The organism is Pseudomonas sp. GW821-FHT02H06, assembly GCF_059421525.1.
Genome location: NZ_JBWKVD010000012.1, coordinates 56,868 through 149,884 on the forward strand (window position 1 = coordinate 56,868; position 93,017 = coordinate 149,884).

Below are 93,017 nucleotides of genomic sequence, written 5' to 3' on the forward strand. Positions count from 1 at the left end.
CTCGATTGGGCTCCGGCTGGCCCATCCAGCCAATTCACTCCCAGACGAGAACCATCACCCCCGAACTACCCCCTCCAAACCCTCATGCCCCTGCACAATCAGCCCCCTGACCAACCCCTCAAATTTCGCCCCCGCCCCAGCCTCTCGAACCTCAAACCCAGCACTCCATCGCACCACACACCGATCCGCCAAATCCGCTACCTCATCCACGCGAACCTGCGCCCGATACCCATCCACCGGCAACGGCCACTCCTCAAACACATAAGCCAAAGCCCTAAGCCCATCATCAGACTCAATCAACCGCTCCCGCAACACGCCACCGTCCGCAAGCGCCAGCCGCCTGACCGCACCCACCCGCAAAATCCCAGCCTGACCCTCGATGTCGCTCTTCACAATCGCCGGATGCCATGCCGCGATCCCGCCAAAGTCCCGAAGCACCTTCCACGCCTGATCCGCACTGCACGGCAAACCGGCGCTGTACTCAACTAAAACCATCACGTCTTACTCCAAAAATAACCAACGCTACGACTCAAAAAACGCTCAATACCCAGACGCTATAACCCGGCATGCAAGCCCCGAAGCCAAAACCCCAAGACCTGCGTCCATAAAAAACCGCTGTAAAACCTACCCCTCAAACTGGTGATAAACCTTCGTAATCACCTTCCAGTCCCCATCGATCGTGATCAACGTCAGGTAGTCGTTGTAATCCGCGCCAATCGCGTCCTTCTCCATATCCACCCGCACCACAGCCGTGGTCGGCGTAATCGCCAACACATCCAGCCGCGTCGTGATCTCGGCCGCCTTACCGTTGCTTTCAACAAAGTCATACAAGTTGCTGATCGGCCCGCCCAGCAATTGGCCGTTGGTAAATCCGTACATCACCGCCTCTTCATGAAAGGCCTGTTTGATCGTCGCAACATTGCCTTCGCGCAGCCCTTCAACGTAGCGGCTGGCGGTGTCGATGACGGCGTTGTAGTCGTGGGTGGGAACGGCTTTGATGTTCTTGCTCATGTTTATGACTCCAGGGTTTGAGTTAGGAAGGCGATAGCCTCAATGACCAACAGCTGCGCAATCACCAGTCCTGTCGGGTGGGTGAAATGATCAGGTCGTTGACGGTGACGTTGGCCGGCTGATTCAGCGCGTAGATCACGGCGCGGCTGATGTCTTCCGGCGCGATGGCGATTTCGTTCAGCGCTTGTGCGGCTTTGCGCCCGGCAGGGTCGGTGACATTGTCGGCCCAGCCGGTGTTGATCACGCCGGGGCTGACGGTGTTGACGCGGATGCCGTGGTGCACGCCCAGTTCTTTGCGCATGGATTCGGTCATGGCCTGCACGAAGAATTTGGTCGCGCTGTAGACGCCGGCGCCGGGGCCGACCTGGTGGCCGGCCACCGAGTCCATGTTGAGGATCTGCCCGGATTTCTGTTCGAGCATGAAGGGCAGGGCGGCGGCAATGGTGTTCAGGTAGCCCTTGATGTTGACGTCGATCATGGCGTTCCAGTCCTGGGTCACGAGATCGACCCAGTGGGAGAACAGCATCAGGCCGGCGTTGTTGACGAGGATGTCGACCGAGGCGTAGGTGTCTTTGGCGAACTGCGCCAAAGCGCGGGTCTGTTCAGCGTCGGTCACGTCGGTGACGAAGCTGCTTGCCTCGTAACCGGCCGAGCGGAGTTCGCTGACAAGGGCTGCGAGGCCTTTCTCATCCAGCGCAGCAGCCACGACGTTGACCCCTTGAGCCGACAAAGCTTTGGCCGTCGCGGCGCCGATCCCTGATGACGCGCCGGTGACGATGGCGGTTTTCTTTTCCAGGTAGTTCATCTTCATGTTTCCTCGAATTTAAGGCGTGCGGGCAGCGTCGGCCTTCCTGGGAAAGCCTTTGCCGTTTAGCCTTTATTGAATGCGGTGCTTGAAAACGGTGCGGTTGCCAGCGCTGTTAGTAAGTGCCCAGCGGCCAGTCGGTGTAGCCCTTGGCGCCGCCGCCGTAATAGCTTTCGCGCGGGGCGATGGTCAGTTCGGCGCCATGGCGCAGACGCGCAACCAGGTCCGGGTTGGAGATGAACAGGCGGCCGAACGCGACGGCGTCGATCTTGCCCTGGGCGCGGCGCTGGACGGCCATGTCCAGGTCGTAGTTGTTGTTGCCAATGAACGGGCCGTTGAACTGGGCGCTCAGGGCGTCCATGTCCACGCCTTCCGGCACTTCACGGGAGGTGGCGGTCGCGCCTTCGACGAAGTGCAGGTACGCCAGGTTGAAGCGGTTCAACTGCTGAATCAGGTAACCGTGCAACGCCATCACGTTGCTGTCTGGCGGCGTGTTGCCTGCATCCGGCGTCACCGGCGACAGGCGAATGCCCACGCGGTCATGGCCCCAGATATCGACGATGGCCTGGGTGACTTCCAGCGTCAGCCGGGCACGGTTTTCGATCGAGCCACCGTATCGATCGGTGCGCTGGTTGGTGGAATCGCGCAGGAACTGGTCGAGCAAATAGCTGTTGGCCGAGTGAACCTCGACACCGTCGAACCCTGCGCGCCTGGCGTTCTCGGCAGCGTGTTTGTACTGCTCGATGATGCCGGGGATTTCGTCGGTTTCCAGGGCGCGGGGCATCGACACCGGGACGAAGCCGTTGGCCGTGTACGTGTTGCCCTCGGCCTGGATGGCGGACGGCGCTACCGGGGCTTCGCCGTTGGGCTGCAGGTCGACGCTTGAGAACCGCCCCACATGCCAGAGCTGGCTGACGATCTTGCCGCCGGCCGCGTGCACGGCGTCGGTGACTTTGCGCCAGCCGGCGACCTGCGCTTCGCTCCAGATCCCGGGCGTCGCCGCATAGCCGCGTCCCTGGGCCGAGATGTTGGTGGCTTCGGCCACGATCAATCCGGCGGTGGCACGCTGGGCGTAATAGGTGGCGTGCAGTTCACCGGGCACGCCGTCTTCTTCGTATCGGCTGCGGGTGACGGGGGCCATGACGATGCGGTTGGCCATTTCGATGGCGCCCATGTGCACGGGAGAAAACAAGTCGGTGCTGTTACTGATATCAATCATTGAGAATTACTCGCATATTTGACCGGTCGTCTACCAATCTTTGAAAAAAAAGCGCCTGCTACCGAAGCAGGCGTTGGGTCAGGCTCATGGCCGTGTCGAAGGGCGTGGTGGACTTGTTCACTTTCACCAGAAGGGAAGCGCCCAGCCACAGTTGATAGAGGGTTTCGGCGAAGGCTTCGCTGCCTTCTTCGATGTGCAGGCTGCCGTCTGCCAGGCCCATGTCCACGCAGGTGGTGATGCGCTGGATGATCTTCGCCGTGCCGGCCTCCAGCACCCTGCGCATGTCCTCGGACAGGTCGCAGACTTCCGGGCCCAGCTTGACCACCAGGCATTTGCCTTCCGGATGATCGGTGCCCTGGGTCTCGATCCAGTAATCGAAGTAGGCCAGCAGCTTTTCGACGCCGGTGCCTGATCGCGTCATGACGGTGTCGACACGACCGAGGTACTCGGAGAAGTACTCATCGAGCAACGCAGCGCCGAACTCTTCCTTCGATTTGAAGTAATAGTAAAACGAGCCCTTGGGCACGCCCGCCGCGCTCACCACTTCTGCCAGGCCCACGGCGGTGTAGCCCTTGTGGGTCATCAGCGACTTGGCGACGTCGATGATGTGTTGGCGCATTTCCAGGTTGGGTTTCTTCATAATGCGCAGCACCTTAAGACAAAACTGACCGGTCGTCTACAAGAGGAAAGATGCGTGCGATGAACGGCGGTTACATCAACCGCATCCCCATTTCATACGCCCGCGTCTCAAACCCGAGCTCTTCATACAGCCGCCGCGCATGGGTATTGAAGCCCCACACCGACAGGCGAATGTCCTGCGCGCCGCGTTCCAGCGCCCACGCTTGCACGTGCTGGATCAGCCCACGGCCCAAGCCTTTCCCCCAGAAAACCTGGGCCACGCACACCGAGCCAATCCGCGCGAATGCCATCGGCTGCATCAAAGGCCCACCTGCTGAAAACATCCCCGCGCTGACAAACCCCGCCGGCTGATCCCCGACGAACGCCAGGAAAACCACCTGCTCCGGGTTGTTCAGAAAGCTCAGCCAGTGAGGGGCATCGCGGGTGTGATCGAGGGTTTCATCTGTGTAAATATCGGGACGCTCCGCGTGGTGAATGGCGTTGAGCAACTGCCCCAGTTCGCAGATCGCCGCCACGTCCTCGACCGTGGCTTGTCGGTAGCTGATCACTTCATCCATTGCGCGTCGCTCCTTGTACAACCGTTGCGGAAGATCGGCTCTTGTACCCGTCGCCCATCAACTCCACAACCCAGTCGATGAACACCCGCAGCTTGATGCTGATGTGCCGGTTGGGCGGGAAGGCCACGTACATCGGCATCGATTCCAGCTGCCAGTCGTCGAACAACGCCAGCAGTTCACCGCTGAGCACCGACGGCTGGGCCATGTACTGCGGCAGCCAGAGGGCGCCCATGCCGGCGAGACCTGCCGCGAGGTACGCGTTGCCGTCGTCCACCGAGAGCAAGTAGCGGCTCTGCACCTGAACCCTCTCGCCGTCCCGCTGCAGCACCATCGGGAACAGCTGCCCGGTGCGCGCCCAGCGGTAGCCGACGATGCGGTGCTGCGGGTCTTCGAGGTCACGGGGATGAGCCGGCGTGCCTGCGCGCTGCAGATACGCCGGTGCCGCGTAGACGCCCAGCTTCAGGTCGGTGATGTGCCGGGCCATCAGCGACTGGTCGGTGAGCTCGCCGCCGCGCACCACGCAATCGACGTTCTCGCCGATGAGGTCGATCATCCGGTCGCTCACGCCCAGGTCGATCTGGATGTCGGGATAGCGGGCGTTGAAGTCTGGGAGCGCGGGGATCAGCACCATGCGGGCGAACGGGCTGGGCACGTCGACACGCAAACGCCCTCGGGGCGCGGAGGAGGCAGCGGAGAGACCGGTTTCAGCGTCGTCCAGATCCGCCAGCACGCGCAGTGCACGTTCGTAGAACACCGCGCCGTCGGCCGTGACGTTGACCTTGCGCGTGGTGCGGTTGAGCAGCTTGACCCGCAACCGCGCTTCAAGCTGCTGCACCAGTTGCGTTACCGTGGTCTTGCTCATGTGCAACGTGCCGGCGGCCTTGGTGAAACTGCCGGTTTCCACCACTCGAACGAACGCCTGCATCGCGTCGAAACGGTCCATCGCGCCACCTTATTGTTTGGTTAATCCAAACAGTCTTGATCAAGGCTGCTGGTTTATCCAGCGAATCCGCCGCCCTACAGTCTGCCCATCGAAACGACGGAGCCTCCCGCTCCGCTGAAGGAGAAGACCCATGACTGTTCGTGACGTTGTATTCCCGCCCGGCCGCCACGCGTTGTACGAGCGCAATCGCTACTCACCGGCGATCAAATCCGCCGGCTTGCTGTTTGTCTCGGGCCAGGTCGGCAGCCGCGAAGATGGCTCGCCCGAGCCCGATCTGCGCGCCCAGGTCCGCCTGGCGTTCACCAATCTCAACGCCATTCTCAATGCCGCCGGCTGCACCTTCGATGACGTGATTGACGTCACCGTGTTCATGGTCGACCCGCAGTCGACCTTCGAAAAGGCCTGGGAAGTGGTGCCGGAGTTCTGGGGCGAAGCGCCGCACCCGACCATCACCGCCGTAGGCGTTACCTGGCTGTATGGCTTTGATTTCGAGATCAAGGTCATCGCCAAGCTGCCTTAGTACCCGATGCTCAAGCCGCCGGCCACAACTCAACGCAGTTGAAATCCACGCCACAGCCCGACAGACTCACGCCCCGTTTCGGCAGGTCGTGCCGGGCGGTGGCGAGATAAGGGGCGGCAACGTTGAACGAACACACATTGTCCAGGCGCCTGGAGCGGGTGGCGGCGCTGGTGCCGGCCGGCGCGCGACTGGCCGACATCGGCTCCGATCACGCCTACCTGCCGGTGGCGCTGATGCGCCGAGGGCTTATTGCGATGGCCGTGGCGGGGGAGGTGGCGCCGACGCCGTTCAGGGCGGCCGAACGTACGGTGCGCGAGAACGGCTTCGAGGAGCACATCCGCGTGCGTCTGGCCGATGGCTTGGCGGCGATTGAAGCGGAGGACGGCATTACCGCGATCAGCCTCTGCGGCATGGGCGGCGAGACGATTCGCGACATCTTCGAGGCAGGTAAATCGCGTCTGAATGGAAAGGAACAACTGATTCTGCAGCCCAATGGCGGCGAGCCTGAGCTGCGTCAGTGGTTGATGGACAACGGTTATCGCATCGTCCATGAGGACGTGCTGCGGGAGAACCGCTTCGACTACGAAATCATCGTCGCCGAACGCAGCGGGCCGGTGGTGTACAGCCCTGAAGCGTTGTACTTCGGCCCGTTGTTGATGGCGGCGCGCAGCCCGGCGTTTCTCGACAAGTGGCGGCGCCTGCTGCGTTACAGGCAGCGCACGTTGGCCAACTTGCAACGTGCGCGGCAGGCGGTGCCGGAAGACAAGCTTCGCGACACCGCGCAGCACGTGCGCTGGATCACCGAATTGCTCGGCTGAACGTGCGCGGTCTCAGCCCTCCTGTTTCAGGTCCCGGACCCAAGGCCCGGAAGCTGAAACTTCGTCTCACAGCTCTTTCTTCATGTGCTTCTCGATCTGCTCCAGGGACTTGCCCTTGGTTTCCGGCAAGCACAGGAACACGAAGATCAGCGAGCCGATGTTGATCGCCGCAAACACGAAGAAGGTCGGGTTGCCGATCGTGTCCACGGCGATCGGGAACAGGAACGCGACGGTCGCGTTGAACAGCCACTGCATCGACACCGCGGTGCCGGTCAGCAAGCCCCGGACCTGCATCGGGAACAGCTCGGACATCAGCAGCCAGTACACCGGCGAGATGCACATCTGCATGAACAGCAGGAACACCAGAATGCACGCCAGCGCGGCATAGCTCTGGGTCAGGTTCTGCGGCATGAACATCAGCACGCAACCCAGCGCCGCCTGCATCATGATCACGATGACCAGACCGGTCATCAGCAAGTGACGACGCCCGTAACGGCCGATGGCCCAGATCCCCAGCAAGGTCGCGATGACCGAGACGATGCCGTTGCCGATGGTCGCGGTCAGTGCAGCGTTGGTGCCCATGCCGGTGTGTTTGAGGATGATCGGCGTGTAGTACATGAACGCGTTGACGCCGGTGAACTGCGCGGTAAAGCCCAGCCCGACGCCGATCAGCAAAAGCTTCAACACCCACGGCTGACGCAGCAATTCGCGAGCGGCGACGCGCTTGTGGGCTTCTTTCTCCTGGGTTTTCATTTCCTCGACTTCGCGCTTGGCGGCGTCTTTGGTGTCGCGCAGTTGTTCGAGCACCTGCTGCGCTTCATCGAAACGACCTTTCAAGGCCAGCCAGCGCGGCGACGGCGGCACGAAGAACGTCCCGATCAGCAGCAAAACGCCCGGGACCATGGCGATGGCCAGCATGTAGCGCCAGATGCCGGGGGTGTGCAGCAACGCCGCGAGCACCGCGCTCAGCACGTAGGCCAGCAACTGGCCGCTGACGATCATCAGCTCGTTGCGGCTGACCAGTCGCGCGCGGCGCGAAGGACCGGCGATTTCGGCGATGAACACCGGCACTGTGGCCGAACCACCGCCAACGGCGATGCCCAGCAGAAAGCGCGCGGCGACCATGAACGGCACCGACGGCGCAGTGGCTGTACCGAGGGCGCCGACGATGAACAACAGCGACAGCATGCGCAGGGTCACGCGTCGGCCAAAACGGTCGGACAGGTAACCGCTGGCCAGCGAGCCGAAGGCGGCCCCGACGATCAGCGATGCGGTGATCAGCCCTTCGCTGACGGGGTTCAGGCCAAGACCGCCCTGATCGAGCGGCAAGGTCATGAAGGGCAGAGCGCCCGCGATGATGCCCGTGTCGTAACCGAAAGCGAGTGCGCCCATGGTGGCGACAAGGACCGAGATGAAGATCAGACGACGCGGCGAAGTGCGCTGCTCGTCTGGTTGGCCTATGGCGGCGGATGGGGTGCTGGAAGACATGGAAACCTAAACCTCTCGTGGAACTGGCGTTGTGCCGGTTCGCTGACGTCGTGCTTAGGGGCATGCCGGGCCTGTGAGTTCCGTGAGAGGGCGAAAAAACCTGACCGATCAGTCGTGAGCGAGAGCGCCAGCCTGGAGCATCTCGCCGACCTTCTGCGCGAAGACGTTCATGCCAAAGGGCTTGAGCAACACGGCCATGCCGGTTTCCAGTTGATCGCCGCCCACCGCCGAGTTTTGCGCGTAACCGGTGACGAACAGCACATCCAGGGAAGGCAGCAGGGCGCGGGCGGCGTCGGCGACCTGTCGGCCATTCATCCCGCCGGGCAGGCCAACGTCCGTCACCAGCAGATCAATCGATGCCATCGAGCGGAGCATTTGCAACCCCGACGGCCCGTCCATGGCTTCGCTGACCTGATAACCGCGTTCGCGCAGGGCGTCGCACATCAGCATGCGCACGTGGGGCTCGTCGTCGATGACCAGCACGCTTTCGCCACGGCTGTGGGGCTGCGACGGGCAGCGGGCAGTCGCTTGTTCGCGGTCACCCAGATGGCGCGGCAAGTACAGCGAGATCGTCGTGCCCGCGCCGTGGGTGGAGCGCGCCTGAATGGTGCCGCCGGACTGGTGCACAAAACCGTGAATCATCGACAACCCCAGGCCTGTGCCCTGGCCGATGGGTTTGGTGGTGAAGAACGGGTCGAAAATCCTGTCGAGGATCTCCGGTGCGATGCCGGTACCGCTGTCGCTCACGCTGAGTTCAACGAAGTCGCCTGGGGGCAGCTGCGCCGCGATCCCCGCGACGTGGTCAGCGGAGACGTTGCGGGTCTGCACGGTGAGTACGCCGCCGTTGGGCATGGCGTCGCGGGCATTGAGCGTCAGATTGACCAGCGCGCTTTCCAGCTGCGGCGCGTCGATCTTGCTGAGCCACAGGTCGCCGCTGGCAATGGTGCTGATGCTGATGGACGGGCCGATGGTGGACGCGATGAGCTGACCCATGCCCGCCACCAGCCGATTGACGTCGGTGGGCTTGGGGTCGAGGGTCTGGCGACGGGAGAACGCCAGCAGCCGCTGGGTGAGGGTGGCGGCGCGATTGGCCGAATCGTGGGCGGCATTGACGTAGCGATCCAGGCCGTCGACCCGGCCGTTGGCGATGCGCCGCTCGATCATTTCCAGGCTGCCGATGATGCCGGCGAGCAGGTTGTTGAAGTCGTGGGCGATGCCGCCGGTGAGCTGCCCGATGGCTTCCATCTTGTGCGCCTGGCGCAGGGCCGAATGGGCTTCGGACAATTCCTGCGAGCGAGCCTGCACTCGTTGTTCAAGGGTTTCGTTGGCGCTCTGCACCTGCTGGAACAGCGTCGCGTTGTCGATCGCAATGGCGGCCTGAGCGGCCAGGGCTGACATCAGGTTTTCGTGGCGTGGGGTAAATTGAGCGGGCTCGGTGTGGCCGTAGAACAGGCCGCCCAGCACGTCACCCGAGCGCGACACCACCGAGACCGCCAGGTAGCTGCGCACCGGCGCATGGCCGGCCGGCAAGCCAAAATGCGGCGTGATGCCGCCATAGCGCGGGTCCGGCAGGATGTCGTCAGAGCGCATCACGCCCTCGGTGAGGAACGCCGGTGCGAACACCGGACAGGCCCGCGGCCCTGGCAAGTGCGCCAGTTCGGACGACGGAGCGCCCGACAGCGTGAAGAGGTCAAAATGACCGCTGGTGGCATTGTGGAAATACCCGCCGATCTCCGCGCCCGTCATCTCGCGGCCGGCATCGGTCACGGTCTGCACCAGGCGTTTGAGGTCCAGCTCCAGGGCCAGCTCGGTATTGACCCGGTTCAGCGTTTCCAGGGTGCGGGTTTCCTCGCGCAACGCCGCTTCGCTGGCCTCCAGCGCGGCTCGGGAGATATGCGCCTCGGTCACGTCGTAGCCTTCACAAAAGATACCGGTGACCTGACCGGTCTCATCGAGCAGCGGCTCATAGATGAAATCCAGATAACGCACTTCGCACGGGGCGTCGGGATGACTGAGCTGGATCGGGGTGCGTTGCTGCACCAGCCGCTCGCCGGTGCTGTAGACCTCATCCAGCCATTCGTAAAACCCTTGGCCCACCAGCTCCGGGAACGCTTCGTAAATGGTCTTGCCCACGTAGTCGCGCTCGCCGAACAGCCGGGTGTAGGACTGGTTGACGAATTCAAAGCGGTGCTCGGGGCCGTTGAGCACGGTGATGAAGCCGGGCGCCTGCTCGAACATCTTGCGCTGGCGGACGAGTTCTTGCGCCCGGCGACGCTCGGCCAGAATACGGTCAGTCACCTCGTGGCCCTGATTGAGGATGCCCGCGATACGGCCGTTTTCGCCGCGAATGGGCGTGAGGCTGTAGTTCCACCAGCTTTCCTGCGCCCGCCCGCCGCGTTCCATCATCAACAGTTGGTCGAACGTCGAAAAACCTTGGGCGTCCCGGTAGGCCGCCTCGAACTGCGGGCCGACGACGTCCCAGATGGCCGACCAGACTTCCCGCGCCGGGCGCCCCAGCACGGCCGGATGGCGATCCGCCGGAATCGGCGCCCAGGCGTCGTTGTACAGCAGGCAGAAATCCTCGCCCCAATAGATAGCCGTCGGGAAACTCGAATGCAGGCAGATGCTGATGGCCGAGCGCAGGGACTGCGGCCAGCCCGCCGGCTCGCCCAACGATGTCGACGCCCAGTCGAAGTCCCGGATCAGCTGCCCCATTTCGCCGCCGCCCAGGAGAAAATCCAGGGGGGCAATTTGTACGGTGTCCGACTTCATGGGTGACGTCTCGACGCAGTGGTTCAGAGAAAGGATGGACTGGGGACGCAGGAAGAGATTTCCGCTTCTGGATGAACGGCAATCAGGCGCCACGCCGTGACCCGTGCTGCACTAATATGGCACTGAGCTATCAGGGTCTGGGCGGGCGCCAGTGTGACATCAATGCGTTCGCCTGTCTGGCCTATCGCGTGTCCGGCGGGCGATGGTGGCATATCCGCCATTGCCGGGTGGGCTGGCAGCGGGCATCATCCCCGTCCATTCGACACATGGAGGCGTCCCGTGCCCGACACCGCGCTGCACAACCGCCCGCAAGGCCGCCTGCTCGTCGGGCTTGGCGCGTCAGCGGGCGGCCTGGAAGTGTTGCAGCGCTTCCTGCGATTGATGCCAAGCGACTCCGGGATCAGCTTTCTGGTCATCCAGCATCTTGCGCCGACCACGCCCAGCCTGCTCACCGAAATCCTCGCCCGTTCGACCTCCATGACAGTCGTCGAGGCCACCCATGGCGCGACCCTCGACTCCGACACTCTGTACGTGATCCCGCCGCAGTACGCCCTGAGCGTCACGGCCAATGCGCTGGTCCTGACCCGCTACGAGGGCGAGCGCGGCCACCATCTGCCCATCGACGCCTGCTTCGCGTCGATGGCCGAGCATCACGGGGCGAGGGCAGTCGGCGTGATTCTGTCCGGGACCGGGTCAGACGGCACTGCCGGCTGCCGGGCAATCCTCGACCATGGCGGCCGAACCCTGGTGCAATGGCCGGAAGAGGCGACCTACAGCGGCATGCCCAACAGCGCGATTCAGGCGGGCAACGCCAGTCATGTCCTGAGCGTCGAGCAAATGCCTGGGGTACTCACCGGCGCCAGGGACCCGGACGGTCCTGCACCGTCGATCAGGCAGGGGGACGCCATGCAGCAGATTCTTCTGCACCTGCGCAGCATGACCGGCCATGATTTCACGCAGTATAAAAAGAGCACCATCGCCCGGCGGATCGAGCGGCGTCTGCAGATCATGCACCTCGCTGGTGAGGATGATTACCTGCGGCTGCTGAAGAACTCGGCAGAGGAGTGCAAGTCGCTGTTCAACGAGTTGCTGATCAACGTCACTCAGTTCTTTCGTGACCCTGCTGCGTTCACGGTCATGCAACGGCAGATCCTCCAGCCGATGATCGACGCCAAGGCTCCCAATGAGCCGCTGCGAGTGTGGATCGCCGGTTGCGCCAGCGGCGAGGAGGCTTACTCGGTGGCCATTGTTCTGCATGAACTGCTGCACGCGCAGGGGCAGGCCGCCGGTGTGGTGCCGGGCATTCAGGTGTTCGCCACCGACCTGGACGCCGACGCCATCAGTACCGCCCGCGCCGGTTTTTATCCGCAGACCATCGCCAGTGACGTCAGCGCCGAACGCCTGGAGCGTTATTTCAGCCCCGTTGAAGGCGGCTACCGGGTGAAGAAGGAAATCCGCGAGATGATCGTCTTCGCGGTGCAGAACGTGATCAAGGATCCGCCCTTCACCCGCATCGATCTGTTGTGCTGCCGCAACCTGATGATCTACCTGGGGCATGCGCTGCAGAACCGCCTGATTCCGACCTTTCACTACGCGCTCAAGCCTGACGGCGTGCTGTTTCTGTCACCCTCCGAGAGCATCGGCGGCCATGCCACACTGTTCACGCCGTTGCAGCGCAAATGGAAATTCTACCGGGCCGTGAAGACCCGAACCCCCAAATCCATGCCGATGGACAGCACGCTGTCGTGGCTGCCCAAACCCATCAGCCGACCTGCGGACCGCCCTGCGACCATGACCAAGGAAACCAACATTGCCGAACTGACCCGCCGGGCGCTGCTGCAGGACTTCGGCCCTGCCTCGGTGGTCACCGATCTGACCGGCAACATTCTGTACGTCCACGGCGACACGGGACGCTACCTGCGTCCGGCGCCGGGGCAGGCCAGCCTCAACGTGGTTGAAATGGCCCGCGAAGGCCTGCAGCTGGACCTGCGCGGTGCGGTGCAACGTGCCGCCCTCAGCGCCGAACCGACCTCGACCCAGCCGTTGCAGGTCAGCAGCGATGGCGCGACGCGCTGGGTCAGCCTTAGCGTGCGCCGGATGGGCAACACGGCTCAGGGCGAGCAATTGCTGCTGATCACGTTCCAGGAACCGGCCAGCGGCGTAGATATCCCGCCGGACGCATTGCCCGCCACGGCCGCACATCTGGCGCCCGAACGTGTCAGGCTGCTGGAGCACGACCTGGCTTACACGCGGGAGAACCTGCAGGCGACCATCGATGAATTGCAGCACCTGAACGAGGAGCTGGGCGCGGCCAACGAAGAGATGCAATCGACCAATGAAGAGCTGCAGTCATCCAACGAGGAGCTGGAAACCTCCCGTGAAGAACTGCAATCGGTCAATGAGGAACTGGTCACCGTGAATGCCGAGCTGCAGGCGAAAATCGAGCAGCTCGGCGACATGCAAAACGACATGAAGAACCTCCTCGACAGCATCAATATCGGGACTATATTTCTTGATACAAAGCTGATTATTCGCCGCTTCACGCGCGATGCCGTGAAGATCTACCGCCTGATTCCCAAGGATGTGGGGCGGCCACTGGCCGATATCTCTTCGTACATTCACTCCCTGGACCTGCTGGTCCCCGCACAGGAGGTGCTCGACATGCTGATCCCGCAAGAGATCGAGCTGTGCACTGTCTCGGGCAACTGGTTCCTGGCGCGGCTGGCACCGTACCGCACGCTGGACAACGTCATCGACGGCGTGGTGATGACCTTTCACGACATCAACAGCCGCATCGCTAACCAGAAGGCTGTGCAGGCTGCGCGGGAACTGGCGGAGGCCATCGTCGACACGGTGATCGAGCCGTTGCTGGTGCTGGATGAAAACCTCTGCGTCGTGTCCGCCAGTCGTTCCTATTACCGCACCTTCCCGACGACCGAGCCGTTGACCACCGGCCGCAAGCTCTTCGAACTCAACAACCGACAGTGGGATATCCCGGCGCTGCGGCAAAAGCTCGGCACGATTCTGGAAAGTGACACCAGCTTCGACGGTTTCGTCGTGGAGCATGAGCTGACCGGCTCAGGGCCGCGGGCGATCACCCTGAATGCCCGTCGGGTGGTAGGGGACGGCACGCGTCCGCACCTGATTCTGTTGGCGATGCAGCCTGAACGTTCGCAGACCTGAGGCGCGGGAGGACCATGAAGACGCCGCCCTCTGCGCCCCATATCGCCCAACCCGCCGACCCGCTCGACGACCTGGATGACAACGCCCGGCTGCTGCTTGACCTGCAATTGCATCAGGTTGAATTGCAGACTCAGAACGAGGAACTGCGCGCTGCGCAATCCGCATTGGAAGCCTCGCGCGATCTCTATCTGGATTTGTATGAGAACGCGCCGGTGGGCTACCTGACGCTGACCCCGCAAGGGGTCATTGAAGCCGTCAACCGCACCGGCGAGACACTGTTGACCTACCCACGTCATCGCCTGCTGCAGCGCCGTTTTGCCGGCCGTGTCGTCAGCCGGGACCGCGACCATTGGCAGCAGGTATTCGCCCGGGTCTGTCGCACGGGCCAGGCGCAAGAGTGCGATCTGAGCCTGGAGCGCACCGACGGTACGCACTGGCAGGCGCGGCTGAACTGCGCGCGCCCCGGCGGCGAGTCAAGTGGCATTCGGGTGACCCTCACCGACCTCACCGCGCGCCGCCAGATCGAGCAGCGACTCAACCTCGCCGCCAGCGTGTTCACCCACGCGCGGGAAGGCATCATGATCACCGACCCGGCCGGTGCGATCATCGAAGTCAACGACGCTTTCACTACCATCACCGGCTATGGACGCGAGGAGTCGATGGGCGAGAATCCGCGCTTCCTCGCCTCCGGCAGGACCCCGCGTGCGCAGTACGTCAGCCTCTGGCACAGCCTGCTCTCGGAGCGTTACTGGCAGGGCGACTTGTGGAACCGTCGACGTGACGGATCGGAGTACGCCGCGCGGCAGACCATTACCGCCATCGTCGATGCCCGTGGCGTCACTCAGCATTATGTGTCGCTGTTCACCGACGTCACCGAACTGCACAGCTATCAGCGTCAGCTGGAATACGTGGCCCATTACGACCCGCTGACCCATTTACCGAACCGCGTCCTGCTGGCCTCGCGCATGCAGCAGGCGATGGCCGATGCTTTGAGCAACGGCACCCGGCTGGCGCTGGGCTACCTGGACCTTGACGGCTTCAAGGCGATCAACGACCTGCACGGGCATGACGTGGGTGATCGGGTGCTGTCCAGCGTGTCGCGACGTATGCAGCAGGCGCTAAGCGATGCCTGCACGCTGGCACGCCTGGGCGGAGATGAGTTTGTGGCGCTGGTTGTCGATCTCGATCAAGTCTGCGACAGCGCGCCGATGCTTGAGCGACTGCTGGCGGCCGCCAGCGAAATGGTGCAGGTGGGCGCGCTGAACCTGACGCTCTCGGCGAGCATCGGCGTCAGTTACTACCCGCAGGACAACGAGATCAGCGCCGATCAGTTGCTGCGCCAGGCCGATCAGGCGATGTATCAGGCGAAACTCGAGGGCAAGAATCGCTTCCGCGTGTTCGATGCGCAGCATGACCAGGAGATGCGTGGGCACAACGCGCGACTGGACCGTATCGATCAGGCCATTCGCGAGGAGGAATTGCGCCTGTATTTTCAGCCCAAGGTCAACCTGCGCACGGGCGCGGTCGTCGGTGCGGAAGCCCTGCTGCGTTGGGAGCATCCGGAGCGCGGACTGCTGTTGCCGGGCAGTTTTCTGCCGCTGATCGAAAGCAGCTCACTGGCGGAAGTGGTCGGGGAGTGGGTGCTCGAAAGTGCCTTGAGCCAGATCGAGTGCTGGCAACGGGAGGGGCTGCGTCTGCCCGTGAGCATCAACGTTGGGGCACGGCAACTTCAACACCCTGATTTCGTGGCCAACCTGACCGAACGGCTCGCGGCTCACCCTGATGTCGGGCCGGAAATGCTGATGATCGAGATTCTCGAGACCAGCGCGCTGGAAGACGTCGAAGGGGTCTCGCGCACGCTGCGTGCCTGCGAACAACTGGGCGTGAGATTTGCCCTGGACGATTTCGGTACAGGGTATTCATCCCTTAGCTACTTGAAGCGCTTGCCGGTGGCGCAACTGAAGATCGACCAGACGTTCATTCACGGCATGCTCGACGCCCCCGGTGATATCTCGATCCTGCAGGCGATACTGGGCCTGGCCAGTGCGTTCGGTCGCGAAGTCATCGCCGAGGGCGTCAACAGCCCCGCCCAGGCCTCACGCCTTTTGCAGCTTGGTTGTGAGGTCGTCCAGGGGTTCGGGATCGCCGAACCAATGCCCGCGACGCTGATGCGCGGCTGGATCGACGCCTGGCTGGCTGACGCGCTCATGCCACACTTACAGATCAGTGACCTGATTGGGGCCGGGCACCGACCGCCTCCGTAGCGCGGGCCTGACCTCGTCGACGGGCGCAGAAGCGATCTGTCGCCAGCCATAGAAGGCAAGGGCGGTGAGCAGCGCCCCGATCCACACAATCACCCCGGCCCAGAACGTGTGCGACATGAAGTGCCAGCCCTGCAGGACGCGCGTGGTGCCGTAGATCGCGCCCAGAACCATCGACGCGTAAAGGATCGCCCGGGCGTGGCGCCACTGATGACGCCGCGCGACGAAGTACAGCGCGACCATGGTGAAGCCGCCGGAGGCATGCCCACCCGGCCAGCAGCGACCGGCGCCAGCTTCATGGAACAGGCTGAAATTCTCGAACCACTCCCTTTTCTCCATCGTCCCGCCGTACAGCGTGGTTTCCACGGGGCAGTAGATGCTGGTGTGGCTTTTAAAGAAATGGATCATGCCGGTGATGATTGCAAACGACACGACGATGTACAGGAAGTCCCGCCGGTGGCGAGCCGTGAAGCGCAGCACCGGGGCGATGCGCAATGTCTCCAGCGACCTGATCAGCCGGTCGTGCCGCCCGGGTTTGAACAGTGGCCAGATAAACGACAGGATTGAGCCAATGATCGCGGCCTCACCGGTGAGGTCGGGAATGATCCGCGGCCAGCGGTGGGTCAGGTTTTCGAACAGGCGGTTATGGCCGTAGGGAAACTCGTGATTAGGGTAGTACAGCCAGTTGCTGATCATCTCGTCCAGGGACGTGAGGTCGAAGACCACGAATATCGCCAGCGCAATGGCGATCGGTAAACCCAGGTTCCAGGCATAAAATCGTGATCGTTCGCTTCGCACGTTGAAATGTCCCGATAAGCGTAAATTATTAACTTCGCCCGGCCATTGCCGGCCGCTGGTGGAACATAGACATGCGGAGGTCAAGCGGCAGTGAAGGGAATGTGAAAACTCTATTCAGATTTGAGGGATGTGTAATTCTTTAGTTGAAGCGCGTGTAAGCGTGAAGATTTAACCATGTGCCCAGAATGATACTTCTTAATGCCACTGTTTTTTTCACCTGCCGTTAACCAAACAATCATGCATCGCTGTTTACGCTTGCTCCCATTCAAGGACACAGACTTCCATCTGCCGATGGGCTCATAGTCGGAGTAACACGATGCGCGATCATTCCAATGTCCTGCTTGCACTCAGGGCGGGCAAGTTACCTCGAAACCGTCGCACAGTTAGAGTGCTGCTGAGCGCTGCGGCCATCGGCGTGTCGCTCCTGCTGTTGACGGGTTACACCTATTGGCCGCGTTCGCCGATTGCCCTCGCCAGCGGTGAGAACATGAACAGGGCGGGGCTTTATGCGAGCTGGAAGAAAGGCGAGGTGGTTGTGCTGGTGCGCCACGGCGAGCGCTGCGACCGCTCTGACAAGGAATGCCTCGGGCCAGACGACGGGATCACCCGCAACGGCAACCAGGTGTCTGCCGAGGTGGGACGATCATTAAGCCAACTGGGGCTGGACCAGACCGATGTCATCGCCAGCCCGTCCACGCGCACGGAGCAAACCGCCGCAGCCTTGTTCGGTCATCCGGTTGCGTCACAGGACTGGCTGTTTGACTGCGAGAAGATGAACCTTGGCCGGGTCATGGCGCACAAGGCAAACGACCGTAATCTGGTGGTGGTGACCCACAGCGGTTGTATCGGCCAGATAGAAAAAGAGCAGGGTTATCCCCATGCCGATAACAGCGAATATGACAGTGCGGTATTTATATCGCTGGATAAGCGCAGTCGGCCAGTTATCCGAGGTGTGCTTAATCCCGAGGACTGGAAGCAACTGGCTATAAAAGATGGTAAGTAAGGCGACCTGCGCGGCTATTTACAAAGTTGATAGCCGACCCCATACACCGTATGGACCAGCGGGAAGGCAAAACCGTCGTCGACTACTTTTCTGATTTGATGCACGCGAGTGCCGAGACCGGTGCTCTTGTGAGTGCCTTGTTCGCCCCAGAGCATTTCGGCGATTTCTTCCTTGCTGACAATGGCGGGACTTCTCAGCATCAGCAGCGCCAGTATGTCGATGTTGGTCGGGTTGAGTTTCAGGTATTTGTCCGCGCGGAATGCCCGGTACTTCCCGGTATCCAGCACCAGATCTTCAACAACCAGCATATAAATGATCCCACCCTCGCGACAGTGGCGGGATAGTAGGGCCGCGATTGTCAAAAATTGGTTTGAGGGGTGTGAAGAACTCGTGGGACTGACGCCGGGCCCTAGTGTGGGACCGGCTTTAGCCGGGAAGGCGTCGGCCTCTACGCCATCGCACTCCCCGCGACGTTTTTGTACGGCAGCCACTGCTTCTGCGGGATCGGCAATTCGCAGGAGTCCCCACGCCCGATCGGGTAGTAGTGAAACCCGCTGCGCGCCAGCCGCTCGGTGTCGTACAGGTTGCGGCCGTCGAAGATCACCGGTGCGGCGAGGCGTTGCTGGATCAGTTCGAAATCCGGAGCTTTGAACTGTTGCCATTCGGTGCAGATGATCAGCGCGTCGGCATCGTTCAACGTCGACTCCGGCGTGCCCATCAGAATCAAATCCTTGCGGTTGCCGTAGAGGCGCTGCGTCTCTTGCATGGCCTCGGGGTCAAATGCCCGCACCGTGGCGCCGGCATCCCACAGCGCTTCCATCAGCACCCGGCTCGGCGCGTCGCGCATGTCATCGGTGTTCGGCTTGAACGCCAGGCCCCACAAGGCAAACGTCTTGCCGCGCAGATCCCCTTCGTAAAAGGCTTTGACCCGCTCGAACAGTTTGTTCTTCTGCCGCTCGTTGATGGCTTCGACCACCGCCAACAGGTCGTTGGAACAGTGGGCTTCCCGGGCGCTGTGGATCAAGGCGCGGATGTCCTTGCCGAAGCACGATCCACCGTAACCGCAGCCGGGGTAGATGAAGTCGTAGCCGATCCGTGAATCCGCGCCGATGCCCAGCCGCACCGATTCAACGTCCGCCCCCAGGTGTTCGGCCAGTTCGGCGATCTGGTTGATGAAGCTGATCTTGGTCGCCAGCATGCAGTTGGCCGCGTACTTGGTCAGCTCGGCGCTGCGCAGGTCCATGAACATGATCCGGTCATGGTTGCGGTTGAACGGCGCGTACAGCTCACGCATCACCTTGCGTACGGCATCGCTGTCGCAGCCGATGACGATCCGGTCCGGACGCCGGCAGTCGTTGACCGCCGAACCCTCTTTGAGAAACTCGGGATTGGAGACGATATCGAACTGCAGCAAGCGCCCGGCCTGGCGCAGGGCTTTGTCGATGTGTGCACGCAGGGCATCGCCACTGCCCACTGGCACGGTGGACTTTTCAACGATGATCAGCGGTTCGGAGCGGTAAGTGGCGATGGCCTCGCCAACCGCGAAAAACCCCCTCAGGTCCGCGGAACCATCGTCGCGGGACGGGGTGCCGACGGCGATGAACAACACCTCGGCGTGCTCGACGGCCAGCCGGGTGTCGGTGGTGAACTGCAGGCGTTTGTTTTCCAGATTCTCCCGCACCAGGCTGGCCAGCCCCGGTTCGAAAATATGCACCTGACCTTGCCGCAACTGCTCGACCTTGGCCTGATCGATGTCCATGCAGACCACGTCGTGGCCGATTTCAGCAAGGACGGTGGCTTGCACCAGCCCGACATACCCGCTACCGAAAACGCTGATTTTCATGAAGAAAAGCCCTGTGGAGGAGTGCTGGAAATGCGCCGAAGGTTGATGGTCAGCACGCCCATCACGATCAGCATGACGCCCAAAGTTTTCGATCCCGTGAACGTCTCGTTGAAAAATGGCAGAACCGCAGCAAGCCCATACACCAGCACGTAGCTGACGCTGAGCAGTGAATAGGCACGACTTAGGGGCAGGTCGCGCAGGGCCAGCAGCCAGGCGAGCATCGACAGGGCGTAGGCGATGATCGCGGCGCCGATCACCAGCACGGCTGCGGGCTCGATTCGCGCCAGACTCCCCGGCTCAAACCACAGCGCAGGCGAGGGCAGACGACTCATGCCCCAGCGCATGCCCAACTGCGCCGAACTCACCAGCAGCACGCTGCCCATTGCCCAGACGGTCGCACTCGGCCGGCTCATGCCTGGCGCCCGAGCAGCACAACGCCGGCCAGAATCAGCGCGACACCCAGCCAGTGCACGGCGTCGATGGATTCCTTGAAAACAAAGCGGCTGGCCAAAGTGATCAGGACCACATTGAGCCCCAGCATCGGGTAGGCGATGCCGACCTCCAGGCGCTGCAACACCAGCAGCCAGCCCAGCAAACCCAGGCCCAGACACGCCACCGCCAGCCACAGCCAGAACGAGCGCAATGCGGCGAGCACCCCCGGAAATGTGCCGTGCCAACGCTCCACCGCGCACTTCTGCGCGACCTGGCCCAGACACGTCAGCCCGCAGGTGCCCAACAGCAGCAGCCAGGTCATGGCGCCGTCTTCCCGTAAATGAGGATGATCAGGTTGCCTTCGTCGAAGCGCTCGGCGTCCTTGGGCAGCAGTTCGAGTTCGCGCAGCTCCTCGTCGCTTCTGCCGCGCATGACCACGCCGACCTGGCCCTCGCGCCGGGCCTGGGTCATCCACTCATCAATCCCTTTAAGAGTGACTTCGCGACCCTTCACGTCGGGATAACCCAAGCCGTATTCCAGCTCGTTCCAGGTGTTGAAAAACGACACGTCGGTCCTGTTCAGGCGCCAGGCCAGTGCCGAGGCAGCGCCCAGGTCATTGCTCAACAGGTGGGTGCTGGCCGCCAGTTGCGCCTGATGGGCAAGCACGAACGGGTCAGGGGTCTTGTTGTGCACGACGTGATAGGGAAGTGCTACCGGCAACAGCGCCACCAGCAGCCAACCGCCCAATGCCGGCGCCGTCCAATACTTCACCGGTTGCAGGCCTTGCAGGGCGTTGCTCGCACACCAGCCGGTCAGGACGATGAGCGCCAGGAACAGGTGCAGCGGTTCGTGGTCGTACAGCGGCTGTTTGATTTGCAGGTACAGCAGCGCCCCGAATCCGAGCAGACCAACGGCGGCGTTGAGCCAGCCATTGACGCGCAACGCGGTGAGTTGACCTTGCTTGAGGCGCTCGATCAGCCCATCGGCCATCAACAGTGCCACCGGCATAAGGCACGGCAGAATGTAGGTCGGCAGCTTGCCGTTGCTGACGCTGAGAAACGCCAGTGGCACCAGCAGCCACAACAGCAGAAAGCCGATGTCGGGTCGACGCCGGTGCTGCCAGGCCTGGCGGAACGTGACCGGCAACAACCCGGCCCACGGCAGGCAGGACACCACCAGCAGCGGCAGGTAAAACCACCAGGGTTCGGCGTGCTGGGCATCGGCCCCGGCGAATCGCCGCACGTGCTCGTGCCAGAAGAAGAACCGCCAGAAGTCGGGTTCCCGGGCATGCACGGTGAGCACCCACGGCAGGCTCACGACGATGGCAATCAACACCGCCAGCGGCCCGTACCGAAGCAGTTCCCCGACGCGCCGCTGCCAGAGCATGTAGGGCAGGGCGATCATCACCGGCAGCGCCCAGGCGAGGAAACCCTTGGTCATGAAGCCGATGCCGCAGGCCAGACCGATCACAGCCCAGGCACCCAGTCGAGCACGCCCGCTGCTGTGAACGGCGCACCAGAATCCCACCAGCGTCAGGTTGGCCCACAGGGTGAACTGAGGATCGAGGTTGGCGTAACCGGCTTGCCCGGCAATGAACGCAAAGCTCATGAACAGCAGCGCACTGGCGAAACTCTTGCGTGGCTCGTTCCACATCCGCGCGGCGAGCCAGTACGCGAGCGCCACGCTCAGACCACTGCTCAACGCCGACACGATGCGCACGCCGAACAGGTTATCGCCAAAAATCGCCTGACCCACGGCAATCAGCCAATAGCCCGCAGCGGGTTTTTCGAAATAGCGCAGGCCCATGAAATGTGGCGCGGCCCAGTGACCGCTGTGCAGCATTTCCTGGCTGATCTGGGCGTAGCGGGTTTCATCGGGAATCCACAAACCGTGGAACCCCAGCGGCAGCAGGTAGAACGCGGCGAAGGCCAGCACCAGCAGGGCGATGTTGCGCTGTTCGGCTTTGATCATCGCTGCACCCCCAGCCAGCCTTCGCGCCCGCGCAAAGCGCCACGCACCAACTGGCCTGAAGGCAGGTGATCCAGTGAAGCCGGCAGCAGCGCACCGAGGGGCTGAAAATCGATCCCGCGGGTTTTCGCCTCACTCAACAGCGCGCGAAAAGCCGGGGCCATGACGATGCCTTCGACCTCGGCGTGAACGGTGTAGATGTTCAGCTTCGAGGCTGCGAAGCGCCCGAGGATGTCGTCATTGAACGCCCGCGCGTCCAGCTGGGGCGAAACCAGTTCGTCGTAGGTCGGCAGGTCCACCGGAATCTGCGGCGTGCCCAGGGTGCCGTCGGCCAGCATCGGGCGAAAAATCGACGTCCCCCGGCAGTCACTGTTGTAGCGAAAACCGAATGCCTCTTTCGCCTGCACCACGCGTTCATCAGCGCGCCAGCCGGCGGCGGCGGAGCAGCTCACCGGTTGGCCGAGAATATCGCTGAGAACGTCAACGCCGCGCTGGATCTGATCACTCAGTTGAGCCTCGCTCCAGCGACCGGCATCGGCCTGCCAGGCATGGTGATCCCAGGCGTGCAAGCCCACTTCATGACCGGCGTCCCGGGCGCGGCGCATCAGCGGCCCGAGGTCGCGGCCAATCGGTTTACCCGGCCACGCGGTACCGGCCAGCAGAATGTCCCAGCCGTACAGACTGGCCGCCCGGGAGCGCAGCATTTTCCAGAGGAATTGCGGACGCGCCAGGCGCCACAAATGGCGGCCCATGTTGTCCGGGCCGACGCTGAAGAAAAACGTCGCCTTGACCTGCGCTTCGTCGAGCAGGTCCAGCAGTCGCGGCACACCGTCGCGAGTGCCGCGCCAAGTGTCGACGTCGATGCGCAGGCCGGCCTTCATCAGCCGCGCGCGCCGGTGGTGACGGTCAGTTCGGCCTTTTCCGCCATGGCTTCCCGCAGGAAGAAGTCCAGGGTCTTGCCGATGGTTTCGCTCAGCTCGATGGTCGGTGTCCAGCTGATCAACCGCCGTGCATTGTCGATGCTCGGTTTGCGGTGGCTGACGTCCTGATAGCCCTTGCCGTAGAACGACTGGCTTTCAACCTCACGGAACCCGGCGAAGGGCGGGAAGTTGTGGCGCAGCGGGTGGGCTTCGAACTGGCGCAGCAGCTCGGTTCCCAATTGGCGAATGCTGGCCTCGTTGTCGGGGTTGCCGATGTTGATGATCTGGCCGTTGCAATGGCCGCCCTTGTTTTCGATGATCCGCGCCAGGGCTTCGATGCCGTCGACAACGTCGGTGAAGCAGCGTTTCTGCGCGCCGCCGTCCACCAGCCGGATCGGCGTGCCGTCCACCAGGTGCAGAATCAGCTGAGTGATGGCCCGCGAACTGCCGATGCGCGCGGAGTCCAGGCGGTCCAGCCGCGGCCCCATCCAGTTGAACGGGCGGAACAGGGTGAACTGCAAACCCTTCTGCCCGTAGGCCCATATCACCCGGTCGAGTAACTGCTTGGACACCGAGTAAATCCAGCGCTGTTTGTTGATCGGGCCGACCACCAGGTTCGAGGTGTCCTCGTCGAAGCTGGCGTCCTGGCACATGCCGTACACCTCGGACGTCGACGGGAAGATCACCCGCTTGTTGTATTTGACGCAGTAACGGACGATTTTCAGGTTTTCTTCGAAGTCCAGCTCGAACACCCGCAGCGGGTTGCGCGTGTATTCGATGGGCGTGGCGATGGCGACCAGCGGCAGCACCACGTCGCACTTCTTGATGTGGTACTCGATCCACTCGGAGTGGATGCTGATGTCGCCTTCGATGAAGTGGAAATTCGGCCTGGCGCGCAGGCGTTCGATGGCGTCCGAACCAATGTCCATGCCATAGATTTCGTAACGGTCGTCCTGCAGCAAACGCTCGGACAGGTGATTGCCGATGAAGCCGTTGACCCCGAGGATCAGCACGCGGGTGCGCCGGACCGGGCGGCGCGGGTCAATGCCCTGCAAGCGCGAACCCTCCACCAGACCGAACTCGCGAGCCAGTTGCGCGCCGCTCAGGTACAGGCCGTCGTCGCCGCGCTGACCGGCACTGATCACCAGCGAGCCTTCGCCGCACGCAATGCGCAACGGCTCGCAACCGAGCACGGTGCCGGGCGCTTCGCCGGTGTAGCCGGTCTCTGCTCGCGCGGCCCAGACAATCAGTTTGTGCTCGCCCACCGGGCAGAACGCGCCAGGGTAGGGCTGGGTCACCGCCCGCACTAGATTGCCCAGCCGCGTCGCCTGCAGCGACCAGTCGATCAAGCCGTCGGCAGCGGTGCGCCGGCCGTAACAGGTGGCGGCGGATTCATCCTGGGGTGTCCCCGACAACTGACCCCGGGCAAGCAATAGCAGGGTTTCCGAGAGCAGGTCCGCCGCGGCTTCACGCAACTTGCCGTGCAGGGTCAGCGCCGTTTCTGTCGGGCTGATGGCGATGCGTTGCTGGGCGAAGATGGGCCCTGCGTCGGCGCGCTTGACCATCTGATGCAAGGTCACGCCGGTTTCGCTTTCGCCGTTCACCAGCACCCAATTGGCCGGCGCCCGGCCCCGATACCTGGGCAGCAGCGAACCGTGCAGGTTGAACGCACCGTCTTTTGCGCAGGCCAACAGCGGTTCGCTGAGCAACTGGCGGTAGTAGAAGGAGAAGATGAAATCGGGGGCAAGCCGGGCGATGCGCTCAAGCCACAGCGGGTGGTTGGGGTCTTCCGGGGCGTGCACGGCAATGTCGTGTCGAGCGCACAGCTGGGCCACCGAGCCGAAGAAGGTTTTTTCCTTGGGGTCGTCGGCGTGGGTGAACACCGCAGCGATCTCATACCCGGCGTCGAGCAGGGCCTGCAGGCCAGCGCAGCCAATATCGTGGTAAGCAAAAACGACAGCTTTCTTGTTCATGGCGCAACCTTGTGGGCGTAAGCGGGGGCAGAAGCGGGGGCGTCGAGCGCAATCACGGGGGATCCGCGCACGACTTTTTCAATGAAGAAACGCGGCCGTGCGCGCACGTCGCTGTACATGCGGCCGAGGTATTCGCCGAGCAGGCCCATGCCGATGAACTGCCCGCCGGTGAACACGAACAGCACCGCAAACAGGACGAAGGTGCCGTGCCCGGCCCACGGCGCGCCGAAGATCAGCCGCAGGGCGACCAGCGCCAACGCGAACAGCACGCCGAGCAGCGCCATGCCAAAACCGACAATGCTCAGCAGGCGTAGGGGCGTGGTGGTCATGCAGGTGATCAGGTCGAACATCAGGTTGATCAGGCGCATGGGGCTGTATTTGGAATCGCCGTGCTCGCGCTCGGCGTGCTCGACCAGGATTTCCGTGGTGTGCCGGGCGAAGCTGTTGGCCAGAATCGGAATAAAAGTACTGCGCTCCCGGCAGGCGAGCATGGCGTCGACGATGTTGCGTCGGTAGGCGCGGAGCATGCAGCCGTAGTCGTTCATCGCCACGCCGGTGGAGCGCTGCACGGCCAGGTTGATCAGTTTCGACGGCCAGCGCCGCCAGGCGGAATCCTGCCGCTGGTTGCGCACCGTGCCGACCACGTCGTAGCCCTGTCCGGCGAGGCGCACCAGACGGGGAATCTCTTCGGGCGGGTTCTGCAGGTCGGCGTCCAGGGTGATCACCACGTCGCCCTTGCACTGCTCGAACCCCGCCATGATTGCCGCGTGCTGACCGTAATTGCGGTTGAGAATGACCGCCACCACGTGGCTGCCTTGTCGCTCGGCGGCTTCTTGAAGCAGCTCGGCCGAGGCGTCTCGGCTGCCATCGTCGACCAGGACGATTTCGTAGGCGCAGTTCAACAGGGCGCAAGCCGCCTCGGTGCGGCGCAGCAACTCGGGCAGGCTCTGCTCCTCGTTGTAGACCGGGATCACAACGGACACACAGCGGACGGGATAGGCTTTCAAGGGCGCGCTCCGACGATGGATTCAATGGCACCGACGACGCGCTCGACATCGTCGCCGGTCATGTCCGGGAACAGCGGGATCGAACACAGCCGCGACGAATTCCACTCGGTGTTCGGCAGGTGCACGTCCGGGAAACGCTGGCGGTAATAGCGGTGCAGATGGGTGGCGATGAAGTGAATGCCGGTGCCAATGCCGCGCTCTTGCAGGGCTTTCATGAACCCGTCGCGGTCCAGACCGCAGCGCTCGGGGTCGATGCGCAGGATGAACAGGTGCCAGGCGTGTTGTTGCGGGTAAACGGGCTGGGAGAGCGGCATGACCGGGCTGTTTCCCAGTCGCTGCAGATAGTGCTCGGCGAGCCGGCGGCGTTGCGCGTTCATGTGATCGAGCCGGTGCAGTTGCACGAGGGCCAGGCTGGCGTTGATGTCCGCCAGGTTGTACTTGAAGCCGGGCTCGATAACTTCGGCCTGGGGTTTGCGGCCCAGCGTCAGACGGTCGTAGGCATCGACGCCGAGGCCGTGGAATTTCAGCTGACGCACCCGATCTGCCAATACGGCCAGATCGGTGACGAACATCGCGCCTTCTGCGCAGGTCATGTTCTTGATCGCATGAAAGGAAAAAATCGCCGTGCCACGGCTGCCCACCGGCCGGCCGTTGTAGGCCGTGCCCGCCGCGTGGGCGGCGTCTTCGATGACGGCGATGCCGTGGCGCTCCGCGAGGGCATAAATCGGGTCGAGGTCACAGGCCGCGCCGGCGTAATGCACCGGGACAATGGCTTTGGTGCGTGGGGTGATGGCCTGTTCGATCAGCGCCGCGTCGGTCATCAGCGTGTCGCGGTCGACATCGACAAACACCGGGGTGGCGCCCAGCAGGCAGATCATGTTGGCGGTCGAGACCCAGGTTTGCGAGGGCGTGATCACTTCATCACCGGGGCCGACGCCCAGGGCGAGCAAGGCGATGTGCATGGCGCCTGTCGCCGATGAAACCGCGACGGCATGCCGGGCACCGACCCGTTCGGCGAACTGCGCTTCAAGCTGCTGGCATTCGGCGCCCGTGGTGATCCAGCCGGAGCGCAGCACGCGGGTCACCGCCGCCACTTCTTCATCGCCGATACTGGGGCGGGAAAAAGGAAGAAAAGCCTCATTCATAAAGAGGACGTCCCACTGAAGTTCAAGGTTTGAACACACCCGTCCGCTGGCGCCACTGTGCACCGGCTGGAAAGTCATTTAAATCGCGTGCAGGTATTCATCACAGTGCCGTAATGGGCACCGCGTCATATAGACGACTTGTTCATCAGATGACCAGATCTGATCAAGTAGTTCGGGTATTGCGTTATCCGGAGGTTAATCTCGCCAATATGAAAATAACGTGGGCGCTGCGTCAGTTTTCCGTGTGTGTTCTTCAGTACGCCATAGCCAGTCGCTACGGGGCTATCAGCTGAATGTGACGGTTGTTCGAGTATTGTTTTTGTTTCGGGTGACGTATTAACAAACGGGCTGTTATTTAATGTTCAGACAGCTTGGGTTCAGCATTTCGATAGTTGTCGACAGAGGGCTATAAACAGCCGAATTTGCCAATGTTTTTTAACCGCTCCATCCAAGTTATTTGGCACTCACAGATGCCCGTTCCGCTAAGTTAGCGCCCGGATACTTAATCGGAGCTGAACATGAAGCATGCTCTGGCGAGGCTGCAGGTCACCGCACTGGATGCATGCAATGCTTTTTAGTGGGACCGGCTTCAGCCGGGAATAGGCCCGTGCATTCACCCTCAATTTCGCAGCGCGCCACCTGACGCTTTCCCGGCTAAAGCCAGTCCTACAACCGGGAAGAGGGCGGTTCAGGCGCCGTCGATTTCTGTGCATCGATTGCTCAGCGCATCAACCGACCTGAGTCCAGTGGGTTTTCGGCGGTTCTGACCCCGGAACGTGTTCGGGCAGGCGCACGAAAATGCTGTAGCGGGTCTTGTTTTCGATGGCCTCGAAGGCCGCCAGTTTGTCGATCAGCGCGGCGTTGACCACCTTGCCCGCGTTCAGCAGCAGCATGCCGTTGTCGGCGTTCAGGTTGCGCACCAGAATCATGCCCGGCACCAGCTCGCGGGTAGTCACGGCCTTGACGGTCGGGTCGTTGAGCACCGCATCGTCCAGGTACGCCGCGCAGGCCTTGGCGAAATCCTCGATCAGGCCGGGGTCGTAGAGCTTGCCGGCGTAGCGGCGGATGAACAGCAAGGCCTCGCCGCTGCTCAGGTGTCTTTCCAGAATCAGCCCGCGCTGCAGTTCGATGAAGTCCACGGCCAGCTTGAGCAGCCGTGCGCCGTAGGGAATCGCTTCACTCTTGAGGTGCGCCGGAAAGCCGCTGCCGTCCCAGCGCTCCTGGTGATGCAGAATCAGACTGGCAGCGTCCTGGATGGGTTCGAGGGTCATCAGCAACGATTCGCTCTGCCGCGGGTAACTGCGCCAGGTGTCGCGGTCGGCGTGGCTGACCATGTCCGACGGCGTGTTGATCAGCGCGTCGCTCCAGCCGAGCTTGCCGATGTTGTACAGCGCGGCGGCCATGCACAGGTCGCGGCGGGTGGACTCGTCCAGATTGAGTTGGCTGCTGCACGCATTGATCAGGTCGATGACGTCGCGATTGGTCTGCTTGTCCACGGGCAGGCGCTGATTGACCAGCATCGAAAACACCTCGGTGCCGGTGGCGTAACTGTGCTTGAGCTCGTCATAGGCCAGATCAAGCATGTCGGCGGTCTGCTGCAATTCGGCGGTGCGTGCCAGTACACGTTTTTCAAGGGTGGCGTTGAGGCTTTTCAGCTCATCGTTCTGCCGCTGGGTGAGCTGTTCAAGGCGCTGTCTTTCGCGTTCGGAAAACTGGAATGCCAGGGACTGACGCAGGGTCAGCACCAGCTCTTCGTCGGTCCAGGGCTTGGCGATGTAACGATGCACATGGCCCTGGTTGATGGCTTTGACGATGGTTTCAAGGTCGGCGTAGCCGGTCAGCAGGATACGCGTGGTGTCCGGGTACAGGCTGTAGACCCGCGCCAGCAGCGCCGCGCCGTCCATGCCCGGCATGCGCGCGTCGCTGACGATCAGATCAACCGGCTTTTCGGCCATGATCGCCAGGGCCTGTTCGCCGCTGGTGGCCAGCAGCAGGTCATAGGGCTGCTCGCGAAGCAGGCGGCGCAGGCTGTTCAGAATCGACTCTTCATCGTCCACCAGCAGGACGGTGGGGCGTTGCTGCAACGAAACACTGGTTGAGGCTTCCATGATTGACCCCCGTTCGTACCGACATCGTGCCCGTGCCCTGGCTGCCACCCCGACTGGCATCATCACCGACAAGGACAGCTGGATGCCGCAAGATTAGTTGAGATATCGCGACTCTTCGCGGCTTTCGCGCAATATAAATCGCCCCCTCAACTTCACCTTCGGCAGGCCGACACAAGGGCATGAGTCCACGGATTGAGGCGCTTGGTCGATCATGTTGCTCCTGCAGATATTCTCGATCATTTCCGTCTGCCTGCTGGTGCTGCTGGGTCGCTGGCTGCTGCACAGTTATCAGGTGATCAACCGGGTCAACGAGGACCTGCGGGCGGCCAACGAAGGACTGGAGCAGCGCGTCGAGGAGCGCACCCGGGAATTCAGACAGGCCAGTCATGCGTTGCAGGTCGAGATCGACGAGCGCAAGCAGCTGGAGAGCCAGTTGATCGGGGCTGAAAAGCTCGCCTCACTGGGGCAGATGGCCGCCGGAATCGCCCACGAGATCAACAACCCCATCGGTTTCATCTCGTCGAACCTCGGCACCCTGGCGGTCTATTTCGGCAAGATCCAGGAAGTGCTTGAGGCCTACAAAGCGGCCGAGGATCAGCTCGGAGTGGCTGAGGTGCTTGAATCACTCAATGCCCTGAAAACGCGCCTGGACCTGGCCTTTGTCGAGGCGGAAATCCCGTTATTGATTCAGGAGTCGCGGGAGGGGGTGGCCGGCGCCGCGCAGATCATCAAGGACCTCAAGGACTTTTCCCGGGCCGACACCCACCCGCAATGGCAGTGGGCGAGCCTGCAGCGGGGTATCGATTCGACGCTGAACATCGCCGCCTATGCGGTCAAGTGCAAGGCGGACATCGTCAAACACTATGTGCCGTTGCCGGACATCGAATGCCTGCCGGCGCAGCTCAATCAAGTGATCATGAATCTGGTGGTGAACGCGGCCCAGGCGATTGGCCCGGAGCGCGGCACCATTACCTTGCGCAACGGCGTGCAGGGGGAAAGCGTGTGGCTTGAGATCAGCGACACCGGGAGCGGCATTGCCCCGGACGTGCTGCCGAAGATTTTCGACCCGTTCTTCACCACCAAACCGGTGGGCCAGGGCACCGGGCTGGGACTGTCGCTGTCGTACGGGATTGTGCAAAAGCATCGCGGAACGATCAGCGTGCGCAGCGTGGAAGGGGTCGGCACGACGTTCCGTATCGAGCTGCCGATTCAGCAGCAGCGCCCTGAAGAGGGCGCATTGAACTGAAAGTCAGACGTGCGCCATTCCGGGCACGTCCATGTTGATCCGGCGCCAGGCGGCTTCGGCAAAGCTGTACACCGAAAATGCGATCAGCCCCAACGCCATGACCATCAGCACCACGCCCCCGGCGGGCAGGTTTTGCAGGGCGTTGAGCGCGTCTTTCAGACCGGGCGGGTGCATCGCCTGATAGCTCGAACCGCTGATGGCCAGCAGCACGCCCATTTCGACAAACGCCACGCCGCGCGCGATCAGGCCGAAGCGGGACACCGGGGTCACGTATTTCATGACCTCTTCGTCGGCCTCGAAATACTTCTCGAACGAAGCTTTCCAGCCCTTGAAGAAATGCGCGATGCCGACGCCAAGGGGCACCAGCGCAACGAGGTAGACCACCAGGTTGGAGTGTTTCCACGACAGCAGGGTGGCGAGCAGGTCCTGGGTCTGACCGCCGCCACCGCCGGAACTGCGCAGGCCGTCGATCAGCAGGCCCAGGGCAAAGAACGCCAGCGCACCGTTGACCAGCCCACCCGCGAGCAGCCCGCCACGGATCACCAGGCCCTTGAATTCGCTGCCGTGATGGTCCACGTCCCGCGTCGCCTGCAATACCCGCCAGGCAGCAAACGCGAGCAGGCCCGCCACCACCAGCCCCACCAGAATGTGGCCGAACGGTTGGCTGAACAGGGCTTCGAGGCTGCTGTGGCTGTCTTTGGGGCGTGACGAATCGCGGGCAGCCAGCAAGGCGAAAATGCCGATGATCAGGTATAGAACGCCGCGGGCGGCGTAGCCCGAACGGGCAAGCAGGACAAGGGTGTGATGCGGGGACATCGAAGGTTCTCCGGTTAAGCAATAGATGAGCAGACCCGGGAGCGCGCAAGGGGTTCGATCAGGTTGCTTATTGCAGGACCGGCATCAGCGGGATCCCGATGGCTGCACTCGATGCTTTTAGCGGAACCGGCTTTAGCCGGGAAGAGGCAAGTGTGCACGCCATCAATTTTGCGGTGTGGCCGCAGACGCCTTCCCGGCTAAAGCCGGTCCCACTAAAACCAAAGCGATCAACTTGCCGCAGATTGAATGCGCTGACGAATCCAGGCGCGGCTGTGCTCCAGCACGCGGTCGGCCATCGTGGTCGGGAAATGGATGAAACCGTGGGGCGCGTCGGGCAACAGGTGCACTTCGACGCCGGCGGTTTTCGCCCAGCGATCCGCCATTTGCAGGGTGTCATCGCGCAGCGGGTCCAGTTCGCCGACCCACATCAATGCGGCCGGGAAACCGGATAGATCCCCATACAGCGGCGACAGCGGCGGCGCCTGACGCTGGGCATCGCTGATGTCTGGCGTGAGCAAGCGCAGGGCGGCAACCATGCCCGGTCCGTCCAGCACCAGCGTGTCCTTGCCTGCCGCTCGCACGCTCGGCGTGCCGGTCAGGTCATAAACCCCGTAATAGAGCAGGGCGCCGCACACCCGCTTGAACATCTCGGGCCAGGCCTTGAGCTGCAACAGCGTCGTCGCCGCCAGATGCCCGCCTGCCGATTCACCGACGACGATCACCGGCAACCCTGCGAACTCCGGGCAACCGTCACCCAGCAGCCATCGCGCCGCGACCAGGCAGTCTTCCATCAGCCCTTCGACCGGCGTTGACACCGCCAGCCGATAATCGACCGAAACAACGGCCACATCGCACGCCCGCACCATGGCCATGTTCAGGTCGTCGTTCATCTGCGCGTTGCCGATGACCCAGCCGCCGCCATGAATGTCCAGCACCACGCCTTTGGCCTTGCCCTTGGGCCGGATGATCTGTACCGGCACGCGATGACCGTCGATAAACGCCGTGGTGCGTTCGGCGTGCAGGCCATGGCGGGCCAGTTTCGCCGCGCCATTCAGCTGACCGACGCGCAACAGCGACTGAATCAAAAGCGGGGTGAAGCGGTTGCGGATACGAAAGCGCGGCAGCCAGGCCAGCTTCTGGTTGAAGCGCCGTGCCTGCGCCAATTCGTCGTCGGGAAAATGCAGACCGTCGTTGCTGTCCAATTGCGTGCTCTCTCTCGGGCTCATACCCGCCAGTGTTGGGTACTGTCTTGGTGTGCGCGGGCGGCTTAGAGTTTCACGGGCGCGAGTAAAGCAATTTCAGGCCCGCCGTGGCGTAAACCAGGGCGAGAGTGCCTTCGATCCAGCGGCGCGTCCTGCGGTATGCACGGATCATCGGCGCGGTCGAAAACACCAGCGCGTAGCCACAGAAGATGGTCACGCTGAGTACCGCGCAACCGGCAAGGATGACCGCGACGGTTTGCGGCGTCGCTTGCGCACCCAACCCCAGCGTCATCGTCGCCACCCAGCCCAGCAGCGCCTTGGGATTGGTGAGGTGCATGAGCAGGCCGCGCTGGTAAAGGCGCCAGCCAGAAAGCGCCAGTGCGTTAGCGATCTCGCGTTCTACCTTTTCGGTGGAGGTTAGCGCGGAGCGGGCCGCTTTGAAGGCGAGAAACAGCAGGTAGGCGCCGCCGAGGATTTTCAGCAGCGTGAGCGCTTCGGCGTATTGCGTGAGCACGGCGGAAACACCGGTGGCCGCCATCGAACCCCAGAAAAACGACCCGCTGATCACGCCTGCCGCCAGCATCAGCGCCGGGCGTCGGCCCCGGTGCATCGCCACGCCCATGATGCGCATGTTGCTCGGCCCGGGACTCGCCGCGCCGACGATGTAGGCCGTATAGACGAGCAGAAGGTGATGAAGATCGAAGGGCATGGGCCTCGGTCCTTTAAGGTCGTGGTAAGCGTTTCGTTTGAAAACCTGTTTTACCACGGCCCTGCGGATTGCCAAGCGCACAATCACTTCTGATGCTCGTGCCCACGCTCTGCGTGGGTATGCCTCCCGTGACGCGCCGCGTCATCCCGCCCCCAGGCCTTAAACAGCCTCCAGCGAACGGACGCGGAGCGTCCGGGGCGGCATTCCCACGCGGAGCGTGGGAACGATCAACAAACTACCGGCTACCCATCGGCGGTGTCGGCTTGATCAGCTGCAACTGCTGGCGATAGTCATCGGTCACTTGCCGCGCCTGGCTGTTGCTGGTGATGACCCGTGGGGTGATCAGCACGACCAGTTCGGTGCGCTTCTTGCTCTTGCTGGTATTGCCGAACAGCCAGCGCAGGCCCGGGATGCGGCCCAGGTACGGCACGGCGGACACGGTGTCGGCGTTGTCCTGTTTGATCAGGCCGCCGAGCAACACGGTCTGACCGCTCTGCACCGCCACCTGGGTCGACACCGAGCGGGTCGAGATCCGCGGGTTGCCGTTGGCGTCAGTCGACGTGTCATTGGCGTCGCTGACCTGCTGTTGAATGTCCATGTACACCAGGCCGCCCGGATTGATGCGCGGCACGACGTCGAGGATGACCCCGGTCTGCACGTATTCGACGCTGCTCAGGGTAGCGGTGGTGGCCGAGGTGTTGACCGTGGTCTGGCTGATCGGGATGTTGTCACCGACCTGAATCTGCGCCTGCTGGTTGTTCATCACCACCAGCGACGGCGCCGACAGCACTTGCGTGCGGCCGCTCTGTTCCAGCGCGTGAAGGGCGATCTGCAGGTTATTGCTGACGAACGAATAAAACAGCGAATCGGTGGCGCCGAGCCCAGCACCGCCGCCGCCCAATGCGCCCTGACTGCCGGCAGTGTTCGCCACGGTGGTGTTGGTGGAATTGCCGGCCAGACGGCCGAGGTACCACTGCACGCCAAGGTCCAGCTCGCCGGTCAGGTTGACTTCAAGAATTCGCGTCTCGATCTGTACCTGCATCGGCGCGTTGTCCAGGCGCTTGATGGCGGATTCGATCTCCGCCCACTGGGCCGGACGCGTGCGGATCAGCAACTGGTTGCTGCTCTGCTGGGCGGTGATGCGGGTGCTGTCGTCCAGACGCTTGCTGGCGCCAGAGCCGCTGGCCGCGGCGTCCGAGGTGTCGCCCTGACCGCTGCTGTCTGCGCTGTCTTCGGACGTCTCGCCGTCCTGCTCTTCATCGCCTTGCTGAGTGCCGGTTTGCAAACCACCATTGGCGCCACTCATCCCTGAACCCATGCCGCCACCGATCCCGGAGGAGCTGCTGTTCAGGCCCTGACCGCTGCCGCTCAGGCCGCCGCTGCTGCCGGTGCCACTGCCGTTGAGCGAGGACAGCGAACGCGTGCGCAGACCCGGTGCAACCTTGGCCGCGCTGTCGTCCTTGATCTGGCCGTTGCCGTAGATCTGCCGCAGGTATTTGGCCAGGTCCGAGGCCTTCATGTTGCGCACGTCGTAGACGTACATCTGCGGCTCGTTGCCGCCGCCTTCGTCGATGGTGTGAATCCAGTCGCCGACTTCGCTCAGGTAGCGCGGCTGGGAAGAAATCGCCACCACCGAGTTGGTCCGCTCGATCGGCAGAAACTTGACCATGCCCGCCAACGGCATACCGCTGTCCGGGCCGAACATCTTCTGCAGCTCGGGCATCAGCTCGCCGACGCTCGCGCGTTGCAGGCCGTAGACGGCGATGGACATGCCCTTGAGCCAGTCGACGTCGAAGGTGTCGATGGTGTCCTGGTAATTGGCCAGTTCATCCGGCGTACCGGCGAGGCTCAACACGTTGCGCGCCGGATCGACCAGCAGGAACGCGTTGTCCCGGGCGAAGGGCTTGAGTAGCTTCTGCATCTCGGTGGCCGAGATGAAACGTAGCGGGAACAACCGCGCCGACAGCCCGGTGGACGGTCGCGCCACCGGCATCTCCGGCACCAGCTTGCCGGCAACGGCCTGATTGGCCGGCAGGATCACGTAACGGTCGCCTTGGCGGATCATTGCGTTGTCGGTCCACGACAGCAGCGTTTCCAGAATCGACAGCGCCTGCTGCTTGTTCACCGGCTGCGAGGTCGAGAAGCTGACGTCGCCTTTTACGCCCTGATTGATGCTGTAGTTCTCGTGCAGCAAATCGCCGAGCACGGTGTTGATCACCGCTTCGATGGGCTGATTGGCGAAGTTGAACGTGATGTCACCGGCCGCCGACGCGCCTTTTCCACCCGCGCCGGTCTGGGCCGGGCCCGCACCGCGCACGAAGGTCTGGTTGCCACGAATGATCTGCTGGCGCGCGGGCGCAGGCTTGGCGCCGGGGTTGTTCGGGCTCGGCGCCTCAACCGGATCGCTGACCGGGCCTCGCTGCGAGCCGGTGCCATTGAGTGCTTCCTGCATCAGGGCCGGATCGTTTTCGAAACGTTCCGGAGTGGACGCGCATCCGGCCAGGGCCACGGCGGTGGCCAGGCACAACAACGGGCTGCGCAGACGGGAAAACTCAGGGGTGCGATTGTTCATGGTGTGGGTACGTTTGGAAGAGTAATAGGGGGGACTTTCGACGGCGGCGGAAGGCGCAGAATGGGCAGACGCAGTTCCCGGGTCTGGCCCTGATGGCTGAAAGTGGCGTGTTGCGGCGTGACCGAATCCAGGGTCCAGCCGTTGTCCAGGGTGCTGCCGACGGCCAGCTTCAGGCGGCGCTTCTGCGGCAACTGCAGCAGCACCCACTGTGAGGCGCCGTCGATGATCACGCCGCTCAGGCTGATGCCATCCAGGGACGAGGCCTGGGATTTGCCGGTGACCAGATCAGGCTTGCGGTCCGGGCTGAACATCGATTGCTGCCACGTCAGCGCGAGGGCCTGGGCCGGCAGGGCAGGCAATGCCGCAGGCCCGGCGGTTGGCGTGGCTTGGCGCGCTTCGCCGGCCGGCAACCAGTCGATGTCCTGACCGGCGCCCATGCTCAGGCTGACGGCGACGGCCGCGAGGGCAACCGTCGCCGCGCCGAGCGCGAGGGTAAGGGAGTCGAACTTCATGCGTCAGGCTCCTCGGACGGTGTCGGTGGTTCAGGCTGTTCATCCAGATCGGCTTGCTCGGCGGGATCAGGCTGCTGCCGGGATTCGGTCGCTGGCTCGGCGGCGGGGGCTTTGGACGGCAGCGCCTTATGCGGCGCGGCCTGCTGCAGATAACCGCGCAACAACAGATGCACCTGCAAGCGTCCGGCGCCGCCAGTGGCGGGGGCCGTTGTGGTGCGGCGAATGCTCAGGTTGTCGATGAACAGGAACGGCTGGCCGTATTCCAGTTCGTGCAGCAAGCCCACCAGCGGCTCCATGGCGCAGTCCAGGGTCAGGCTGACTTTGACTTGACGATAGGGCTCGGCACTGTCGCGCTCGGGGGTGATCGGCATGCGCTGGGTGACCTGGCAACCGGGGCCCTGATCGGCGTGGGCCTTGACCAGATCGAGGCTGCGCTGCATCAAATCGGCCGCCACGGCGCTCGGGTCTTCGCCGGGCAACAGGCTGCTGCGGCTTGACGGGTCGCGGCGGGCCGCCTGCAATTGCTGCTCAAGGCTGTCGCGCTGGGCGAGGGCGCCGGCGTAGCGTTGTTCCTGTTGGCGCAGAGTGTCGGCCTGGTCCTGCAGGTCGCTCAACGGATCGAGAAACCAGCTTTGCACCAACAGCCACCACGCCGCCCAAAGGACCAGGGCCAGCGCGATGAGCGCGGCGCCGCGACGTTCACGGGGGGTCAGTTCACGGCGCATCGGCGGACTCCTTGCGCAACTGGGCGCGCAGGGAAAAGCGCTCTTTGCCGGTCTGCGCGTCGGGCTGAATGATCCCCTGGAACTGCGCGTCGGTGAGGGTGCGGCAGTCTTTCATGCGGCTAATGAGGGCGCTGGCCTTGGCGCTCTGGCCGGTGATCGACACGCTGCCGCCGTCAGAGATTTCCAGCTGCTCGACCCACGTGTCAGCGCCCAGGCAACCGGTGAGGTCGGCGAGCACGCTGGAAGTGGTCGGCTGCGCGGCTTTTTGCTGGGCCAGATAGCGCGCGGCGCCCTGGGTGTTGATCAGCTCGCGGCGCAGGTTTTGCACGGCTTGCACCTGGCTGCGTTGCTCGTCGACGTGCTGTTGCATCGCTTCGACCTGGGCCGTGCGTGCATTCAGCCAGAGCACCATGCAGGTCAGCAGCAAGGCGCCACAGACCACGGCGAGGAAACGCGGCAGGCGCGCGGAACCTGTGGCCGCCGGCTTCAACTCGGCCGGCAGCAGATCGACATTCAGCCGTTCGCCCTTGGCGTTGCGCGCGTCCACGGCATACAGCGGCAGGCCGCGTGCCGTGCAGGTGTCGATGACCGGCTGCAAACGCTCGCGCAGCACCGCCACCAGCAGCACCTGCGCCAGGGTTTTGCCCTTGGCGGTGACGCGCGCGACGTACTGCATCTGCTCGCGGGGGTAGGGCGTGTACTTGTCCAGTTCGAAACCGACCACGCTGTGCAGATCCCGCAGCGCCGCCAGCGGCAGTTGCAGCGGCTGCGCCAGGACCATGCCGGCGGGGAGCATCAGGATCAGTCGTTCGCCGCTCTCGTGGGTGATGTGCTCGGGCAGCGGCCAGTCAATCAGCCGCTCACGCACCTGGGGCATCAGCCGGGCGCGGACGCTTGCGGGCAGCAGCGCCTGCAACTCCTCGAGCCAGGCCTGCCACAGATGCTGCGCCGGGCTGTCACGCCACTGACTGCGCACCCGGGCCTGCAAGGGCGCCAGCTGCTGTAAAAGTGATTGCTTCATTCTTGCCAACGCAGAACGCGATACGGTCGCGCTCCCTCCTTCGATGGGTTCAATAACAACGTGACGTTGAGCGTCGTGGTGTAACCGCCGGGCAATGTCGCCTGGCTTCGAATACTGACGACCGGGCCGGCGTCTTCGGTTGCGGGGCCCGCTTGCGGCAGCCCCAGCGCTTGCCGCAGCCAGGGCGATGCCATGCGCGGATCGGGCGCGGTCAGGCCGCTCCATAACGTGACGTGCGGGCTGGCGCACTGGTACAGCGGCTGGCCGATGCCCGGCAGTTCGCGCACTTCCTCGACCATCCGCAGCGGCGCCCGGCCGCCGCCGCGACGCTGCTCCAGGCCCTGGGCCACTTGCCGGGCCAGGTCCGGACTCGCCCCGCACGCCACCAGCAGGCGGGCGAAGGATTCCGCCGGTGCCGCGTTGAGGTCCAGCTTGCCGGTCTCGCTGCCGAGACTCACTGCCATCGCGGCCTCATCGAAACGCAATCCATGGGGCTGGTTGTCGGCTTTCCAGTGCCGTTGCGGGTCGCGGTCCAGTTGCGCCAGCACCGCCATGCCGATACCGGCTTCTGCGGCGAGTACCGCCTGGGTGTGCTGGCGTTGCCACAGGGCCTGACGGTTCTGCAGGTGCACCCAGCCCAGCAAACCGGCGAGCAGGGTACTGAGCAGCGCCAGCACCCACAACACCAGGAGCAGCGCGACGCCCTTTTGCCGACGGCCTGTCATAACGTGTGCGCCTCGCCGGACAAATCCAGGCGCAGATTGATGCTTTGCAGCGGCCACGGCACGGGACCGGCCAGTTGCGCGTCGATGCGCACGCTGACGGGCAGGCGTCCCGGCCATGGCCAGTGATCCAGCCACGCCGTGGATTCGCCGGTGGGCGACACACCGCGGTAACTCAGTTGCAGCGCGCGCACTTCATGCAACAACACCTGGGGCTCTTCGGCCGGCAGCAAGGCCTGACCGCGCAAGCGCTCCAGGCTGATCTGCAGACGCTGACCGGCCGCCAGCGTCACGCTGTGCCGGTACAAACCCCCGCCTAATGTGGCGGGCAGCGGCGCATAAAAGCTCATGGCCTGGGCGTCGCCCTCGAACACCGGCGCCTGACCGGGCTCGGCCCCGCCGGCCGCGAGGGGCAGCGCCTGACCGATGGCGCTGCGCAGGAAATTCTGTGTCGAACGTATTTCGTCCAGCCGCGTGCTGTAACGCTCGGCCTTGGCCATGGCGCGATTGGCTCCGGTGATCGCCGCGCCGACCATGGTCAGCAGCACGCCGAGCAGGCTCAGCACCACCAGCACTTCGAGCAGGGTAAAACCCCGAGCGCTGCGTTTCATTGAGCGGCACCCGAGTCAGCACTGCGCACTTGCAGGCTGCTGTAATGGGCGCGGCGCGCTCCGTCCCTCACTTCGAGATCCAGCCGCCATGCCGTCGCCGGGCTGTTGCCGCGGGGCAGCGCGCTGACGTCCATCTGCCAGTTCACGCCGCTCCACTTGCCCTCGGTCCGGCCCGGCTGCAAGCGACCGGCGCTGGCTTCATCGATCAGCGAACGCGCGGCCAGGCTTAACCGGTCACTGCGTTGCGCCTGTTGCAAGGCCCGTGCGCTCTGCCCGAAGGCGACTACCAGCACGCTGCTGCACACCGCCAGCACAGCCAGGGCGGCGAGCATTTCCAGTAATGTGAAACCGCGCTGACGCCTCAATTGAGCGTGCGCAACTGAACGTTGCCGGTCAGCCAGTTGATGTCGACGCGCCAATGTTTGTCGCCCCGGGCCAGTAACAGATGGCCGCCGCTGGAACCGCCGTCCGGGTAGAACTCGAACGCCGGGCCGAGGCCGTCGGCGGTCTGCAATTGCACGTTCATGTCGGTGGGCAATTGCACCGGCTTCAGGTGCGGGCCTTGAAGCCGCCCGCTGCGCAGATCAAAGCGCGTCTGCGCCGGTTGCCCGGTGACGATCGCCTGCACCCGCGCCGCCCGCAGCGATTGCACCACCTCGCTCAACGCCCGGCGCTCACTGGCCGCGTGCAAACCCCGCCCCACGCCAAAGCTCACCAGGCCGACGCTGATGCCGATCAGAACGATCACCACCAGCAATTCGAACAGGGTGAAGCCGCGGGCGCGGGGCAGGGCGTGCATGTTATTCCCAGTTACCGATGTCGGCCTTGTAGCCGTCGCCGCCGGGTTGGCCGTCCTGACCGTAGAAGATCAGGTCAAAGCTGCCGTGCTCGCCGGGGTAGCGATAGCCGAACGCGTGGCCGAACGGGTCTTTCAGGTCCGAAGGCTTGGCGTACGGACCGGCCCAACCGGTGGCATTGGCCGGCTTGGTCACCAGCTGCTGCAGATTGGCCGGTGGCGTGCCGACGTCCAGGCCGTAGCTTTCGACCTTCATGCCGAGGCTGGCGAGTTGCGCCTTGCCTGCGCCGTATTTGCCCTTGTCGACGTTGCCGCCGACCTGACGCACGACGATGGTGGCGACGATGCCCAGCAGCACGATCACGGCGAGCATTTCCAGCAGGGTGAAACCGCCCTGGCGACGGCCTTGGGCAGCGTTGAATCGGGACATGTCTATTTCCTCAAATGTTACTGGTAAGGCTCATCAGCGGCAGCATGATGGCGAGCATGATCACCGCCACCATCACCGCCATGACAACAGTCAGGCTCGGCACCAGCGCCGCGAGCAGGCGGTCGATGCCGCGCTTGGCCTCGACGTCGAACACGTCGGCGACCTTGAGCAGCATGCCGTCCAGGTTGCCGGCCTGTTCGCCGACTTCGATCATCTGCAGGGCCAGCTCCGGCAGCAGCGGTTGCTCGCCGAACGCCTGGGCCAGCGTGCCGCCACCCTTGACCCACTCGGTGGCCTGCTCGACCTGGGCGCGCAGGGCGTAGTTACCGCAGACCTGACGGACGATGGTCATGGCCTGCAGCAGCGCAACGCCATTGCTCAGCAGGGTGCCGAGGGTCCGCGCCAGACGCGCGGCTTCGATCCGCTGCAACAGCGGGCCGATGACTTTGACGAACAGCAGGCGCCGGTCATGACGCTGACGCCGTTGCGGATCGCGGCGCAGCACGGCGACGGTCCAGATCAGCCCGACGATCGCGCCGAGCAGCAGTAATCCATAGGCGCTGAGAAATTCACCCAGCCACAAAATGGCCTGGGTGATGAAAGGGATCGGTACGCCCAAGTCGCGAAAGATCGGCACGAACTGCGGCACCACGTAGGCCAGCAGCAGGGCCAGCGAACCCAGCACGCCGACCACCAGAAAGATCGGGTAGATCAGCGCATTGATGACTTCGCCGCGCAGCATCTGGCTGCGTTCAAGGTAATCGCTGAGCTGGCGCAGGGTGTTTTCCAGGGACCCGCCGGCTTCGCCTGCGCGGACCATGCTGATGTACAGGCTGGAAAACTGGCCGTGCTCTTCTTCCAGCGCCTGGCTCAAGGGTTTACCGGCCTTGACCTGTTCGCGAATGCGTTCGAGCAGCGCCTGGCGCTTGGGCTCGTGGGTCTGCTTGAGGAGGATGGTCAGGGCGCGCTCCAGCGGCTGGCCGGCCCCGAGCAGGGTCGCCAGTTGTTGGGTGAAACTCACCAGCGCCGCGCCGTTCATCGCACCCCGGCGCATGGCCGCGCGCAGGCCGCTGTTGGCACTGGCTTCGAGGCTGAGCAGCAACAGGCCGCGCTTATGCAGAATCGCGGTCGCTGCGGTTTGATCGGCCGCTTCGAGGGTGCCGTGTTGGGCGACGCCGTCGGCGTCCAGTGCGCGGTATTTGAAATGGGCCATGGTCAGTCGCCACGCGTAACGCGCAGCACCTCTTCAAGGGAGGTCACGCCGGCCACGGCCTGACGCAGGCCTTCCTCATACAAGGTGCGCAGGCCCCCGCGACGGGCCGCTTGCTCCAGCGTCGAGGCGTCGGCCTGGCGCATCAGCAGGCCGCGCAACTCTTCATTCATCACCAGCAATTCGGTGATGGCGCTACGGCCGTGATAACCGCCGCCGGGCAATTCGCTGGCGGGACGATAAAGAGTAATCGGGCGCTGATCGGTGAAGCGATCCAGCCCGTGCTCGGCGACCAGTTCCTGCGGTGCTTCAAAGGCGATGCGCGTGAGCGGATCCAGCCTGCGCACCAGCCGCTGGGCCAGAATGCCTTTAACGGTGGACGCGATCAGGTAGCTTTCGACGCCCATGTCCAGCAATCGCGTGATACTCGCGGCGGCACTGTTGGTGTGCAGGGTCGAGAGCACGAGGTGACCGGTCAGCGACGATTGGATGGCGATGCGGCAGGTTTCCAGGTCGCGCATCTCGCCGATCATGATCACGTCCGGGTCCTGGCGGACAATGGAGCGCAGGGCGCCGGCGAAGTCCAGGCCAATGGCCGGCTTCACTTGAATCTGATTGATGCCCTCAAGCTGGTACTCGACCGGGTCTTCAACGGTGATGATCTTGCGCTCGGCGGTGTTGAGCCGAGACAGCGCGGTGTACAGCGTGGTGGTTTTGCCGGAACCGGTGGGGCCGGTGACCAGCAGGATGCCGTGGGGGTTTTCCAGCACGTCGAGGAAGTTCTGCAGGCGCTCGCCGTCCATGCCCAGGCTGGGGAAGTCGAAACTGACGGTCTGCCGATCCAGCAGACGCATCACCACCGACTCGCCGAAACTGGTGGGCACCGTGCTCACCCGCAGGTCCAGCTCTTTGCCCTGGATGCGCAGCATGATGCGGCCGTCCTGGGGCAGGCGACGCTCGGCGATGTCCAGCCGCGCCATGATCTTCAGTCGCGAAATGATCGCCGCTGATGAACTGGACGGTGGAGCCTCGGCTTCGTGGAGCACGCCGTCGATGCGATAGCGCACTTTCAGCTGGCTTTCGAACGGCTCTATATGAATGTCCGAGGCGCGTTGCTCGACGGCTCGCTGCAGGATCAGGTTGACCAGTCGAATGACCGGCGCCTCGGACGCCAGGTCCTTGAGGTGCTCGATGTCTTCTTCGGCGCCGCCGTGTTCGTCGAGGGTTTCGATCAGCGAGCCCATGGCCGAACGGCCCTGGCCGTAATAACGCTCGATCAGCCCGTCAACCTCACTGCCAGCACCCACCGACACATACACCGGCGCCTGGCAGGCGTAGGCCACGGCGTCCAGCCCGTAGGCATTGCCCGGGTTGGCGGCCAGCACATGCACGCCATCGGCATGGGCGCCGATGGGCAGCAGGCGATAGTGGCGCAGAAAGCGCTCGCTCAATTCCGGCAGCGGTTCACCCGACAGCGTCACGTTTTCCGCCAGCAGCAAGGGCGCTTGCAGCGTCGAGGCCCATGCCTTGGCCAGGTCCAACTCGGACACCAGCCCCAGGCGGGTCAGCAACTCAGTCAGCGAGCTGCCCTCGGATTCCTGAGCCAGCCGCTGTGCCCGTTCCAGATCACCTGTCTTCAGCCCGGCATTGGCCAACAGCCACGCACACAGCGCTTCGGCCGAGTGCGCGGTCAGTTGTTGGCTATTGATAGGGGACAGTTTTATGGACACAACGGGGATTCAAATAAGTGAGGCCTCTGACGAGACCTCGGGGTGATGTATAAACAGCCGTAATAAAACAGTAACTAACGGAGTGCGTTAGTTTGTCGCAGACGACGTATTAGCGGTCGGACGGCCACGCTTGTTTTCATCAGCCTGATTCTGTTTGGTGGCTTTCACGGTGGTGGCATCTTTTCGTGTTTGCGTCATGACAGTGGAATCTGCTGCGCCGGAAACAGTTTCCTGAGTATCGGAGTCAGCGGCCATTGTTGCAGTTGCAAACGACAGGGTCAGTGCAGCGATGGCGCCCAGTACTGGCAGTTTCATGTGATGTTTCTCCAATGTTTGTCATGTGTTTGAAATGATCGCAACGCTGGCTTCAGCGTGGGCCCACCGCTCGTTTCAGGGGTGAAACCCAGTGTTTACGGGGTTTCAGGCAGTGAGCGGTGAAAATTGCTAAACCTACAGACCTGTAGGTTTAGCAAGAGTTCAGATGATGTATCAAAAAATGTCGAGTTTGTTGAAGATTGATTTTTTTGTTTGACATCAATTGAAAACAATTGCCTTAATTTAAACGTCTCGGGCAACGCTCGTGCAGTTCGGTGGCTCATCGCCATTAACGTTAGTTACAGAAGATCAAATTGCCCACACTCATCGTCACGTTGTAACGCCACTTTCCCGTTCACCGATGTTCTTTCGAGAACTTCGGTATAGGCCGAGTCATGCCTGAATTAAAGGCTTGTGGCGTGTCAACTGCGACAAATGAGCGCGGGTGATACTTGGAGAGCGTCCCCTATGCGAAACCGTAAAACTTTCGGTGCCCACTCGGCACTGGCTTTGTTGAGCCTGGCTATCTGCCACGCCAACGCAGCCGACACCACGACCCAAGAGCAACTGGCGGCCAAGGAACTGCGCGCTGACAAAGCGGCAGAAAAAACCCTGGCGAAGATGACTCAGGAAGAAAAGCTGGCCTACATCGGCGGCATCGGTGGTTGGGACGTCAAGCCGCTGACCCAGTACGGCGTGCCACAGATCCACGGCGCCGACGGTGGCGCGGGCATCCGTTACACCAGCGAAGGCAACGATCCGGGCGTGGTCTATCCGTCCGGCCCGAACCTGGCGGCCACCTTCAACCCGCGTCGCGCCATTGATTTCGGCCGCGCCCTGGGCTACGACACTGCCAGCGGCGGCTACCAGTTCGTCACCGGTCCAGGCATGAACCTGTACCGCATGCCGTGGAGCGGCCGTGCCTTCGAATACCTCTCCGGTGAAGACCCGTTCCTCGGCGCAAGCCTGGGCCCTGCGGTCATCAACGGTATCCAGCAGCGTCGCGTCTGGGCGGAAGCCAAGCACTACGCCGGTAACGACCAGGAAACCAACCGCTTCATCCTCAACCAGGTCATGCCTGAGCGCGTTCTGCGCGAGATGACCCTGCCGCCGTTCGAGTCCGCGACCAAAAACGGCACCGTGGCGATGATGATGTGCTCGTTCCAGAAAGTGAACGGCGAGTACGCCTGCGAGAACAAGCACCTGATCGCCGACATCCTGAAGAAGGAATGGGGCTTCAAGGGCCTGGTGCAGAGTGACTACAACGCCGTCGTCCACGGTCTGCCAGCGGCACAAGCCGGCACCGACCTGGACATGATGGGCGGCCAGATGAACAGCAAGGTGCTCAAGCCTTACCTGGACAGTGGCGAGCTGGACATGGCGACCATCGACGACAAGGTCCGCCGCATCCTGAAGAACATCTACCTGTATCAGTTCGACAAGTTTGCACCGCTGACCACGCACAACATGAACAGCGCCACCAGCAACAAGGTCGCTCTGAACATCGCTCGCGAAGGCATCGTGCTGCTGAAAAACCAGGGCGACGTGCTGCCACTGGACAAGAACAAGGTCAAGCGCATCGCCGTCGTTGGCGATCTGGCCAAGTACGCGCCGCCGACCGGTTTCGGCAGTGCTCACGTTGACGCCACCCGTTACATCAGCGAGCTGAGCGGTCTGCGTCAGATCGCCCCGGGCGCTCAGGTCGAGTTCCTCGACACGCTGTCCCTCGATCCAACGGCCATGCACTGGACCACCACCGACAGCAAAGGCAACAGCGTCGCTGGCATGAAGACCGAGTACTTCAACAACGCCACCTGGTCCGGCGACCCGTCGGCCACCCAGATCGACACCTACGTCAACCTGGACTGGTCCACCGACAGCGTGCCGAGCAACGGCGACACCGCCAATACCTCTATTCGCTGGAGCGGTCAGGTCACCCCGACCATCAGCGGCGACCAGGTCTTCAAAGTCCGTGCCGACGGCGCCGTGCGTCTGTGGGTCAACGGCGAGAAGATCATCGACAACGGCGACGGTGAGAACATCACCAACAAGAGCATTCCGCCAACCATCCCTGTTTCCGGCAAGATCAAGCTGGAAGCCGGCAAGGCTTACGACGTGAAGCTTGAGTACTCGCGCCGTGACGGTTACCTGTCGACCATGGGCGGCCTGGTGGGCGTGCAGATGTCGACCGCTTCGCTGACCGCACCTTCCGACCTGTCGCAATACGACGCGGTCGTGGTTGCCGTGGGTAACAGCGCCGAATACGAAGGTGAAGGTTTCGACCACAGCTTCGATCTGCCTGAGTACCAGAACGAGCTGATCCAGAACATCGCCAAGGCCAACCCGAACACCGTGGTGACCATGCACGGCGGTACCGCGCTGAAAATGAGCGACTGGATCGACCAGGTGCCGGCTGCGCTGCACGCGTTCTACCCGGGTCAGAACGGCGGTCAGGCCCTGGCCGAGATTCTGTTCGGCAAGGTCAACCCGTCGGGCAAACTGCCGATCAGTATCGAGCGCAACATCGAAGACAATCCGCTGTACAAGGATTTCCCGGCCTTCGATAACACACGCACCAAGGTCAAGGAAATCACCTACGCCCACGACCTGACCATGCTCGGCTACCGTGGCTACGACAAGACCAACACCAAACCGCTGTTCGCGTTCGGTCACGGCCTGTCGTACACCCAGTTCACCTACAACAACATCTCGGTCACCCCGGGCGTTGCAGTGGGCAACACGCCGATCAAGGTCTCGTTCGACCTGACCAACAGCGGCAAGCGTGCCGGTTCCGAAGTCGCCGAGCTGTACGTCGGCCAGCAGAACCCGAAAGTCGAACGCGCCGTCAAAGAGCTGAAAGGCTACAAGAAGGTCTTCCTGCAGCCGGGCGAAACCCGTCACGTCACCATCGAACTGAACGATCGTTCGCTGGCGTACTTCGACGAGGCAAGCAAGCAGTGGGTGATCGATGCAGACACCTTCAACATCAGCCTGGGCGCGGCTTCGGACGACATCCGTCTGAACGCCAAGCTGGTCAACCCGTTCCGTCAGGAACTGTCGACCACCACCAGCAACCCGCTGCCACGTTCGGCGCTGAACTCGGTCAAAGTGACCCTGCCAGCGGTGAAGACCGGCGGTGTGCTTGATCAGACCGAAGACACCGACGCAGCCAATGGCAACACGGACTACGACGGCAACACCGAGTACTGATTGATCGCAACGGGAAAGGGCTGAGCAACAGGTCGGCGCCGGGGACTTGATCCCGGCGCTGGCTGAGGCCTGAACCCGAGTGACAACCTGAGCTTGAGAAACAGAGAATGAGGCGATCCGGCCAGCCCGGATCGCCTCATTTTTTATGCGCGGATATCGCGCTCGACCTGTGCCATGTAACTGTCGAAACGCTGCACCAGATCCACCGTCTCGGGGAAGCGCAGCCATTGCAGCTGCAGCCCGTCCATCATCGCCAGTATCTGGTGAACGATCGCGTCCAGATCCACATCCCCACGCACTTCGCCGGTGGCCACCAGATGGTCGAGCCGTGCGCGCATGCGTCCGTGAATCGTCACGTAGCGGGACTGAAACCATTCCCACCCCGGATGGCTGTCCACCAGGCTTTCGGCGTTCAGCATGCTGAACGCGCGGATCACGCCGGGTGCCGTCGCGTTGGAACGGTTGATCTGCCGAAGGCCGCTGACGAAGCCCTGCAGCGTCGGCTCGCTGTGCAGGCTGCTGATCACTTTGTGGTTGACCTCGTCGCGACGGGCGAGCACGCCCATCAGCAGGGCGACCTTGTTCGGGAAGTGATGCAGCACGCCCGCTACCGAGATGCCGACAATGTCGGCGATGCGGGCAATGGAGGCGCCGGTGTAGCCCTCCAGCGAAAACAATTGCAGCGCAGCGTCGAGCAGCTCTTCGCGGCGCTTTTCACCCTTGGGGGCGCGACGGGTGCGGGGGAGTGTGTCTGACGTATTTCCTGTCATCGGGTTTACCTGGCGTCTCCATGATTTGCAGGTGTCTGGGCGTTTCGGCAGGCCTGTCCCGACGCCGGAGTGCGAGGGCGCAACGGGCAGAACGGGCGCGGCAAGTCGTCGCGGGTGCTGAAACGGCACGCTCTGTTTAAGGGCGCGACCGGGTTTTGGCAAGCGAAAACTGATATTCAGGACCGTCGGCAGGCGGGTGCCACCGTTCGGGTGAGCCCTGTCCAGAAAGTGGGAACTCCCGCCGCGCGTGCCTCTCCTTTGAAGTAACTGACATGCAAGGAGGATCCACTGTGAACGAACAAGCCAATCCGGGAATTGCCTATCTGATCGAATGCGCGGAGGAGACGACGATTGATTCGCGGCTGTTTGCCATTTACGAAGCCCTGGCCGAAGCGGGCGGGCTGATCCCGCAGGAATACTTGATCAAGGTGGCCCGCGAGACCACCGCAGGCCCCAAACAGCAGTTGTTGATTAGGCTGATCGGCAGAGCCAGTCGCGCCCAGGTCCACTGATCAGGCGCGGCCCCCCGTATTGGCCCTCTGACGCCGATTGAACCCTTTCACGACCCGGAGCGCTTGCCCCGTCGGCAACGCTCCGAGCAGTAACGCACCTCGTCCCAGCAGCGCGCCCATTTCTTCCGCCAGGTGAACGGCAGCCCGCACACCACGCAGGTCTTTACCGGCAGCTCGCTCTTCTTCAAATCGCCTCTCCGGCGTCGAGCTTGCCCAGCAGGGACTCGCCCCTTTGCCACAGCGCGTCCTGCTTTGCTTCAGTCATCCGGTCGAGGTTCTTGTAAACCATGCCCATCCGTTGATTGGCGCGCAGCAGGTTGCTGTGGCGCATCACGAAATGCCAGTACAGCGAGTTGAAAGGGCAGGCGTCCTCCGTCGTGCTTTCCTTGACCTTGTACGCGCAGCTGCCGCAGTAATCGGACATCCGCTTGATGTACTGGCCGCTGGCGCAATAGGGCTTGGAACCCAGGTAACCGCCGTCGGCGTGCATGACCATGCCGAGGGTGTTGGGCAACTCGACCCAGTCGAAGGCGTCCATGTAAATCGCCAGGTACCACTCGCAGATCTCTTTGGGCGCGATGCCGGCCAGCAGGGCGAAGTTGCCGGTGACCATCAGCCGCTGAATGTGATGAGCGTAGGCGTGTTCAAGGCTCTGGCCGATGGCCTGGCTCATGCAGTTCATCTTGGTCTGCCCGGTCCAGTAGACCTCCGGCAGCGCCCGGTTATTGCCGAATGAGTTGCCCTCGGCGTAATCCGGCATCTTCAGCCAGTAAACGCCGCGCACGTATTCCCGCCAGCCGATCAGTTGGCGGATGAAGCCCTCCGCCGCGTTCAACGCGACACCTCCCGACCAGTAGGCCGACTCGACGTCGCTGCACAGCTGGCGCAGATCCAGCAGGCCGATGTTCAGCGCCGCACTGATGCGCGCATGGAAGAGGAAGGGCTCGTCCATGGCCATGGCGTCCTGATAGTCGCCGAAGGCCGCCAGCCCATAATCGAGAAAGTACTGCCACAGCGCCTGGGCGTCGGCGTGGGTTACCGGGTAGTCAAAATTGTCCAGAGAGCCGTAGTGACTGGCGAATCGCTCACGCACCAGTTCCAGCACGTCGCGGGTGATGGCGTCCGGTGCGAAGCGCGCCGGGTAGGGCGCCGAGACCCGCTTCGGCAGCGCCTTGCGGTTTTCCGCGTCGAAGTTCCAGGCACCGCCTACGGGCGTGCCGTCGCTGTTGAGCAGCAGGCGCTGCTTGCGGCGCATCTCGCGGTAGAAGAATTCCATGCGCAGCTGGATCTTGCCGCTGGCCCATTTGGCAAACTCTTCGCGGGAGCACAGAAAGCGCGTGTCGCTGTGCCAGACCAGCGGCAGGGCGCATTCCCTTATGGACTGCTCCAGACGCCAGTCGCCGCATTCGGTGGCGTGGACTTCTTCGGCCTGCAAGGACGCATGCCAGAGCTGCAATTCAGTCGGCACCGAGCCGGTGTTCAGCGGGTCGTCCAGCGTCACGTACTGAACGATGATGCCGCGCTCCTGCAGCGCCTGGGCGAAATGGCGCATGGCGCTGAAGATCAGGGCGATCTTTTGCGGGTGATGGGCGACGTGGGTGGCTTCTTCCATGACCTCGACCATCAGCACGGCGTCGCGCTCGGCGTCGAGTTCGGCGAGGCAGGCCAGGTCGAAGGACAGCTGATCGCCGAGGACCAGGCACAGGCGGCGGACAGGCATCATCGATGGGCACCGCGTGACGCGTCGGCACTGCGGGCTGTTGGCGTAAATCGACGGAGGACAGATGAGAGAAGGTTGGGCACAGGATTCCTGAAGAGCAGGGAGTAATGGCGCCGAGCATAGCGGTTTGCCCGGCGCGCGGTCATGGGGCTAGCCGGACACGTGGCGCCGGACATACTGCATCAGGCCCTGCAACGGACCGGATTCCACCGGAGCGGGAACGCAGACTGTGCGCTCCCGGTCGCCTTCGCTGATGGTCAGCGTGTAATGCTGCATCCCGCGCAGCGCACGGGCGGGGTGTCGACCTTCCGGCAATGCGAAGAATTTGGACGCGTCGACCAGTTGTCGCAACTCCTTCTGGTCGCCCTCCGGCAGGGCGTCCACTTCAATGGTATTGGGCTTGTTCAAGCCCGGAAAATAGGCGACCCCGCCGCTTTCGCTGAATGAGATACGCATGTGGGTGGCTCCTTCTTTTGCCAGATGGCCATGGCGGATCATTGCGCATTGATGCCCACGGCCGCCCAACCTTCTTTTACCGCGATTTGGGCTTCCTCGCCTACACCGTACAGCCGACCGGCCACATCGTGGGTGATCCGCGCAAAGCGCACGAAGCCGGCATTGGGTCGCAAACGTGAATCGCGCAACGCGTCGTACCAGATGCGCCCGGCCTTTTCCCAGGCATGGCCGCCAATGCGCGTCGCCACTTGATAAAACGCATGGTTGGGGATGCCCGAGTTGATGTGCACGCCGCCGTTGTCGTCGTAGGTGTGGACGAAGTCGTCCATGTGACCCGGTTGCGGGTCCTTGCCCAGCACCTTGTCATCGAACGCAGTGCCGGGGGCTTTCATCGAGCGCAGGGCGCTGCCGGTGATCTTGTCGGTGAACAGGCCTTCGCCGATCAGCCAGCTGGCCTGCTTGGCGGTTTGTTTCAGGGCGTACTGCTTGATCAGCGAGCCGAACACGTCGGACATCGATTCGTTCAGCGCGCCGGCCTGGTTGAAGTAAACGAGCCCGGCTTCGTCTTCGGTGACGCCGTGGGCCAGTTCGTGGCCGATGACGTCTCGGGCGATAGTGAAGCGGTTGAACAGTGACTGGTCGCCGTCGCCGAAGACCATCTGCGCGGAGTTCCAGAAGGCGTTGTTGTAGCCCTTGCCGAAGTGCACGGTGGCGTCGAGGGCCATGCCGGCGTCGTCGATGGAGTTGCGGTCGAAGACGTCGAAGAAGAAGTCGAAGGTGGCGCCGAGGCCGTCGTAGGCTTCGTCGACGGCGATGTCGCCGCTGACGGGCTGGCCTTCGCCGCGGACGAGGGTGCCGGGCAGGGTTTCGCCGCCGTCGGCGGTGTAGATGGAGCGTCGTTTGCCGGTGGGGGCTACGGCGGCGAGGTGAACGAGGCGTCGATCGGGTTGTGCGCTGAGGCGCAGGGAGCGGAAGGTGTTGTCTTTGGCGCGCGTGCGCAGGGCCGCTTCGCGCTGGGCTTTGTTGCCGTTGCGGGCGATCTGGTCGAGCAGGTACGGGGGGATGAGGCAGAGGATGGGGTTACGGGTGTGGTTCCTGCACATGGGCAATGCTCCTTTTCGATTAAGCGACGCGTCGCGGTCTTGCTTTAATCGACAAGCCAGGGGGATCTCGCGTTCCCCACCTGCATTTAGTGGGACCGGCTTCAGCCGGGAAGAGCGTCTGCCTAACGGCAGACATTTCGCCTTCGGCGAGTTACTTGGAAAAGCACCCCAAGTAACCAAGGGTGCCTGCTCCTGGCTTGGTTCCTCCTACGTCGGAATACCCTCACTCCGACGACGCTCCGTGGGCCCGCGCCGAACGGACATCCATGTCCTGACGGCGCTCTCGCCGCATCCATGCGGCTCGACCCACTGCGCGTCGTCTACGTTCGGCCAGCGCCCAAGTCGCGATTGGCGGTGACTGGACTTTTTGCGTAGGAAGATCAAGAGCAGATCAAGAGCAGATCAAAAGCAGATCAAAAGCAGATCGAGGACAGAGCAAACGCTAAGGACTTGTGGGAGTGAGCTTGCTCACGAAGGGGGCGGTACATCCGACAGATATCTGGTGTTTGTGATACCGCATTCGCGAGCAAGCTCGCTTCCACAAGGAGGGGGACTGTCAGCAAAAATGTCGGCGCCTGAGCGGGCCTCTTCCCGGCTAAAGCCGGTCCCACTAAAAGCACCGCATACACCCTGTGGAATCGCCTCCGACTGTAGCACCGGCTTCAGCCGGAAAGCCGTTGATCTGCTTTAAAGCGCTTTTGATCTTCGTACACAAAAATTCCAGTCACCGCAAAACGCGACTTTGGTGCAGGCTGAACGCAGGTTTCGCGGAGTGGGCCGAGCCGCATGGATGCGGCGAGAGCGCCGTCAGGACAGGGATGTCCGTTCGGCGCGGGCCCACGGAGCGGGACCGGAGTGAAGGAACCCCGACGCAGGAGGGGCCCAACCAGGAGCACAAGCCCTTGGTTACTTGGGGCTTTATCAAGTAACTCGCCGAAGGCGAAACAGTCTGCCCCCAGGCAGACGCTCTTGATCTCCCCTCAGTCCCCTCCAAACCGATGCCGTGCCGGGTTTTTCAGCCACAGTTGCAGTTCGGCTTCGGCCTGTTCCAGCGCCGTGCGGTTGAGCAGGCGGCGGAGCAGGGCGACGTTGACGGCGCGGGCGCGGAGGTTGAAGGCGGTGCTGCGTTCGCCGGCCGCATCGGGCTGGTAAACGCCGAGCTTTTCGTACAGCTGCTGCAGCCGGTTCTGCACGCTGCGCAGCGACAGGTTGCGGCGGGTGGCGATGGTGCGGTCGGTGAGGCCTAAGGCGATGTCCTGCAGCACTTCGTATTCGCCATCACTCAGCCCGGACAACTGATCGTGGGCCTTGAGCTGCACGCCGCGAATCTCGCGGTCGATCACGCACTGCTGCTCGATGAACAGCCCCCGCAAGGCCAGTCGCAAGCGCTCTTCCGAGGCCGTCTTGAGGATGTAACCGTAGGCCGCCCCCTGGGGCACGATCCGCGCGATGCCCCGCACGTAGGCCTCGTCCGAGTAATTCGACCAGAACAGAATCGACGTGTCCGGCTGCTGCCGCCAGATCGTCTTGGCCGCTTCGACGCCGGTGCGGCACGGCATCTGCAGGTCCATCACCACGGCATCCACCGGGCTCTCGCTGAACAACCGCTCGCCGATCTGGCCGTCTTCGGCCTCCAGTAAACGCGTGCATTCCGGCAGGGCCACTTCGATGACTTCGCGCAGGAACGCCCGGTGCACCGGGTCGTCTTCGATCAACAGGATTTGCATGGCACCTCCGTTTCAACGGACGGCGCAGGCTCAACGATAAGCGGCAGATCCGCCAGCGGCAGGCACACCCGGACCCGGGTGCCGCGCTCATAGGGCCCGCGTTCGATAAACAACTGCGCCGCCATCAGTTGCGCGCGCACCTGCATGTTCTGAATGCCGCCGCTGTTGAACCGGTGGCCGACGTCCAGCCCAATGCCGTCATCGTCGACGGTCAGCTGCAACAGGGCGCCTGTGTGGCTGATGTGGATGACAATGCTGTCCGGCATGGCGTGCTTGATCGCGTTGTTCACCGCTTCCTGAATGATGCGGAACACCGCGACCTTCACCGACTCCGGCAAGCGATCGCCCATGCCGTCGGTGCTGTCCTGCAGACGCGTTTCGATGCTCAGGCCGCTGTCTCGAACGCTGCGCCGCAACAGGTCTTCGACGCCCTCTTCGAAGCCGAACAACTGCAGCACCGTCGGCTTCACTGCATCGATCAGTTGCCGCAACTCCTGCATGCTGTCCTTGAGCGAGCAGGCGATGCCGCGCAAGTCCTCGCCCGGCACGCTGGGCAGGGTTTGCAGGCGGGCGATGCGCCGGTGCAGGCGGGTCATGTCGGCGAGGGTCTGGTCGTGCAAGTCCATGCCGACCCGTTGCCGTTCACGCTCCAGTTCCTCGGTCAGGCGCAGCGCGCCCTGGCGCAGGCCTTCTTCTCGGGCACGCACCTGGGCTTCGGCGATGGCCAGTTGTTTGGCCTGTTCGGTCTGGCGCAGGGCGTACACGTACGAGGCCAGCAGATCGGCGACGTGCTGGGTGTGGCGCACGTCATCCAGGGTGTAGAAATGCTCGGTGTGTTTCGAGCAGCTCAGCGCACCGATGATTTCACCCCGGGCGCGCAAGGGCACGTGCAGGCGACTGCGCAGGCGGGCGTCGAAAATAGGGTGGTTGGCGGCGCCGGGGAAGGCGAAACGTGCGTCGTTCATGGCGTCGTGGGTCAGCAGAAACGCCTGCTCGCCCAACAGCACCGCTCGAATGGGGCTGGTGTGCACCGGCATCGGTTGAGCGACATCGCCCCACAGCGTGTGCACGCCGCTTTCATAGGTGATGTGCTCGCGGCCGTCCAGGATAAACAGGCAGACGTCGAGGTGGTCGTGGGGCAGGATCGGGCTGATTTCCCGGGAGACGGCGTCGATCATCGACTGGAAATCCAGCTGGCCGGCGAGGGCGCGGGAAATACCGAGAAAATGGTGCAGCACGTCTTCGGCGAGGGTGTGCGGTCGCTGTGCCATGGGCTTCAACCTGTTTTTATTGTATGGATCGAGCGCTGTTTGCAAATCAACACTGTTTGTCAGTGAGCAGGGGGCAGCCCGGTCATTATGGCCCCTGTGCGCTAAAAAGAACGCTGGATCCTGCAGGTCGCTTGCGGGATCCCGCATCAGGTCTGCACGATTGACCACTGACGCTCCGCGCCGGCCAGTGCAGACTCGCCGCGTACTGTTCGTAATAAGGTGCAACCGACGCCGTCGGCCACCCTGCAGCCCCCATAAAAATAACAAGGGTTCAACTATGAAAAGTCGTCGTCATCCGCTACGCCGTTCATTGCTCTGCGCTGCACTGGCCGTGGCGCCCCTGATGGCCCTGCCCGTCGCATCCCACGCCGATACTTCTGACAAGAAGATCGCGCTCTCCAACAATTACGCCGGCAACTCCTGGCGCCAGCTGATGCTCGCCAGCTGGCAGCAGACCACTGACAAAGCCGTCAAGGATGGCCTGATCGCGTCGGCTGACAGTTTCACCACGGCGGAAAACCAGGCCACCGAGCAAGCCGCGCAAATCCAGAACCTGATCCTTCAGGGCTATGACGCCATCGTCATCAATGCCTCGTCGCCGACCGCGCTCAACGGCGCGGTGAAACAGGCCTGCGACGCCGGCATCATCGTCGTCTCCTTCGACGGCACCGTCTCCGAGCCTTGCGCCTACCGCATCTCCATGGACTTCAAACAGACCGGCATCGAGCAGATGGACTACCTGTCCGAGCGCTTCCCCCAGGGCGGCAACGTCCTGGAAGTGCGCGGCCTGGCCGGCGTGTCGGTGGACGAGCGTATCCACTCCGGCATCACCGCCGGCGCGCAGAAGCACCCGAACCTGAAAGTGATTGGCGAAGTGAACGGCAACTGGTCACCGACCGTGGCTCAGAAAGCCGTTTCCGGCGTGCTGCCGAGCCTGCCGAAAGTCGACGCCGTGGTGACCCAGGGCGGTGAAGGCGTCGGCATTGCCCAGGCCTTCGTCGCGGCAGGCCGTCCGTTGCCGGCGATCATCTTCGGCAACCGCGAAGAAGAACTGACCTGGTGGAAAAAGCAAAGCGACGCCCAGGGCTATCAGAGCTTCTCGATCAGCAGCGGGCCGAGCATTTCCAGCCTGGCGTTCTATGTCGCGCAGCAGTTGCTCGACGGCAAGCAGATGCCCCATGACCTGCTGTCGCCAGCGGTCACCGTCACCCAGCAGACCCTCGACGCCAGCCTGAAGGACTTGCCCAAGGGCGGAATCGTCAGCGAGACCTACAGCGTCGACGACGTCGCCAAGCTCAAGCCCGCCGCTTCCCTGTGAGCTTTTCCATTTGAGCACCGCGGGCCGCGCTGCCTGCGGCCCGCCAAGGAATTCTGACCATGAACGCAAATGGACCTGTGCGGGTGGCCTTCGTCGGCGCCGGTAAATCGTTCGGCGCCGTGCGTGCCCTGAGTGACGTCGACCTGAACGTGCGCGCCGGCGAGTGCCTGGGCCTGATCGGCCACAACGGCGCGGGCAAATCGACCCTGATGCAAGTGCTCGCCGGCACCCTGGCCGCCGATTGCGGCCAGTTACTGATCGAAGGCCGCGACCTGCGCGAAGGCTATTCGGTACAAGTGGCGCGTCAGCACGGCATTCGCTGCGTGTTCCAGGAACTGTCGCTGTGCCCGAACCTCAACGTGGCAGAGAACACCCGGCTGATGTCGTCGGCTCTGCGCGGCTTCGGCTGGCGGCGTCGGGCCGGTGCGCTGATCGAAGCGATGCTCGAGCAGATTTTCCCCGGTCACGGCATCGACGCCGATGACATCGTCGCTGACCTGTCCATCGGCAAGCGGCAGATGGTGGAAATCGCCCGGGCGTTCATCAACGTCGATGAGCGCCTTGATCTGATCATCCTCGACGAACCCACCTCGTCCCTCGACGCGCGGGTCGCCGAGCAGCTGTTGCGCCATGTGCGGCGTTTCGTCGAGGGCGGCGGCAGCATCGTGCTGATCAGCCACATCCTCGGCGAAATGCTCGGCACCTGTGACCGCATCGCGGTGATGCGTGACGGCAGAATTGTTGAAACCCGAGCAGCGCAAGCCTTCACCCACGATTCGCTGGTGGAAGTCATGGGCGGCACGGCACGGGAACAAGCGCAGGCGACACAGGATTTCGCCTCCCGACGTGAGCAGGGCAGCCCGCGGGTGCAACAGCGTCCGGCGCGACAAACCGATGAGCGCTCGGTGCAGGCGTTTGCCGGGGAGATCGTCGGGCTGTCCGGGCTGGCCGGGCACGGCCAGAGCCAGTTGCTGACCCAAGTGCTGCGCGACTGCATCAAGCGCGGCACCGGCGCCAGTTTCGTCGCCGGCGACCGCCAGACCGACGGCGTGTTTGCGCTGTGGTCCATCGGCGAAAACATCACCATCGGCTCCCTCAACCAGCTCAAGCGCGGCCTGCTGTTGAACCCCGACGCCGAGCAGGCCATGGCCGATGACTGGATGAAGCGCATGAGCATTCGCACCCCGGACATGGGCAATCCGATCCTGTCGCTGTCCGGCGGCAACCAGCAAAAAGCCTTGTTTGCCCGGGCCCTGGCGTCTGACAGCCAGATCATCCTGATGGACGACCCCATGCGTGGCGTCGACGTCGGCACCAAGCGCGAGGTGTATTCGATTCTGATGGAGGAGGCGGCCCGCGGCCGCACGTTCATCTGGTACACCACCGAACTGGAAGAGCTGACCTATTGCGATCACGTGTATGTCTTCCGCGACGGCCAGACCGTGCTCGACATGCCGCGCAGTGAATTGAGCGAGGAGCGCATCCTGCGCAGCTCCTTCGCCGAGGAAACCCCATGAATGCCCCGTTGAATTCCGTTGCCCGCGCACCCGTCGCGACGCGCAACAACGCCGCACGCCGCGCCCGCATGCTCCGCGCTGCCTTGCCGGCGGTGTCGCTGGTGGTCTTGCTGGCGACCATTTTCATCATGCAACCCCGGGCCATGAGCTACATGGGCCTGAACCTGATGCTCAACCTGGCGGTGCCGATTGCCCTGGCAACCATCGCGCAGATGCTGATCATCAGCGTCAACGACCTTGATCTGTCCATGGGCAGCTTCATCAGCTTCGTCGCCTGCGTGGCCGTGACGCTGCTCGATCAACACCCGTTCCTCGGCTGGCTGGCGCTGGCCGGGTGCGTCGGTGTGTATGCGCTGCTCGGTGCGTTGATTCACAGCCGCAACCTGCCGTCGATTGTCGTCACCCTGGGCATGTCGTTCATCTGGGTGGGTGGCGCGATTCTGCTGTTGCCGTCACCGGGCGGGACGGCGCCGCAGTGGCTGCAAGCGCTGGTGCGGATCAAGCCACCGCTGATTCCGCTGGCGATTATCGTGTGCATCGTGCTCGGGCTGGCCATGCACTTTTTCCTGATGCGCTCCACCGTCGGTGTGGTGTTGCGCGGCGCTGGCGGCAATCCGCTGGCGATCGCCAAGGCCGGCTGGTCACTGCTGCGCATCAAAGTGGCGATGTACGCCATGGCCGGGGGCTTCGGCGTGTTGTCCGGGCTGTTTCTGGTGGGGCTGACCACCTCGGCCGACGCCAACGTGGCGTTGCGTTACACCCTGTTGTCCATCGCCGGAGTGATTCTTGGCGGCGGCGAATTCGTCGGCGGGCGCGTGTCACCCATGGGTGCTGTGCTTGGCGCGCTGACCCTGGTGCTGGCCGGTTCGCTGCTGTCGTTCATCCGCATCTCGCCTGACTGGCAGATCGGTGCTCAGGGCGCGATTCTGATTTTCGTGCTGGCGCTGCGTGCGGCGGTCAATCGTCTGGAGGTACGCCCGCTATGAGCACTTCAACTATTGCAGCGCTGCGCGGCAAGCCATGGCTGTGGTCATTCCTCGCCGCGTTATTGATCTGGGTGGCGACCCTGGTGTTCACCGGCGGGCAGGGCGCAGGCGCTTTACTGTCTGGCGCGCTGGCGTTCTCGACCTTCTTCGCGATCGTCGGCATCGGCCAGATGTTCGTCATCAGCACGGGGCCCGGCAACATCGACCTGTCGATCCCGGCCAACATCGCCCTCAGCGGCGCCCTGGGCATGAAGCTCATGGACGGCCAGGATGCGAACATCTGGCTGGGCGTGGTCGGCGTGCTGGGCATCGGTGTGCTGGTGGGCTGCGGCAATTTCGCGTTGATCCGCCTGCTGCGCATTCCGCCGATCATTGCGACCCTGTCGGCCAGCTTCATCCTGCAATCACTGGCCATCGCCTATGGCCGGAGCGTGCGGGTGCCGCCGCCGGACAGTTTCTACACCTTCGCCACCGGCCGCGTGTTCGGCGTGCCGTATCTGGCCCTCGTGGTGATCGCCGTGGCGGTGCTCATGGGCTACGTGCTGACCCGCACCCGCTACGGTCGCTCGGTGCTGGCCATCGGACAAAACGCCCGCGCCGCTGAACTGGCCGGCATCCGGGTTGGACGCATGCGCTTCGCCACCTACGTCCTCTGCGCCGTGTTCGGCAGCCTCTGCGGTCTGACCCTGGCCGGTTTTTCCGGCGGCGCGTCGCTGGGCATGGGCGAGGAATACCTGCTGGCCTCCATTGCCGTCGTGGTGATCGGCGGCACCTCCGTGGCCGGCGGGTTTTCCAACGTGCCGGGCATCTGGGGCGCGTCGCTGTTCCTTTACCTGCTGGTGAGCATGCTCAACACCTTCGGCGCCAGTGCCGGGGTGCGGCTGATCCTCACCGGCCTGATCATCATCGCGGTGATTACCGCTGTCAGCGGCCGCAAAAATGCCCGCGCCTGAATTAAGGATCGAACCTGTGTCCGACGACCTCTACGAATGCCATGACAAGCGTTTCCACCGCCTGATCCTGCCCAACACCCAGCTCGAGCGCCTGTACGACCAGTGCCGCTGGGCCGAAGGGCCGGTGTGGTTCAACGACGGCGGGTATCTGTTGTGGAGCGACATCCCCAACCAACGCATGTTGCGCTGGACCCCGGAGCAGGGCGTGTCGACGTTCCGCACCCCGTCGAATTTCGCCAACGGCAACACCCGCGATTTATTGGGACGGCTGATCACCTGCGAGCACGGGACCCGCAGCGTCACCCGCACCGAACCGGACGGCTCTATCACTGTGCTGGCCGAGCGCTTTGAAGGCAAACGGCTGAATTCGCCGAATGATGTGGTGGTGCACCGCGACGGCGCCGTGTGGTTCACCGATCCGAGCTACGGCATCCTCACCGATTACGAGGGCTATCAGGCCGACGAAGAGCAGCCGGGCCGCCACGTCTACCGCATCGACCCGGACAGCGGCGAGATCGCCTGCATGGCCAACGACTTCGTGCAGCCCAATGGCCTGGCGTTCTCCCCGGACGGGCAGACCCTGTACATCGCCGATTCCGGCCGCTCCCACGACCCCGATGGCCCCCACCACATCCGCGCGTTCGAGGTCATCAATGGGCGTGAGCTGGGGCAGTCGCGGGTGTTCGCGGTGATCGAACCGGGCGTGCCGGACGGCATGCGCGTGGATGTGCAGGGCAATATCTGGACCAGCGCCGGCGATGGCGTTCAATGCTTCGCCGCCGACGGCACCTTGCTGGGCAAGATTCGCCTGCCGGAGAAGGTCGCCAACCTGACCTTCGGCGGGCCGCGCCGTAACCGCCTGTTCATCGCCGCGAACACGTCGTTGTACTCGGTGTACGTGGCGGTGGCGGGGGCTCAGGTGCCTTGAGCGATGAACGGGCAGGGCGCGCGGCGTTTGACACCGCGCGCCCAATCCTTAGAGTTTGAAACGACCGACCACGGTGCGCAGCTCGCCGGCCAGCAGCGACAGTTCGTCCGCCGTTACCGCGTTGTCCTCGATGCCTTCCATCAGCATGAACGTGCCGTTGCGGATCTCGGTGACGTTGCGGTTGATGTCCTCGGACACGGCGTGCTGTTGAACGGCAGCGCTGGCAATCTGGGTGTTCATGCCGACGATCGATTCCACGCCTTCGTTGATCGCGTTCAGGCTAGAGGACGTCTGATCGGCCGACGTCAGGCAATCCTGCGCCCGGTCCTTGCCCGCTTTCATCTGCTCTACGGCAGCGCTGGTCGCCAGTTGCAATTGCTGGATGATCCGCTGGATTTCGGCGGTGGAGTTTTGCGTGCGCGAAGCCAGGGTTCTGACTTCATCCGCGACCACGGCAAAGCCACGGCCTTGCTCGCCGGCACGGGCGGCTTCGATGGCGGCGTTGAGGGCCAGCAGGTTGGTCTGGTCGGCGATGTTGCGGATGACTTCGATGACCCCGCCGATTTCTTGGCTGTGCAGCGCGAGCGCCGCGACCTTTTGCGCGCTGAGGTCGACTTCGCCGGCCAGCGCCTCGATGGTCTGGCGGGTCTGCTGCATCACGCCCAGGCCTTTGCCGGACGCCTGACTGGCCTGTTCCGCCGCACGCGCCGCGCCTTCGGTGTTCTGGGCGACGTCGGCGACACTGGCGGTCATTTCGTTGATGGCGGTGGCGACCTGTTCGGTTTCCCCTTGCTGGGCGTTCATCGACACCTTGGCGCGGTCGATGGATGCGCTCAGGCGAGTCGCTGCGTCGGACACCGAACTCGAACTGCGCTCCACCTGAGCGAGGGATTCACCGAAGGCCTGGACCATGTGGTTCAAACCGGTGCCGATGTCGGCCATTTCGTCTTTGCCGGCGACGTTGACCCGTGCGGTGAGATCGCCCTGGGCGATGCGGCGGGTGGCGCTCAACATGTCTTCCATGGCCCGACGCATGGCGCTGTAGATCCCGCTGAAGGCATAGATCAGCAGCAGGCCGGCAATGGCGAACATGGCCAGCATGGCGGTGCGTTCGGCCGACTTGTCCTTGACCCGTTGCTCCAGCACGGCGGACAGCGCGGCTTGCAAAGCGTCCTGCGCCTTGTACAGCTCGGCGACCACAGCGTTGCCTTTGGCCGGCAGGCCCTGCATGCCGGTGATGGTGTTTTGCGAGGAGCCGATCAAGGTTTCCAGGTCGGTGCGAAAGCTGTCCAGGCTCGAAAGCCCGCTGCTGACGGGGGACTGGATGCGGTCGGCGAGGGCCGGTTCCTGACGACGCAGCAGAGTGAGGCTCTGCAGCAACTCCTGGCGAATCTGGGCTTCTTGCTTGAGCAGCGATTTAATCGTGCCACGGGTGGCGTCTGTCAGCGGCTGGCCTTCATGCAGGCCGCTGGCCAAACCTCGCAACTGGCCGACCACGTTGATCTGGCGCGGCAGACGCAGGGTGCTTTGGTCGATCAGGAACAGCGAGGCATAGTCTTCGTCGAGGACCATTCCGGAGGTGGCGGAGATGAAATAGATGAAATTCAGCGTTTGAGTCATCTGATCGCTCCAGGCGTCAAACAGGGTCGCCTGATCGGCCCCGGTTTTGGTCTGGCTGATCAACCCTTCGGCCCCGGAGCGCAAGCGTTGTACGCGATCTCCGGTTTCAAGCCCCGCACCGAGCTGGCGGTCGGTAGTTTCCAGTTTGGAGTACGCATCCAGCAGTTTGGCCTGGTTGGCGGCGAGGTCAGGTTGGGCTGTTTGATCCCCGCTGAGCAGGCGGTTGGTCAATGCTCGTTGCAGCATCGACAGGCGCAGTACCGGGGTAACGTCCATCAGATAGCGCTGGCCGACTTGTTCGAAATGGATGTTATCGATGCTGGTAGTGAGTTGATGCAGCAGGCGCGCGCCGAGCAGGGCCAGCGGCAAAAGCACAATGATGGCCAGCACCGCGAATTTGGCGGGAAAGCGCAGGCGGTTGGTCAGGTAAACGGCAGGGGCAAGAATGTTCATACTGTTCTCAAAGCCCCGGAGCGGGGCGCTTGGGTTGTTGTCGATGAGAACGGTCCTTTTTCTCGGGATTCAGTGGCGTTGACGACGTTCTTGCAGGAAGCGTTGTGGCTGGCTGCGCGTCGTTCTGCTCCATCTGTCGGCGCCGATCCTATTAACTTTATTAAAACTTGTACAAAAATATATTTCTGTATAGCTTTGGAACTGAAACGATTAACTGATGTCTTTGTGATATCACTTTTCTCAGCTCGCCCGAAGTCTGTTTTTTACCCCGTATCGCGGTCACCGACCTTCTGTCATGATCAGGTGCGAGGAGTAGTGGCTATGAGATATCATTCAACCTGTATTTTCAGAACCGAGGGCGGATGCCATGAACTGTTCGCTGGAAATTGAGCAGAAGCGCCTGTCCGCGGTTCACGCTTTGCAATGGCTGGAAACCGCCCATAGTGAGGATTTCGACCGCCTGTGTCGCCTTGCTGCTGCGCACTTTCGCGTGCCGACGGCGCTGGTCTCGCTGGTGGAAAAAGACCGTCAGTGGTTTCCCGGTCGAGTGGGTTTCGAACCCAGCCAGACGCCCATAGAGCAGTCGTTTTGTCGCTACACCATCCAGAACCCCGGGATCATGGTGGTTCAGGACGCCCAACTCGATCCGCGCTTTTCCCACAACCCGCTGGTCACGGCGCCGGGTGGCATTCGTTTCTATGCCGGTGCGCCGTTATGCAACCAGCACGGCGATGTGCTCGGCAGTTTTTGCCTGATCGACCAGGTGCCCCGTACGCTGGAATCCAATGAACTGGCAGCCCTTGAAGATTTCGCTCAGTTGGTCATGGGGCAGGTCGAGCAATGTCAGCTGATGCGCTACCGTCACCCTGTCAGCCGCTTGCCGAATTTGCAGCAGTTCCTGCTCGATACGCAGGGCTTTGCGGTGACCGGGAGCGAGGTGCGATTGATGGTGGTGATCCGCATCCAGCCGGTGGCGAGTGCGGCCGATCTCAGCGTGAGCAGTCATCTGGATGCGCAGCAGTCGCGCTGCGATATGGCCAACTCCCTGCGCCGGCGTCTGGATGGTATCGCCGAGCTTTACCATGTCAGCGAACTGGATTTCTGCCTGCAGGTGAGCTGCGACCGGCTTCGCCGGGACGATTTGATTCGCATGCTACTGGCGCTGATTACCGAGCCTTTCCCGCACCAACAGGTGGCGGTGGGGCTGGCGTGCTGTGATGACGGTGAACATTCCGCCTCGACGCTCATGGGCAAAGCGACCCACGCGGCGGGGAGAGCGGTTTATCGACAGGTGCCGTGGGCGGCCTATGACGAAGCCGAGGATTGCGCCCAGCGTCGCGCGCTGACGCTGCTTGGTGAACTCGGCGAATCGCTGATCAGCGGCGACATCTATCTGGAGTACCAGCCGCGCTTCAGCTTGCAGAATGGCCGCCTGCTCAGCGTCGAGGCGTTGATTCGCTGGACCCACCCGATGCTGGGCAAGATCTGGCCTAGCGAATTCATTCCGCTGGTCGAGAGCGCCGGCAGGATCAGCACGGTGACGCGCTGGGTGATCGATCGCGCGCTGACCGACCTTAGCGGCTGGATCGACGAAGAGGTGCGCCTGTCCCTCAATCTGTCGCCGCTGGACTTCGCCGACATGGACATCGCCTTGACGCTGCAAAGCGCCTGCGACCAACACGGCGTGCATCCCTCACGGCTGGAAGTCGAGATCACCGAAGGCGAGTGGATCCGTGCCGACAAACGCGTCATCGCGCAGCTCACCCGAATCCGCGAGCTGGGCGTTGACGTGGCCATCGATGATTTCGGCGCAGGCTACAGTAACTTTGCCTACCTGCATGAGATTCCGGCCAACATCCTCAAGCTGGACAAATCCCTGGTCACCGATCTTGAGAGCAACCCGCGCAACCGCATCATCGCTCGATCCGTGCTGCACCTGGCCGGCGAGTTGGGCTATCGCACCGTGGCGGAAGGTGTCGAGACGTTCCGTTGTATGAGCCTGGTGAGGGATTTCGGCTGCGAGGAGGCCCAGGGGTATTTCCTGAGCCGGCCGCTTAAGTTGCAGCAGCTTAAACAGCAGTGCGAGAACATCGCGCTGACGTTCACGCCTGAACCGTCGAACGCGCAGGTTTATGCGGATCTGACTGATGCGGATCAGGTGATAGAAGCGGCGTGACGCCTGACGCCTTCCCGGCTAAAGCCGGTCCTACGGTCGGGGATATTGCCGATATCGCTGGATGCACGCGCTGCTTTTAGTGGGACCGGCTTCAGCCGGGAATAGGCAATTAGATCCTCTGCATCTTCAGCGGCAGAGACGCTGTCTTCGCGAGCACGCTCGCTCCCACCTGTTCATCGTCGACCCGTGATCTCGGCCACTCTGAGGAACGTGTGGGAGTGAGCTTGCTCGCGCATAGGCTTATTCCTGGCTAAAGCCAGTCCGACTCGCTAGACGCGATTACTCGCCCGATACCGGCGTCGGCTGGATGATTTCGACCCAGTAACCATCCGGGTCCTTGATGAAGGCCAGGCTTTTCATGCGGCCATCGGTCAGGCGTTTCTGGAAGTCCACGCCCAGTTCTTCGAAGCGCGCGCAGGCAGCCTTCACGTCCTGCACCGAGATGCAGATGTGACCGAAGCCGCGCGGGTCGGTGTTGCCGTTGTGGTAGGAAAACGCAGGGTCTTTTTCGGTGCCGTGGTTGTGGGTCAGTTCGAGCACGCCGGGGATGCCTTTCATCCAGACGTTGCGCGCAGCATCGTCCTGCGGAATCTGCGCTTTATCCACCAGCGCCAGGAAGTACAGGCTGAATTCCGCTTCCGGGAAGTCGCGCTTCTCTACCAGACTGAAGCCCAGCACGCGGGTGTAGAAATCCAGAGAAGCGGTGGCGTCCTTGACGCGCAACATGGTGTGGTTGAACACGAATTGTGCGGTCGAGGCGTCCGGGGTGGCCGTGACGCCGGGGAAGGTGTTCAGGTCGTGCAGACTCATGGTTGTCTCCGGGTTAACGCTAAAAAGTTGCGTAATGATACGGGCTCATGGCCGACGCGCCAAACCGAAGGCGCATAAAGCGCGGCTTTCGACTTGTGGGCGATGGATGACCGGCTCACACTTCGCGGCTCGACCTTCAGGTACCGCCCATGCATCTCTCATTGCGCCCATGCGCCCGCGTTGCTTTCTGTTTCGTGCTCATGATTCCTGGCGTCGCCTCTTCGGCGGACGCCATGATCATCTGGCCCGAGGGCTGGGAAGTGGAAGCGCTGCCCCAACCGCCGGCGAGCGAGGGTCAGCCCGCCGTGCAAATACGACAGCGTGCGGTTAAAAACGATCAGAACGGTGATCCGGCCATGGTGGTCGAGCTGACCCAGACGCAGCTGCAGCCCGGTCACTCGGTCAACGTGCAGAGCGTACTGCTGGAAATGCGCAAGGCGGTGCAGGTCAATTTTGCGCGCGGTGGCTTCCAAAGCGTCTGCACACACATGAAGGACAGCACGCTGAGCGACATCCCCGCCATGGAGACCACGTGCACGATCACCCAGAACGGCAATCACGTCATGACCCAGACGCTGGTGGCGGCGGCCAGTCCGCAGTTGGCGTGGTCGTTGTCGTATGCCGGTTCGGCGGAAGGCTACGCGGCCCTTAAAGACGAAGTGTTGCAGATCAGGAATGGCCTGCGCCTGGGATCGGCGCCTTAGGTCGAGGCGGGGGGTTACACAAATCGCGGGCATAAAGAAGCCCGCCGAAGCGGGCATTGGGGCACTAATCCTTTAGTAGCCTCCATCCTGTACAAGCCGGTGTGAAAAAAATGTGAAGCATGCGAGCCGTTGGGCCGCAGAGGCGTAATTTATCTGTTGATGCGTGAAGGCTCATAGCCAGCTTTGCCGCGCACACTGGCCATACTTAGTGGAATTAACAAGCGGAAAATCATCGGCAATTGAGCATGCTATAAGCCTGCCGCCTATTGAAAGCGATATATCACACTAATACGAATCTGTTCAGCTAATTGTCAGGTTGAATATTCAACGCTGGTGCTACACCAGCACTCATTATCTAAACTGCCTAAGACTTCGCTCGCAATCAGCCGCGTTTAAAGCACTTGTTTCACTGCGATACCCTACACTTTCAGAGAAGCCCTGCGAGCAGAGCTTCTTCTCGACACTGCAAGGGATACAGGACTAGCGGCCGCGCAACCAGGAATCAACGGTTTCGGCACCGTATTGTATTTTCCAGTTTTTCAAACCGCGATGGTTGCCGCCTTTGGTCTCGATGACTTCACCGGTGTGGGGGTTTTGATAGACTTTGACGACCCGCGGGCGGCGGCGTTTCGGGGCCGCTGGCGCAAGGGTGGAAGCGCCGGTGTGAGGGTCGAGGATCGCGATGATGTCGCGCAAGGTCTTGTCATACGTGCTCATCAGGGCCTGCAGCTGCTGCTCGAACTCGATTTCCTTCTTCAGTCCGGCGTCGTTCTTCAGATACTCCAGCTGGGCCAGCTGCTCCTGAAGGGCTTTTTCTGCTGCGCGAAATTCGGCAAGTCTGGACAAAATGATACTCCGGCAATTAATGGCTGTTGTCAGCTCAATGCAAGCAACAATGCGAGTAACAAGGACGCGCATCTGGGTCTGCTGCTGTTGGTTTCACCACTTTCTACCGTGTCCTTGACATCAGGATCAGCCGTCGACACTAACTTCTTGAGGGTGAAGGTTGGTATCAATACGGGGTAGTTCAGTTGCGGCGCGAGTAAATAATGCACGTTTTTTACGCGTTGTAAAATAGGGGATGACTAATTGTTAACTGAAAGATCCCGGCGACGATATGCCGGTCTGACAAAAAAACAATAACAGTCGCAAACCGTTGTAAGTCATTTCTTATACTTTAGCGCTATCGGAAACTATGCCGTTCTAGAGCCCTTGCTGCAGCGCCGGATCGTCGGCGTTGAGCTGCTCCAGTTCAGCCAGCAGCACCTGCACTTTTTGCAGCTGCCCGGCCTCGGTCCAGTAGCGAATCAGCAGAATCCTCGCGCGACGGTCGGCGGGTGCGCGCTGAAGGATGTCCTCCAGCTGACGCTGCGCGGCTTCGAGCTGATCCAGATCGTGAAGCGCGACGGCGAGGTCGTAGCGGTAACCGGTGTTGTCCGGTTCCAGCTCAATGGCTCGGGTCAGCGGGAGCAGGGCGTATTCATTTTGTTTATGACGCAGCAGCCATTGGCCGAGTGCGTGTTGCGCCAGGGACGACTGGGGCTGTTTCTCCAGCCACTGGGCGAGCAACTGGCGCGAACGATCGGCCTGGCCCTGGCGGTCGAGCACCTGCACCAGCGCCAGCCCGGTCTCGAGGTTGTCCGGTTCCAGTTTTGCGGCCAGTTCCAGCGCATCGATCGCCTTTTGCGGGGTGCCGTTGTTGAGGTAGAGCTGCGCGAGCGCGAGCTGACGTTGCCCGCTCGGCGGCTGGGCACTCAATGCCTGCTCATACTGTTGAGCCGCCTCCTGCAACGCGCCGTAATACAGGCCCAATTCATCCGGGCCCAACGGCAGCAAGGCGCGCACCGCACTGAAGCGCACCTCATCGTCGGCATCGTCCAGCAGCGGGCCGATCAGCGTGCTGCGTTGTTCCTCCGGCAGCATGGCCGACACCGTCTGGATGGCCGCCTGCTGAACCAGCGGCGCGGGGCGCTTGAGATCGCCGCGCAGAATTTTCAGCGCCTGGGCCCCCGGGTAATTAACCAGCTCGGCGAGCAGACCGGCACGGCGAATATCGGACAGGTCGGTGCGACTGAATTGCTGATACAGCACACGCGCGGCGCCGGGCTTGCCGCCATGGGCCTGCTCCAGTGCTTCGGCGTAGCTGTGATTGACCTGCGGTGCGGCTGGAGGCGCGTGCCAGTTTCGCACCAGCATCGCCATGGCGATGATCAGCAGCAATAGCGCCAGCGCAATTGCCACCTGCCAGCGACGTCGAGCCTTGAGCTGGGCGGGTGTGCGCCGGGAAGACGATTCAGACATATCGGTTTCCGTGTTTGCGTGTGCAGCAGCTTCGGGGAGAGACCGCCGAGTGTCAAACGCTGTGGGGATGGATTCGGCCCCTGGGCGCTCGCAGGGGATTTCTTCAGTCCAGAAAAAAGCCCCGAACCTTGTGGGTCCGAGGCTTTTTCAGGGCGGCAGATCAGGGCTACAGAACGGCCGCCGGTTGAGCGATCCCGCTGTTCAACCTGCGACGTCAGGCATTCGGCTGCCAGCCACCGCCAAGGGCTTTGTAGATGGCAACGATGCCGCGGTACAGATCGATTTCAGCCAGGGCCTGGCTGTCTTCGGCGGCGAGACGTTCGCGTTCTGCGTCCAGCAGGACGAGGAAGTCCGCCGTGCCTTCGCGGTACTGGATGTTCGCCAGATTCGCTGCCGAACGGCTGGCTTCACTCTGCCGTACCAAGGACACCAGACGCTGCTGACGCTTGTCGTAGTCGCTGAAGGCGTTCTCGGTTTCTTCCAGGGCCAGCAGCACTTGTTGCTCGTAATTGGCCAGCGCGCCTTCGGCATCGGCGTTGGCGCCACGAATCCGCGCCCTCACGCTGCCCAGGTCAAAGGCCGCCCAGGTGATGCTCGGGCCGAGACCCCACGCCTGCGCCGCGCCGGAACCGATCTGCGAACCACGGCTGGCCGTGAAACCCAGGAAACCGCTGAGGCTGACCCGTGGGAACAGGTCGGCGGTCTGCACGCCAATTCGCGCGGTCTGCGCCGCCAGTTGCCGCTCGGCGCTGCGCACGTCCGGACGGTTTTCCAGCAGCTTGGTCGGATCACCGATCGGCAGGGCCTTGGAGATCGCCGGCAGTTTGGCCGGGGCGAGGGTCACGGTCATGGCGTCCGGACGTTCGCCGAGCAGGGTAGCGATGCGGTTGCGTTCGCGCACCTGTTCGGCCTGAAGCTGCGGAATGGTGGCTTCCACCGCCGCCAGACGCGCGTCGGAACGGACCACGTCGAGTTCATTGCCCACGCCTTCGTCACGCAACTGGGCGGTCACCCGGCGAGAGTCCTGCTGGTTTTTCAGGTTGTCCCGGGCAATGTTCTCGCGCAATTGGGCGCCACGCAGCTGACCGTAAGCGTCGACCAGCTCGGCGATCATCGTTACCTGCAACTGATAGAGGTTGGCCTCGGCAGCTTGTTGATCAGCGTCACTGGCTTCCAGCTCGCGCTGGATGCGGCCGAACAGGTCCAGCTCCCAAGCCATGTCCAGGCCCAGGTCGTAACGTTCCTGATTGACCCGGTGCTCGGTTTCACCCGGCACCTGAGCGCGGCCGACCTGGCTGCTGGCGCGGCTGGTCACCACCGGCATGGCGTCGTTGCTGATGTCGTCCCGGATCGCACGGGACGCTTTCAGACGGGCGAAGGCAACGCGCAACTCGCGGTTACCCTGCAGCGATTCGGCGACCAGTTTGTTCAGGGTCGGGTCGTCGAACTGCTGCCACCAGACGGTCTCGATGTGGCTGCGGTCATAGGCCCGCTGGGTGGCGGCCTGAATGTTGGCCGCCGCGGTTTCCGGCTTCTTGTAGTCCGGGCCGACGGCGCAGGCCGCCAGCGCCAGCACCAGCAGGCTCGGCAGAAAGAGTTTTGCAGCCTTCATCAATGAGCCTCCGCAGCGTTGTTCTGGATGCGTTGCGCCTTGGCGGCCTTGCGAGCCTCTTTGCGTCCAACGTAGTTACGAATCAGTACATAGAACACCGGCGTCAACAGCAGACCGAAGAAGGTCACGCCGAGCATCCCGGAGAACACCGCCACGCCCATGGCATGACGCATTTCGGCACCGGCGCCGCTGGACAGCACCAGCGGAACCACGCCCATGATGAACGCGAAGGAGGTCATCAGGATCGGCCGCAGACGCAGACGGCAGGCTTCAAGCACAGCCTCCAGCGGGGTCTTGCCCTTGTCCTGCTCATCCTTGGCGAACTCGACGATCAGAATCGCGTTCTTGCACGCCAGGCCTACCAGTACGATCAGGCCGATTTGGGTGAAGATGTTGTTGTCGCTCCCGGCAATGATCACACCGGCAATGGCCGACAGCAGGGTCATCGGTACGATCAGGATCACCGCCAGCGGCAGGCTCCAGCTTTCATACAGCGCAGCCAGTACCAGGAACGCCAGCAGCACGCAGAGCGGGAAGACCAGCAGTGCCGTGTTGCCCGACAGGATCTGTTGGTAGGTCAGGTCGGTCCACTCGTAGGTCATGCCGTTGGGCAGTTCTTCCTTGAGCAGTTTTTCCATCGCCACCTGCGCCTGACCCGAGCTAAAACCCGGACCCGCCGCGCCGTTGATCTCGGCGGTGATGAAGCCGTTGTAGTGCATGACGCGGTCCGGTCCCGAGGTGTTGGTGACTTTCAGCAGCGTCGCCAGCGGGATCATCTCGCCGCGGTTGTTGCGCACTTTCAACTGACCGATCTGTTCAGCGTCCTGACGGAACTGCTGCTCGGCCTGCACGTTGACCTGATAGGTCCGGCCGAAACGGTTGAAGTCGTTGGCGTACAGCGAGCCGAGGTAAACCTGCAGGGTGTCGAAGATGTCGCTGATCGGCACACCGAGGGTCTTGGCTTTTTCGCGGTCGATGGCGGCATCGACCTGGGGCACGTTCACCGTGTAGCTGGTGAACAGCGCGGCCAGTTCCGGCACGCTGCGGCTCTTGCCGATGATGTTCATCGTCTCTTTGTACAGCTCGTCGTAACCCAGGTTGCCACGGTCTTCGATCTGCAGACGGAAACCGCCGATCGTGCCCAGCCCCTGTACCGGCGGCGGCGGGAAGATCGCCATGTAGGCTTCCTGAATACTTGCGTATTTGCCGTTTAACGCACCGGCGATCGCACCGGCCGACTGGTCGGCTGCCGTGCGATCTTCGAACGGTTTGAGCGTGACGAAGACGATGCCGGAGTTCGGGCTGTTGGTGAAACCGTTGATCGACAGGCCCGGGAAGGCCACGGCGCTTTCAACGCCCGGTTGCTTCAGCGCGATGTCGGACATGCGCTTGATCACGTCTTCGGTACGGTCCAGGCTCGCCGCGTCCGGCAATTGCGCGAAGGCCACCAGGTACTGTTTATCCTGGGCCGGCACGAAACCGGTCGGCGTGGTGGAGAAACCCAGCCAGGTCATGACGATCAGGCCGGCGTACACCACCAGTGCCACACCGCTGACGCGAATCACCCGACCCACCGTGCTCACATAACCGTTACTGGCCTTGACGAAGAACCGGTTGAACGGTCGGAACAGCCAGGCCCCGAACAGTTTGTCGAGGAAGCGCGAGAAGCCATCCTTCGGCGCGTCGTGGGCGCGCAGCAATACGGCAGCCAGGGCAGGCGACAGGGTCAGGGAGTTGAAGGCCGAGATCACCGTCGAGATGGCGATGGTCAACGCAAACTGTTTATAGAATTGCCCGGTCAGTCCGGAGATGAACGCCGCCGGGATGAACACCGCACACAACACCAGCGCCGTGGCGATGATCGGGCCGGTCACTTCACGCATCGCGATCTGTGTGGCCTCCATCGGTTGGTGGCCGAGCTCGATATTCCGCTCGACGTTCTCCACCACCACGATGGCGTCGTCCACGACGATACCGATCGCCAGTACCAGCCCGAACAGCGACAGCGCGTTGAGGGAGAAGCCGAACAGGTGCATGACCGCAAAGGTACCGATCAGCGACACCGGCACAGCAGCCAGCGGGATGATCGAAGCGCGCCAGGTCTGCAGGAACAGGATCACCACCAGTACAACGAGGATCAGCGCTTCGAACAGGGTGTGAACCACTGCTTCGATGGAGCCGCGCACGAAGATCGTCGGGTCATAGACGATGCTGTAGTCCATGCCTTCAGGGAAGTTCTTCTTCAGCAGTTCCATTTCGCCGCGCACTTCGTTGGAAATGTCGATGGCGTTGGAGCCTGGGCGCTGGAAGATCGGGATCGCCACCGCCGGCTGGTTGTTCAGCAACGAGCGCAGCGCGTACTGGCTGGAGCCCAGTTCGACGCGGGCGATGTCTTTGACCCGGGTGATTTCGCCATTGTCGCCGGCGCGAACGATGATGTTCTCGAACTCTTCTTCAGAGACCAGACGGCCTTGGGTGTTGATCGACATCTGGAAGCTGGTGGCGCTCGGGGAGGGCGGTGCGCCCAGTTGACCGGCGGCGACCTGGCGGTTCTGCTCGCGAATGGCGTTGACCACGTCGGTCGCCGTGATGTTGCGCGAAGCGGTTTTGTTCGGATCGAGCCAGACACGCAGCGAGTAGTCGCCCATGCCGAACAGCTGCACGTCGCCGACACCGTTCAGGCGCGCCAGCTCATCCTTGATGTTGAGGACCGCGTAGTTGGACAGGTACAGCATGTCGTAGCGCTGATCCGGCGAGGTCAAGTGGACCACCATCGTCAGGTCAGGCGACGCCTTGTCCACGGTGATACCGATGCGCGTCACTTCTTCCGGCAGCTTCGGCTCGGTCCGGGTGACCCGGTTCTGCACCTGCACTTGCGCGGTGTCGAGGTTGGTCCCCAGCGCGAACGTGATGGTCAGGGTCAGCTTGCCGTCGGCCGTGGCCTGGGAGGACATGTAGAGCATGTTCTCGACGCCGGTGATCGCCTGTTCCAGTGGCGCGGCGACGGTTTCGCCGATCACTTTCGGGTTGGCACCGGGGAAGTTGGCGCGCACGACAACGGTCGGCGGCACGACTTCGGGGTATTCGCTGATCGGCAGCTGGAACAGCGAGATCGCGCCGGCGATCAGGATCAACAGCGAGAGCACCGCCGCGAAGATCGGTCGCGTGATAAAGAACTTGGAGAAATTCATCGTGTGTGTCCCTTAACCGCGTGGCGTGGCGGAAGCAGCCACCTTGGCGTCCAGCTTCGGCTGGGCCTTGGCCTGGTTGCTGGCTTCGAGCGCCTGGCGTTGTTGTTGCAGTGCGGTGAGTGTTTCGGCGCTGGCCATCGGCGTGTCTTGCGGGTCAACCGGCGACCCCGGACGCACGCGCTGCAGACCGGTGACGACGATGCGGTCGTCTTTGCCCAGGCCGCTGCGCACGATGCGCAAGCCCTCAAGCTTCGGCCCCAGCTCGACGCTGCGGTAGATCGCCTTGTTGTCCTTGTCGACCACCAGCACGAATTTCTTGCCCAGGTCGGTGCCGACCGCTTCGTCCTTGATCAGCATGGCCGAGTAGGTGCCGCTGCCGACCAGCTTCAGGCGTGCGTACAGGCCCGGGGTGTATTCGCCCTTGCTGTTGTCGAATACGGCGCGGCCACGGATGGTGCCGGTTCGCGGATTGACCTGGTTATCGACGAAGTTCATCTGACCCAGGTGCGGGTTTTCCGCCTCGTTGGACAGGCCCATGTACACCGGCGTGGTCGCGCCGCGTTTGCCGTCGCGGGCCAGCTGGTTGTACTTGAGGAACACGCGCTCGTCGGCGTCGAAGTAGGCGTAGACCTTGTCGGTCGACACCAGGCTGGTGAGGATGGTCTGATCGGCGGTGACGATGTTGCCGGCGGTGATTTCGGCGCGGCTGACCCGGCCGGTGATCGGCGCAGTGACGCGGGTGAAGCTCAGGTTCAGGCGCGCCAGATCAAGCTGTGCCTGGATGGCGGCAACGGCCGCTTTGGATTCCTGGGCGGTGGTGGTGCGCGAATCGGCGAGTTCGGCGGAGATCGCGTTGTTGGTGCGCAGGCGTTCGCCACGCTGGGCTTCATTGGTGCTGCGCTGGGCAGCAGCCTTGGACTGCTGCAGTTGCGCTTCCAGACGATGCACTTCCGCTTCGAACGGGCGCGGGTCGATCTGGAACAGCAGGTCGCCTTTTTTCACCAGCTCGCCGTCAGTGAAAGCCACCGAATCGATCTGGCCTGAAACACGCGGGCGCACCTGAACGGTTTCCGGCGATTCGAGGCGGGCGGTGACTTCGTCCCACTCGTTGACCGGTTGCTCGATCACCTTGGCCACGTTGACTTTCGCCGCCGCCGGCGCAACGGTCGCTTCAGGCGTCCGGCCGCACGCGCTGATGACCACAAGGGTCAACGCGGCGAGGGGATAGCGCAAAGGAGTTAAAGACTGAAGCATGGGAGAATCCGCCGATGTTATTGAGATGGGCGGATGATGTTCTCGGGGGTGTTATTGCACGAATCGAATGACGCGAAGGTAACTATCAGTCGTAATGATGTTCGGCGTGATAAAAGGTCTGCAATCGATTCGTCGCACCGTCCTGATGCGCTTTAAGATAAATCCATTATCTTGGGTCTTATGTGCGTTAAACGAAGATAAGCCCCATTAAAATGGATTTATGTAGGTTGAGCTTGAGGGTGGTCTGACTCATACTTGCTCGCGTCACAGGCACACAGGCCACTCACGCTCATGTTGGATTTAAGCTTCAGCAAGCCCGATGAAATCGTCGATCGCCTCTGCGCCCGGTTACGCGCCGAGCGCCTTGCGCTGCAGATGACCCAGGCCGACGTCGCCAGCCGCGCCGGCGTAGGCGTCAATACCGTTTCAAATCTCGAAGCCGGGCGCAATGTCAGCTTCGAAAATCTGGTGCGCGTGGCCATGGTCCTCGGCCGAACCAAGGAGCTGGAAGGGCTGTTCATGCCCAGGCTCGACAGCCTGGATGACATTCGCCGCTACGAGGCCGCTGCCGAGCGCCAACGTATAAGGAAGTCGGGCGATGCTTGAGCAGGTCGAAGTGTATTACAACGGCTGGGACGAGCGCTGGCTGTGGGGTACGTTAGTGTCGACGACGGCCATCACCGGGCGTCCGCAGATTGTTTTCGAGTACAGCGACGAGGCCCGGTCCAGGGGCCTGGAACTGTCGGGTTACACGCTGCCGCTGGAGGGTCCGCGCCTGCGCCGTGGCTTCGCCGCCCACCAACTCGGTCTGCCGGGGCCGGTCTACGACGCGTTGCCGGATGGTTGGGGGATGCTGCTGATGGACCGCTTGTTCAGGCGTCGTCAGCTCAATGCGGCGCGCATCGGACCGCTGGAGCGGCTGGCCTACATCGGGAATACGGCCATGGGTGCAATGTCATTCGAGCCAGTCGCGCCCGAGGGACTGGAGCCCCAGGCCCATGTGCCCATCGAGTTGCTGGCCGCCGAGATTCTGGAAGTGGTCCAGGGTGACGGCGGAGAATTCCTGCACACGCTGATGCGGGTCGGCGGCTCGCCCCAGGGGGCGCGACCCAAGGCGCTGGTCTACCGCGATCCCGAAACAGGCGCCTTCACCACCGCCGCGACACCGGGTTTCGAAGCCTGGCTGATCAAGTTTCCGGCCAAAGGCGAACACGCCGAGGTCTGCGCTATCGAGATGGTCTATGCCCACTGCCTGCGTCTGTGTGGCATCAAGACGCCTGACACTCAGCATTTCATCTTGCCCGATGGCCTGGCGGCGTTCGCCAGCCGACGCTTCGACCGGATCCAGGGCAAGCGAGTGCCGATGCAAAGCCTCGCCGCGTTCACTGGCGCGGACTACACCTCGCCCGGGTCGCTGGACTACGTCAACTTCCTGCGCGCGACGCAACTCTGCACCAACGACGTCCGCGAGAAAGCTATCGCCTTCGAGCGTGCGGTGTTCAACGTGGCGTTCAACAACCGCGACGATCATCCGAAGAACTTTGCCTACCTCATGTCGGCGTCCGGCACCTGGACCCTGGCGCCGGCCTACGACGTGACCTTCTGCGAAGGGCCGGGGGGATATCACCAGATGGACGTGCTGGGTGAGGCGCTGTCGATTGAGCGTAAAGCGATGCTTCGGCTTGCCGATGAGGCCGAGGTGTCAGCGGAGAAAGCGGGCGGGATGATTGACGGGATTTGTGATGTGGCGACTCAGTTCGCCGCGATCGCCGAACAGACCAGCCCGGGGCTTATCACGCCGGAAACCCTGGCGATGCTTCAGGCACGGATTGATGAAAACGTCGCGTTATTGCGCGGATAAATAGTCCACTCGACATCAGCTGTCCGGTGTGAAGTCTGACGCTTTCCCGGCTGAAGCCGTTCCTGCCGGGACACGCGGTGCTTTTAGTGGGACCGGCTTCAGCCGGGAAGAGGCCGGCATGAACACCCTCACGTTTGCAGCGTGACCAGTGAATTCCCGGCATAAGTCGGTCCTGCCAGGTAGCCCCTTTAAAAGCCGATCACGAGCGCGTGGCCGCCACAATCAGCATCATCGGCCGGTGAATTTCGTCAGCCAGGGCGGGGCGGTCGATGAGGTCCTGGGCCGAAGGTCCCCATTCGTTGACATTGTTGAGGGTAAATCCGCTGGCGATGAGCAGATTGAGCAGCGTGCCCATTGTGCGGTGTTGTTTGATGACCCCGGGACTCAGCCAGTCGGTGCTTCGCGGGCCTTCCGCCTGGTAATGATCCACCGGCCAGACTTTGCGGCCCTGGGAGTCGACGACCCACTGCGGCTGCAAGGACGCCATGAACACCGGGTGCTCGATGGAAAACACCAGACGGCCACCGGGGATCAATGCGTCATGGATGCTGCGCAGCAACGCACCCAGGTCAACGATGTAATGAAACGCCAGCGAGCTGAACGCCAGGCTGAAACGCGCCAATGGGAGCTGCACATGCTCCAGGTCTTCCCGCCGGTAACTGATGCGTTCATGGTGGCCTGCTTCAATGGCCCGCTGCAGCATCATTTCCGAGAGGTCCAGTCCGAGCACGCTGCGTGCACCGTGCTCGGCTGCCCAGCGCGAAAACCAGCCGTAGCCGCAGCCCAGATCCAGCACGTCGTGGCCTTGCAGATCAGGGAGCAGCGCGCGTAATGCCGGCCATTCCGGCGCGCCGGCCAAGCCGTCGATGGAGCGAGACAGCTGGCTGTAGCCCTCAAAGAAATCCGGGTTGTCGTAGATGTTCTGCGCCATATTTTTCTCACCTGTCCATTGCCCACATTCAACACGCCGGCAGCCGTCGACGCCATCCCCTGATACACCGTCACGTCCGGCCGATTTTTCCACTCTAGCCGGGAACGACTATTCAACAGCGGTTAAACAGTCTGTGGCTGGGCAGACAGACTCGCATGTCCGGCGCCGTTATGGCCCGGTATTAAATGACCTTTTTCCAAGGCCTCACCCGCAGATCAGCCGTGGCATGTTCGCTGCATTGCACACAGGGAACACGCGGTATCAAAGGTCCGCAAAACGAGGCAAGCGCCGGATGAGCAGCGTATGAATAAAGGAGTCAGCGCAGTGCCCAAGCAACTGCATGTCAATCTGTTCGAAATGAACTGCGTCAGCCACATCGTCCACGGTTTATGGGTGCACCCGGACAACAACCGGCACCGCTTCAATGATCTGGACTACTGGACGGAGCTCGCCCAGTTGCTGGAATACGGCACCTTCGACGGGGTGTTTCTGGCGGACGTGATCGGCACGTACGATGCGTTTCGTGACGGTCCGGAAACGGCGTTGCGCGAAGCCATGCAGATCCCCAGCAACGACCCGCTGCTGGTGATTCCGGCCATGGCCGCCGTGACCAAAAACCTCGGATTCGGTGCGACGTTTTCCACCACCTACGAGCCGCCATTCGCCTTCGCCCGGCGCATGAGCACCCTCGACCATCTGACCAAGGGGCGGGTGGGCTGGAACATCGTCACCTCCTACCTGCCCAATGCCGCGCGCAACTTCGGCCACGACACGGAAGTGGTTCACGACCACCGCTACGAGATCGCCGACGAGTACCTGGACGTGCTGTACAAACTCTGGGAGGGCTCCTGGGACGACGACTCGGTGATCCAGGACCGTGAGCGGCGGATCTACACCGACCCGAGCAAAGTGCGCTACATCGATCACGTCGGGGAGCATTTCAAAGTCGCCGGCCCGCATCTCTGTCAGCCGTCGCGACAGCGCACACCGGTGCTGTACCAGGCCACCGGTTCGCCAGCAGGCATGGAGTTCGCCGGGCGGCATGCTGAAGTGGTGTTCACCGGCGGCATGGACACGGCGGCGGTGCGCGGGAATATCGAGGCCATGCGCCAAAAAGCCCTTGCTCACGAGCGTGATCCCGCCGGCCTGAAATTCATCGTCATGGCCGGCGTAATCGTGGGCCGCACCGATGCGGAGGTCAGCCAGAAGCTCGACGACTACCGCAAATTAATGAGCGTCGAGGCGTCACTGGCCCATGCACAAATGGCAGTGGACCTCACCGCGTACCCGCGCGACACGCTGATCAGCGAGCTGATCGAACGCGAGGTCAAAGGCTGGCAAAGCCTATCCCGCTTCAAACCCCACCTGCGGGTGGGTGACGTACTCGGTCAGCTGGAAGGTTTCAACCGCGAACGCTTCTTTGTGGCTGGCACACCGACGGTGGTCGCTGACGAAATCGAAAAATGGCTCGACGTCGATGGCATCGACGGCATCAACTTGCGCCAGTACCTGTCCTTTGAAACGGCCCGCGACTTCATCGAACTGGTCATCCCGGAATTGCGCCGCCGGGGTCGTTTCCGTGAGTCCTACACCGAAGGCGAAACCCTGCGCGAACGCCTCTTCGGCGCGGGGCAGTCACGCCTGCCCAACGACCACTTCGGCGCCCGCTACCGCGACCCGGCCGCATTGAGTCACCCGGCGAAGCCGTTGCGGTTTCCGGGGTGACCGTTCCATGCGCGACCCGAGTGAATCGGATACCGCATTCGCGAGCAAGCTCGCTCCCACAAAAGCAGCGCTGCGTCCCGAAAAATACCGGCGCCTGAACTGGCCTCTTCCTGGCTAAAGCCAGTCCTACAAAAGCACGCGTACAGTCAGTGGGACCGGCTTCAGCCGGGAATGGACGCGGAGCATCCCGGGATGCATGCCCACGCAGAGCGTGGGTACGATCAAAGCTCGCTCCCACAAAAGCAGCGCTGCGTCCCGAAAAATACCGGCGCCTGAACTGGCCTCTTCCCGGCTAAAGCCAGTCCTACGAAAGCACGCGTACAGTCAGTGGGACCGGCTTCAGCCGGGAAGCCGTTGATCTGCTTTTGATCTGCGTACACAAAAAGTCCAAGCGACGCCAATCGCGACTTGGGTGCAGGCCGAACGCAGACGACGCGCAGTGGGCCGAGCCGCATGGATGCGGCGAGAGCGCCGTCAGGACATGGATGTCCGTTCGGCGCGGGCCCACGGAGCGTCGTCGGAGTGAGGGTATTCCGACGAAGGAGGAACCCAACCAGGAGCAAGCACCCTTGGTTACTTGGGGTGCTTTTCCAAGTAACTCGCCGAAGGCGAAATCGAGGCCGTTAGGCCGACGCCCTTGATCTTGATCTCGATCTCGCGGCGCAGCCAAAAAAAGAGCCGAGCTGTTGCCCCACCAACACCCGCCACACAAATTGCCCCGCCAGCAACCCGAAACCCGCCTGACACACCGCATTTACCGCTGGAAAAACCCGGCATGCCTTGTGCAATGACCCTGATCCCGGACCAAAGGCATCAGGACCCATGCGAGAACGCGCCCCCACATTGCGACTGCCCGACCCTCGGCCCCGGTCGTGGACCCAACCCACCGCCATCCTCGGCGTGGCCACCCTCTGCAGCCTCATGCTCGGCTGCGGACAAAGCACCTCCACCGTCACCCGCAGCGAACAACCCGTCAAAGGCGGCACACTCGTCTATGCCACCGACCGCGAACCGACCTGCCTCGACCCCCACGTCGCCGGCGACATGCCCCAAGTGTTCATCGGCCAACAGTACCTCGACTCACTCGTCTCCATGGACGCCGAAGGCCGCATCGGCCCCTGGCTTGCGAAAAGCTGGGAAATCTCCGACGACGGCCTGACCTACACCTTCCACCTGCGCAACGACGTGCACTTTACCGACGGCACCCCGTTCAACGCAGCCGCGGTCAAAGCCAACCTCGACCACATGGCCAATCCCAAAACCCAGTCCAGTACAGCGGGCGGCTACATTCGCCAATACCGCAGCACCGACGTGATCGACGCCGACACCGCCGTCGTCCACCTCGCGACGCCCTATGCCGCCTTCCTCGAAGTGCTCGCACAGGGCTTCCTCGGCATCGAATCCCCGACGGCCCTTCAGCGCCCCCGTGACACCAACTGCGAAAGCCCGGTCGGCAGCGGCCCCTTCAAAATCGTTCGCTGGGACCGCCAGAGCCAGGTCGAACTGGTGCGCAACCCCGACTACAACTGGGCGCCGCCCACCGCCAAACATCAGGGCCCGGCCTGGCTGGACCGCGTGGTCTGGAAATTCATCCAGGAGCCCTCGGTGCGCTTCGCCTCGCTGCAGGCCGGTGAAGTTGACGTCATCGAGGCGCTGCCCCCGGAATCCCATGAAGCGGCCCGACGCAATCCCGACCTGCAACTGATCATCGCCCAGCGCCCCGGCAACCCCACCAACGGCACGCTGAACATCACCCGCGCGCCGTTCAACGACCTCAAGGTGCGCGAAGCGTTCGTGCGCAGCGCCGACATCGATGGCGCCCTGAAAAGTGTGTACTTCAATGAATTCCCTCGCGCAGGCGGACCCTTGAGCCCGGCCACCCGCTTCTACAGCCCGGACTTCCAGCACGCCCAGGATTATGACCCTGCCAGGGCTGCACAACTGCTCGATCAGGCCGGCTGGACCCAACGGGACAGCGACGGCTATCGGACGAAGGAGGGCAAGCGCCTGCAAGTTCACGTGGTCATGGGCAACCGCACGCCACCCTCCGAATACACCCTATGGGAACAGGTCCAGGCGACCACGCGGCAAGCCGGCTTCGAGCTGATCATCGATCAGATGAGCGACGTGCAGGCGACCAAGCGCCAGGCCGATTGGGACTACGACATTCGCCTCGGCTACTGGAACACCAACACCGCCGACGTACTGCGCATCATCTTCGGCAGCGAGTTCATTCGTCCCGCAGGGGTGGGTGGCTACCACCAGAACACCGCCGGCTTCAGCGACCCGGCGTTCGACTCGCTGGTGCAGCAGGCCCTCGCCACCCAGGACGCCGAGCAGCGGCGGGCGCTGTATTACAAGGCGCAACAGATTGCCTCCCGCCAATACCTGCAACTGACCACGTACCCGCAGAGCACTCGACTGGGCATCTACAAAACCACCCAGGGCGTGCGGCTGGAAACCTCGCTGGCGGTGACTTACCTCTATGACGCATGGGTGAACAAATGACCAATACAGCGTCGAGCAACGGGCTGACCAACGCGCTGGACAACAACCCTGAGGCCGCCCCTCAGACGCCGTCCGCGAACCCGCGACGCGAGCGATTGCAGCGGCTGGGCAAGCGCGCGTTGTGGCGCCTGGCGGGCGGGATTCTGGTGCTGTGGGCGGTCGCGACATTGACCTTCTTCGCCTTGCGCCTGATGCCCGGCGATCCGGTGCTGGCGATCCTCGGTGGACCGAGTGGCAACCCGACCGCCGAAACCATCGCCGAGGCCACCCGCGAATACGGCCTGGATAAACCGCTGGCCGTGCAATACGCGCTGTACCTCGGGCGGCTGGTGCAAGGTGATCTGGGGATGTCCTATTCCCAGCATCTGCCGGTGACCCGCGTGCTCGCCGAGCAATCCTGGCCGACGCTGGAACTGACCTTCACCTCCCTGGCGCTGGCGTGGCTGCTGGTGCTGGCGTTGACGGTGCTCACCGCCGGGCGCCGCCGCTGGGTTAGCACCCTCGCGTCGCTGGCAGAAACGGTATCCGCCGCGCTGCCGCATTTCTGGCTGGGGATTCTGCTGCTGGCCGTGTTCGCGTTTGGCTTGCGGCTGTTTCCGCCGGCGGGCAGTGACGGCTGGCGGACACTGGTGCTGCCGTCTTTCGCATTGGCGATTCCGCTGGCCGGTTTCATCGCCCAGGTCACCCGCGAATCCCTGGACCTGACCCTTGAACAACCCTTCGTGTTGACCGCCAGAACCCGCGGGCTGAGCGACTTCAACGTGCGCTTCAAACACGCGCTGCGTCATGCCGTGCTGCCGGGCATCTCGCTGTCAGGCTGGGCCATCGGCGCGCTGATCAGCGGCGCCGTGGTGATCGAGGTGATCTTCTCCCGCAAGGGCCTCGGACGTCAGTTGTACCAGGCCGTGCAAGCCCAGGACCTGCCGCTGACCATCGGCATCAGCCTGGTGGTGGCCGCCGGTTATGTGCTGGCCAACATTCTGGTCGACCTGCTTTACCAATGGGTCGACCCTCGCCAACAGGAGAACCCGTGATGAGCGACCTGATTCTCGACACGCCGCTGCCCGCGATCCGGGTCCAGCGCACGCCGCGCACCTGGCGAATCGGCCCGTCGCTGGCCCTGGCCTTTTTGCTGCTGGTCATCCTCGCCGCCCTGGCGCCACAGTGGTTCGCCCACAGCGATCCGCTGGCGATCGTGCCGCGCGATGCGTTTCATCCACCGGGCTGGGCGCACTGGTTCGGCACCGACCAGTCAGGGCGGGACATTTTTTCCCGAGTGATCTACGGCACGCGCCAGTCGCTGTTCATCGGCCTGGCAGCGACCGTCATTGCCATGAGCATCGCCATCGTTCTCGGCCTGCTCGGCGGATTGGGTGGCGCACGGGTCGACCGCGCCGTGGGCTGGGTGCTTGAAGTGCTGTTTGCCTTTCCCAGTCTGATTCTGGCGCTGCTGTTCGTGGCGATTGTTGGCAGCGGCATCGGCCCGCTCATCGTTGCCACCGGTCTGGGCGGCGCCCCCGGTTATGCGCGCATGGTCCGCGGCCAGGTGCTGGCGGTGCGCAATGCCGGCTATATCGAATCGGCGAAGGCCCTCGGCCATCCACCACTGCGCATCATCACCCGGCAACTATTGCCCAACGCCATGCGGCCGCTGATCGTGACCCTGACCATGGGCGTCGGTCAGGCCATCGTCTGGGCGTCGGCGCTGAGCTTCCTCGGCCTCGGCGCGCGTCCACCGGCGCCGGAATGGGGAACCATGTTGTCGATGGGCCGCGACTTTATCGCCAACGCGTGGTGGCTGACGTTTTTCCCCGGCTTGTTCATCGTCCTCACCACGCTGTCGACCACGGTCGCCGGTCGTTACCTGCAACAACGTCTGGAGGGCCGACTGTCATGAGCGAGCCGAAACGTTTGATCGTCGAAGGCCTGTCCATCGAATTCGCCGGGCAGTCGGTGGTGCGTGATCTGTCGTTCACCCTGGAACCGGGCAAGACTCTCGCGCTGGTCGGCGAATCCGGCTCGGGCAAGAGCGTGACGGCGCGCAGCCTGATCGGCCTGGCGGGCGAGGGCGCGCGGGTCACGGCGCGCCGGCTGAGTTATGCCGGACGTGATCTGCTGGCGCTGTCGGAGCGCGGATGGCGTGACTTGCGCGGCCGGGAAATCGGTTTCGTGCTGCAGGATGCGCTGGTGTCCCTGGACCCGTTGCGCCCGGTGGGCAAGGAGATTCTCGAAGTGCTGCAGACCCATGGCTGGGGCGATCGCGTCAGCCGGGGCGAGCGGGTTATCGAATTGCTGGAGACCGTCGGCGTGCCCGAGCCACGGCTGCGCGCACGGCAGCGGCCTGACCAGCTTTCCGGAGGATTACGTCAGCGCGCGCTGATTGCCAGTGCCTTGGCGATGAATCCCGGACTGGTGATTGCCGACGAGCCGACCACCGCGCTGGACGCCACGGTGCAGGCGCAGATCCTCGACGTCCTGCAACATATCCGCCAACGCGGCGACTCGCTGTTGATCATCAGCCATGACCTGGCCGTGGTTGCGCAACTGGCCGATGAGGTGCTGGTGCTGCGCCACGGCGAAGTGGTCGAGCAGGGGCCGATGGAGCAAGTGCTGCGCAACCCGCGTCATGCCTACACCCGCTCATTGCTGGATGCCGTGCCCGCCGAACATGCGCGCGGGACGCGGCTTTCATCGGCGCAGGGTGGGTCGGGGCAGGGTGCGTCAGCGCTGCAGGCTCGGGCGGGGGTGGATTCTCCGGTGTTGCTCAAGGCTACCGGGCTGGGCAAGCGCTACGTCGGCCCCGATCAACAGGTGCGGCAGGTCGTCGATGGCGTCAGCTTCGAGCTGCGTGCGGGCCGCACCCTAGGCATCGTCGGCGAGTCCGGTTCCGGCAAGACCACTGTGGCGCGCATTGTGCTGGGCCTGTTGGAGCCCGATGCCGGCGCGGTGCAGTTTCTCAATGTGCCGTGGACGGGGGCGGGCAGCGGGCGCGTCGAGGAGAAAACCCGGCGCCTGCATCGGCGCGACATCAGCGTGATTTATCAAGACCCCCTCAGCTCGTTCGACCCGCGCTGGAGCGTCGGCCAGATTCTCGCCGACGCCCTGGATGTGGCCGGCATGCCGTTCGAGCAACAGCGCGCGCGGATTGCCCAGCTGCTTCATGAAGTTCGTCTTCCGGTTGAGCTGTCGAGCCGTCGGCCGTTGCAGTTGTCCGGCGGACAGCGTCAGCGCGTGGCCATCGCCCGGGCCATCGCCAGCAACCCGAAAGTGATCATCTGCGACGAGCCTGTCTCGGCGCTGGACGTGTCCGTCCAGGCCCAGGTGCTCGATCTGCTGGCGGATCTTCAGGCGTCGCTGGGCCTGGCGTATCTATTCATTTCCCATGATCTGGGGGTGATTCGCCACGTCAGCGATGAAGTGCTGGTCATGCGTCACGGCCAGGTGGTGGAGCGCGCGCCGGTCGAGACGCTCTTCGACAGCCCCCGACACGAATACACCCGACGCCTGCTGGGTGCGGTTCCGCGTCTGCCCGGTACCGGCGCCACACTGGTGGTGCCGCCGCTGGAACCGGAAAGCGCGGTGCTGCTGTTTGATGAATCCCGGCTGTGGAAAATCGCCATTTAGGTTCGAATTCAGAACAAGGATCTGCCATGAGTACGTTGTCTGCTGTACCCAAACCTGCGGTCGTCACCGTCGCAGAACTCAACGCGCGACTGGACCGCCTGCTGCCGGACATCGCCGCAGGGGCGGCCCGGCGCGAACGTGATCGGCAATTGCCCTATGAGGCCGTCGCGCAGATTGCCAAGGCTGGTGTGTTCACTGCGCGCATTCCCGTGCGCTTCGGTGGCGCCGGGGCGACGGTCAGGGAAGTCATCGCGCTGCTGATCCGCATCGCGTCCGCTGATTCCAACGTGGCCCAGGCGTTGCGCCCCGGATTCGGCTTCGTCGAAGGCCTGCTGGCCTCCCGGGCTGAAGACGCCGAGGCTGAGCGCGAGCGCTGGTTTGCCCGCTACCTGCAGGGCGCGGTGGTGGGCAATGCCGGCTGGGAAGTGGGCGGCGTCAACGGCGCGATCAGCGCGCGTATCGTCCGCGATGGCGACGATTACCGGGCGAGCGGCAGCAAGTATTACAGCACCGGTTCGCTGTACGCCGACTGGGTCAGCGCGGTGGCGCTGGATGAGAACGATCAGCCGGTGTCATTCATCCTGCCTCGCGACCGTCAGGGCCTGGAGTTGGTCGATGACTTCGACGCCATGGGCCAACGCCTGACGGCCAGTGGCACCACGCATTTGCACGATGTGCAGGTCAAGGCGGAGGAGATTCGCACCCGCACGGTGGAGGAGGGCAAACGCACCATCGTTACGCCGTTTCTGCAGGTGTTCCTGGCGGCGGTCAACGCCGGCATCGCGCGCAATGCCTTGAACGACGCGGTGAGTTTCGCCCGGGACCACGCACGGCCGATCAAGCACAGCACGGCAACGCGCTCGGTGGATGATCCTTACGTCGAGCTGAGCGTCGGCGACATTGCGGCCCGCGCCTTTACGGCGGAAGCGGTGGTATTGCACGCCGCCGCCTCGATCGACCGGGCGTGGGCCGCCGAGCTGGACGCGGTGGCGGTGGATCAAGCCGCCGTTGATGTGGCTCAGGCGCAGTACATGGCTGCCGAGTCAGCCTTGAAAGCTGCAGAGCTGGTGTTCGATGTAGGCGGTGCTTCGACGACGGGGCGGGCGCACAATCTGGATCGTCACTGGCGCAACGCGCGCACGGTGTCCAATCACAATCCGCGGCAGTGGAAGGCGGCGGCGGTGGGGGCCTGGCAGCTCAAGGGGACACCGCCGCCGACGTCCGGGTTGTTTTAAAGGCGGTAAACGCGAGATCAAGATCAAGATCCAGATCTTTAAGATCAAGAGCGTCTGCCTGGGGGCAGACTGTTTCGCCTTCGGCGAGTTACTTGATAAAGCCCCAAGTAACCAAGGGCTTGTGCTCCTGGTTGGGCCCTTCCTTCGTCAGGGTTCCTTCACTCCGGTCTCGCTCCGTGGGCCCGCGCCGAACGGACATCCATGTCCTGACGGCGCTCTCGCCGCATCCATGCGGCTCGGCCCACGGAGCGAGACCTGCGTTCAGCCTGCACCCAAGTCGCGATTCGTGTCGTCTGGACTTTTTGTGGAGGAAGATCAAAAGCAACGGCAACGGCAACGGCTGAAGCCGGTCCTACGGTCGGAGCCAATCCCACTGGATGCATGCGCTGCTGCTAGTGGGACCGGCTTTAGCCGGGAAGAGGCCAGCTCAGGCGCCAACAATTTTGCTGATCTCACACCCATCCTGTGGGAGCGAGCTTGCTCGCGAATGCTTTATCTCAAACACCAGATATGTGTTGGATGTACCGACCCCTTCGTGAGCAAGCTCACTCCCACAAGTCCTTGGCGCTTGACCCGCCCTTGATCTGCCTTTGATCTTCATACGCACAAAGCCCAGACGACGCCAATCGCGACTTTGGTGCAGGCCGAACGCAGACGACGCGGAGTGGGCCGAGCGGCATGGATGCCGCGAGAGCGCCGTCAGGACATGGATGTCCGTTCGGCGCGGGCCCACGGAGCGTCGTCGGAGTGAGGGAACCCGACGAAGTCGGGCCAAACCGAGAGCAGGCACTTTTGGTTACTTTTAGTGCTTTTTAAAAGTAACTCGCCGAAGGCGAAACGTCTGCCCCCAGGCAGACGCTCTTGATCTTCTAAACAGTCATTTAGCCGTAATCACCGAAAGCTTGGTGATCCCGGCCTTCTCGATCGAGGCCATTGCCCGCGCCACTTCGCCGTAATTCACGCCGTTGTCGGCCTGCAACTGCACGCGCACGTCGGCGTTCTTGTCCTTGGCCGCCCTGAGGTTGCTTTCCAGCAGATCCGCCTGAATCTCGTCCTTGTTGATGAACAGCTTGCCCTTGTCGTCGATGCTCACCACCAGCGGGTCCTTTTGCTCCACCGGCGCCACCGCTTCGGTTTTCGGCAGGTTGATCGGGATGGAATTGGTCAACAGCGGCGCCGTCACGATGAATACCACCAACAGCACCAGCATCACGTCCACCAGCGGCGTGACGTTGATTTCGCTCAGCACTTCGTCATTGTCTTGTGTGGAAAAAGCCATCTCAGGACGCCTCCTTCACTTTCTGGCCGGCAGCCGTTGTGCCAGCCGCGGCGCCCGATTTGTTCAGCACCGGATGCAGCAACACGCGGAACGAATGCTTCTGCGCCAGGCTGTAGAAGTCGTGGGCAAAGTCGTCCAGGTCAGCGGCGGTCAGCTTCAGGCGACGCAGGTAATAGTTGTAAACCAGCACCGCCGGTACGGCGACGGCGATACCGACGCCGGTGGCCACCAGTGCGGCGCCAATCGGACCGGCCACGGTTTCAAGGCTGGCCGACCCTGCCGCACTGATGCCTTTGAGCGCTGACATGATCCCCCACACCGTCCCAAACAGGCCGATGAAAGGCGATGTGCTGCCGATACTGGCGAGGATGGCCAGGCCGGTTTCAAGCGACCGCCGCTCGCGCACGATTTGCTGACGCAGGGCGCGTTCGAGTCGATCCTGATGGTTGATCGCCTGGCTCAAATCAGCGGCGTGGCCACCTTCCGGCACTTGAATCGCCGCGTAACCGGCCAGGGCGACGCGGGCGGCGGCACCCGGCCGGGTGTGCGCGAGCTCAGCGGCCGAGTCCAGGCTCGAGGCTGCCCAGAATTGCTTGTGGAATTTCCGGTCCTGCGCCTTGAGGCGAGCAAACTGCAGGCCCTTGAGCAGGGCTAGGCTCCAGGTGGCGACGGAGAAGAGGATCAGCACCCAGATGACGGCGTGTTCAATGGAATCGAAAGGTGAGGCGATAAGGTTCATGTGCGGCTCCAACAAGGCAAATAAGCAAGGCAAAAAGGGGTTAAGCGATGCGCCTTTTGTCAGGTAGCCCGCGATGTTGCGACCAGATGGTCGATCACCTGATCTTGAAGTCGATGGGCACGCTGACCCAGCCGTCGATGGGGTCATTGCCCCGTTTGGCCGGGACGAAACTCCAGCGTTTCACGGCCGCCTGAGCGGCATCGTCAAGTTGCTCATGACCGCTGCTTTTTTGCACCTGGATCTCACTCGGTTTACCGCTGCCCAGCACGTGGACGCGCAGTAATACGGTGCCTTCCCAGTTGCGGCGCATGGCCAGGGCCGGGTATTCCGGCGCAGGGTTGTGCAGGTAACCGGCATTGGCCGAAGCCGGTGTGACCGGTGCAGGCGCGGGTGGCGCAGGCGGTGCGGGCGCGGCGACCGGTTGCGGTGGAGTCGGCGGTGCAGGTGGCTGCTCCGCCGGTTTGGCGACAGGTTTGGGAACGGGCTTGGCGACCGGCTTGGCCTTGGGTTTCGGGACGGGCTTGGGCGGCGGCGGTTTCACGGCCAGTTCGTCTTCTACCGGGGGCGGAGGCTCCTCCACGGGTTGCGCGACGGGCTGGGGCGGTGGCGGTGGCGTCTCGACAACCGGAGGGGCAGGCTGTGAAAACTCGATGGTCATCGGCGGGATTTCCGGCGGGACCACGGGCAGGGTGGCGGCGGGCGAACTATTGATCCAATAGATCACCGCAGCGTGCAACACCAGGGCGAAGACGCCCAGCAGCACTGCTTCGCGACGGGTCAATATCTGCCGGGGCGTGGTCTGCAGACGCGACAGCGCCAAAGGGCCTCGGTAAACCCGGCCCAGGTCGAGCAACTCCCCGCCCGGCGCCTGGCGCCACAGCACATTCAGTGCGTTGGCGGATTGGGCATTGGCCATTGATTAACTCCCAGCTGTTTAACGTAACAATGCGGAACCGAAGTTCCTTGATCCTGTTGATGCCGGTGCCACGTGCACCGGCTTAGTTCAGGGAGCAAGAGCCATACCAAGTGTCCATCCGCCGCAAAATGACCGGTCTAGAGCGTTGCACGACAATTGCTGTTGTGCCATCAGCATTGTTTTGTCGATCAGGTGTTGCGTCAGAAACAGTAGAGGTTATGAGGCGCTTTCATCCGGTTATAGGGTTTTTTCGGGGGGAAGTCATAAACAGGGGTGCAACACCTTTATATGCCTGGCAAGTGTTGGTCACCCGACAGAGTTGCAGCAAAGTGTCGCCTGCCCAACGTTTTAGATAGTAAACGCCGGATAAACAGGGCCAATAACACGTGGCATGAACTCTGCAAAGTCACTGCCGAGCGCGACTATACGAATAGATGCTCCCACTGACATTTAACTGCGGAGACTCTTGTTTTGACACAGCACTCTTTTAATACGCGCGCTCGGCGCTTCGATCCCTTGGCAACGGCGTCCAGTCTGGGCGTCCTGTTAATGCTGGTCCACGGACCATTGTTCGCCACTGAGGGTGACGCCGAGGGTTCCCAAGACCCGCGACTGGCGACCGTGACGGTGACCGGCGCGGCGGCAAGCGAAGCGCAGAAGGCGGAGCAGCAACTGGCGAACGTACCCGGCAAGACGGCCGTCATCGATAACCACGAGATTGAAAAAGGCCGCGCTTCCAACGCCGAAGATGTACTGGCCTTGCAGCCCGGTGTATTCGCCCAGGCCACCAGCGGGTCAGCGGCCAACAAGATCTCTATCCGAGGGTCAGGACTGAACACCTTCTATCAAGGCTATGTGCTGGGCATCAAGTTTCTGTTCGACGGCCTGCCGCTGACCGGCCCCGGCGGTACTCAGGAAGACATGCTCGACATGGCCGGTGTTGACCACACGGAAGTGTTATACGGCGCCAACGCCTTTAACTATTCGGCGTTATCGCTGGGCGGGGCGATCAACTTCGTCAGCAAGACCGGCCGCACCGACCCCGGCAGTTACGCGCGCTTCGAAGCCGGAAGTTATGGCTATCGCAAGCAGGTATTAAGCACCGGCGGCGTAGAAGGTAACGCTGATTATTACGTCAGCCTGCAACATAACGAGCGTGATGGTTATCAGGACGACACGGCGAATAAAGGGCAGGGCATCGTCGCCAACTTCGGTTATGTGTTCAATCCCAAGCTGGAAACCCGGTTCTTCCTGCGTTATCGAGAGGAGACCCTCAGCCAGGGCAACACGCTGACGAAGTACCAGATCAAACACGACCCGAAAAGCAACGCCGTGCCATTCGGTCGCAAGAAGGACGGCACGACACTGCTTGGCAGCAAAACCACTTACACCTTCGACGACAATGCCAAGCTGGAAGTCGGCCTGGGCTACAACGATTACCCGCTCTATAACGGCTGGCGCTACTCGGCGACGCCCCAGGACTGGCGCTCGAAGGACATCAACCTGACCTTGCAATACCTGCGCACAGGCGACACTTTTCTGGGTTTGAACAGCGACAGCACCGCCACCTTCAGCACCACCCAGGCGTACCTCGCCGACGTCAAATCCCACAGCAAGGCGACCGGGACCAAACAGCAGGAAGCGAACTATACCGGCTCGCGTGACACGGTTTTCTCGCTGGGCAACGAGCTGCAGTTGACAGATGACCTCTGGCTGTCGACCGGGCTGTCGTTCATCGACATCAAGCGCAAGGCGGAAATCGAATACACCACCGGGGTCAATACCACCGCGTTTCCCAACGGCGTCGAATACCAAGAGCATGACCTCGCGCCGCGTATTGGCCTGCGCTACAAAATCTCCCCCGAATTCGAGCTGTTCGGCAACGTCAGCCGTTCCATTGACCCACCCGTGACCTGGCAACTGGGCAGCACCGGGACGCCCTACATCCAGGACGTTCGGCCGCAGAAGGCCAACACGGTTGAGCTGGGCATTCGAGGAGCGCACGGGATTTTCGACGGCAGCCTGACGCTGTATCGCTCGTGGGTGCAGAAGGAGTTGCTGTCGGTGGTGGTGCGTCAGGCCACCGCGACGCAGGACCCGTTGATCGCCACCTCAAACGGCAGCGGCACGATTCATCAAGGCATCGAGGCCGGTCTGAACGCGTTGTTGTGGGAAGGACAGGGTGACACCCTGACCTTGCGTCAGGCGTTCACGTACAACGATTTCCATTACCGCAATGACGCGACTTTCGGCGACAACGAGCTGCCGGGTCTGCCGCGTCAGGTCTACCAGGCCGCACTCGAATATCGGCAGGCCAGCGGTTTCTATGCCGAAGTCAACGCGCGTTCTGCTTCCAGCTACTACGTCGATTTCGCCAATTCGTTGCATGCGCCTTCCTATACGCTGTGGGGGGCGAAAGTAGGGTATGAAGCGCCAGGCCGGAAATGGGAGGTGTTCGTCGATGCCCGCAACCTGACCAACGAGCGCTATGCCACGGCGTCCAATACGGCCTACGACGCACGAGGGCAGGACTCGGCCAACTTCTACGTCGGTGATCCGATCAACGTGACCACGGGTGTTTCTTACCGCTTCTGATCCGGTCACGCAGGCCTGCCATCCGGCGGGCCATCATCGGAATCTGCCGCCATCGACTAGAGACATTGCATGCGCTTATACGTCGTACGTCATGGCCAGACCCAGGCCAACGCCGAGCACCGTTACCTCGGCGCCCTCGATCCCGGCCTGACTGCGACCGGTCGCGAACAGGCGGCGGCGTTGCGTCTGGAATGGCCGGACTCGATCCGCCGCATCGTCACCTCGCCCTTGCAGCGCGCCCGGCAGACTGCCGACATTCTTAACTACCGATTGAACCTGCCCTTGCAGGTGATTCCGGCGTTTCGCGAGAGGGATGTCGGCGTGTTCGAGGGCCTGACCCAAGCCGAAGCGCAGGCGCGCCATCCGGAGGTGTGGCAGCGCAACATCACGCGCCAGTGGGACAGCGGGCCGGCAGGAGGGGAGTCGATTGCTGAAGTGGTCACGCGCGTCCACGAGGGTTTGATTGCCCTGATCAGCTTGCCTGCGTCCGGGGATCTTCTGCTGGTAGGCCACGGCTTTGTAGCGAAAACCATTCGGGCGCTGGTGAACCGGGATTTCTCGGACTTTTTCGACTGGCAACTGGGCAATGGACACTGGCTGGTGTTGGACCATGTCGAGCGGGTTGCCGATTACAGAGTGCCGGTGGCAAGTCCGTTGCCAGGTGCGTGACGGGGCTTACATTTGCGGCGTGACGCCTGACGCTTTCCCGGCTAAAGCCAGTCCTACCAGGATGCACCGGGCTTTTAGTGGGACCGGCTTCAGCCGGGGAGAGGCCGGCATGAGCACCCAAACATTTGCAGCGTGACCACTGACGCTTTCCCGGCTAAAGCCAGTCCTACCGGGATGCACGGTGCTTTTAGTGGGACCGGCTTCAGCCGGGAAGAGGCCGGCATGAGCACCCACACATTTGCAGCGTGACCACTGACGCTTTCCCGGCTAAAGCCAGTCCTACCGGGATGCACGGTGCTTTTAGTGGGACCGG

At 62.7% G+C, this 93,017-nt stretch carries 75 protein-coding genes and 4 pseudogenes; 25 read left to right on the top strand and 54 right to left on the bottom strand.

The genetic code is table 11. The features are described from left to right. Nucleotides 1–54 precede the first annotated feature (54 nt). The 7 genes from AC07VF_RS19010 to AC07VF_RS19040 form a co-directional block, all read right to left on the bottom strand. Nucleotides 55–495: an SRPBCC family protein gene (locus AC07VF_RS19010; protein ID WP_495008261.1), complete on the bottom strand. Its 441-nt coding sequence runs from the start codon at nucleotides 493–495 to the stop codon at nucleotides 55–57. A gap of 129 nt (nucleotides 496–624) precedes the next feature. Beyond that, nucleotides 625–1,011, bottom strand: a complete 387-nt coding sequence (locus tag AC07VF_RS19015; RefSeq protein WP_495007994.1) for a nuclear transport factor 2 family protein — start codon at nucleotides 1,009–1,011, stop codon at nucleotides 625–627. Nucleotides 1,012–1,072: 61 nt separating this feature from the next. Further along, on the bottom strand, nucleotides 1,073–1,816 hold the full coding sequence (locus AC07VF_RS19020; protein WP_495007995.1) for an SDR family oxidoreductase: 744 nt from the start codon (nucleotides 1,814–1,816) through the stop codon (nucleotides 1,073–1,075). Between the two features lie 115 nt (nucleotides 1,817–1,931). Then, nucleotides 1,932–3,035 carry an alkene reductase gene (locus AC07VF_RS19025; protein ID WP_495007996.1) on the bottom strand — a complete coding sequence of 368 codons (1,104 nt, stop codon included), beginning with the start codon at nucleotides 3,033–3,035 and terminating at the stop codon, nucleotides 1,932–1,934. 58 nt (nucleotides 3,036–3,093) lie between these two features. Beyond that, on the bottom strand, nucleotides 3,094–3,675 hold the full coding sequence (locus AC07VF_RS19030) for a TetR/AcrR family transcriptional regulator (RefSeq protein ID WP_495007997.1): 582 nt from the start codon (nucleotides 3,673–3,675) through the stop codon (nucleotides 3,094–3,096). A 70-nt stretch (nucleotides 3,676–3,745) separates the two neighbouring features. After that, nucleotides 3,746–4,231: a GNAT family N-acetyltransferase gene (locus AC07VF_RS19035; RefSeq protein ID WP_495007998.1), complete on the bottom strand. Its 486-nt coding sequence runs from the start codon at nucleotides 4,229–4,231 to the stop codon at nucleotides 3,746–3,748. Beyond that, nucleotides 4,224–5,174, bottom strand: coding sequence for a LysR family transcriptional regulator (locus AC07VF_RS19040; RefSeq protein WP_495007999.1), 951 nt, complete (start codon nucleotides 5,172–5,174; stop codon nucleotides 4,224–4,226). Before AC07VF_RS19040 ends, AC07VF_RS19035 begins: the two co-directional genes overlap by 8 nt. Nucleotides 5,175–5,304: 130 nt before the next feature. Between AC07VF_RS19040 and AC07VF_RS19045 the strand changes: the two genes are divergently transcribed. Then, nucleotides 5,305–5,694, top strand: a complete 390-nt coding sequence (locus AC07VF_RS19045; RefSeq protein WP_108119461.1) for a RidA family protein — start codon at nucleotides 5,305–5,307, stop codon at nucleotides 5,692–5,694. 122 nt (nucleotides 5,695–5,816) lie between these two features. Next, nucleotides 5,817–6,512 (top strand): tRNA (adenine(22)-N(1))-methyltransferase, encoded by a 696-nt coding sequence (locus tag AC07VF_RS19050; RefSeq protein WP_495008000.1) that lies wholly within the window; start codon nucleotides 5,817–5,819, stop codon nucleotides 6,510–6,512. Between the two features lie 66 nt (nucleotides 6,513–6,578). On the opposite strand, the gene AC07VF_RS19055 is transcribed toward AC07VF_RS19050, so the two are convergent. Continuing rightward, nucleotides 6,579–8,000, bottom strand: a complete 1,422-nt coding sequence (locus AC07VF_RS19055; RefSeq protein ID WP_495008001.1) for a sugar porter family MFS transporter — start codon at nucleotides 7,998–8,000, stop codon at nucleotides 6,579–6,581. Nucleotides 8,001–8,108: 108 nt separating this feature from the next. Then, nucleotides 8,109–10,772 (bottom strand): ATP-binding protein, encoded by a 2,664-nt coding sequence (locus tag AC07VF_RS19060; RefSeq protein ID WP_495008002.1) that lies wholly within the window; start codon nucleotides 10,770–10,772, stop codon nucleotides 8,109–8,111. A 279-nt stretch (nucleotides 10,773–11,051) separates the two neighbouring features. Between AC07VF_RS19060 and AC07VF_RS19065 the strand changes: the two genes are divergently transcribed. Then, nucleotides 11,052–13,955 (top strand): chemotaxis protein CheB, encoded by a 2,904-nt coding sequence (locus AC07VF_RS19065; RefSeq protein WP_495008003.1) that lies wholly within the window; start codon nucleotides 11,052–11,054, stop codon nucleotides 13,953–13,955. Between the two features lie 14 nt (nucleotides 13,956–13,969). Continuing rightward, nucleotides 13,970–16,219 (top strand): putative bifunctional diguanylate cyclase/phosphodiesterase, encoded by a 2,250-nt coding sequence (locus AC07VF_RS19070; protein WP_495008004.1) that lies wholly within the window; start codon nucleotides 13,970–13,972, stop codon nucleotides 16,217–16,219. Here AC07VF_RS19070 and AC07VF_RS19075 read toward each other — a convergent pair. Further along, entirely contained in the window at nucleotides 16,172–17,014 is an 843-nt protein-coding gene (locus AC07VF_RS19075; protein ID WP_495008005.1) for a phosphatase PAP2 family protein, read from the bottom strand. The two genes, AC07VF_RS19070 and AC07VF_RS19075, sit on opposite strands and share 48 nt — an antisense overlap. 316 nt (nucleotides 17,015–17,330) lie before the next feature. Here AC07VF_RS19075 and pmrG point away from each other — a divergent pair, with 316 nt between their 5' ends. Continuing rightward, nucleotides 17,331–18,017: a lipopolysaccharide core heptose(II)-phosphate phosphatase PmrG gene (gene pmrG / locus AC07VF_RS19080; protein WP_495008006.1), complete on the top strand. Its 687-nt coding sequence runs from the start codon at nucleotides 17,331–17,333 to the stop codon at nucleotides 18,015–18,017. Nucleotides 18,018–18,031: 14 nt separating this feature from the next. Here pmrG and AC07VF_RS19085 read toward each other — a convergent pair whose 3' ends face one another. The 10 genes and pseudogenes from AC07VF_RS19085 to nosR form a co-directional block, all read right to left on the bottom strand. After that, a complete protein-coding gene (locus AC07VF_RS19085; protein ID WP_495008007.1) occupies nucleotides 18,032–18,325 on the bottom strand; it encodes a winged helix-turn-helix domain-containing protein in 294 nt (97 codons plus the stop codon). 140 nt (nucleotides 18,326–18,465) lie between these two features. Then, nucleotides 18,466–19,860: a UDP-glucose dehydrogenase family protein gene (locus AC07VF_RS19090; RefSeq protein WP_495008008.1), complete on the bottom strand. Its 1,395-nt coding sequence runs from the start codon at nucleotides 19,858–19,860 to the stop codon at nucleotides 18,466–18,468. Then, nucleotides 19,838–20,243, bottom strand: a pseudogene (gene arnF, locus AC07VF_RS19095) (4-amino-4-deoxy-L-arabinose-phosphoundecaprenol flippase subunit ArnF). The gene AC07VF_RS19090 and the pseudogene arnF overlap by 23 nt, the downstream one beginning before the upstream one ends. Nucleotides 20,244–20,269: 26 nt before the next feature. Continuing rightward, nucleotides 20,270–20,614, bottom strand: a complete 345-nt coding sequence (locus tag AC07VF_RS19100; RefSeq protein WP_282368045.1) for an EamA family transporter — start codon at nucleotides 20,612–20,614, stop codon at nucleotides 20,270–20,272. Then, a complete protein-coding gene (gene arnT, locus AC07VF_RS19105; RefSeq protein ID WP_495008009.1) occupies nucleotides 20,611–22,263 on the bottom strand; it encodes a lipid IV(A) 4-amino-4-deoxy-L-arabinosyltransferase in 1,653 nt (550 codons plus the stop codon). Before arnT ends, AC07VF_RS19100 begins: the two co-directional genes overlap by 4 nt. After that, complete coding sequence (gene arnD, locus AC07VF_RS19110) at nucleotides 22,260–23,141, bottom strand: 4-deoxy-4-formamido-L-arabinose-phosphoundecaprenol deformylase (RefSeq protein ID WP_495008010.1); 882 nt, start codon at nucleotides 23,139–23,141, stop codon at nucleotides 22,260–22,262. The genes arnT and arnD overlap by 4 nt, the downstream gene beginning before the upstream one ends. After that, nucleotides 23,141–25,153 carry a bifunctional UDP-4-amino-4-deoxy-L-arabinose formyltransferase/UDP-glucuronic acid oxidase ArnA gene (gene arnA / locus AC07VF_RS19115; protein ID WP_495008011.1) on the bottom strand — a complete coding sequence of 671 codons (2,013 nt, stop codon included), beginning with the start codon at nucleotides 25,151–25,153 and terminating at the stop codon, nucleotides 23,141–23,143. The genes arnD and arnA overlap by 1 nt, the downstream gene beginning before the upstream one ends. Beyond that, nucleotides 25,150–26,160, bottom strand: coding sequence for an undecaprenyl-phosphate 4-deoxy-4-formamido-L-arabinose transferase (arnC, locus tag AC07VF_RS19120; RefSeq protein WP_495008012.1), 1,011 nt, complete (start codon nucleotides 26,158–26,160; stop codon nucleotides 25,150–25,152). Before arnC ends, arnA begins: the two co-directional genes overlap by 4 nt. Further along, nucleotides 26,157–27,305: a UDP-4-amino-4-deoxy-L-arabinose aminotransferase gene (arnB, locus tag AC07VF_RS19125; protein ID WP_495008013.1), complete on the bottom strand. Its 1,149-nt coding sequence runs from the start codon at nucleotides 27,303–27,305 to the stop codon at nucleotides 26,157–26,159. Before arnB ends, arnC begins: the two co-directional genes overlap by 4 nt. A gap of 728 nt (nucleotides 27,306–28,033) precedes the next feature. Next, complete coding sequence (nosR, locus tag AC07VF_RS19130; protein WP_495008014.1) at nucleotides 28,034–29,413, bottom strand: response regulator c-di-GMP phosphodiesterase, NosR family; 1,380 nt, start codon at nucleotides 29,411–29,413, stop codon at nucleotides 28,034–28,036. Nucleotides 29,414–29,750: 337 nt separating this feature from the next. Between nosR and AC07VF_RS19135 the strand changes: the two are divergent. Next, nucleotides 29,751–30,659, top strand: a pseudogene (locus AC07VF_RS19135) (ATP-binding protein); the annotation flags it as partial. A gap of 3 nt (nucleotides 30,660–30,662) precedes the next feature. Here AC07VF_RS19135 and AC07VF_RS19140 read toward each other — a convergent pair. From AC07VF_RS19140 to AC07VF_RS19210, 15 genes and pseudogenes are all read right to left on the bottom strand, one after another. Continuing rightward, the gene (locus AC07VF_RS19140) at nucleotides 30,663–31,475 is read right to left on the bottom strand and encodes a DUF1206 domain-containing protein (RefSeq protein WP_423573765.1); all 813 of its coding nucleotides are present in this window, start codon (nucleotides 31,473–31,475) and stop codon (nucleotides 30,663–30,665) included. Between the two features lie 227 nt (nucleotides 31,476–31,702). Beyond that, on the bottom strand, nucleotides 31,703–32,677 hold the full coding sequence (locus tag AC07VF_RS19145; RefSeq protein ID WP_495008015.1) for an alpha/beta hydrolase: 975 nt from the start codon (nucleotides 32,675–32,677) through the stop codon (nucleotides 31,703–31,705). Between the two features lie 73 nt (nucleotides 32,678–32,750). Next, nucleotides 32,751–33,386 (bottom strand): LysE family translocator, encoded by a 636-nt coding sequence (locus AC07VF_RS19150; RefSeq protein ID WP_495008016.1) that lies wholly within the window; start codon nucleotides 33,384–33,386, stop codon nucleotides 32,751–32,753. Between the two features lie 235 nt (nucleotides 33,387–33,621). Next, nucleotides 33,622–35,958 carry a type II secretion system secretin GspD gene (gene gspD / locus AC07VF_RS19155; protein WP_495008017.1) on the bottom strand — a complete coding sequence of 779 codons (2,337 nt, stop codon included), beginning with the start codon at nucleotides 35,956–35,958 and terminating at the stop codon, nucleotides 33,622–33,624. Continuing rightward, a complete protein-coding gene (locus AC07VF_RS19160) occupies nucleotides 35,955–36,470 on the bottom strand; it encodes a hypothetical protein (RefSeq protein ID WP_346625874.1) in 516 nt (171 codons plus the stop codon). The genes gspD and AC07VF_RS19160 overlap by 4 nt, the downstream gene beginning before the upstream one ends. 134 nt (nucleotides 36,471–36,604) lie before the next feature. Next, nucleotides 36,605–37,195, bottom strand: a pseudogene (gspM, locus tag AC07VF_RS19165) (type II secretion system protein GspM); the annotation flags it as partial. Beyond that, nucleotides 37,185–38,216 carry a PilN domain-containing protein gene (locus tag AC07VF_RS19170; protein ID WP_495008018.1) on the bottom strand — a complete coding sequence of 344 codons (1,032 nt, stop codon included), beginning with the start codon at nucleotides 38,214–38,216 and terminating at the stop codon, nucleotides 37,185–37,187. The pseudogene gspM and the gene AC07VF_RS19170, both read right to left, overlap by 11 nt. Continuing rightward, nucleotides 38,213–38,941, bottom strand: coding sequence for a type II secretion system protein GspK (locus AC07VF_RS19175; protein WP_282368022.1), 729 nt, complete (start codon nucleotides 38,939–38,941; stop codon nucleotides 38,213–38,215). Before AC07VF_RS19175 ends, AC07VF_RS19170 begins: the two co-directional genes overlap by 4 nt. After that, on the bottom strand, nucleotides 38,938–39,549 hold the full coding sequence (locus tag AC07VF_RS19180) for a type II secretion system protein GspJ (RefSeq protein WP_423573772.1): 612 nt from the start codon (nucleotides 39,547–39,549) through the stop codon (nucleotides 38,938–38,940). Before AC07VF_RS19180 ends, AC07VF_RS19175 begins: the two co-directional genes overlap by 4 nt. Continuing rightward, nucleotides 39,546–39,914 carry a type II secretion system protein gene (locus tag AC07VF_RS19185; protein ID WP_495008019.1) on the bottom strand — a complete coding sequence of 123 codons (369 nt, stop codon included), beginning with the start codon at nucleotides 39,912–39,914 and terminating at the stop codon, nucleotides 39,546–39,548. The genes AC07VF_RS19180 and AC07VF_RS19185 overlap by 4 nt, the downstream gene beginning before the upstream one ends. Beyond that, nucleotides 39,911–40,348, bottom strand: coding sequence for a GspH/FimT family pseudopilin (locus AC07VF_RS19190; RefSeq protein ID WP_495008020.1), 438 nt, complete (start codon nucleotides 40,346–40,348; stop codon nucleotides 39,911–39,913). Before AC07VF_RS19190 ends, AC07VF_RS19185 begins: the two co-directional genes overlap by 4 nt. Before the next feature lies 1 nt (nucleotide 40,349). Further along, nucleotides 40,350–40,775: a type II secretion system major pseudopilin GspG gene (gene gspG, locus AC07VF_RS19195; protein WP_192173599.1), complete on the bottom strand. Its 426-nt coding sequence runs from the start codon at nucleotides 40,773–40,775 to the stop codon at nucleotides 40,350–40,352. Nucleotides 40,776–40,785: 10 nt separating this feature from the next. Further along, nucleotides 40,786–41,988: a type II secretion system inner membrane protein GspF gene (gene gspF, locus AC07VF_RS19200; RefSeq protein WP_495008021.1), complete on the bottom strand. Its 1,203-nt coding sequence runs from the start codon at nucleotides 41,986–41,988 to the stop codon at nucleotides 40,786–40,788. 2 nt (nucleotides 41,989–41,990) lie between these two features. After that, nucleotides 41,991–43,709 carry a type II secretion system ATPase GspE gene (gene gspE / locus AC07VF_RS19205; RefSeq protein WP_495008262.1) on the bottom strand — a complete coding sequence of 573 codons (1,719 nt, stop codon included), beginning with the start codon at nucleotides 43,707–43,709 and terminating at the stop codon, nucleotides 41,991–41,993. Nucleotides 43,710–43,802: 93 nt separating this feature from the next. After that, on the bottom strand, nucleotides 43,803–44,030 hold the full coding sequence (locus tag AC07VF_RS19210; RefSeq protein ID WP_495008022.1) for a hypothetical protein: 228 nt from the start codon (nucleotides 44,028–44,030) through the stop codon (nucleotides 43,803–43,805). Nucleotides 44,031–44,498: 468 nt separating this feature from the next. Here AC07VF_RS19210 and AC07VF_RS19215 point away from each other — a divergent pair, with 468 nt between their 5' ends. Further along, nucleotides 44,499–47,240, top strand: a complete 2,742-nt coding sequence (locus AC07VF_RS19215) for a beta-glucosidase (protein WP_495008023.1) — start codon at nucleotides 44,499–44,501, stop codon at nucleotides 47,238–47,240. 143 nt (nucleotides 47,241–47,383) lie between these two features. Here AC07VF_RS19215 and AC07VF_RS19220 read toward each other — a convergent pair whose 3' ends face one another. Continuing rightward, nucleotides 47,384–48,010 carry a TetR/AcrR family transcriptional regulator gene (locus AC07VF_RS19220; RefSeq protein WP_192173603.1) on the bottom strand — a complete coding sequence of 209 codons (627 nt, stop codon included), beginning with the start codon at nucleotides 48,008–48,010 and terminating at the stop codon, nucleotides 47,384–47,386. Between the two features lie 290 nt (nucleotides 48,011–48,300). Here AC07VF_RS19220 and AC07VF_RS19225 point away from each other — a divergent pair, with 290 nt between their 5' ends. After that, entirely contained in the window at nucleotides 48,301–48,522 is a 222-nt protein-coding gene (locus tag AC07VF_RS19225; protein ID WP_192173604.1) for a hypothetical protein, read from the top strand. Nucleotides 48,523–48,569: 47 nt separating this feature from the next. Here AC07VF_RS19225 and AC07VF_RS19230 read toward each other — a convergent pair whose 3' ends face one another. The 6 genes from AC07VF_RS19230 to AC07VF_RS19255 form a co-directional block, all read right to left on the bottom strand. Then, nucleotides 48,570–48,710, bottom strand: a complete 141-nt coding sequence (locus AC07VF_RS19230; RefSeq protein ID WP_192173605.1) for a DUF2256 domain-containing protein — start codon at nucleotides 48,708–48,710, stop codon at nucleotides 48,570–48,572. Further along, nucleotides 48,707–50,245 (bottom strand): cryptochrome/photolyase family protein, encoded by a 1,539-nt coding sequence (locus AC07VF_RS19235; protein WP_495008024.1) that lies wholly within the window; start codon nucleotides 50,243–50,245, stop codon nucleotides 48,707–48,709. The genes AC07VF_RS19230 and AC07VF_RS19235 overlap by 4 nt, the downstream gene beginning before the upstream one ends. Nucleotides 50,246–50,392: 147 nt before the next feature. Continuing rightward, nucleotides 50,393–50,698 (bottom strand): protealysin inhibitor emfourin, encoded by a 306-nt coding sequence (locus tag AC07VF_RS19240; protein WP_495008025.1) that lies wholly within the window; start codon nucleotides 50,696–50,698, stop codon nucleotides 50,393–50,395. Nucleotides 50,699–50,736: 38 nt separating this feature from the next. Beyond that, entirely contained in the window at nucleotides 50,737–51,801 is a 1,065-nt protein-coding gene (locus AC07VF_RS19245) for a M4 family metallopeptidase (RefSeq protein WP_495008026.1), read from the bottom strand. Between the two features lie 980 nt (nucleotides 51,802–52,781). Continuing rightward, a complete protein-coding gene (locus AC07VF_RS19250; protein WP_346629157.1) occupies nucleotides 52,782–53,528 on the bottom strand; it encodes a response regulator in 747 nt (248 codons plus the stop codon). Continuing rightward, the gene (locus tag AC07VF_RS19255; RefSeq protein ID WP_495008027.1) at nucleotides 53,513–54,799 is read right to left on the bottom strand and encodes a GAF domain-containing sensor histidine kinase; all 1,287 of its coding nucleotides are present in this window, start codon (nucleotides 54,797–54,799) and stop codon (nucleotides 53,513–53,515) included. The genes AC07VF_RS19250 and AC07VF_RS19255 overlap by 16 nt, the downstream gene beginning before the upstream one ends. A 277-nt stretch (nucleotides 54,800–55,076) precedes the next feature. Here AC07VF_RS19255 and AC07VF_RS19260 point away from each other — a divergent pair, with 277 nt between their 5' ends. From AC07VF_RS19260 to AC07VF_RS19280, 5 genes are read left to right on the top strand one after another with little or no spacing between them, the layout of a single operon-like run. Continuing rightward, nucleotides 55,077–56,117 (top strand): ABC transporter substrate-binding protein, encoded by a 1,041-nt coding sequence (locus AC07VF_RS19260; RefSeq protein WP_192173611.1) that lies wholly within the window; start codon nucleotides 55,077–55,079, stop codon nucleotides 56,115–56,117. A gap of 59 nt (nucleotides 56,118–56,176) precedes the next feature. Next, nucleotides 56,177–57,634 carry a sugar ABC transporter ATP-binding protein gene (locus AC07VF_RS19265; protein ID WP_495008028.1) on the top strand — a complete coding sequence of 486 codons (1,458 nt, stop codon included), beginning with the start codon at nucleotides 56,177–56,179 and terminating at the stop codon, nucleotides 57,632–57,634. Beyond that, complete coding sequence (locus AC07VF_RS19270; protein ID WP_083233150.1) at nucleotides 57,631–58,620, top strand: ABC transporter permease; 990 nt, start codon at nucleotides 57,631–57,633, stop codon at nucleotides 58,618–58,620. The genes AC07VF_RS19265 and AC07VF_RS19270 overlap by 4 nt, the downstream gene beginning before the upstream one ends. Continuing rightward, the gene (locus AC07VF_RS19275) at nucleotides 58,617–59,573 is read left to right on the top strand and encodes an ABC transporter permease (RefSeq protein WP_282373469.1); all 957 of its coding nucleotides are present in this window, start codon (nucleotides 58,617–58,619) and stop codon (nucleotides 59,571–59,573) included. The genes AC07VF_RS19270 and AC07VF_RS19275 overlap by 4 nt, the downstream gene beginning before the upstream one ends. A 16-nt stretch (nucleotides 59,574–59,589) precedes the next feature. After that, nucleotides 59,590–60,501, top strand: coding sequence for an SMP-30/gluconolactonase/LRE family protein (locus tag AC07VF_RS19280; RefSeq protein WP_282373467.1), 912 nt, complete (start codon nucleotides 59,590–59,592; stop codon nucleotides 60,499–60,501). 48 nt (nucleotides 60,502–60,549) lie between these two features. On the opposite strand, the gene AC07VF_RS19285 is transcribed toward AC07VF_RS19280, so the two are convergent. Continuing rightward, complete coding sequence (locus AC07VF_RS19285) at nucleotides 60,550–61,413, bottom strand: methyl-accepting chemotaxis protein (protein WP_407073245.1); 864 nt, start codon at nucleotides 61,411–61,413, stop codon at nucleotides 60,550–60,552. Beyond that, nucleotides 61,414–62,574: pseudogene (locus AC07VF_RS19290) on the bottom strand (HAMP domain-containing protein); the annotation flags it as partial. Between the two features lie 367 nt (nucleotides 62,575–62,941). Here AC07VF_RS19290 and AC07VF_RS19295 point away from each other — a divergent pair. Next, entirely contained in the window at nucleotides 62,942–64,750 is a 1,809-nt protein-coding gene (locus tag AC07VF_RS19295; RefSeq protein WP_495008029.1) for a sensor domain-containing diguanylate cyclase, read from the top strand. 279 nt (nucleotides 64,751–65,029) lie between these two features. Here the strand turns inward: AC07VF_RS19295 and gloA are convergent, their stop codons facing one another. After that, nucleotides 65,030–65,560, bottom strand: a complete 531-nt coding sequence (gloA, locus tag AC07VF_RS19300) for a lactoylglutathione lyase (protein WP_495008030.1) — start codon at nucleotides 65,558–65,560, stop codon at nucleotides 65,030–65,032. A gap of 200 nt (nucleotides 65,561–65,760) precedes the next feature. On the opposite strand from gloA, the gene AC07VF_RS19305 reads away from it, so the two are divergent. Further along, a complete protein-coding gene (locus tag AC07VF_RS19305) occupies nucleotides 65,761–66,264 on the top strand; it encodes a DUF4946 domain-containing protein (RefSeq protein WP_346626139.1) in 504 nt (167 codons plus the stop codon). Between the two features lie 480 nt (nucleotides 66,265–66,744). Here the strand turns inward: AC07VF_RS19305 and AC07VF_RS19310 are convergent, their stop codons facing one another. The 5 genes from AC07VF_RS19310 to mexE form a co-directional block, all read right to left on the bottom strand. Then, nucleotides 66,745–67,110 (bottom strand): histone-like nucleoid-structuring protein, MvaT/MvaU family, encoded by a 366-nt coding sequence (locus AC07VF_RS19310; protein WP_192173688.1) that lies wholly within the window; start codon nucleotides 67,108–67,110, stop codon nucleotides 66,745–66,747. Nucleotides 67,111–67,467: 357 nt separating this feature from the next. After that, entirely contained in the window at nucleotides 67,468–68,565 is a 1,098-nt protein-coding gene (locus AC07VF_RS19315; protein ID WP_495008031.1) for a HEAT repeat domain-containing protein, read from the bottom strand. Nucleotides 68,566–68,779: 214 nt separating this feature from the next. Beyond that, nucleotides 68,780–70,177, bottom strand: coding sequence for an efflux transporter outer membrane subunit (locus AC07VF_RS19320; RefSeq protein WP_192173621.1), 1,398 nt, complete (start codon nucleotides 70,175–70,177; stop codon nucleotides 68,780–68,782). Beyond that, a complete protein-coding gene (locus tag AC07VF_RS19325) occupies nucleotides 70,177–73,368 on the bottom strand; it encodes an efflux RND transporter permease subunit (RefSeq protein ID WP_495008032.1) in 3,192 nt (1,063 codons plus the stop codon). The genes AC07VF_RS19320 and AC07VF_RS19325 overlap by 1 nt, the downstream gene beginning before the upstream one ends. A 12-nt stretch (nucleotides 73,369–73,380) precedes the next feature. Continuing rightward, entirely contained in the window at nucleotides 73,381–74,622 is a 1,242-nt protein-coding gene (gene mexE / locus AC07VF_RS19330) for a multidrug efflux RND transporter periplasmic adaptor subunit MexE (protein ID WP_495008033.1), read from the bottom strand. A gap of 291 nt (nucleotides 74,623–74,913) precedes the next feature. Between mexE and AC07VF_RS19335 the strand changes: the two genes are divergently transcribed. Further along, entirely contained in the window at nucleotides 74,914–75,228 is a 315-nt protein-coding gene (locus tag AC07VF_RS19335; protein WP_192173624.1) for a helix-turn-helix domain-containing protein, read from the top strand. Then, on the top strand, nucleotides 75,221–76,483 hold the full coding sequence (locus tag AC07VF_RS19340; RefSeq protein ID WP_495008034.1) for a type II toxin-antitoxin system HipA family toxin: 1,263 nt from the start codon (nucleotides 75,221–75,223) through the stop codon (nucleotides 76,481–76,483). The genes AC07VF_RS19335 and AC07VF_RS19340 overlap by 8 nt, the downstream gene beginning before the upstream one ends. A 199-nt stretch (nucleotides 76,484–76,682) precedes the next feature. On the opposite strand, the gene AC07VF_RS19345 is transcribed toward AC07VF_RS19340, so the two are convergent. Further along, nucleotides 76,683–77,414, bottom strand: coding sequence for a class I SAM-dependent methyltransferase (locus tag AC07VF_RS19345; protein ID WP_495008035.1), 732 nt, complete (start codon nucleotides 77,412–77,414; stop codon nucleotides 76,683–76,685). A 324-nt stretch (nucleotides 77,415–77,738) separates the two neighbouring features. On the opposite strand from AC07VF_RS19345, the gene AC07VF_RS19350 reads away from it, so the two are divergent. The 6 genes from AC07VF_RS19350 to AC07VF_RS19375 all read left to right on the top strand — a co-directional run bounded on the left by AC07VF_RS19350 (nucleotide 77,739) and on the right by AC07VF_RS19375 (nucleotide 86,506). Next, nucleotides 77,739–79,139 carry an LLM class flavin-dependent oxidoreductase gene (locus AC07VF_RS19350; RefSeq protein ID WP_282373620.1) on the top strand — a complete coding sequence of 467 codons (1,401 nt, stop codon included), beginning with the start codon at nucleotides 77,739–77,741 and terminating at the stop codon, nucleotides 79,137–79,139. Nucleotides 79,140–79,961: 822 nt separating this feature from the next. Continuing rightward, entirely contained in the window at nucleotides 79,962–81,647 is a 1,686-nt protein-coding gene (locus AC07VF_RS19355; RefSeq protein WP_192173627.1) for an ABC transporter substrate-binding protein, read from the top strand. Next, nucleotides 81,644–82,681 (top strand): ABC transporter permease, encoded by a 1,038-nt coding sequence (locus AC07VF_RS19360; RefSeq protein WP_244655980.1) that lies wholly within the window; start codon nucleotides 81,644–81,646, stop codon nucleotides 82,679–82,681. The genes AC07VF_RS19355 and AC07VF_RS19360 overlap by 4 nt, the downstream gene beginning before the upstream one ends. Beyond that, nucleotides 82,681–83,544 (top strand): ABC transporter permease, encoded by an 864-nt coding sequence (locus AC07VF_RS19365; protein WP_495008036.1) that lies wholly within the window; start codon nucleotides 82,681–82,683, stop codon nucleotides 83,542–83,544. The genes AC07VF_RS19360 and AC07VF_RS19365 overlap by 1 nt, the downstream gene beginning before the upstream one ends. Beyond that, nucleotides 83,541–85,271: a dipeptide ABC transporter ATP-binding protein gene (locus tag AC07VF_RS19370; RefSeq protein ID WP_192173629.1), complete on the top strand. Its 1,731-nt coding sequence runs from the start codon at nucleotides 83,541–83,543 to the stop codon at nucleotides 85,269–85,271. The genes AC07VF_RS19365 and AC07VF_RS19370 overlap by 4 nt, the downstream gene beginning before the upstream one ends. Nucleotides 85,272–85,297: 26 nt before the next feature. Further along, nucleotides 85,298–86,506: an acyl-CoA dehydrogenase family protein gene (locus AC07VF_RS19375; protein ID WP_192173630.1), complete on the top strand. Its 1,209-nt coding sequence runs from the start codon at nucleotides 85,298–85,300 to the stop codon at nucleotides 86,504–86,506. An 877-nt stretch (nucleotides 86,507–87,383) separates the two neighbouring features. Here the strand turns inward: AC07VF_RS19375 and AC07VF_RS19380 are convergent. The 3 genes from AC07VF_RS19380 to AC07VF_RS19390 form a co-directional block, all read right to left on the bottom strand. After that, nucleotides 87,384–87,785: an ExbD/TolR family protein gene (locus AC07VF_RS19380; protein WP_192173631.1), complete on the bottom strand. Its 402-nt coding sequence runs from the start codon at nucleotides 87,783–87,785 to the stop codon at nucleotides 87,384–87,386. Nucleotide 87,786: 1 nt separating this feature from the next. After that, nucleotides 87,787–88,524, bottom strand: a complete 738-nt coding sequence (locus AC07VF_RS19385; RefSeq protein WP_282372983.1) for a MotA/TolQ/ExbB proton channel family protein — start codon at nucleotides 88,522–88,524, stop codon at nucleotides 87,787–87,789. A gap of 94 nt (nucleotides 88,525–88,618) precedes the next feature. Then, nucleotides 88,619–89,440, bottom strand: a complete 822-nt coding sequence (locus AC07VF_RS19390; protein ID WP_495010123.1) for an energy transducer TonB — start codon at nucleotides 89,438–89,440, stop codon at nucleotides 88,619–88,621. A 549-nt stretch (nucleotides 89,441–89,989) separates the two neighbouring features. Between AC07VF_RS19390 and AC07VF_RS19395 the strand changes: the two genes are divergently transcribed. Next, a complete protein-coding gene (locus AC07VF_RS19395) occupies nucleotides 89,990–92,035 on the top strand; it encodes a TonB-dependent receptor family protein (RefSeq protein ID WP_495010124.1) in 2,046 nt (681 codons plus the stop codon). A 69-nt stretch (nucleotides 92,036–92,104) separates the two neighbouring features. Next, entirely contained in the window at nucleotides 92,105–92,704 is a 600-nt protein-coding gene (locus AC07VF_RS19400) for a histidine phosphatase family protein (protein WP_495010125.1), read from the top strand. Nucleotides 92,705–93,017: the final 313 nt, after the last annotated feature.

Bases quoted from the DNA above. Each gene is read 5' to 3' on its own strand.
- AC07VF_RS19010 (WP_495008261.1), bottom strand. From the start codon at position 495: ATGGTTTTAGTTGAGTACAGCGCCGGTTTGCCGTGCAGTGCGGATCAG.
- AC07VF_RS19015 (WP_495007994.1), bottom strand. From the start codon at position 1,011: ATGAGCAAGAACATCAAAGCCGTTCCCACCCACGACTACAACGCCGTC.
- AC07VF_RS19020 (WP_495007995.1), bottom strand. From the start codon at position 1,816: ATGAACTACCTGGAAAAGAAAACCGCCATCGTCACCGGCGCGTCATCA.
- AC07VF_RS19025 (WP_495007996.1), bottom strand. From the start codon at position 3,035: ATGATTGATATCAGTAACAGCACCGACTTGTTTTCTCCCGTGCACATG.
- AC07VF_RS19030 (WP_495007997.1), bottom strand. From the start codon at position 3,675: ATGAAGAAACCCAACCTGGAAATGCGCCAACACATCATCGACGTCGCC.
- AC07VF_RS19035 (WP_495007998.1), bottom strand. From the start codon at position 4,231: ATGGATGAAGTGATCAGCTACCGACAAGCCACGGTCGAGGACGTGGCG.
- AC07VF_RS19040 (WP_495007999.1), bottom strand. From the start codon at position 5,174: ATGGACCGTTTCGACGCGATGCAGGCGTTCGTTCGAGTGGTGGAAACC.
- AC07VF_RS19045 (WP_108119461.1), top strand. From the start codon at position 5,305: ATGACTGTTCGTGACGTTGTATTCCCGCCCGGCCGCCACGCGTTGTAC.
- AC07VF_RS19055 (WP_495008001.1), bottom strand. From the start codon at position 8,000: ATGTCTTCCAGCACCCCATCCGCCGCCATAGGCCAACCAGACGAGCAG.
- AC07VF_RS19060 (WP_495008002.1), bottom strand. From the start codon at position 10,772: ATGAAGTCGGACACCGTACAAATTGCCCCCCTGGATTTTCTCCTGGGC.
- AC07VF_RS19070 (WP_495008004.1), top strand. From the start codon at position 13,970: ATGAAGACGCCGCCCTCTGCGCCCCATATCGCCCAACCCGCCGACCCG.
- pmrG (WP_495008006.1), top strand. From the start codon at position 17,331: ATGCGCGATCATTCCAATGTCCTGCTTGCACTCAGGGCGGGCAAGTTA.
- AC07VF_RS19085 (WP_495008007.1), bottom strand. From the start codon at position 18,325: ATGCTGGTTGTTGAAGATCTGGTGCTGGATACCGGGAAGTACCGGGCA.
- AC07VF_RS19090 (WP_495008008.1), bottom strand. From the start codon at position 19,860: ATGAAAATCAGCGTTTTCGGTAGCGGGTATGTCGGGCTGGTGCAAGCC.
- AC07VF_RS19100 (WP_282368045.1), bottom strand. From the start codon at position 20,614: ATGACCTGGCTGCTGCTGTTGGGCACCTGCGGGCTGACGTGTCTGGGC.
- arnT (WP_495008009.1), bottom strand. From the start codon at position 22,263: ATGATCAAAGCCGAACAGCGCAACATCGCCCTGCTGGTGCTGGCCTTC.
- arnD (WP_495008010.1), bottom strand. From the start codon at position 23,141: ATGAAGGCCGGCCTGCGCATCGACGTCGACACTTGGCGCGGCACTCGC.
- arnA (WP_495008011.1), bottom strand. From the start codon at position 25,153: ATGAACAAGAAAGCTGTCGTTTTTGCTTACCACGATATTGGCTGCGCT.
- arnB (WP_495008013.1), bottom strand. From the start codon at position 27,305: ATGAATGAGGCTTTTCTTCCTTTTTCCCGCCCCAGTATCGGCGATGAA.
- nosR (WP_495008014.1), bottom strand. From the start codon at position 29,413: ATGGAAGCCTCAACCAGTGTTTCGTTGCAGCAACGCCCCACCGTCCTG.
- AC07VF_RS19140 (WP_423573765.1), bottom strand. From the start codon at position 31,475: ATGTCCCCGCATCACACCCTTGTCCTGCTTGCCCGTTCGGGCTACGCC.
- AC07VF_RS19150 (WP_495008016.1), bottom strand. From the start codon at position 33,386: ATGCCCTTCGATCTTCATCACCTTCTGCTCGTCTATACGGCCTACATC.
- gspD (WP_495008017.1), bottom strand. From the start codon at position 35,958: ATGAACAATCGCACCCCTGAGTTTTCCCGTCTGCGCAGCCCGTTGTTG.
- AC07VF_RS19160 (WP_346625874.1), bottom strand. From the start codon at position 36,470: ATGAAGTTCGACTCCCTTACCCTCGCGCTCGGCGCGGCGACGGTTGCC.
- AC07VF_RS19170 (WP_495008018.1), bottom strand. From the start codon at position 38,216: ATGAAGCAATCACTTTTACAGCAGCTGGCGCCCTTGCAGGCCCGGGTG.
- AC07VF_RS19175 (WP_282368022.1), bottom strand. From the start codon at position 38,941: ATGACAGGCCGTCGGCAAAAGGGCGTCGCGCTGCTCCTGGTGTTGTGG.
- AC07VF_RS19180 (WP_423573772.1), bottom strand. From the start codon at position 39,549: ATGAAACGCAGCGCTCGGGGTTTTACCCTGCTCGAAGTGCTGGTGGTG.
- AC07VF_RS19190 (WP_495008020.1), bottom strand. From the start codon at position 40,348: ATGCACGCCCTGCCCCGCGCCCGCGGCTTCACCCTGTTCGAATTGCTG.
- gspG (WP_192173599.1), bottom strand. From the start codon at position 40,775: ATGTCCCGATTCAACGCTGCCCAAGGCCGTCGCCAGGGCGGTTTCACC.
- gspF (WP_495008021.1), bottom strand. From the start codon at position 41,988: ATGGCCCATTTCAAATACCGCGCACTGGACGCCGACGGCGTCGCCCAA.
- AC07VF_RS19210 (WP_495008022.1), bottom strand. From the start codon at position 44,030: ATGAAACTGCCAGTACTGGGCGCCATCGCTGCACTGACCCTGTCGTTT.
- AC07VF_RS19215 (WP_495008023.1), top strand. From the start codon at position 44,499: ATGCGAAACCGTAAAACTTTCGGTGCCCACTCGGCACTGGCTTTGTTG.
- AC07VF_RS19220 (WP_192173603.1), bottom strand. From the start codon at position 48,010: ATGACAGGAAATACGTCAGACACACTCCCCCGCACCCGTCGCGCCCCC.
- AC07VF_RS19235 (WP_495008024.1), bottom strand. From the start codon at position 50,245: ATGATGCCTGTCCGCCGCCTGTGCCTGGTCCTCGGCGATCAGCTGTCC.
- AC07VF_RS19240 (WP_495008025.1), bottom strand. From the start codon at position 50,698: ATGCGTATCTCATTCAGCGAAAGCGGCGGGGTCGCCTATTTTCCGGGC.
- AC07VF_RS19245 (WP_495008026.1), bottom strand. From the start codon at position 51,801: ATGTGCAGGAACCACACCCGTAACCCCATCCTCTGCCTCATCCCCCCG.
- AC07VF_RS19250 (WP_346629157.1), bottom strand. From the start codon at position 53,528: ATGCAAATCCTGTTGATCGAAGACGACCCGGTGCACCGGGCGTTCCTG.
- AC07VF_RS19255 (WP_495008027.1), bottom strand. From the start codon at position 54,799: ATGGCACAGCGACCGCACACCCTCGCCGAAGACGTGCTGCACCATTTT.
- AC07VF_RS19260 (WP_192173611.1), top strand. From the start codon at position 55,077: ATGAAAAGTCGTCGTCATCCGCTACGCCGTTCATTGCTCTGCGCTGCA.
- AC07VF_RS19265 (WP_495008028.1), top strand. From the start codon at position 56,177: ATGAACGCAAATGGACCTGTGCGGGTGGCCTTCGTCGGCGCCGGTAAA.
- AC07VF_RS19270 (WP_083233150.1), top strand. From the start codon at position 57,631: ATGAATGCCCCGTTGAATTCCGTTGCCCGCGCACCCGTCGCGACGCGC.
- AC07VF_RS19275 (WP_282373469.1), top strand. From the start codon at position 58,617: ATGAGCACTTCAACTATTGCAGCGCTGCGCGGCAAGCCATGGCTGTGG.
- AC07VF_RS19285 (WP_407073245.1), bottom strand. From the start codon at position 61,413: ATGGTCCAGGCCTTCGGTGAATCCCTCGCTCAGGTGGAGCGCAGTTCG.
- AC07VF_RS19295 (WP_495008029.1), top strand. From the start codon at position 62,942: ATGAACTGTTCGCTGGAAATTGAGCAGAAGCGCCTGTCCGCGGTTCAC.
- gloA (WP_495008030.1), bottom strand. From the start codon at position 65,560: ATGAGTCTGCACGACCTGAACACCTTCCCCGGCGTCACGGCCACCCCG.
- AC07VF_RS19305 (WP_346626139.1), top strand. From the start codon at position 65,761: ATGATTCCTGGCGTCGCCTCTTCGGCGGACGCCATGATCATCTGGCCC.
- AC07VF_RS19315 (WP_495008031.1), bottom strand. From the start codon at position 68,565: ATGTCTGAATCGTCTTCCCGGCGCACACCCGCCCAGCTCAAGGCTCGA.
- AC07VF_RS19320 (WP_192173621.1), bottom strand. From the start codon at position 70,177: ATGAAGGCTGCAAAACTCTTTCTGCCGAGCCTGCTGGTGCTGGCGCTG.
- AC07VF_RS19325 (WP_495008032.1), bottom strand. From the start codon at position 73,368: ATGAATTTCTCCAAGTTCTTTATCACGCGACCGATCTTCGCGGCGGTG.
- mexE (WP_495008033.1), bottom strand. From the start codon at position 74,622: ATGCTTCAGTCTTTAACTCCTTTGCGCTATCCCCTCGCCGCGTTGACC.
- AC07VF_RS19335 (WP_192173624.1), top strand. From the start codon at position 74,914: ATGTTGGATTTAAGCTTCAGCAAGCCCGATGAAATCGTCGATCGCCTC.
- AC07VF_RS19340 (WP_495008034.1), top strand. From the start codon at position 75,221: ATGCTTGAGCAGGTCGAAGTGTATTACAACGGCTGGGACGAGCGCTGG.
- AC07VF_RS19345 (WP_495008035.1), bottom strand. From the start codon at position 77,414: ATGGCGCAGAACATCTACGACAACCCGGATTTCTTTGAGGGCTACAGC.
- AC07VF_RS19355 (WP_192173627.1), top strand. From the start codon at position 79,962: ATGCGAGAACGCGCCCCCACATTGCGACTGCCCGACCCTCGGCCCCGG.
- AC07VF_RS19360 (WP_244655980.1), top strand. From the start codon at position 81,644: ATGACCAATACAGCGTCGAGCAACGGGCTGACCAACGCGCTGGACAAC.
- AC07VF_RS19365 (WP_495008036.1), top strand. From the start codon at position 82,681: ATGAGCGACCTGATTCTCGACACGCCGCTGCCCGCGATCCGGGTCCAG.
- AC07VF_RS19370 (WP_192173629.1), top strand. From the start codon at position 83,541: ATGAGCGAGCCGAAACGTTTGATCGTCGAAGGCCTGTCCATCGAATTC.
- AC07VF_RS19375 (WP_192173630.1), top strand. From the start codon at position 85,298: ATGAGTACGTTGTCTGCTGTACCCAAACCTGCGGTCGTCACCGTCGCA.
- AC07VF_RS19380 (WP_192173631.1), bottom strand. From the start codon at position 87,785: ATGGCTTTTTCCACACAAGACAATGACGAAGTGCTGAGCGAAATCAAC.
- AC07VF_RS19385 (WP_282372983.1), bottom strand. From the start codon at position 88,524: ATGAACCTTATCGCCTCACCTTTCGATTCCATTGAACACGCCGTCATC.
- AC07VF_RS19390 (WP_495010123.1), bottom strand. From the start codon at position 89,440: ATGGCCAATGCCCAATCCGCCAACGCACTGAATGTGCTGTGGCGCCAG.
- AC07VF_RS19395 (WP_495010124.1), top strand. From the start codon at position 89,990: ATGCTGGTCCACGGACCATTGTTCGCCACTGAGGGTGACGCCGAGGGT.
- AC07VF_RS19400 (WP_495010125.1), top strand. From the start codon at position 92,105: ATGCGCTTATACGTCGTACGTCATGGCCAGACCCAGGCCAACGCCGAG.